The sequence below is a fragment of the Cytobacillus sp. QJM3NY_8 genome (genome assembly GCF_056173585.1).
In genome coordinates, this window is record NZ_CM149681.1 from 4,931,171 (window position 1) to 5,046,513 (window position 115,343).

General features: G+C 44.1%; 97 protein-coding genes (2 of these 97 running past the window's edge). 15 read left to right on the forward strand and 82 right to left on the reverse strand.

Features of this window, described 5'->3' with window-relative positions:
• The 6 genes from AC0VZ9_RS25165 to AC0VZ9_RS25190 form a co-directional block, all read right to left on the reverse strand.
• Nucleotides 1–357: the 5' portion of a hypothetical protein gene (locus AC0VZ9_RS25165; protein WP_475396874.1), read on the reverse strand. The gene continues 207 nt to the left of window position 1, outside the view; the window shows 357 of its 564 coding nt (coding positions 1–357); it begins with the start codon at nt 355–357; its stop codon lies beyond the left edge, outside the window.
• Nucleotides 358–449: 92 nt separating this feature from the next.
• Nucleotides 450–1,940, reverse strand: a complete 1,491-nt coding sequence (argH, locus tag AC0VZ9_RS25170) for an argininosuccinate lyase (RefSeq protein WP_475396875.1) — start codon at nt 1,938–1,940, stop codon at nt 450–452.
• 15 nt (nt 1,941–1,955) lie between these two features.
• Nucleotides 1,956–3,647 (reverse strand): ABC transporter permease, encoded by a 1,692-nt coding sequence (locus AC0VZ9_RS25175; protein WP_475396876.1) that lies wholly within the window; start codon nt 3,645–3,647, stop codon nt 1,956–1,958.
• Entirely contained in the window at nt 3,644–4,750 is a 1,107-nt protein-coding gene (locus AC0VZ9_RS25180; protein ID WP_475396877.1) for an ABC transporter ATP-binding protein, read from the reverse strand. The genes AC0VZ9_RS25175 and AC0VZ9_RS25180 overlap by 4 nt, the downstream gene beginning before the upstream one ends.
• A 14-nt stretch (nt 4,751–4,764) precedes the next feature.
• Nucleotides 4,765–5,859 carry an extracellular solute-binding protein gene (locus tag AC0VZ9_RS25185; RefSeq protein ID WP_009332105.1) on the reverse strand — a complete coding sequence of 365 codons (1,095 nt, stop codon included), beginning with the start codon at nt 5,857–5,859 and terminating at the stop codon, nt 4,765–4,767.
• 17 nt (nt 5,860–5,876) lie between these two features.
• On the reverse strand, nt 5,877–7,088 hold the full coding sequence (locus tag AC0VZ9_RS25190; protein ID WP_226280653.1) for an ROK family transcriptional regulator: 1,212 nt from the start codon (nt 7,086–7,088) through the stop codon (nt 5,877–5,879).
• 311 nt (nt 7,089–7,399) lie between these two features.
• On the opposite strand from AC0VZ9_RS25190, the gene AC0VZ9_RS25195 reads away from it, so the two are divergent.
• From AC0VZ9_RS25195 to AC0VZ9_RS25215, 5 genes are all read left to right on the forward strand, one after another.
• On the forward strand, nt 7,400–9,907 hold the full coding sequence (locus AC0VZ9_RS25195; protein ID WP_475396878.1) for an NEW3 domain-containing protein: 2,508 nt from the start codon (nt 7,400–7,402) through the stop codon (nt 9,905–9,907).
• A gap of 103 nt (nt 9,908–10,010) precedes the next feature.
• Nucleotides 10,011–10,385, forward strand: a complete 375-nt coding sequence (locus tag AC0VZ9_RS25200; protein ID WP_475396879.1) for a hypothetical protein — start codon at nt 10,011–10,013, stop codon at nt 10,383–10,385.
• A 103-nt stretch (nt 10,386–10,488) separates the two neighbouring features.
• Nucleotides 10,489–11,454 carry a nuclease-related domain-containing protein gene (locus AC0VZ9_RS25205; RefSeq protein WP_475396880.1) on the forward strand — a complete coding sequence of 322 codons (966 nt, stop codon included), beginning with the start codon at nt 10,489–10,491 and terminating at the stop codon, nt 11,452–11,454.
• Nucleotides 11,455–11,517: 63 nt separating this feature from the next.
• Entirely contained in the window at nt 11,518–11,778 is a 261-nt protein-coding gene (locus AC0VZ9_RS25210; RefSeq protein WP_009332110.1) for a CGCGG family putative rSAM-modified RiPP protein, read from the forward strand.
• Nucleotides 11,763–12,038 carry a hypothetical protein gene (locus AC0VZ9_RS25215; protein WP_019380720.1) on the forward strand — a complete coding sequence of 92 codons (276 nt, stop codon included), beginning with the start codon at nt 11,763–11,765 and terminating at the stop codon, nt 12,036–12,038. Before AC0VZ9_RS25210 ends, AC0VZ9_RS25215 begins: the two co-directional genes overlap by 16 nt.
• A 503-nt stretch (nt 12,039–12,541) precedes the next feature.
• Here the strand turns inward: AC0VZ9_RS25215 and AC0VZ9_RS25220 are convergent.
• The 20 genes from AC0VZ9_RS25220 to AC0VZ9_RS25315 all read right to left on the reverse strand — a co-directional run bounded on the left by AC0VZ9_RS25220 (nt 12,542) and on the right by AC0VZ9_RS25315 (nt 39,744).
• Nucleotides 12,542–14,539 (reverse strand): HAMP domain-containing methyl-accepting chemotaxis protein, encoded by a 1,998-nt coding sequence (locus AC0VZ9_RS25220; RefSeq protein WP_475396881.1) that lies wholly within the window; start codon nt 14,537–14,539, stop codon nt 12,542–12,544.
• Nucleotides 14,540–14,558: 19 nt separating this feature from the next.
• Nucleotides 14,559–15,515, reverse strand: coding sequence for a methyl-accepting chemotaxis protein (locus AC0VZ9_RS25225; RefSeq protein ID WP_475396882.1), 957 nt, complete (start codon nt 15,513–15,515; stop codon nt 14,559–14,561).
• 154 nt (nt 15,516–15,669) lie between these two features.
• Nucleotides 15,670–17,127: a CoA-acylating methylmalonate-semialdehyde dehydrogenase gene (locus AC0VZ9_RS25230; RefSeq protein ID WP_475396883.1), complete on the reverse strand. Its 1,458-nt coding sequence runs from the start codon at nt 17,125–17,127 to the stop codon at nt 15,670–15,672.
• A gap of 37 nt (nt 17,128–17,164) precedes the next feature.
• Nucleotides 17,165–18,517, reverse strand: a complete 1,353-nt coding sequence (locus AC0VZ9_RS25235; protein ID WP_475396884.1) for a GntP family permease — start codon at nt 18,515–18,517, stop codon at nt 17,165–17,167.
• A gap of 15 nt (nt 18,518–18,532) precedes the next feature.
• Nucleotides 18,533–19,729, reverse strand: coding sequence for an iron-containing alcohol dehydrogenase (locus tag AC0VZ9_RS25240; protein WP_475396885.1), 1,197 nt, complete (start codon nt 19,727–19,729; stop codon nt 18,533–18,535).
• A 153-nt stretch (nt 19,730–19,882) separates the two neighbouring features.
• On the reverse strand, nt 19,883–21,667 hold the full coding sequence (locus tag AC0VZ9_RS25245) for a sigma 54-interacting transcriptional regulator (RefSeq protein WP_475396886.1): 1,785 nt from the start codon (nt 21,665–21,667) through the stop codon (nt 19,883–19,885).
• A 306-nt stretch (nt 21,668–21,973) separates the two neighbouring features.
• Nucleotides 21,974–23,284, reverse strand: a complete 1,311-nt coding sequence (locus AC0VZ9_RS25250; protein WP_475396887.1) for a GntP family permease — start codon at nt 23,282–23,284, stop codon at nt 21,974–21,976.
• Between the two features lie 193 nt (nt 23,285–23,477).
• Nucleotides 23,478–24,482 (reverse strand): LacI family DNA-binding transcriptional regulator, encoded by a 1,005-nt coding sequence (locus AC0VZ9_RS25255; protein ID WP_475396888.1) that lies wholly within the window; start codon nt 24,480–24,482, stop codon nt 23,478–23,480.
• Between the two features lie 51 nt (nt 24,483–24,533).
• Nucleotides 24,534–25,817 (reverse strand): histidinol dehydrogenase, encoded by a 1,284-nt coding sequence (gene hisD / locus AC0VZ9_RS25260; RefSeq protein WP_475396889.1) that lies wholly within the window; start codon nt 25,815–25,817, stop codon nt 24,534–24,536.
• Between the two features lie 54 nt (nt 25,818–25,871).
• The gene (locus tag AC0VZ9_RS25265) at nt 25,872–26,633 is read right to left on the reverse strand and encodes an SDR family NAD(P)-dependent oxidoreductase (protein WP_475396890.1); all 762 of its coding nucleotides are present in this window, start codon (nt 26,631–26,633) and stop codon (nt 25,872–25,874) included.
• 12 nt (nt 26,634–26,645) lie between these two features.
• The gene (locus AC0VZ9_RS25270) at nt 26,646–27,587 is read right to left on the reverse strand and encodes a 3-hydroxyacyl-CoA dehydrogenase family protein (protein ID WP_475396891.1); all 942 of its coding nucleotides are present in this window, start codon (nt 27,585–27,587) and stop codon (nt 26,646–26,648) included.
• A gap of 447 nt (nt 27,588–28,034) precedes the next feature.
• Nucleotides 28,035–29,102, reverse strand: coding sequence for a M42 family metallopeptidase (locus tag AC0VZ9_RS25275; RefSeq protein WP_475396892.1), 1,068 nt, complete (start codon nt 29,100–29,102; stop codon nt 28,035–28,037).
• A gap of 60 nt (nt 29,103–29,162) precedes the next feature.
• A complete protein-coding gene (locus tag AC0VZ9_RS25280; protein ID WP_009332124.1) occupies nt 29,163–30,779 on the reverse strand; it encodes an ABC transporter substrate-binding protein in 1,617 nt (538 codons plus the stop codon).
• Between the two features lie 357 nt (nt 30,780–31,136).
• Entirely contained in the window at nt 31,137–32,402 is a 1,266-nt protein-coding gene (locus tag AC0VZ9_RS25285) for a cytosine deaminase (RefSeq protein ID WP_019380709.1), read from the reverse strand.
• Complete coding sequence (gene codB / locus AC0VZ9_RS25290) at nt 32,392–33,660, reverse strand: cytosine permease (protein WP_252245627.1); 1,269 nt, start codon at nt 33,658–33,660, stop codon at nt 32,392–32,394. The genes AC0VZ9_RS25285 and codB overlap by 11 nt, the downstream gene beginning before the upstream one ends.
• 560 nt (nt 33,661–34,220) lie before the next feature.
• A complete protein-coding gene (locus tag AC0VZ9_RS25295) occupies nt 34,221–35,648 on the reverse strand; it encodes an amidase (RefSeq protein ID WP_475396893.1) in 1,428 nt (475 codons plus the stop codon).
• An 85-nt stretch (nt 35,649–35,733) separates the two neighbouring features.
• Entirely contained in the window at nt 35,734–36,447 is a 714-nt protein-coding gene (locus AC0VZ9_RS25300) for a hypothetical protein (RefSeq protein ID WP_019380706.1), read from the reverse strand.
• 15 nt (nt 36,448–36,462) lie between these two features.
• Nucleotides 36,463–37,170 (reverse strand): DUF5058 family protein, encoded by a 708-nt coding sequence (locus tag AC0VZ9_RS25305; protein WP_475396894.1) that lies wholly within the window; start codon nt 37,168–37,170, stop codon nt 36,463–36,465.
• A gap of 20 nt (nt 37,171–37,190) precedes the next feature.
• Complete coding sequence (locus tag AC0VZ9_RS25310) at nt 37,191–38,405, reverse strand: amidohydrolase (RefSeq protein ID WP_475396895.1); 1,215 nt, start codon at nt 38,403–38,405, stop codon at nt 37,191–37,193.
• An 82-nt stretch (nt 38,406–38,487) separates the two neighbouring features.
• Nucleotides 38,488–39,744 (reverse strand): allantoate amidohydrolase, encoded by a 1,257-nt coding sequence (locus AC0VZ9_RS25315; RefSeq protein WP_475396896.1) that lies wholly within the window; start codon nt 39,742–39,744, stop codon nt 38,488–38,490.
• Between the two features lie 231 nt (nt 39,745–39,975).
• Between AC0VZ9_RS25315 and AC0VZ9_RS25320 the strand changes: the two genes are divergently transcribed.
• Nucleotides 39,976–41,364 carry a sigma-54 interaction domain-containing protein gene (locus AC0VZ9_RS25320; protein WP_475396897.1) on the forward strand — a complete coding sequence of 463 codons (1,389 nt, stop codon included), beginning with the start codon at nt 39,976–39,978 and terminating at the stop codon, nt 41,362–41,364.
• 126 nt (nt 41,365–41,490) lie between these two features.
• Here AC0VZ9_RS25320 and AC0VZ9_RS25325 read toward each other — a convergent pair whose 3' ends face one another.
• The 8 genes from AC0VZ9_RS25325 to AC0VZ9_RS25360 all read right to left on the reverse strand — a co-directional run bounded on the left by AC0VZ9_RS25325 (nt 41,491) and on the right by AC0VZ9_RS25360 (nt 51,768).
• Complete coding sequence (locus AC0VZ9_RS25325) at nt 41,491–41,847, reverse strand: SpoIIAA family protein (protein WP_019380700.1); 357 nt, start codon at nt 41,845–41,847, stop codon at nt 41,491–41,493.
• Nucleotides 41,848–42,111: 264 nt separating this feature from the next.
• The gene (locus tag AC0VZ9_RS25330; RefSeq protein ID WP_251174269.1) at nt 42,112–43,002 is read right to left on the reverse strand and encodes an acyl-ACP desaturase; all 891 of its coding nucleotides are present in this window, start codon (nt 43,000–43,002) and stop codon (nt 42,112–42,114) included.
• Between the two features lie 268 nt (nt 43,003–43,270).
• Nucleotides 43,271–44,581 carry a helix-turn-helix domain-containing protein gene (locus AC0VZ9_RS25335; RefSeq protein ID WP_252245632.1) on the reverse strand — a complete coding sequence of 437 codons (1,311 nt, stop codon included), beginning with the start codon at nt 44,579–44,581 and terminating at the stop codon, nt 43,271–43,273.
• Nucleotides 44,582–44,602: 21 nt separating this feature from the next.
• Nucleotides 44,603–45,841 (reverse strand): M20 family metallo-hydrolase, encoded by a 1,239-nt coding sequence (locus AC0VZ9_RS25340; RefSeq protein WP_258753673.1) that lies wholly within the window; start codon nt 45,839–45,841, stop codon nt 44,603–44,605.
• 63 nt (nt 45,842–45,904) lie between these two features.
• Nucleotides 45,905–47,179, reverse strand: coding sequence for a M20 family metallo-hydrolase (locus tag AC0VZ9_RS25345; RefSeq protein WP_475396898.1), 1,275 nt, complete (start codon nt 47,177–47,179; stop codon nt 45,905–45,907).
• 20 nt (nt 47,180–47,199) lie between these two features.
• On the reverse strand, nt 47,200–48,747 hold the full coding sequence (locus AC0VZ9_RS25350; RefSeq protein ID WP_019380684.1) for an AbgT family transporter: 1,548 nt from the start codon (nt 48,745–48,747) through the stop codon (nt 47,200–47,202).
• Nucleotides 48,748–49,028: 281 nt separating this feature from the next.
• Nucleotides 49,029–50,456 carry a M20 family metallopeptidase gene (locus tag AC0VZ9_RS25355; protein WP_009332030.1) on the reverse strand — a complete coding sequence of 476 codons (1,428 nt, stop codon included), beginning with the start codon at nt 50,454–50,456 and terminating at the stop codon, nt 49,029–49,031.
• Nucleotides 50,457–50,472: 16 nt separating this feature from the next.
• A complete protein-coding gene (locus AC0VZ9_RS25360) occupies nt 50,473–51,768 on the reverse strand; it encodes an amidohydrolase (RefSeq protein WP_475396899.1) in 1,296 nt (431 codons plus the stop codon).
• A gap of 371 nt (nt 51,769–52,139) precedes the next feature.
• Here AC0VZ9_RS25360 and AC0VZ9_RS25365 point away from each other — a divergent pair, with 371 nt between their 5' ends.
• Together AC0VZ9_RS25365 and AC0VZ9_RS25370 are read left to right on the forward strand one after the other, a co-directional pair.
• Complete coding sequence (locus AC0VZ9_RS25365; protein WP_475396900.1) at nt 52,140–53,012, forward strand: DUF1672 family protein; 873 nt, start codon at nt 52,140–52,142, stop codon at nt 53,010–53,012.
• Between the two features lie 14 nt (nt 53,013–53,026).
• Complete coding sequence (locus AC0VZ9_RS25370) at nt 53,027–55,141, forward strand: SA1320 family protein (protein ID WP_475396901.1); 2,115 nt, start codon at nt 53,027–53,029, stop codon at nt 55,139–55,141.
• Nucleotides 55,142–55,400: 259 nt separating this feature from the next.
• Here the strand turns inward: AC0VZ9_RS25370 and AC0VZ9_RS25375 are convergent, their stop codons facing one another.
• From AC0VZ9_RS25375 to AC0VZ9_RS25455, 17 genes are all read right to left on the reverse strand, one after another.
• Nucleotides 55,401–55,898, reverse strand: a complete 498-nt coding sequence (locus AC0VZ9_RS25375) for a hypothetical protein (RefSeq protein ID WP_475396902.1) — start codon at nt 55,896–55,898, stop codon at nt 55,401–55,403.
• A gap of 146 nt (nt 55,899–56,044) precedes the next feature.
• Nucleotides 56,045–58,027 carry a bifunctional metallophosphatase/5'-nucleotidase gene (locus tag AC0VZ9_RS25380; protein ID WP_475396903.1) on the reverse strand — a complete coding sequence of 661 codons (1,983 nt, stop codon included), beginning with the start codon at nt 58,025–58,027 and terminating at the stop codon, nt 56,045–56,047.
• 78 nt (nt 58,028–58,105) lie between these two features.
• Nucleotides 58,106–60,886: a DUF6359 domain-containing protein gene (locus AC0VZ9_RS25385; RefSeq protein ID WP_475396904.1), complete on the reverse strand. Its 2,781-nt coding sequence runs from the start codon at nt 60,884–60,886 to the stop codon at nt 58,106–58,108.
• A gap of 228 nt (nt 60,887–61,114) precedes the next feature.
• A complete protein-coding gene (locus AC0VZ9_RS25390) occupies nt 61,115–61,681 on the reverse strand; it encodes a 3D domain-containing protein (protein ID WP_019380676.1) in 567 nt (188 codons plus the stop codon).
• Between the two features lie 194 nt (nt 61,682–61,875).
• The gene (locus AC0VZ9_RS25395; protein WP_019380675.1) at nt 61,876–62,493 is read right to left on the reverse strand and encodes a cell wall hydrolase; all 618 of its coding nucleotides are present in this window, start codon (nt 62,491–62,493) and stop codon (nt 61,876–61,878) included.
• A gap of 239 nt (nt 62,494–62,732) precedes the next feature.
• The gene (locus tag AC0VZ9_RS25400) at nt 62,733–64,469 is read right to left on the reverse strand and encodes a methyl-accepting chemotaxis protein (protein WP_475396905.1); all 1,737 of its coding nucleotides are present in this window, start codon (nt 64,467–64,469) and stop codon (nt 62,733–62,735) included.
• 123 nt (nt 64,470–64,592) lie between these two features.
• Entirely contained in the window at nt 64,593–65,786 is a 1,194-nt protein-coding gene (locus AC0VZ9_RS25405) for a phosphopentomutase (protein ID WP_019380673.1), read from the reverse strand.
• A 2-nt stretch (nt 65,787–65,788) separates the two neighbouring features.
• Nucleotides 65,789–66,949 carry a YhfX family PLP-dependent enzyme gene (locus tag AC0VZ9_RS25410; protein WP_019380672.1) on the reverse strand — a complete coding sequence of 387 codons (1,161 nt, stop codon included), beginning with the start codon at nt 66,947–66,949 and terminating at the stop codon, nt 65,789–65,791.
• A 27-nt stretch (nt 66,950–66,976) separates the two neighbouring features.
• Nucleotides 66,977–68,119 carry an aminotransferase class V-fold PLP-dependent enzyme gene (locus AC0VZ9_RS25415; RefSeq protein WP_475396906.1) on the reverse strand — a complete coding sequence of 381 codons (1,143 nt, stop codon included), beginning with the start codon at nt 68,117–68,119 and terminating at the stop codon, nt 66,977–66,979.
• Complete coding sequence (locus AC0VZ9_RS25420) at nt 68,119–69,036, reverse strand: phosphotriesterase family protein (protein WP_019380670.1); 918 nt, start codon at nt 69,034–69,036, stop codon at nt 68,119–68,121. The genes AC0VZ9_RS25415 and AC0VZ9_RS25420 overlap by 1 nt, the downstream gene beginning before the upstream one ends.
• 33 nt (nt 69,037–69,069) lie before the next feature.
• Complete coding sequence (locus AC0VZ9_RS25425) at nt 69,070–70,362, reverse strand: YhfT family protein (RefSeq protein WP_217026567.1); 1,293 nt, start codon at nt 70,360–70,362, stop codon at nt 69,070–69,072.
• Between the two features lie 34 nt (nt 70,363–70,396).
• The gene (locus AC0VZ9_RS25430) at nt 70,397–70,753 is read right to left on the reverse strand and encodes a DUF2620 domain-containing protein (RefSeq protein WP_475396907.1); all 357 of its coding nucleotides are present in this window, start codon (nt 70,751–70,753) and stop codon (nt 70,397–70,399) included.
• Between the two features lies 1 nt (nt 70,754).
• Complete coding sequence (locus tag AC0VZ9_RS25435; protein ID WP_009332153.1) at nt 70,755–71,129, reverse strand: PRD domain-containing protein; 375 nt, start codon at nt 71,127–71,129, stop codon at nt 70,755–70,757.
• A gap of 67 nt (nt 71,130–71,196) precedes the next feature.
• Nucleotides 71,197–72,129 (reverse strand): GntR family transcriptional regulator YhfZ, encoded by a 933-nt coding sequence (gene yhfZ / locus AC0VZ9_RS25440; protein ID WP_009332154.1) that lies wholly within the window; start codon nt 72,127–72,129, stop codon nt 71,197–71,199.
• 493 nt (nt 72,130–72,622) lie between these two features.
• Nucleotides 72,623–73,429 carry a YwqG family protein gene (locus AC0VZ9_RS25445; protein ID WP_475396908.1) on the reverse strand — a complete coding sequence of 269 codons (807 nt, stop codon included), beginning with the start codon at nt 73,427–73,429 and terminating at the stop codon, nt 72,623–72,625.
• A gap of 276 nt (nt 73,430–73,705) precedes the next feature.
• Nucleotides 73,706–73,855 (reverse strand): hypothetical protein, encoded by a 150-nt coding sequence (locus AC0VZ9_RS25450; RefSeq protein ID WP_475396909.1) that lies wholly within the window; start codon nt 73,853–73,855, stop codon nt 73,706–73,708.
• Between the two features lie 111 nt (nt 73,856–73,966).
• The gene (locus tag AC0VZ9_RS25455; RefSeq protein WP_475396910.1) at nt 73,967–74,896 is read right to left on the reverse strand and encodes a methyl-accepting chemotaxis protein; all 930 of its coding nucleotides are present in this window, start codon (nt 74,894–74,896) and stop codon (nt 73,967–73,969) included.
• A gap of 310 nt (nt 74,897–75,206) precedes the next feature.
• On the opposite strand from AC0VZ9_RS25455, the gene AC0VZ9_RS25460 reads away from it, so the two are divergent.
• Complete coding sequence (locus AC0VZ9_RS25460) at nt 75,207–76,733, forward strand: alpha/beta hydrolase (RefSeq protein ID WP_251174380.1); 1,527 nt, start codon at nt 75,207–75,209, stop codon at nt 76,731–76,733.
• A 470-nt stretch (nt 76,734–77,203) separates the two neighbouring features.
• On the opposite strand, the gene AC0VZ9_RS25465 is transcribed toward AC0VZ9_RS25460, so the two are convergent.
• Nucleotides 77,204–78,415 (reverse strand): MFS transporter, encoded by a 1,212-nt coding sequence (locus AC0VZ9_RS25465; protein ID WP_251174288.1) that lies wholly within the window; start codon nt 78,413–78,415, stop codon nt 77,204–77,206.
• A 267-nt stretch (nt 78,416–78,682) separates the two neighbouring features.
• Here AC0VZ9_RS25465 and AC0VZ9_RS25470 point away from each other — a divergent pair, with 267 nt between their 5' ends.
• Together AC0VZ9_RS25470 and AC0VZ9_RS25475 are read left to right on the forward strand one after the other, a co-directional pair.
• Nucleotides 78,683–80,302: an SWIM zinc finger family protein gene (locus tag AC0VZ9_RS25470; protein WP_019380661.1), complete on the forward strand. Its 1,620-nt coding sequence runs from the start codon at nt 78,683–78,685 to the stop codon at nt 80,300–80,302.
• The gene (locus AC0VZ9_RS25475) at nt 80,295–83,114 is read left to right on the forward strand and encodes a DEAD/DEAH box helicase (RefSeq protein ID WP_475396911.1); all 2,820 of its coding nucleotides are present in this window, start codon (nt 80,295–80,297) and stop codon (nt 83,112–83,114) included. The genes AC0VZ9_RS25470 and AC0VZ9_RS25475 overlap by 8 nt, the downstream gene beginning before the upstream one ends.
• Nucleotides 83,115–83,121: 7 nt before the next feature.
• Here AC0VZ9_RS25475 and AC0VZ9_RS25480 read toward each other — a convergent pair whose 3' ends face one another.
• The 3 genes from AC0VZ9_RS25480 to ssb form a co-directional block, all read right to left on the reverse strand.
• Nucleotides 83,122–83,508 carry a hypothetical protein gene (locus AC0VZ9_RS25480; protein WP_009332163.1) on the reverse strand — a complete coding sequence of 129 codons (387 nt, stop codon included), beginning with the start codon at nt 83,506–83,508 and terminating at the stop codon, nt 83,122–83,124.
• Nucleotides 83,509–83,730: 222 nt separating this feature from the next.
• On the reverse strand, nt 83,731–83,913 hold the full coding sequence (locus AC0VZ9_RS25485) for a hypothetical protein (RefSeq protein WP_226280796.1): 183 nt from the start codon (nt 83,911–83,913) through the stop codon (nt 83,731–83,733).
• A gap of 5 nt (nt 83,914–83,918) precedes the next feature.
• Nucleotides 83,919–84,287, reverse strand: coding sequence for a single-stranded DNA-binding protein (ssb, locus tag AC0VZ9_RS25490; RefSeq protein WP_009332165.1), 369 nt, complete (start codon nt 84,285–84,287; stop codon nt 83,919–83,921).
• 268 nt (nt 84,288–84,555) lie between these two features.
• On the opposite strand from ssb, the gene AC0VZ9_RS25495 reads away from it, so the two are divergent.
• A complete protein-coding gene (locus AC0VZ9_RS25495) occupies nt 84,556–85,014 on the forward strand; it encodes a YwpF-like family protein (protein ID WP_009332166.1) in 459 nt (152 codons plus the stop codon).
• Between the two features lie 35 nt (nt 85,015–85,049).
• On the opposite strand, the gene AC0VZ9_RS25500 is transcribed toward AC0VZ9_RS25495, so the two are convergent.
• The 8 genes from AC0VZ9_RS25500 to spoIIID all read right to left on the reverse strand — a co-directional run bounded on the left by AC0VZ9_RS25500 (nt 85,050) and on the right by spoIIID (nt 91,651).
• Nucleotides 85,050–86,383 (reverse strand): IS3 family transposase gene (locus AC0VZ9_RS25500; protein WP_475396912.1). Its coding sequence is split into 2 segments (ribosomal slippage): nt 85,050–86,011 and nt 86,011–86,383, totalling 1,335 coding nucleotides; the frame shifts between segments, so codons are not numbered across the junction.
• A 153-nt stretch (nt 86,384–86,536) separates the two neighbouring features.
• The gene (locus AC0VZ9_RS25505) at nt 86,537–86,845 is read right to left on the reverse strand and encodes a hypothetical protein (protein ID WP_251174290.1); all 309 of its coding nucleotides are present in this window, start codon (nt 86,843–86,845) and stop codon (nt 86,537–86,539) included.
• Between the two features lie 137 nt (nt 86,846–86,982).
• The gene (fabZ, locus tag AC0VZ9_RS25510; protein WP_009332168.1) at nt 86,983–87,411 is read right to left on the reverse strand and encodes a 3-hydroxyacyl-ACP dehydratase FabZ; all 429 of its coding nucleotides are present in this window, start codon (nt 87,409–87,411) and stop codon (nt 86,983–86,985) included.
• 127 nt (nt 87,412–87,538) lie between these two features.
• Complete coding sequence (locus tag AC0VZ9_RS25515; protein WP_475396913.1) at nt 87,539–87,808, reverse strand: DNA-directed RNA polymerase subunit beta; 270 nt, start codon at nt 87,806–87,808, stop codon at nt 87,539–87,541.
• A 17-nt stretch (nt 87,809–87,825) separates the two neighbouring features.
• Nucleotides 87,826–88,653 carry a flagellar hook-basal body protein gene (locus tag AC0VZ9_RS25520; protein ID WP_217035385.1) on the reverse strand — a complete coding sequence of 276 codons (828 nt, stop codon included), beginning with the start codon at nt 88,651–88,653 and terminating at the stop codon, nt 87,826–87,828.
• A gap of 34 nt (nt 88,654–88,687) precedes the next feature.
• Entirely contained in the window at nt 88,688–89,527 is an 840-nt protein-coding gene (locus AC0VZ9_RS25525) for a flagellar hook-basal body protein (protein ID WP_475396914.1), read from the reverse strand.
• A gap of 328 nt (nt 89,528–89,855) precedes the next feature.
• Nucleotides 89,856–90,857 (reverse strand): rod shape-determining protein, encoded by a 1,002-nt coding sequence (gene mreB, locus AC0VZ9_RS25530; RefSeq protein ID WP_009332172.1) that lies wholly within the window; start codon nt 90,855–90,857, stop codon nt 89,856–89,858.
• A 521-nt stretch (nt 90,858–91,378) separates the two neighbouring features.
• Nucleotides 91,379–91,651, reverse strand: coding sequence for a sporulation transcriptional regulator SpoIIID (spoIIID, locus tag AC0VZ9_RS25535; RefSeq protein ID WP_009332173.1), 273 nt, complete (start codon nt 91,649–91,651; stop codon nt 91,379–91,381).
• Between the two features lie 692 nt (nt 91,652–92,343).
• On the opposite strand from spoIIID, the gene AC0VZ9_RS25540 reads away from it, so the two are divergent.
• Complete coding sequence (locus AC0VZ9_RS25540; protein WP_475396915.1) at nt 92,344–92,982, forward strand: LysM peptidoglycan-binding domain-containing protein; 639 nt, start codon at nt 92,344–92,346, stop codon at nt 92,980–92,982.
• Between the two features lie 83 nt (nt 92,983–93,065).
• On the opposite strand, the gene AC0VZ9_RS25545 is transcribed toward AC0VZ9_RS25540, so the two are convergent.
• The 7 genes from AC0VZ9_RS25545 to AC0VZ9_RS25575 all read right to left on the reverse strand — a co-directional run bounded on the left by AC0VZ9_RS25545 (nt 93,066) and on the right by AC0VZ9_RS25575 (nt 100,153).
• Complete coding sequence (locus tag AC0VZ9_RS25545; protein WP_475396916.1) at nt 93,066–93,728, reverse strand: 3'-5' exonuclease; 663 nt, start codon at nt 93,726–93,728, stop codon at nt 93,066–93,068.
• 18 nt (nt 93,729–93,746) lie between these two features.
• Entirely contained in the window at nt 93,747–95,657 is a 1,911-nt protein-coding gene (locus AC0VZ9_RS25550) for a DUF294 nucleotidyltransferase-like domain-containing protein (RefSeq protein WP_475397527.1), read from the reverse strand.
• Nucleotides 95,638–97,308, reverse strand: a complete 1,671-nt coding sequence (locus AC0VZ9_RS25555; protein WP_009332177.1) for a sodium:solute symporter family protein — start codon at nt 97,306–97,308, stop codon at nt 95,638–95,640. The genes AC0VZ9_RS25550 and AC0VZ9_RS25555 overlap by 20 nt, the downstream gene beginning before the upstream one ends.
• Nucleotides 97,309–97,401: 93 nt before the next feature.
• Nucleotides 97,402–97,704 carry a DUF4212 domain-containing protein gene (locus AC0VZ9_RS25560; RefSeq protein ID WP_019380636.1) on the reverse strand — a complete coding sequence of 101 codons (303 nt, stop codon included), beginning with the start codon at nt 97,702–97,704 and terminating at the stop codon, nt 97,402–97,404.
• A gap of 145 nt (nt 97,705–97,849) precedes the next feature.
• Nucleotides 97,850–98,032 (reverse strand): hypothetical protein, encoded by a 183-nt coding sequence (locus AC0VZ9_RS25565; protein WP_009332179.1) that lies wholly within the window; start codon nt 98,030–98,032, stop codon nt 97,850–97,852.
• A gap of 310 nt (nt 98,033–98,342) precedes the next feature.
• On the reverse strand, nt 98,343–98,948 hold the full coding sequence (locus tag AC0VZ9_RS25570; RefSeq protein ID WP_475396917.1) for a pyroglutamyl-peptidase I: 606 nt from the start codon (nt 98,946–98,948) through the stop codon (nt 98,343–98,345).
• Between the two features lie 239 nt (nt 98,949–99,187).
• The gene (locus AC0VZ9_RS25575; protein ID WP_009332181.1) at nt 99,188–100,153 is read right to left on the reverse strand and encodes a M23 family metallopeptidase; all 966 of its coding nucleotides are present in this window, start codon (nt 100,151–100,153) and stop codon (nt 99,188–99,190) included.
• A gap of 143 nt (nt 100,154–100,296) precedes the next feature.
• Here AC0VZ9_RS25575 and AC0VZ9_RS25580 point away from each other — a divergent pair, with 143 nt between their 5' ends.
• Nucleotides 100,297–100,716 carry a VanZ family protein gene (locus tag AC0VZ9_RS25580; RefSeq protein ID WP_019380634.1) on the forward strand — a complete coding sequence of 140 codons (420 nt, stop codon included), beginning with the start codon at nt 100,297–100,299 and terminating at the stop codon, nt 100,714–100,716.
• A gap of 31 nt (nt 100,717–100,747) precedes the next feature.
• On the opposite strand, the gene spoIID is transcribed toward AC0VZ9_RS25580, so the two are convergent.
• A complete protein-coding gene (spoIID, locus tag AC0VZ9_RS25585; RefSeq protein WP_019380633.1) occupies nt 100,748–101,779 on the reverse strand; it encodes a stage II sporulation protein D in 1,032 nt (343 codons plus the stop codon).
• Between the two features lie 105 nt (nt 101,780–101,884).
• On the reverse strand, nt 101,885–102,742 hold the full coding sequence (locus AC0VZ9_RS25590; protein WP_071157178.1) for a LysR family transcriptional regulator: 858 nt from the start codon (nt 102,740–102,742) through the stop codon (nt 101,885–101,887).
• A 123-nt stretch (nt 102,743–102,865) separates the two neighbouring features.
• Between AC0VZ9_RS25590 and tcuA the strand changes: the two genes are divergently transcribed.
• A complete protein-coding gene (tcuA, locus tag AC0VZ9_RS25595) occupies nt 102,866–104,365 on the forward strand; it encodes an FAD-dependent tricarballylate dehydrogenase TcuA (protein ID WP_019380631.1) in 1,500 nt (499 codons plus the stop codon).
• A gap of 75 nt (nt 104,366–104,440) precedes the next feature.
• Here tcuA and AC0VZ9_RS25600 read toward each other — a convergent pair whose 3' ends face one another.
• From AC0VZ9_RS25600 to nuoN, 10 genes are all read right to left on the reverse strand, one after another.
• Nucleotides 104,441–105,808 (reverse strand): SLC13 family permease, encoded by a 1,368-nt coding sequence (locus AC0VZ9_RS25600; RefSeq protein WP_475396918.1) that lies wholly within the window; start codon nt 105,806–105,808, stop codon nt 104,441–104,443.
• A gap of 66 nt (nt 105,809–105,874) precedes the next feature.
• Nucleotides 105,875–107,380, reverse strand: a complete 1,506-nt coding sequence (locus AC0VZ9_RS25605) for a tripartite tricarboxylate transporter permease (protein ID WP_009332187.1) — start codon at nt 107,378–107,380, stop codon at nt 105,875–105,877.
• Nucleotides 107,381–107,401: 21 nt separating this feature from the next.
• Nucleotides 107,402–107,851 (reverse strand): tripartite tricarboxylate transporter TctB family protein, encoded by a 450-nt coding sequence (locus AC0VZ9_RS25610; RefSeq protein ID WP_019380629.1) that lies wholly within the window; start codon nt 107,849–107,851, stop codon nt 107,402–107,404.
• Nucleotides 107,852–107,863: 12 nt separating this feature from the next.
• A complete protein-coding gene (locus tag AC0VZ9_RS25615; RefSeq protein WP_019380628.1) occupies nt 107,864–108,841 on the reverse strand; it encodes a tripartite tricarboxylate transporter substrate binding protein in 978 nt (325 codons plus the stop codon).
• Nucleotides 108,842–109,024: 183 nt separating this feature from the next.
• Nucleotides 109,025–109,711 carry a response regulator gene (locus tag AC0VZ9_RS25620; protein ID WP_009332190.1) on the reverse strand — a complete coding sequence of 229 codons (687 nt, stop codon included), beginning with the start codon at nt 109,709–109,711 and terminating at the stop codon, nt 109,025–109,027.
• 22 nt (nt 109,712–109,733) lie between these two features.
• A complete protein-coding gene (locus AC0VZ9_RS25625) occupies nt 109,734–111,320 on the reverse strand; it encodes a sensor histidine kinase (protein ID WP_251174298.1) in 1,587 nt (528 codons plus the stop codon).
• 381 nt (nt 111,321–111,701) lie between these two features.
• Entirely contained in the window at nt 111,702–113,012 is a 1,311-nt protein-coding gene (gene murA / locus AC0VZ9_RS25630; RefSeq protein WP_251174299.1) for a UDP-N-acetylglucosamine 1-carboxyvinyltransferase, read from the reverse strand.
• A gap of 33 nt (nt 113,013–113,045) precedes the next feature.
• On the reverse strand, nt 113,046–113,789 hold the full coding sequence (locus AC0VZ9_RS25635; protein ID WP_217035403.1) for a YwmB family TATA-box binding protein: 744 nt from the start codon (nt 113,787–113,789) through the stop codon (nt 113,046–113,048).
• A gap of 272 nt (nt 113,790–114,061) precedes the next feature.
• On the reverse strand, nt 114,062–114,313 hold the full coding sequence (locus AC0VZ9_RS25640) for a DUF1146 family protein (RefSeq protein ID WP_009332194.1): 252 nt from the start codon (nt 114,311–114,313) through the stop codon (nt 114,062–114,064).
• 291 nt (nt 114,314–114,604) lie between these two features.
• Nucleotides 114,605–115,343, reverse strand: partial view of an NADH-quinone oxidoreductase subunit NuoN gene (nuoN, locus tag AC0VZ9_RS25645; RefSeq protein ID WP_475396919.1) — the final stretch only. It continues 776 nt past the right edge of the window; the window shows 739 of its 1,515 coding nt (coding positions 777–1,515); its start codon lies off the right edge, out of view; it ends in the stop codon at nt 114,605–114,607.

Sequence of the window (115,343 nt, forward strand, 5' to 3'; positions counted from 1 at the left end):
CTCAGACTTATTATCTGCCCGCCAGTCGATGGCTCCCCTATCTCCTTTTTCTTCGCTGAATTCCTGGAAATCCATCATCGGATATATGAACTTCTTAAATTCTGTAAATTCCTGATTGGTCAGAACAGGGATAATTCCCGAATTGGTCTCTGCAAAAACTAATCGTGAATGGGGGTCAAACAATAGAACCCGCTGGCAGTCTTCGCCAAATTGTTCTGAAACTCTTTCACAGATATCCTTTTCCAGGGAAACAGCAGGGATAACTGGCTTTGCAGGTTCTGCGGTGTATGAAGCCAAAAAATAAATTACACCGAATATTAATCCTAAGCTGAGTACTGCGAGTAAACTTTTTTTCATCTCACTAACCCCCCTCTAATTCTTATCATATTATATTTTTCAAGAAATAAAAGCTTTTAAAAAAGCGAACCCCGCATGGTTCGCTTTAGAAATTAAAACTTAAAATTTAATAGATTCTCCCGCTTCTCCTTAAGCCCTCTCACAGTCCCCTCATAGCTCAGCAGATCCCCTGTGAGGGTTTCATTACGATCCTTGATCATTCTCGAGACCTCATCCGGATTCGGTCCTCCCTGAAGGCTGCGGATCTGTACAAAGTATTCAGGAGAAATGATTTTCTTCCACTCTTCCTCTGAAAGGGAAACGGGAACATATCCCTGAATGACTTCATTCACGTCCTCCACTTTCCAGTCGCACAGTTCTTTCTGATCCTTCACGGTTTGTTTTGAAATATAGCTGGCAATGGAGTGGGCTTTCCTGAATGGAATGCTGTAGTCTCTTGCCAGGGTGTCGGCCAATTCTGTGATTGTGATGCACGACTTTTTCGCCATCTCTTTCGCATGGTCTTTATTGACTTTTAAAGTGGCAATCACGGCGTACATCAGCTTTAATACCCGATTGGCATTCGTAAAAGCGCGATACAGATGAGGCTGGAGATCATCTTCTGTATCAACGATATCCCCAAATGGCGTATTATGAACCATGTTCATGGCTGCATATGCTTCACCGTAGGCGCTGCTGGCAATGGATCTGGAGTGCTCAATGGAAACCGGGTTCCTTTTTTGAGGCATAATGCTGCTTACCTGCACGTAAGGATCCGCCACCTGGAAGGTGCCAAACTCTCTTGTTACATGCTGAAGGAAGTCCTGGATCCACCGGCCGGTATTCACCATGCAGGTCATCAGGGCTGATGAGGTTTCCAGCAGGTAATCTGCTCCCGCAATCGAGTCATACGAGTTTTCAATAATTCCTTCAAATCCCAATAGGTCACGGGTGCGGTCCCTGCAAATCGGAAAACCGGTCGTCGTAAGAGCCGCTGCACCGAGCGAGGATTTGTTAACGGTTTTATAAGCAGCCCAAAGCCGTTTAATATCCCTTTGGAGAACATCATAAACGGCCAGGAGATAATGCCCCAAAGTGGTCGGCTGGGCCGGCTGTGTATGGGTATAGCCGGTCATATAGGTCTCTTTATGCTCTTCAGCCTGCTCCAGCAATGCCTCACTAAGCTGATAAGCACTTCCAAGGAGCTGCAGCAAATGTTCTCTTAGCACCAGCCTGTACATCGCGATCCCCATATCATTCCGGCTCCGGGCAATGTGGATTTTTCCGGCCAATTCATCGCCAATCTCTTCTCCTATTTTCGCTTCCATCATAAAAAAGAGATCTTCAAATTGAGGCTGGTAGGATAATGAGCTGGTGTCTGACATTGCCACTTTATTAATTCCTTCCAGCATGGTTCTTGCTTCTTCTTCAGGAATGATCCCCTTTTCTGCCAGCATGATCACATGTGCCCGATGAATATCGAACATGACATGGAACAGATAGTCCCGCTGGTCATTAAAAACGGGCATCAGCAGTTCTTCTGCATATGTTTTGCCGGGAAAGACAAGGCCTTCATTTTTAATAAACTCTTCTAATTTGCTCATTTTTTCAACTCCGTTTTAAGACAATGATTTTTCAGCCTTAACTCCAAAAAACTTGTTTGATATGAACAGAACCAGTGCGATTAAAGTAATCTGGATCATACCGTAAGCTGCCGCCTGGCCCATATTGAACATTCTCAGCTGATTCATAATCTCGATGGAAATAGGGCGGTTTGAAAGGGTATACAGCAATACCGAAGTCGGAAATTCACCGACTGACTCCACGAATGCCAGTAATGTCCCTGATAAAACCCCTGGCATAATAATCGGAAGGATTACTTTTCTGAACGTATAGAACCACTTTGCCCCAAGGCTTCTTGAGGCTTCTTCTATGGAATCATCCAATTGCTCCAGTACAGCATTGGTGGATCTGACGACCAATGGAATATGGCGGATAAAATAGGCCAGAGGCAAAATCCAGAATGTGCCGACGAGAATGTTGCCAAATGAGAAGATGGTTGGCTCATTAAAAGCAAAAATCAGATTCATCCCGATAACGGTAGCCGGCAAAGCCCATGGAATCATAACTAAAATATCCACAAAGCTTTTTCCGACAAATTTCCGTTTAACGAGCACATAGGATGCCAATACCCCAAAGACCAGATTCCCTGCTGTAGCAATAACCGACAGGATCAAGCTATTTTTCAATGGCTTGAATATGTTCGGATCCTGGAACAATAAACGATAATTTTCAAAATTAAATACCGATGGATAGGTCTGCCACGTCCAAGTTCCGTCCGGTACGAGCGATAGAAGGAGAATCGTGAAATGCGGAAGCAGCAGAATGATGACTCCCACGATTCCTGTAAAGACCAGTATCCACTTCAAAACAGGATTATTGACTTCACTGCGATGGGCGCCAATTCCTTTAGATGCCATCCGGTAATCCTTGCGGTTTTGGTACCAGCGCATAAACAGCAGGAAGCTGATTGATACAACCGATAAAATAACCGATTGTGTGGCGGCCACTTCCATATCGCCATTAATCTTCGAAAAATAAATCTGCAGGCTCAGCACCCTGAATCCTCCTGCCAGGAGAAACGGCGCACTGAAGGATGCCATTGAGATCATAAACACCAATAAAGATGCTGCTACAATAGCCGGTGTCAATAATGGAAAGGTTACTTTCCAGAACACTTTAAATCGGTTGGCCCCCAGATTGTACGCAGCTTCTTCAAGAGATGGATCAATTTTATTAATGGCTGATGAAACGGTCATATAGAAATACACATACATAGTATATGCATGGACTATCAAAATGCCTGATATACCGCCTATTTTGAAAGGCACTTCATCCAGCCCGAATAGGTCTTTAATGGCATTGGGAATCAATCCGGTTTCCCCATACAGGAACATGAACGCCATTACCCCTACCAGTGACGGGAGGACGATCGGCATGATGGCAGCTGATGCAAAGAAGCCTCTGCCCGGAAAATCAAACCGGTTGAAAATGAATGCCAGCGGGATGCCGATCAGCGCACTGGCCATGACACTTAATACCGAAATATATACAGAATTCCACAGGGCTTCCAGATTGGTCTTGGATTCCTGGGTAAAGAAGTCACTGTAATTCCCGAACGTCATGCTGCCTTCCTTTTGAAGACTCTCCATTATGGTCCGTAAAGAAGGGTATAGAACATAAGCTATGAGAACCAGCAGGACCGGAATAAGGAGGAGCAGAGTCAGCCTTGTATCCCGATTCTTAATCATGATGCATCACCAGTCACCACAGGAATGATCCGCATCTGCTCTTCAGGCAATTCCACCCAAACTTCTGCACCCGCCTGCAGGTTTCTGGATAAGCCGCTATTCAGGGCATTCACCTGGAGCTTAAGGCCTGCAGCCCTGACCACAACATTGATGAGGGAGCCAAAGAAATGGACTTCCTCAACCATTCCTTTGAAGATATTTTTCCCTTCCGTCTCTTTTTCCAGTATTTTAATAGATTCAGGACGAATGGATAACGCCAGGTTCCCTTTGTTTTCCTGATTATAATTAAATGGGGCACTCCGGACGGAAAGCTCACTGGCACTTTCACCGTTCTGCACTTGTACAAGAATGTTTTCATCTTCTATCCTGCTGATCTTCACAGGAAGCAGATTGATTTCCCCGATAAACCCCGCTACGAAATCATTGGCTGGTTCATTATAGATTTCCGAGGGTGTTCCCACCTGGTGGCAGACCCCAAAGTTAAATACCGCAATCCGATCGCTCATGGATAGAGCTTCTGCCTGATCATGAGTAACATAGATGGTGGTGATATTATAATCTTTTTGCAATCTCAGTATTTCGCTTCTCATTTCATCGCGCAGCTTGGCATCCAGGTTACTGAGTGGCTCATCCAGGAGCAAAATCTCCGGTTCAATCACCAATGCCCTTGCCAGCGCGACACGCTGCTGCTGACCTCCGCTTAACTGGCTCACCTGACGATCGGCGTACTGCTCAAGCCTCACCTTTTGCAATACAGCCTTGACTTTTATATTGAGCTCCTTGGAGCCAAGTTTTCTAACCCTTAATCCAAAAGCGACATTCTCAAACACCGTCATGTGAGGAAAAAGGGCATAGTTTTGGAAAACCATGCCCGTATTTCTCTTTTCAGGAGGTACACGCGTCATATCCTTATCGCCGAAACGGACAACACCTTTAGTAGGATAATAGAATCCAGCAATCATCCGAAGTGTGGTGGTCTTGCCGCATCCACTTGGTCCAAGGAAGGTAAAGAATTCCCCATCCTTTATATCCAGATTTAAATGATCGACTGCAATAACCTTTCCAAAGGCTTTTTGGACATTATCTATGTTTATGGACGCCATACCTATTACACTTCCTATTCTTTAATTTCTTTTTCTCCGCTCTTAATGTTTTCATCCCAATACTTCATCCAGCTGTCGCTGTTCTCCTGGAATACCTTCCAGTCGATATCCATGCTCTTAATCTCTGTTTCTGTAATCCACTCAGGCAGTCCCTCTACGTCATCCCTTGTTGGAATGCGGTAGAATTCCTCTGCAAGGATTTTGGCTGCTTCAGGCGTGTTGACAAACTCATAGAATGCTTCAGCCGCCTTCGGATGCGGAGCATCATTCACAACGGCAATCCCTTCTGTCAGGACGGGTGTTCCGCTTTCCGGAATGATGAATTCAAATGGATAATTTTTATTTTCTTTTAACATGACAACGTCAGGCATTGCCCAGACAGATAGCTTTCCTTCCCCTTTGGCCACCTTGTTGTACATCATTTCAGGATTTGCTGCGTATTCTTTCGTGTTGGCATCCAATTTCTCAAGCCATTCGTAACCGGCCGCTGTATCCTTGGAGTCCTTAAAGTCACGGTAAATCATCGCTGAAAAAATCGTTCTCATTGTTCCGGATGCCAGCGGGTAGCGGATGATGATTTCATCCTTCCACTTCGGATCGAGAAGCTCATCCCAGTCTTTTGGCGCTTCATCTTCTGATAATTCTTTGCTGTTATACATAATGACTTCCGGTGTTTGGCTTGTTCCGGACCAGTGCCACTCAGGATCATGGAAGCCTTCTGCCAGACTTCCTGCATATGAAGGCTCATATGGCTTTAATAATCCTTCATCCTTTGCCTGATCGAAGTTTACAGATGGCGCTCCCCACCAGACATCAGCCTGTGGATTGTTTTTCTCAGAGCGGATCCGGTCCAGGATTTCCTGTGATCCCATATCAAGCCATTCCACATCAATCTGATATTTTTCCTCGAATTGCTGTTCAAACTTTGATAGAATATCCTTTCCATGCGGTGAATAGATAACTACCTTTTCTTCCAGCTTATTCTCTTTCTCTCCCTGCTCATTCTCAGAGCTTGAGCTGGATCCCTGTTCAGAACTGCAAGCTGAAAGCATTAGTGCAGCCGAAATGGATAAAGTGGTTAAAATCGATGCCCTTTTCTTATTTTTCATTGAAAAATCCCCCTCGTTTAAGAAAATTTGATAATACTATCATGCTCCCGCAAAAAGAGTGAAACAGCACCCAGGACTCCCGCATTATCACCTAATCTTGAAATCTTTAATTCTACTGAACTTGGAAGATAGTGATTCACGATCCTGTCCAATTTAGGCAAAATGTAATCAGATGATTTTAGAACACCACCTCCTAAAATAATGACTTCAGGATTCAATAAGCTCGCGGCATTAATGATTCCATAGGCCAGATGTTCAATGGCTTCTTCAATGACCGTAATGGCTAATTTGTCGCCTTTTTTCGCAAGCGCAAAGGCCATTTCCCCCGGCAGTTCTCCCTTTATTGCCTGAGAATAGGCAGGGTGGTCCGGATCCTGCTGAATGACTTCCGTCAGTTTTTTTCCGATTGATTTTCCGCCGGCGACACTTTCCAAATAACCGTAGCGGTGAAAGATTGGCTTAAAGTCTTTTTTCATGTCTGTTTTATCCGTCACCATATAGCCCATCTCGCCAGCAGCATTTGCATACCCGCGGTACAGCTGATTATTGATAATAATTCCGCTTCCAACACCTGTTCCGACCGCCATAAACAGAACATTCTGTTTATTTTTTGCATTTCCGAGCCATTGCTCCCCAAGTGCTCCAACATTCACATCATTGTCCACATGAACCGGGAAAGAGAAGTATTTGTTCGCTTCCGCTAAGAACGGGTATCGAATCCAGTTGAGGCTTGGTGCTTCCAAGACGACTCCGCTGGATGTTTGTGTAATCCCCGGAACCCCTGCTCCCATTCCAAGCACTTGATCCAGGGGGATTTGGCATTCCTCCAGCATGGACTGCACTTCTTTGGCGATTTGTTTTAAAAGTCCAGATTCTAAAAATTGACAGGTTGAAAAACTGCTGGAATGGACAATGTTGCCTCCGAGATCGCTAATGACTGTCTTTACTTTCGTGCCGCCGATATCTGTTCCGATTACATAAGCCGCTTTTTCATTGAAATATAGATGTATCGGTCTCCTTCCGCCTTGTGAAGACGATTCGCCTATCCCCTTTTCATACACCCACTTTTCCCCTATCAATTCATCTACCAGTAAAGAAACAGTCGGCTTGCTTATGGAAATCTTCGCAGCAATCTCGGCCCTTGAAGTCGGTGAATTTTCCTGAATCCATTGAAGTACTCTCTTTTTATTGATTGATTTCATTTGCATCGGTGTCCCATTAAAATTCATCACATCACGGCCTTAATTGATTTGGTTAGTAAATATTACTAATTAACTTCAATATAACCTACCTGGTAATCGTTTACAACCCATCGTTTTTAATTTTATGATAATTGCGATTATTTATATGACTAAAGGAGGATTTTAATTAAATTAATTTTTAGAATATTGAATTATTAGCAGATTTACCCTATTATGAAATTTATTAGGCGGGTAGTTGCAGGTAGTTAGTTAGGATGTTTAACTAACCTGCTTTAGATCCATGATGAAAGGAGTGTAAGAGTAGCGCTGTTAAACCATTTCGAAAGGGGTTACACAAATTGAAAAAAATCTTTATTTATTTTTTGTCCTTAGCGTTAATTCTCTCCCTTCTGCCTCTCAGCGGAAGTGCCCAGTCAGAAGAGCATGACCCCGACCTATGGAGTGCAGTGAAGCCGCTGGACACAACAGTCAGCTTTTTGAATACAGGAGCACATCCTGACGATGAGCGCAGTGACTTTCTTGCTTACTTATCAAGAGGACTTGGTGTTAAAACCTCAAGCCTGATTGCCAACCGCGGCGAGGGCGGCCAGAATGAAATCGGGCAGGAGCTTGGGAACGGCCTTGGAATTATCCGCTCCCGGGAAATGATTGAAGCAGCAAAGATCACCGGAGTTAAAGCCTACCATTTGAGTGAAACAACCTCTGATACCATCTATGATTTCGGCTTTTCCAAAACAAAGGATGAAACCTTAAGCCACTGGGGCAAGGACCTTACTTATGAAAGATTAATTCGTTTTATTCGTACTTACCAGCCAGATATCGTCATGCCATCCTTCAGAGACTCGGATACCCAGCACGGACACCACCGCACAATGACCATTCTCAGCCAGGAAGCCTTCAAAGATGCCGCAGATCCTAACATTTTTCCTGAACAATTAAAAGAGGGATTATCCGTCTGGCAGACAAAGAAGTTCTATTTGCCGGCAGACAGTAAAGATACAGCAGATACATCGATTGAAATAGGCATGCTTGATCCTATCTACGGCATGTCCTATCCGCAAATCGGCGAGGAATCACGCTATATGCACAAAAGCCAGGGAATGGGCAATGACATCCCTGTTGCGCCAAGACAAACGCATCTGGAGTTAGTAGATAGTGCGGTTGAAACAAATGGCAGCAATGATCTTTTTGCCGGTATCCCATATGATTTTAACGAATGGGCAAAAACGTTTCCTAAGAAAGAAAAAGCATTGCAGGTGCACTTTACAAAATTCCAGAAAAGCCTGGATAGAATTATCTCCAGCTATCCCAGCCATAGCCAGGTATTCAGCAAAACGCAGCAAGCATTAAAAGAAGCAGACCGTTTAGTAAAGAAAACGGAGAAATCCAAGCTTGATTCCCAGCTGAAGTCTGATCTTCTTCATAAGCTGGAAGTGAAAAAAGAACAGCTGCTGAATGTGAGCCTGGTATCCTCCGACCTTGAGATTAATGCACAGGCGGAGACCAATATCCTGACAAAAGGGCAGAAAACGGCTGTTACTGTTACCTTAACGAATAATGGCAGTCAGAAGCTGAAGAAAGCTGATGTTGAACTGATCACTCCTGAGGGATGGAAGGTTTCTAATAAGTCCAAGGCTGCTGACCTTGCACCCGGTAAAACGGCTGAAGTTACTTTTAAGGTTCAAGTTCCAGCTGATGCAGCGTATTATCACGCATACGAAACCCCTGCCATACAGGCAAAGGTCAGCTATGAATCAGCCGGCGCAAAGACAGTGACTGTCTACGAACTGAATGGCACCATTGCCGTTCTGCCGGACGTTGGCCTTACCCTTTCTCCTGAAGATCTGGTTATAAATACCGCTGACGTTCAGGAAGAAGTGCCTGTAAATGTAAAAGTGAAAAATTACCGTGAAGGAGCTGCACAGGCTTCCGTATCCTTAAATGTTCCGGAAGGATGGTCAGTAAGCCCGGAAAAGGCTGAAGTTAACTTCGAAGCCCCATTGGAGGAAAAAGAGGTTACCTTTACACTGAGCCCGCCTGCGGATATTCAAGAAGGTGACTTTAAACTATCCGCCGAGGCAGCCGTAAATGGAAAGACCTTTGATTCAACAGTTCAGGAAATTCAATATGACCATATTGGAACATTTTATTACCTGTATCCAGCCCAGGTCAATGGGGTCGCCTTTGAATTGCTGGCACCAGAAGGCCTAAAGGTCGGCTACATTGAAAGCGGTTTTGATAAAGTGGCAGATTACTTGTCCAATGCAGGACTTGATGTGACGAAGCTTAATGAGACCGATCTTTCTTCAGGGGACTTAAGCCAATACGATACAATCGTGGTTGGTATCCGTGCCTACCTGTCACGTGAAGATTTAACAGCAAGTAATGAACGGTTAAAAGAATACGTCGCAAATGGCGGGCACATGGTGGTCCAATACCATAAGCCGAACGATGGCTGGGTGACGGAAGACACTGCGCCATACCCGCTGACTATCGGAAATCCATCCATCAGGTGGAGGGTTACCGATGAAAATGCACCTGTTACCGTTCTGCAGTCTGAATCGCCGCTCTTCAACTATCCAAATAACATTACTGAAGACGACTGGGCCAACTGGATTCAGGAAAGAGGATTATACTATCCAATGCAGTGGGATGACCGCTTTGAAACCTTCGTGCGCATGGGGGATCCGAACGAGGAGCCATTTGATGGCGGCATTCTCATGGCCGATTACGGAGAAGGCACCTACCTTTATACCAACCTGGTATTCTATCGCCAGATTCAAGGCCAGGTCCCGGGAGGCTACCGCATTTTTACAAACTTGATCAGCTATGGCCAAAATAAATAACATATTAGGAACAGCTGCGGATGCGGCTGTTCTTTTTTAATGCCCATGTGATTCAACTCACTTCATTCATTTTCCATGTATTGTAAGATATAGAGGTGCCATCATGGAAAAGAACTGGTCTGCTTCCCTGGAGCATGGTGAGTATGTAAATAACCTAGGGCTGCTGATCAATGATGCTATGGCAGCTGTCAGCCAGACAGGATACTATGTCAATATTGTTACACCGAGTAAGCTGGAAAATCCAGATGACTACTTAACAGATGCCACTTCGGAAATAAAGTGGATGTGGAGGGTATGGGGTGGGACATGTGGACTTTGCAAATTAAGTGGGAAAGCTGCAAATAGCAAGGGTCGTTTTGCAAATAGCAGCCTACTTTCTGCTAATAAAAATGGGAATTTGCATATAGAAGCCTACTTTCTGCAAATAAAATATTCGGGAAACAGCCATTGTCTAATACTTTCATATAGAGTTGGATAATATGCAAATAGAGCACAAAAACCTGCAAATAAACTCCTATATAAAAAAATAAATTAAGATTACTATCGAAAATAACTTATTATCATAGAAAGGAGAAACATACTTGATTATTAAAAGCCTGAAAGTCCCCGAAATTAACCTACAGCTTGAAGCGTTGTTAAGAAGAACGCCCGAACAGCATCCCGCGCGAGAAAAAATGACCTCAGATTATAAAATGAGAAGCGCTGGCTTTAAGGGAGAAGAAAGATTATTTTATTACTTAAGCTTTCTAGATCCTAAAAAATATTGGATTTTTCATAACCTGCGGCTATCAAGCGGAACACACTTCTTCCAGATCGATGCATTGCTGATAACTATGAACTACGCTCTCATTTTAGAAGTTAAAAATTGGACAGGAACTTTGATTTTCGACCCTCATTTTCAGCAGCTCCTCCGCATTCACAATGACAAAGAGGAAGGGTTTCACGACCCCATTTCACAAGCCCGACATCAGACGAATCAGTTTAGAACGTGGCTCAATTTTAATGGATTTCCCGGGATTCCTGTAGAATTCTTAGTTGTGATCAGCCATCCTTCCACCATAATTAAAACCGATAAAGATCCACTGAGTATATCTAACAAAGTTCTACACTCCCATCATCTTTTATACAGAATTAATGAGATTGAAAATAAGTACCCTCAAGAAAAAACTGACCCTAAAGAGATACGGAAGCTGTGCCGATCTTTGTTAAAAAAACATAATCCTTCACCATCCGAGATTCTCGAGCACTTCAATGTCTCAGCTGAGGAAGTTCTCACTGGTGTTAGCTGTCCTAAATGCACTTCCCTTCCGATGATTTTCCATTGGGGGAAATGGCACTGCCCAATGTGTATGTTTTCCTCCCCTCTGGCACATGAAGCGGCTATCCAAGACTACTTCCGGCTTATTAAGCCGTCAATTACCAACTGGGAATTCCGCTCATTTACCCATATACCCTCCCCCTATACGGCTTCAAGATTACTCTCCAGGATGAACCTTTCTTTTAAAAGAAATAAAAGACACCGAATTTACGAAAAATCCCCTGAATAGTGATTAACTGCACAAATATTTCTAATCAATTATTTTATAATCAGGCTGAATTGAGGTGCTAATATGGAACAGAACTGGTCTATTTCACTTGAGCATGGTAATTACGCTAGTGATTTGGAGCTTCTGATCAACGATGCGATGGCGGCAGTAAGCCAGACAGCTAAAGGATATTATGTCAATATAGTCACACCAGCTGAGTTAGGTAATCCCGATAACTATCTAACTGAAGCGCTGCTCATATACTTCGGAAATAAAGCAGACACTCAATTTATCGATCAATGCGGATGCGGGGGGTATGTTTTGAGGGTATGGAAAAACAAGTGAGGGACCTGACGATTTTGTGTGATTATAAGAACAGGCATGTCATTTTGAATTATTATTATGAAGAGGGGCTTATTGATCGGGATGGTATCAGCTTTAATGAGATTTACGTCCACGAGGGGACGATATATTTTATCAAAAACAGAAAGCGGATCGTAACCATCAACTCGAAGAAGTATCGTAATATATTGATTGGCGAGGATTTTCAAAATTACTATATTATGCGGAGAGATAAGAATCGTCTTGATATCTATTTTCCTTAAACGGAGCTGCGAAAGCGCTGGATACGCTTTTGCAGCTTTTTTTATTTGGCAGGAATATATCTATTTGCAAGAAGCCTGAATCTATTTGCGAGTTCCCAGTTCTTTTTCCAAAATCTAAGATTCTATTTGCAATTTGATCATCCTAGACTGATCCCCGATCTATTGCTGCTCGTCTATTTGCAGGTAGCAGCCTGGTATTTGTACTTTTCCCGTTCTATTTGCAGCATTCATCCTGCTATTTGCAGCATACTCCGGTTTATTTGCAGAATCCCCGGTTCTATTTGCAAATCAACTAAGCGAGCCGTTTCCCGTTCTTATGCAGTTCACCTATTTGCAGAATCCAGCTAACTATTTGTAAATTACCTATTCTATTTGCAGAATTTCCAGCCCTATTTGCAGGGTTAAGCATCTATTTGTATGTTTCCGTGCTCTTTTTGCAGGGTTCACATTCTGAACCTGCGGCCACATAAAAACAGACCCGCCAAACCGGCGGGTCCTCCTATTTAATTCACTTTAAACTTCTTAATAGAATCCAGCAGCTCCTCCGCCATCCCCGAAAGCGAAGCCGCAGATGCCGCAATTTCTTCCATAGACGCCAGCTGCTCTTCTGTAGCGGCGGATACATCCTGGCTTTCGGCTGTGGTGACAGCGGCAATTTCTTCGATTGCGCTTACGAGTTCTACCACCTGGTCGGCCCCTTCGGCCATGTCCTTGATGGATGAGGAGACTTCCGCGATCTGGCCCGAAACGGTGTCGGCAAATTGCTGGATGTGGCTGAAGGCATCTCCTGCATTGTTAACCAGGTCAATTCCTTTTTCCACTTCAGCTGTTCCTTTTTCCATTGAAGTGATGGCCTTGCTTGTGTCCGTTTGGATCGTTGAGATCAGTTCGCGGATGCTTTCCGTCGATTTGGATGATTGTTCCGCAAGCTTGCGGACTTCATCGGCTACAACGGCGAAGCCTCTCCCGTGCTCACCTGCCCTTGCTGCTTCAATCGCTGCGTTCAGTGCGAGCAGATTCGTCTGGTCGGCAATTTCAGAAATGACATTGACAATCTGGCCAATTTCCTCTGAACGCTTCCCTAGTGTATGAACAATTGAACCTAGTTCAGAGACTGTTAGATTAATATTTTTCATCTGGTTTGTTGAAAGGTCGATCGCTTCATTTCCTTTTACAACCACTTCATTTGTTTCATTAGCTGTTTGGGCAACGACATTTGTGTTGAGCATGATTCTCTGAATGCGGCCGGACATCTCTTTTACGACAGAAGTGCTTTCTTTCACCTTTTCCGTCTGCTGCTCAGTAGCTGTTGCTACTTCCTGGATGGAGTTGGCCACCTGCTCTGTTGCCATGTTATTCTGTTCGGAGCTTGCCGTCAGCTGCTCCGATGATGAAGCAAGGTGAACCGCTTTTTCACCTACCTGGTTGATTAATTGCTGAAGGGAGGCGACCATCTTATTGAAGCTGATGCCCAGTTTGCTGATTTCATCGTTATTTTTAACCTCAAATTTCTGAGTCAGGTCTCCCTCGCTGACTTTATCAGTTGCTGCGATCAGCTGATTGAGCGGGCGTGTGATCGAACGGACAATAAAATAGGAAATAAGTGCACCTATAAGTACGAAAATGGCTATGAATATTATCGTCGACACTAAGATAGGCTGTACGGCTGATGTTACTTCTTCCAGATTCATTGTGCCAAGCACCTTCATGCCAGTCAGCCCATTGGTGGTAAAGTGCATTTCCTTCTTTTCGCCATCAAGAGTGTATTCTACCTGCCCTTTTTCCTTTTCCAGTACTTCCGGCAGCCAGCTTCCCTCTGCCTCTGTGCCTGGCTTCTCCTGCGGGTGCACTAAAAAGCTTCCCTCCGCACTTAAGATAGCGGGATAGCCTTCTTTCCCAATCTTAATGTTATTGGATAGCTCGCTTAGAGCAGAGAGACTTAAATCAATCCCGATAACACCGGAGCTGTCGCCAAGCTTTTGGGCTACTGTAATTAGGATATCTCCGCTTACAGCATCAACATATGGCTCTGTGATAAAGGCTTTTCCCTTTGCCTCCATTGCTCCCTGATACCAGGGGCGTGTGGTTGCATCAAAGTCAGCCGGCAAATCTGCACGCGGATAAATGACTAAATCTCCCTTTTCAGAGCCTGCATAAATGGCAACTGCCTCCGGATTCAGCTCTTTATATTGACTGAAGGCTTTATTCGTCTCCTCTAATTCTTCCGCAGTATAAAAATCCTTCTGTATCCGTTTTGAAAAATAATTCGTATCCTCCATTTTTGTTTTAATAAAGTCCATGATAAATTGGTCAAGGATTTTTACATTATCATCCGCACTCATTTCAATCTGGCCTGTTATTTCATCTTGAGCCTTTTGATAGGAAATGTATCCAATTGAAGTGGATGGAATTAATAGAATAATAATAAATGAGAGCAATAATTTCTTTCTAATAGTAAATGAAAACAGCGACCCTTTTTCTTTCTGTTTTTTCCTTTTCATAATTGACCCCTTTTGAAAATTAGTAATTTACCGCCTTAACCTGCGAGATGGCACCTTCCAGCTTCTCGTCAACGACCCGCGCATCGTCAATATGCCTCTGGATCAGCTCGTTTACTTGATCAAAAACATACTTCGTTTCCGAAATCTCATCGGCCACCTCCTGGGAATATTCCTTCTGAGCGTTTATCATTTCAATCACTTCACTGACTTCTGTTTCAACCGTATGGATAAGGCTTGTGATCGAATCAATTTTGCTGGTAGTTTGACCGCTGAGGGACATGCCATCTTTAATTAATTCGGTGCTTGCGACTGTGGAGTTCAGTGTTGCTTCAATATCGTCCTGAATATTTTTCGTCAGGGAACTAATATTAGCCGTACTCGTGGCTGTGCTTTCAGCCAGTTTCCGGACCTCATCCGCAACGACAGCAAATCCTTTGCCCTGCTCGCCTGCGCGTGCCGCTTCGATGGATGCATTCAAAGCCAGGAGATTTGTTTGTTCCGCGATATCTTTTATGACCTGAACAATCATCTCAATTTCTTTTGACCTTTTGCTCAGCGCCTCCATCTTCTGTGAATTCACTTCTAATTGCTCACCCAGCTGCTTAATGAGCTGTTCAGACTTGCTGACGGATCCGCGGCCTTCCTCCGAGCTTTTTACCATCTCTTTTGCAGACTGGATCAGATTTCCCCCTTTATCCGATAAAGTGAGGCTGTTTGTAAAAGTAGCTTCACTATGTCTTTTTACGTTTTCAAAACCGTCTTTAATTTTCAAAACCAAATCTCCCAGCATGTAATGCTGTCCATTGACAAGCTCATGCTGGCTCACCGTTTTCGTCAAATCTTCATTGAAAGAATGAATCAGTGTCTGATAATATTTTTCCCTGCGCTGAAATTCTTCTTCAGCAGCCTGAATTTTTGATTCCAGCTCCCGCTTTTCTTCCTCCAGCTGCTTCAACTTTCCTCTTCCAAACATCATTGATCTCCCCATCTCATATATACTCTTTTATTATATCGACAGAAAACGTAAAATTTTGTGACCTTTTGCACTCTTTTTAAAAATATATGGGTCTTTCTAATCAACAAAAAAGAAGCACCCGCATTTCATTGCAGGTGCCTCATCTCTCTTACTATTACCAGCGTGCAGTCAGCATCTTTCTCCTCGTATAGAATTCCACACCATCTGTTCCGTTTGCGTGAAGGTCTCCATAGAATGAATTCTTCCAGCCGGAGAATGGGAAGAAGGCCATTGGAGCCGGTACGCCGATGTTGACGCCGAGCATTCCCACTTCGATGTTTTCTCTGAAGTAGCGGACGCTGCTTCCATTTTGAGTAAATAGGCATGCGCCGTTACCAAAGTCGGATTTGTTGGTAAGCTCGATTGCTTCTTCCAGGCTCTTTACACGTACGATAGATAAAACTGGTGCGAAAATTTCTTCTTTCCAGATTTTCATGGATGGGTTTACATTGTCAAAGATCGTTGGTCCAATGAAATAGCCATTTTCGTGATAGGCTTCGTCTTTGCGGCCATCGCGCACAAGTGAAGCTCCTTCTTTTTCGCCAATTTCAATATAATTGCTTGTGCGCTCTTTGTTTTCCTGGCGGATAACTGGTCCTAAGAAGACATCCTCATCCAATCCGTTTCCAATGGTCAGCTGGTTTGCCTGCTCATTCAGTTTTTCAACAAGCTCGTCGGCAACAGAATCCACAGCTACTACTACAGAGCAGGCCATGCACCTTTCACCTGCTGACCCGTAAGCGGCAGCAATAATTTCTTTAACAGCTCCGTCAAGGTCTGCATCAGGCATCACGATCGAGTGGTTCTTAGCACCGGCAAGCGCCTGAACACGTTTGCCGTTTGCAGTAGCAGATTTATAGATATACTCAGCAACAGGCTGGGAGCCCACAAATGAAATTGCCGGTACATCTTTATGATCAATCAGGCTGTTTACTACGTCATGCGCACCGTGAACGATATTGAATACCCCAGCCGGCAGGCCTGCTTCTGTGAACAGCTCTGCCAGGCGGTTAGCCAGGATTGGTGTTCTTTCAGACGGCTTTAAGACGAATGTGTTTCCGCAGGCAATCGCCAGCGGGAACATCCAGCAAGGAACCATCATCGGGAAGTTGAAAGGCGTGATGCCGCCGATGACGCCAACCGGGTAGCGGTACATGCCCGATTCTATATTCGTCGCAATGTCAGGAAGCTGCTTACCCATCATAAGGGATGGCGCGCCTGCAGCAAATTCTACACATTCAATTCCGCGCTGAACCTCACCGTAAGCTTCTTTATAGTTTTTGCCGTTTTCCTGTGTAATCAGCTTTGCCAGCTCGTCCCAGTTATCTACTAATAGCTGCTGATATTTAAATAGTACTCTGGCTCTTTTTGGCACCGGCGTTTTGCTCCAGGTTTTAAACGCTTCTTTGGCAGCCTGAACAGCTTTATCGACATCTTCCCGGGTTGAGATCGGAGTGCGTGCAAGCTCCTCGCCCGTTGCGGGATTTGGCACCAATTCGAATTTATCCGTGTTTGCATCCACCCATTCGCCATTGATAAAGTTCTTTAATACCTTTGTTGTTGTCGCTGTCATGAGTAAAATCCCCTTTCAAAATTAGAAGTCTATTATTTTAAAAAATTGAATATAAAATCACAGCCAGGAATAACACAGCCGTTGGCATTGCTGCACTCAGGATAAAAATTGGCCAGTAGGAGCGCTTATGGGTTTCCCCGCATATTGCCCGGATCGTCGTAACGACATAGCCATTATGCGGAAGTGAATCCAGTCCGCCTGATGCCAGCGCTGAAATCCTGTGCATCGCGCCTGGATCCAGCCCTTGGGCCATATACATAGGCGCCAGAATCGGAAGGGCAATCCCCAAACCGCCCGAAGCCGAACCTGTAATACCGCAAATCAGCGTAACGGCTATCGCCAGTCCCATTAAGGGAGGTCCCGGAATGTTGACCAATGCATCGACGAATGTATCAAAGGCAGCAACCTGGGCGGCAACACTTCCGAAGCCCACAACCGCACACGTATTAGCCGCAGCGACTAAAGCATCCTGGGCACCTTTTGCCAAAGCCTCCCAAAATCCAACCAGATATTTAATCATCAATACACATGCCAAAATGATCCCGCTAGTCAGGGAAATTAAAGCGGCCGCCGTTGACGAAGTAAAGTTGGCTGCTGTGTTTAATATGGCAATAACGGAAGCCAGCGGCAATATCGCCATCAATACATGCGGGAAGTCCTTCCCTGCAGGTGCAGCATCAGGCCTTTGCATGGACAGCTCCGTTTCCAGAGCAGCCGCCGACTCATTTGCAGCACCGGACTGCTGATTCGGCAAAGAAAATACCTCTCCATTTTGAACCGCTTTTTTCACCATCCGGCTTAGTAAAATACCGCCTGTTATCATTATGATTAATGCCATTAACACTCCAATGATTCCACCTGCAGTCGGCTTTGTTCCGAAAAACTCAGTTGGAATCAGGTTTTGGATTTCCGGCGAGCCCGGTGCTGTCATCGTAAACGAAATCGAACCGAAAACCAAAGCGGCCGGGATAAAGCGATGCGGCAGATTGGCCACTTTAAATAAGGAAACAGCGATTGGATACACAGCGAAGCCGACTACAAACAAGCTGACGCCGCCATATGTCATAATCGCCGCTGCGGCCACGACAGCAAATACAGCTCTGGATGGGCCCAGTGTATCCTTAACCCAATTCGCAATACTGTCAGCCGCCTTGGTTACCTGCATAATTTTCCCGAAAACCGCCCCAAGCAGGAAGATTAGGAACCAGGAGTAAAAGTAATTTGTAAAGCCTGTCATATAATGCTCTGTCAGGGCAGTCTCAAGGTTAAGTCCTCCTGAAAGAGCAACCAAAACGGCGCTGATGATGGCGGCAATAATTATATTTACGCCTTTCATTGTTAAATACATTAATAGAATCAGTGAAGCGATTAACCCCAGCATTCCAAGCATCTGATTGTCCCCCTGTTACACTTTTTCTGTTTCAGAGGAAAACTGATATTCATAGCAAACATGGTATAGCTCTTCCAGCTCGCTCTGAGTCGGTACTCTTGGATTGTTGCCAGGGCTGCCGCTGTCAATCGCATCTGTTGCCATTTTACTTATCGCAGCCTTAAACGCTTCTTCGTCAATTCCCCATCCTCTTAAGTTAGGAATATTTAATTTCAAACACAAATCCTTAACAGATTGAACAGCGATTTCAGCTGCTTCTTCTCTGGTAAGGCTTTCATTATCAGGCTGAAAAATTCGGCCGATATCTGCTAAGCGATCAATACATGCTTCCTGGCTGAATTCCAATACGGCCGGCAAAAGCATGGCATTCGAGATTCCATGCGGTACATGGAATAAAGCTCCAATAGGGCGGCTCATTCCGTGCACAAGGCATACGGATGCGTTTGAGAACGCCATTCCCGCCTGGAGAGAACCAAGGCTCATCGCCTCACGGGCATCGACGTTTTCCCCATCATTGCAAGCGGTTAAAATATTTTCCACGATCAGTTTCATAGCTGATACCGCCATCGTATCGGTCATCGGATGTGCTTTTTTAGACAGATATGCTTCAATGGCATGGCTTAATGCATCCACTCCTGTTGCAGATGTAACATTCTTCGGTGAGGATATCGTGAGCAAAGGATCCACAATCGCTACACTCGGCATGAAGGCAGGCTGCTTAATCATCATTTTTACATCATTGGATGAGTTCGTAATGACTGTTACATCTGTTGCCTCTGAGCCTGTCCCGGCTGTCGTCGGAATGGCAATGTGAGGTACAGGCGCATTCTGTGCCAGTTTCCTTCCTCCCATATAATCGCCGATATAGCCGCCATTCGTTGCGAGAACGGCGATGGCTTTCGCCGTATCAATACAGCTGCCGCCTCCTACTGAGATGACCATGTCGCATTGCTCTTTTTGAAAAAGCGTCAATGCTTCTGCTACATACTCATCAGTTGGTTCAGATGCTACCCCAAGGTATACCTCGCTTTTTACTCCGGCTTCCTGAAGAAAGGTTCTGCATTCGCTTACATAACCGAGCTGATCCATTACTTTGTCACTGATTATTAATGCCTTTTTCCCTCTAAGCGCCGCTTCAGCACCAACTTTTTCGGAAGATCCCCTTCCATAAAAGATCGCTTCCGGCACACGGAAAACTGCTGGTTTCTCCATTTTGAACATTCCACCCCTTTTGCTTCGTTACTACTATACTTGCAAGGAGTGTGCCAACTATGAAACCCAGTAAAGTCAGTGTTCTATTTCTTCCAAAGTGTAGCTGCTACACTACAACTGTATATATCTTGTAGCGAAACCACTACACTACATTCACGTAATTCCATGCTTCTTCAGCTTTTGGTAGAGGGTCGTCCGATGTATCCCCAGTAAATCAGCAGCCTTCGATTTATTCCCGCCCGCCTTTCTTAAAGCATCAAGAATTAATTCCGATTCTCTTTGATTTCCCAGAAACCTGGCTTCCTCTATGGATCCGACAGCTAATGACGGTTCTTTCCCTTCTTTAGTAATAGGCTCAGACCTTTTCAACATCTCCGGCAAATGGTGATAGTCAATGACCTTCCCATCCACCAGGGTAACCAGCTGCTCCACCGTATTGACCATCTCGCGAATATTCCCCCTCCATGGATGCCGTACAAATGCATTCACCGCTTCAGAGGTGAAGATTTTCCCCGGTACCTGATACCTCTCACAAATCTCTCTCAGATAATGGATCAGCAGGACGGGGATATCCTTTTTCCGTTCACGCAGCGGCGGGATGTGAAGCTGGATAATGTTCAGCCGGTAGTATAGATCCTCCCGAAACTCCCCTGTTTCGATCATTTGCATAAGGTCACGGTTTGTCGCTGCGACTACTCTGACATTGATCCGATACTTCTTCACACCGCCGACACGTTCGGCTTCTTTTTCCTGCAGAACCCGCAGCAGTTTGGTCTGCATGACAAGCGGCATCTCCCCGATTTCATCGAGAAAAATAGTACCGTTGTCTGCCAGTTCGAATTTTCCGGGCTTGCCGCCCTTTTTCGCACCGGTAAATGCACCTTCTTCATAGCCGAACAGTTCGGATTCGAATAAGTGCTCTGGAATAGCCCCGCAGTTCACACTGATGAACGGCCCGGTCGAAAAGGGGCTGAGATGGTGGATGCTTTTTGCGAACATCTCTTTTCCCGTCCCGCTTTCACCCGTAATCAGAACAGTTGCCGCAGTCCTTGCCGCCTTCCGTGCCAGCCGCTTTACATCTGCGATACCTTCGCTTGTCCCAATGATCTGATCAATTGTAATCCGGCTATCGCTTTCCTTTTTCTTTGTGAAAAGATCCGGCTTAGCCGTTTGATTTTCCTGCAGTCTTTCATAGATTTTATAAACCTCCGAGACCCCTTCAAAAATCAGCATTCCTATCGCCCCGACAATCTTGCCTTCTTTCCTGAGCGGAATCCGGTGCACCACCATGTCATGCCCCTGGATGTTCTGGAGAACCCCGCGTTCGGCTATTCCGGTCTTTACCGTCTCATGAAGATGGGTGTTATCGATTACTTCTGTCACATGCCTGCCAATCGCATCCTCCCGGTTAACTCCGGTAAAACGGCTGTATGCTTCATTGAATTCCTGCAGGATGCCATTTTCATCAACAACGGCTATCCCCTCATAGGCACTTTCCAAGATGGCGCCAAGGGCACTATCTGAATTTTGCTTTTGCCTCAGGTTATGCAGGTATTTGGAAAGCCCGTCGAGGATATCCCTGGTTGTCAGGATGCCAAGCAATTTGCCATTTTCACCTATGACAGGAAGCTGATCATATGGAAGCGAAAAAATATCAAGGATCGAATCATCCGGCCGGACAGCAGGCAGATTCGATTTGGGGATACTGCCAATCAAAGTGTCCCCCGAGTTGCCCCGGGCAAAGTAGTTAAGCAGCTTTCTTGATGTGATCATACCGATTAATCCATTCTTCTCATCCAGTACTGGCAGACTTTCCAGGTGAAGATCTACCATCATTTTTGCAGCTTCACCCAGTGTTTGCCCCGGCTGAATACAAAAAGGGCTGGGGGTCATCCAGTTTTTCACATAGAGAAGCTCATCAATATGTAATTGCGGCACAAAGGATTCCTCCTTCTATTATAATTTTCTAAATTATAGCACTCTTAGAACAACTAGAGAGGAAAGGTTAATTGCGAACTACTCAGGAGCGTTGCTTTCTGTGTTGCTGATTGTGAACTATGCAAATAAAAGCGGGTAACCTGCAAATAAAGTTGTTAATTTGCAAATAAACTGTTAGAACCTGCAAATAAATGGCCAATGCAGCAAATAAAGGTGGATTTTTGCAAATAAACCACTGCACACAGCGGCTTTTTATAAAAAGAAAGACAGAGAGCCAAAACCCCTCTGTCTTTCCGCTAAAGCCATTTAGAAAATCGAAAATAAAATGACCGCTAAAATCACACCAAGTATCGGAACAATTACTGTCAATGCCCCAAATGCCGGATAAGCATCCTTATGCGATTCACCGCAGATGGCACGGATCGTTGTCACAACGTAGCCGCCATGCGGCAAGGAATCAATCGATCCGGATGATATCGCCACAACACGATGGAGTTCACTTGCATTGACACCCATATCCAGATAATGCGGGGCAAGCAGCGGCAGTGCGATGGATTGGCCTCCTGAAGCAGATCCGGTCAGTCCGGCAATGACAGCAACAGCCAGAGCTCCGCCGATTAATGGGCTTCCCGGAATGCTTGTCATGGCATCAACTGCACTTGCAAAGGCAGGTGTTGCTTTAGCCACACCGCCAAAGCCTACAACCGCAGATGTATTGGCAATGGCAATCAATGCGCCAATCGTTCCTTCAGACACGGCTCCCCATACATTTGTAAAATACTTGCGGTTAAGAAAATAGGTTGCAAAGCAGCCGCTCAATAACGCGATAATAAGGGCTGACTGTGCCAATGAATCATGGAAGATAAATGAAATCACAAGGACGACCAAGAGCGGGATCATACTTAACATCGGGCTTGGCAGGTTTTCGCGGATCAACGCAGAATCCGTTTCTCTTGCCTCAAATTTTTCTCCATTGCGGATCGCCTTGTTAATCATTTTCTTCAGCCACCAGTATCCAAATGCCATCATAAAGACAGCAACAATAAAGCTGACTTCCCAGGCGGCATACGGGGAAGTTCCCAGGAATTCAATCGGAATCCAGTTTTGGATTTCCGGTGAACCCGCTGACGTCATGGTAAATGTAGTCGAACCGAAGGCAAGAGCTGCCGGTATGAACCTTCTTGGCAGGTTGGCTTCCTTAAATAGGCTCAAGGCCATTGGATAGACGGAAAATGCAACAACAAACAGACTTACACCGCCATAGGTTAAGACCGCACAGGCAATGACAACAGCCAACGCTGCCCGTTTCATGCCAATCTTGCCGATAATCCATTTGGAAACACTGTCTGCTGCTCCGCTATCCTCCATTAGTTTTCCAAAAATGGCACCGAATAAGAACATCAAATACCAGGATGTAATGAATCCGGCAAATCCGTTCATATAGTTGGTTAGAAAATTGACTTCACCCTCGCCTGCCAGCTGAGGAAAAATCGGTAATCCACTGAATATTGCAACAATAAATGCAGCAAGAGGGGCAGCAAGCAGCAGGTTCATCCCTCTCATCGTTAAATAGATGAGAAGCCCAATCCCCCCAAGCAATCCAATCATACTTAGCATAAGATCCTCCTATCAGAAAAGCGCAAGGCGCCCGCTTTCGGCGACAAGCATAAGACAAGCCGGCTGAAAGGTTGTTCTTTAACCTTTTGGACGGATTGGCTTATGACCTCGAGCCGATGGCGCCTGGAGCTAGACACTTATCGAACTTCAAAGATGTAAAATTGGTTTTACTAAAACCCCTGCCTTCTCTCCATCACCTTCTGTCCGCTACCGATCCTCTTTCCACCAAATGCCCTTCTATTCTTTGAATTTCAGGGGCGTCCGTATCCCCGTTAATATGCTCCAAAAGAAGGTTAATCGAATAATCGACCATTTCATCGACCGGCTGATGCCAGGTGGTTAATTCATAGGATGACCAATCCGACATAGCCACATTGTCAAAGCCTATGACCGAAATATCCTCAGGGATTCTGATACCCTGTTTCTTCAGATAATCCATTGCGCCAAAAGCGGATATATCATTTGCACAGAAGATGGCATCTATCTTTTTATCCTGTTCCAGCAGCTTTTCCGCTGCTGAAAATCCTCCTTCATACGAATAAAGGCCATTTTCGGTTAAAAAGGAAGAAATGCCGTGTTCCTTCAAAGCTTCCTGGAACCCATTTTTCCGATCCACTGTTGTTGATGTATTCATCGGTCCGGAGATAAAGGCGGGATTTTCATGTCCTTTTTCTATCAAGTAGTGCCCTATCCTTTTGCCGGCAGCAAAGTTATCGCACACAACAGCACTGCTTAAGGAATCGTTCACATATCGGTTAAACAGGACGACCGAGATGCCATTGCGGGTAAACTTCTGTACAGTCGAAGAGGTCAAAAGCGCATCTGTGATGATGGCTCCCTCCACGCTGTACTCTATTAAATGGCTCACTTCATCCTCTTGGATCTCGTTATTCTGGGAGTTGATAAACATTACCTTGTATCCCTTTTCAGCCAGCCTGCTGTAAAACTTATCAAGGATTTCCGGATAAAAAGGGTTCTGGATATTCCGCATGACAATCCCAATGATGCGGGACTGATTCGTGATCAGGCCGCGGGCAATGGCATTCGGCTGATAGCCCAGCTGTTCAGCAGCCTCCAGAATAAGCTTTTTCTTTTTTGATGAGATACTTGAACTTTCACTAAAAGCCCTGGACACGCTCGATTGCGAAACGCCTGCCAGTCGAGCGACATCCATGGCTGTCACTTTTTTATTTTTCAACGCATGTTCCTCCTGCCTGAATCTAGACAGAGAAATTATAACAGATTTTGCTTACTTCACGAGGCTGCTATAGCGCTTCACACGAAGGTCAGCTTGTGCCTGATGTCCTTTAAAGCCTTCAAGGTCGCATAAACGGGATGCATATTCACCGATTTTTGCACTTGCTTCAGGCGTTGTTCTCTGGTATGTGCACGTTTTCAGGAACTTGCCAACCCATAGGCCGCCAGTGTAGCGTGCTGCCTTTTTGGTTGGAAGCGTATGGTTTGTGCCAATGACTTTATCCCCGTAAGCAACGTTCGTTTCCGGCCCAAGGAAAAGCGCTCCATAGTTGGTCATGTTTTCAAGGAAGTAGTTTGGATCCTCAGTTAATACCTCCACGTGCTCATAAGCCAATTTATCAGCTTCCACTACGGCTTCTTCCAGGCTGTCAACAAGAATGATTGAACCGTAATCTTTCCATGCCGCGCCTGCAACATCTGCTGTTGGAAGAGTCTCAAGCTGGCGTTCAATTTCTGCCACTGTTTCGTTCGCAAGTTTCTCTGAAGTTGTAATCAGGCATGCCGGAGAGTTAGGTCCATGCTCAGCCTGTCCTAATAAATCCGTTGCAATTATTTCAGCATCGGATGTTTCATCCGCAATGACAAGAACCTCAGTTGGGCCTGCAAACAGGTCGATTCCCACTCTGCCATATAATTGACGCTTTGCTTCTGCGACAAATGCATTACCAGGGCCAACCAGCATATCAACCGGCTCGATTGTTTCTGTTCCGATTGCCATTGCACCCATCGCCTGGATTCCGCCAAGAAGGTAAATCTCGTCAGCGCCTGCAAGATGCATCGCGGCTACGGTTGCGGAAGGAATTTCTCCTTTAATCGGAGGTGTACATGCAATTATGCGCTTAACGCCTGCCACTTTCGCTGTCAAAACACTCATGTGGGAGGAAGCAACCATCGGGTAGCGTCCGCCGGGAATATAGCATCCTACACTGTTTACCGGAATGTTTTTATGGCCAAGGAACACGCCAGGCAATGTTTCTACTTCAATATCCTGTAATGCCGCTTTCTGGTGCTCGGCAAAATTGCGGATTTGCTCCTGAGCAAATTTGATGTCATTGATCGTTTGTTCAGGTACAGATGCCACAATCTCCTGAATTTGCTCATCACTTAATCTGAATTGTTCCGGTGACCATTTATCAAACTGCTCAGAAAGCTTGCGGACCTCTGAATCGCCGTTCTCTTCAATATTTTTAAGAACCGCGCTTACCGCTTCCCTTACTTTTACGTCTGCTTCCTGAACTTCTTGATCATTTTTCCCTTGTTTTAAGAAAATTGCCATTTGATATCACTCCAAGTTATATTTTTGAATACGTATGCAAAAATCTGTAAAAAATTAAATGGCTGTCCATCCGCCATCTACTTTTATCGTATCGCCTGTAATAAACTTTGATAGATTGGAAGAAAGGAATAGTGTAGCAGCTGAGACATCTCCGGCATCCGCAAGCTTTCCAAGCGGAATCCTGCTGTAGACTTCCTTTTCGAATTCCTTGTCTTCGAACATTTTTGAAGTCAGCTCCGTTTCAATAAAGGTTGGAGCCACTGCGTTCACATTAATCCCATGGGAGGCCCATTCCACCGCAAGTGCTTTCGTCAGCTGTACCATGCCGCCTTTGCTGGCACAATAAGCCGCCCGCTTGTAATAGCCGACAAAGGCCATCTGGGAAGCAATGTTGACAATTTTGCCGGATTGATTCGGGATCATATATTCGGCTGCTTTCTGGCTGCAGAAGAAGGCTGCCTTCAAATTGGTATCAAGCGTCAGATCCCAATCCTCTTCCGTCACTTCCATGGCAGGCTTGGCCCGGTTAATTCCCGCGTTATTGACCAGCACATCGAGAGAACCCATATAATCGACTGCCGCTTCTGTCATTCTTTGAATCTCTGAAACATTGTTTAAATCAGCGGAAACATAGAAGCTTCTGCGATTGAATTTTCTCAGTTCTTCGGTTGTCTGCTGCAGAGCCTCTTCATTTCTTCCCACGATTACAACCTTCGCTCCGTTTTTGGCAAAGGAAAGGGCGATATCCCTTCCGATTCCTTTGCTTCCGCCCGTCACAAGCACCGATTTATTCTCAAGATCGGGAAAGTTCTTCATACCATTCCTCCATCAGATTAATTGGATTCCCAGATCCTCTTTCAAAAAGCGGATCAGCTCTGCTTCCCTCTTCTGGTTGTATTGTTTGGAAAAAGCCTCATCCCACTTGTAGTAGCCTTCACCCGATTTATCGCCGAGCTTCTGTTCTTCTACAAGCTTCTTTAAAATCGGCAGGGATTCCTCAGCACTGGATAAATGCTGGAACAGATAATCAGAGATGGCTGAGAAGACATCCAGTCCGCCCATATCGGCCGTCATCAGTGGGCCAGAAACCGGCAGCCTGCGTCCAATGCCGTATGTAACTGCATCATCAATATCTTCTTTGCTCGCGATGCCTTCCTCCAGAAGATACTGGGCTTCACGGAAGAGTGCATATTGAAGGCGATTGCCGACAAAACCGGGAATCTCTTTTTTCACTTCAATCGGCTTTTTCTTCATTTGCTTTAAGAGCTGAAAAGATCTTTCCACAGCTTCATCGCCAGTCCTCTCACCCCGTACGACCTCTACGAGAGGAATCAGATGAGCCGGGTTCCAGAAGTGCGTCACCACTGTCCGTTCCGGATATACTGTCTCGGAAGCAATCTCCGTTGGACTGAGGCCGGAAGTATTGCTTGCCAGAATGACATCGGGAGCACAAAGAGCGTCAAGACGCTTAAATAAGTCAATCTTTAATTGAATGTTTTCTGGTACAGCTTCAATTACAAAAGTAGCATCTGTGACCGCTTCTTCAACAGATACGGTCATTTTAATATTTTCCTGAATTTGGGCAGCTTCCGAATTGGATAAAATACCGTTATCGAGCATAACCTCAAGCTTCTTCAGCATATTGGTCCAGCCCTGTTCCAGGTCGGCGTCACTGATGCCCTGCATTTTCACACTCAGTCCGGCCCAGGCCGCATTAAGCGCAATGGAATGGCCCATCGTGCCGCACCCAAGTACAGCTATTCTCTCCAATCGCTCACCAACTTTCTGAAATTTCTACTTTTTGAATACGTATTCAATATACTATGTAAGCGCTATAATTTCAAGTTGAAATACTAAATTATGAAATTATTTTGTGTTTGTCTCATCCGGGAATGCAGTGTTTACAGGGGTTTCCCGGGTTCAATCAAACGTTTGATTGATTTTAACAAAATGACTTAGAGATCAATCCCTGCCAGGCCGCTGCCGCTGCTTGGGGGACAGGTTGACTGTCCCCTTTCCCGTGAATGTGAACATTACTAATAGAAACGGGAAACCCGCAAATAGAATAGCTCATTTTGCAAATAGATTGCTTGAATCTGCATATAGAATGACCAAACCTGCATATAGAGGGGAGAATTCCGCAAATAGGCCGTTTCGCACGACTGCTTTTATAAAAAAAAGACAGAGAGCTTGATCCCCCTGTCTTCTCTTATATGATTATGTATCTAAAAACGTCTTTCCCTTCAGCTGATCCAATGTCACAACAAAGTCGTGCAGCAGTTTGTAGGAGTTTTCCATATCATCCAGGTCGACTACTTCAATAGGAGTATGAGTATAACGGGATGGGATTGATATAACACCCGTTGTGACGCCTTTATTTGTCATATGTATGGCTCCGGCATCAGTTCCAATTCCCATGAAAACTTCATGCTGAAAAGGAATATTCCCTTCTGCCGCCACTTTTTCGAGGTGCTGCGTGACAAGCGGATGGGCAATCAGTGATTTATCAGCAATTTTGATGCAAGGTCCGCTGCCAAGGCTTCTCGTGCCTGTCATCAGGACATCAAATGTGTCGCTGGTTGGGGTTGTGTCAAGTGCCAGCGCAAAGTCAGGATCTACGGCAGCAGATACAACGGAAGCCCCTCTCAATCCTACTTCCTCCTGAACCGTAAATGCTCCGTAGATGTCGCCATGCTGTGTCCCATTTCCTCCGATGTTTTGAAGTAAGCGGATCAGTAGTGCGCAGCCTGCCCGGTCGTCCAAGGCTTTGCCAATAACACGGTTATTTCCTATTTTTTTGAACTCTGTGCCATAGCTGATGGGCTGTCCAACCTTTATTCCCATTTCCGCGGCTTCTTCTGCTGTGCGGGCTCCAATATCAATATAAAGATCACGGTGGCTGGAAATGCGTTTTGGATCATCCCATTTCACATAGTGGGCTGAAATGGTTCCGATCACTCCATCCACAGTGCCATTTTCAGAACGGATCTTAATTGGCAATGATAAAAGGATCCGGTCATCGAATCCGCCTAGTTTTTCAAATCGGATTAACCCATTGTCTTCAATCTTTTTTACAATAAATCCAATTTCATCGGTGTGAGCTGCAATGACTAAAGAAGGGAAATCCGCGCTGTTCCCTTTCTTTTTCACAATCAGGTTTCCTACCGGATCGACGTGGTATTCATCTACATAATCCTTCACTTCATTTAAGATAAATCTTTGAACATCCTGTTCAAAACCGCTGGGACCCACAATATCACACAGGCCTTTCAATAATTCATACACAGTGAAACCCTCCCATTAATTTGAAAAGAAATCCCCCGCGTTTGCAGGGGCTTCTTGCTGTTAATTCGTCAGGTAAACCTTCGTAAAATCATCATCCTCCATTGGGTGTGCAGTGAATCCCTGGACATAGCCTGCCATTGCGATTGGCGGTGTTGTATGTGCAAGAGTCACCCATGGGGCATCCTTGTGGAAAATTTCCTGAGCCTGCTCGTAAAGCTTTGCACGTTCGTCCTGATCAAATGTTACACGGGCATCCTGCAAAAGCTTCGTGAATTCTTCGTTTTCATAGAACGCACGGTTGCTGGCAGGTTTAGCAGTATTCGTTGCACTCAGGTTCGGGAAAAGGAAGTTATCCGGATCGGCCATAACGCCTGTCCAGCCGTATAATCCCATTGGGTGTTCCCCGTTTCCTGACTTTTGAAGGTACGTTGCCCATTCATAGGTAACGATTTCTGCTTCAATGCCGATTTTCTTCAGGTCTGCCTGAATAGCTTCTGCCACCTTCATTGGCTGCGGCATATATGGTCTTGGATTGCTCATTGCCCAAAGCTGGGTTTTGAATCCATCTGGATATCCTGCTTCTGCCAATAGTTTTTTCGCTTCTTCCACATTGAATTTGTAGTCTTCAATGCTGTCATTATAGCCCCACAGCACAGATGGGAATGGATTTTTTGCTACCTCTGCATAACCATTATAGAAAGCATCCACAATGGCTTGTTTATCAATTGCCATATTGACCGCCTGACGTACTTTTACATCATCGAAAGGTGCCATTTGCGTATTGAGAACCATGTAGCCAATGTTAAAGCTTGGGCGCTTTACAAGACTAAGCTGTGAATCGGCTTCTATAGTTGTTGCATCATCGGGGTTTAAGCCATCGATGATATCTACTTCACCAGCTTGAAGTGCAGTCAGGCGTGAAGAATTCTCAGGGATAACCCTGAAGATCAGCTCATCAAGATATGGCCCTTCACCTGCATAATTTTCATTTTTCTTCAGTACTATTTTGTCATTGTGCTTCCAGCTATCAAATACGAAAGGACCTGTTCCTACTGGATTTTCTGAGAACTTGTCACCGTGCTTTTCAATCGCGGCCGGACTGGCAATTCCAAACATAGGAATAGCTAAGTAGCTGATAAACGGAGCTGTCTTTTCAGTTAATTTAAACTCAACTGTGGATTCATCCACTGCTTTTACATACTCGATTTTATGGTTTGGATCGCCTTTAAAGCCCCCATATAAGAACGGATAGTATGGAAAATCCCCTTTATGGTAGGGGTTTTCGGGATCCATCCATCGGTCGAAATTAAACACGACTGCATCTGCATTAAAATCTGTTCCATCCTGGAACTTAATGCCCTTTTTAAGGGTAATGGTCCAGGTCATTCCATCATCAGAGACTTTGTAAGACTCCGCTAATCCTGGCTGGACTTCAAGATTTTCGTCATATACAAACAAGGTTTCAAAGATATTGCTTGTTACACGGATGGACTCTCCATCTGTTACATTGATTGGGTCCAGCCCAATAGCGTCAGCACCCCGGGCATAAATTAATGAACCTCCCTCTTTTGGTTCACTGCTGTTGCCTGATGCTTCTTCACCGCCTCCGGAACATGCTGAAAGCAGCAATGAAAGAATCAGTAAAATGCTTAATGCTAGTGAAGATTTGCCTTTCATCGTTATTTTCCCCCTTGTGTTTTTTATGTAAGCGGAGCTGAAAAATCAGATGCCGCTATTTCCAATAGCAAAAGATGACTGACTAAATTTTATATATTTTGATTTTTCATATTTTTAATAAAAATTAGTATATCTTAGATTAACGAAATATTCTACTATATTTTCAGAGTCGAAATATATAGTATCGGGATTTATCCTTTGTTACTCTATTTGTAAACGTTTACATTCAATTCCTGTGTTTTATAATAATTTTTTTTACATTTAATAGTAAAAGAAAACTATTAATATAAAAATATATTCATTTCCCTCACAACATAAAAAGACTGACCCAGTCAGCCTGAGCCAGTCTTCTAGCTATCATTTATGAAAGTTTACTTTCTCTTTTATCTCCCCAAACATCACAGATGTCTCGCTTGGTTTCGTTTCAGCAATTACTTTTCCATTTCTTATGGAATACTTGACAGCCGCCTGACGCCTGATCGCTTCATACTCATTTTCCTCATCAAGAATGATCAGGTTGGCCGGTTTCCCCTCTTCAATTCCATATTTCTCTTCAATATTTAATGTTTTGGCACTATTATTTGTAATCAGGTCGAAGGAGTTAACAATTTGTTCGTAGCCCATCAGCTGTGACACATGGATGCCCATGTGGAGCACCTGCAGCATATTGCCGGTGCCAAGCGGATACCATGGATCAAAGATGTCGTCATGGCCGAAGCTTACGTTAAGCCCTGCTTCAAGCAGTTCTTTTACTCTTGTAATCCCTCTGCGCTTCGGATACGTATCAAAGCGCCCCTGAAGATGGATGTTTACGAGCGGGTTGGCGACAAAATTAATGTTTGATAGCTTTAACAGTCTGAACAGCTTGTAGGTATAAGCATCATTATACGAGCCCATTGCCGTTGTATGGCTGGCTGTTACCCGGCTGCCCAATCCGCGTTCATAGGCTTCCGCAGCCACTACTTCCACAAAACGCGACTGCTCATCATCGATTTCATCGCAATGGATGTCGACAAGGCGGTCATATTTTTCAGCAAGGTCAAAGGCAGTTTTCATAGAAGCAACGCCGTATTCTCTTGTGAATTCGAAATGAGGAATGCCTCCTACCACATCTGCGCCCATTTTCAGTGCTTCCTCCATGAGCTCCGCACCGCTTGGATAGGAATTGATCCCTTCCTGCGGAAAGGCTACAAGCTGGAGGTCCACATATTCAGACATTTCTTCTTTAACTTCTAAAAGGGCTTTTAAAGCAGTCAGAGTGGGATCTGTTACATCCACATGGGTGCGGACATGCTGAATCCCCTGGGCGATCTGCCATTTCAATGCTGTTTTTGCCCTTGTTTTTACATCTTCATGTGTGAGGGTTTCTTTTCTTTGTGCCCATCTTTGAATGCCTTCAAATAACGTTCCGCTCTGGTTCCATTCCGGCTCTCCGGCTGTCAGGGTTGTATCTAAATGAATATGGGGCTCGATGAAGGGTGCCGAAGCCAGGGATCCTGCAGCATCAAGGATTTCCTGGCCCGCTTCCGCTTCCCCTTGTGATAAGCTGTGAATCTTTCCCTCTTTAATCGTTATATTCCAAAAGCCTTCCCGGCCTCTTAGTTTCGCATTTTTAATAATCACTTCTTAATTCCCCTTCCCTGGCTGAATTTTTACCTTGTAAAGCAGCAGCCAATTTTGATACTAGGACAAATGTTACGGCTGATCCTAACAGCGAGTTGATTGGCGGGATTCCCGGTACAAAATTTGCAATGGCCACGCCGGCTGCCCAAGCTAGGATGGCGATCCAGTTAACAGCCTTAAACTTCATATCTGCAAACTTCTTATACTCTCCGCGATTCACGATAAAGTAATCTGCTAGGATGATAGCCCCGATGGATGGCAGCGTCGATCCCAGAATTGTCAGGAACCCGACAAAGTTGTTGTACAGCCACATGGCCGCAATCGTTCCGATAATCCCGTTGAAGATGACAACCTTTCCTTTTCGGATCTTCAAAATGCTCGCAAACCCTAAGCCTGATGCATATAAAGCGTTATCGTTCGTTGTCCAGATATTTAAACCAAGGACCAGTATCGCCGGGAAAATCAGCTTTTGGATGAACATGACTTCTGAAATATCAGATTGCCCTGTTGCGATTGCACCAATTGCACCGAAGAGGAACATGATAGTGTTTCCGATGAAGAAGGCGATGACTGTTGATACTACTGCTGAACGTTTTGTATTTGAGAATCGCGCGAAGTCCGGAGTCAGCGTGCCTGCACTGATAAACGAACCTACGCAAATCGTTAAAGCTGCTGCCAGACTAATGGCCTCTGTTGGCTGGTATTGCATAAGCCCTTCCAGGCCGCCTGCTGTTTCTGTCGCTTTAAAAACCGAGAAGCTTCCTAGAATAGTGATTAAAGGGACAGCTACGAAGCTCAGGATTGCCAGTGCCTTCATGCCGAAGAAGGCTGTGCCTGTCATCAGCAGACCTGCTGCTGCAATCAGGAGATACGCATCAATTCCCGTTACTTTCTGAACCGGCAGCGCAAACATCGCTACCCCAACGCCAAACCACCCAACCTGAGTCGCAGCCAGCAAAAAGGATGATAGGTAAGATCCTTTTTCACCGAAGGCATAGCGGGTAAGCAGGTGCGTTGATAAGCCTGTCTTTGCGGCAATATAAGCAAGGGCTCCTGTATATGCACCTAAGATCAAGTTGCCTGCCAGAACGATTCCTATAAATTGAATGAACGTTAATCCTGTTCCAAGCGTTCCGCCTGACCACATGCTGGCTGAGAAGAAGGTCAGACCGAGCATCACCACAAGCATTTTCCAAAAACCGTTGCGATGCCCCTGAGGTACCGCCTCTAACGAAAAATCCAAATCTATTTTTTTCATACCAATTCCTCCATTCATTTTTTGGACTGGTACCGAAGGATTTTCGATAGTAGTGGATGGAAAAAGAAAAAGGCTTCTCGCCATTTTCCGACAAGAAGCCTTTTTCCTGCATGAAGAACCCATGGGCAGGCTGCACCTCACCCATTGGCATCATACTTCCGCTGTCCTTGTCAGCCTCACGGGACTGATTTAAAGGTACCAGTATTTAATTGTTTATTATTATTTCAGAAATATAGGAACCTGTCAACTCTGTGCTTAAGGAGTTTTCTTCTCCAGAGGGCTTTTTTGTACACACAATTTTGGTTTGCGCCTTCTATATCGGTCACTTTTTCCATATATCGGTCACTCCGCGAGGAATCAACTTCATACTGCAAGCATAGTAAAAAACTAAGGATTTTTTTAAAAAAAAGAAACTAACCTTTAAGATTTTATACCATCTATATTCGACAATTTCACCACTAATTTCCCAGGAAAAGATTTATTTCTACACTGGCAAAAAGCAGGTTTCGACTGCTGGAAATATACAGAGCTGCTTCCCATAAGGAAGCAGCTCCGACTCTTTATGTCGTCTGTTCAATTGCAATTTGCGGACGCCTTTTTCCGTATCCTGTAGCCTGTTCGAAGGCACGGCCGATTCTTAGGACCTCAAAGTCAGCTCTGTGTGGTCCGACGATTTGCAGGCCAATTGGAATGCCTTCTGCTGAAAATCCGCTTGGGATGGAGACAGATGGATTTCCAGCAGCGGAAATATAATAGCAGGATCGCATCCAGTCGATGTAATTTTCCATTTTCACTCCGTCAATTTCTGTTGGATATTCAATATTTACGTCAAATGCCGTAACCTGGCTAACTGGAAGGATAAGAGCATCATATTGATTAAAGAATTCACTCATACGGTTATATAAAAGCGCCCGGAGCCGCTCGGCGCGTCCCACATCCGGACCGCTCAGGCTTCTGCCCTTTTCAATGTTCCAGATGACACTCGGTTTAATCATTTCCCGGAATCGGTCAAAGATTTCGGAATAAGAAAGCTCGAACTCCCATGCTCGGAGCACTTGGAAAACTTCGTCTGCTTCCTTTAAATCCGGGCATCCTTCATCCACTATGCAACCTAGTCTCTCAAAGACTTTAACCTGTTCTTCAAGGTTGCTTCTTACCTCCGGATCGATTGGAAGAAGGCCTCCAAAATCAGCAGAATAAGCAATGCGCAGGCCCTTTATATCAGACTGAGCTTCCTCAAGAAACCTGGAACCTGGCTCCTCAATGGCAAGGGGGGACTGGCCATCAGGTCCGGCAATTACGGAGAGCATAAAAAAGGCGTCATCTACATTGCGTGTTATCGGGCCCTGCACAGCCAGAGGCGAGTAGAGCGCCGTTCTGGAAAATGGAATACGCCCTGGGGAAGGCCTCAGCCCAACCACATTGTTAAAGCAGGCAGGATTTCTTAAGGATCCTCCCATATCACTTCCATCCGCAAAAGGAATCATTCCGCTTGCCACTGCAGCCGCTGCTCCTCCACTGCTGCCGCCTGCTGTTTTGCTTAGATCATAAGGGTTTCTGGTAGAGCCAAACAGCTCATTGAAGGTGTGAGAGCCTGCTGCAAATTCAGGAACGTTTGTTTTTCCGACCACAATGGCTCCTGCCTTCCGCAGCCTTTCAACGATCAGATCATCCGCACTTGGATAATGGTCCCGGAAAATCAAGGATCCGCTTGTTGCCGGAAAACCAACAGCATTGTGAGTATCCTTTATAGCGATCGGAAGTCCATGGAAAGGTCCGGATAGCTTACCTGCATCAAGCATTTTATCCGCCTTGTCTGCTTCCTTTAACGCCAATTCCTCATTAAGTGACACAATTGCATTTACCTTTGGATTTACCCGCTGAATTTGTGCCAGGTGTGCTTCCATCACTTCCCGGACGGATAAATCCCGTTCTTGAATCATCCCGGCAAGATCACGCGCAGAATTAAAACAAAGTTCTCTCTCCATATCAATAACCGCTCCCCTATATTCATATTTGACTCAGGAAATCCCCCTCCAATCTTAATTCGAAGGGGGTTACAGCTGTGAAAGCTTACTCCGGCACACCGCTTTTTGATTTTTCAATAAAGAGAACGACAGCAATAGTAATGGCCACACAAAGAACGATTTTGATTAAGCTGAAAATCGGCGCAAACAGTACAGCCATACCGATTACGAAAGCAACCAATCCATACAGAGGCTTTTTAAGGGCAAATTGCCCTAAAACCCCTCCGTAAATTGCAGGCAAAATGAATTGAAGGGCATTTTGGACGGATTGCGGAATGATAGTCAGGATAAACGAACCGCTTAACACAACCGCGATGATAATGACAATGTTTGTTAAGGAAGCGACAGCAATCCCCAGCGTACCAGCAACCTCCGCTTTTTTTGTACCGGGCTCTGCTCCAATTGACTCCTGAGCGGCTGCTGAACACGGAAGACACATGTTGGCGATATTACCGGTCAAAAACGCAATATAGGTTCCGGATTTCCCAAGCACCGGATAATAAGTTATGGGCTCAAGAAACCACATGATCCCGATAAAGGCTGCATATCCGATCAATCCCCCTGCAATGGCTCCCCAGCCTGGATGGTAGCCCAGTATGAATGAAAAATAGATCGGCGGCACAAAAGACATTACAATCAGCATCCAAAGAGTGGTTTGCCCCCAAAAATCGGACTTGCCATGGAATCCCTGCATGCTCATGGTTATTTGTCTAACTTCAATCTTTGCTTCCGTCACTCCAGCTTTCGTCGGTACTGACATAATACATCCCCTTTCTTAAATAAGTGTTGTCAGATAGCTGATAGTCAATGCGATGACAAGTGAAATGCCCAGCGCCCATTCCTGCAGCCAGCGGATTTCCCGTTTTTTTGCAAATGTAAGAATAACCATCATCGATACGCCTGCAGCTATGGCAACAACCGTCTCACTATAACCCTTCACCATTTGCTGACTGGCAAGGTAAGCAAATGCTCCAAGCATTGCAGCTGTCGACACGATGGTCATCATTTTGGCATTTTTGCTGACAATTTTCTTTTCCACTTTCCCCAGAGATTTTGTCGCGAGAGCAGTAAAAATCAGCCAGCCCGTTCCCCCAAGGCACATGGTCCAAACAACAGTCGTAAATGCCTTCAAACCAAAATCAGGGGAATTCAGCTCTACACCATATGCATTAGCCCCAATACCAGCTGCGGTCAATTCAGTTGCAGCTGAGCCTATGATTCCTATCCTCATCAATGTGAACGGACCGCCAAGGACGGCAATAAGGGAGATAATGACCACTGCAATTCCGAAAGAAGGTCCTAAACTGCTGATAAAGCCTGTTCTCAAGGCCCTTTTTGTTTCATCCTTTGTCATACCGATGCTTGGGGCTGTCTGGGAAGCGATCCGGATGAAAATCAGAGCCTGAAAAATGACGATAGCTACAACTATGCTGGCAAAAATCCATACCGGAGTGCTATTGGCAAACCTTAAAACCTCATCCATATCTATGACCTCCTATTTTTTTAATTAGACTGAACTTCAGCAGGCTTGCGTTCAGCAGCGCCTTCATCAGACAGATAATCGAACACTGCGGAAATAAACACTTTCCCAATATCAATCATGGAACGTTCATCCACATCAAAGCGCGGATGGTGATGGGGAAATTCCTCAATCTCTTCTGAATTTCCTCCAACAAAGAAGAAGGTTCCGGGAACCTTTTGCAGATAATACGCAAAATCCTCCATGCCCATTTGCGCCGGCATGTGAATGACATTTTCTTCGCCCACAATCTTTCCGGCCAGCCTTTCAACCCTTTTTGTTTCATCAGGATGATTTTTTACAGCCGGATAGCCTCTGACATATTCATACTTGGCGGTTGCCCCTAAAGCCTTACAGGTCGAGTGGGCAATTTCCCCTATCAAGCTTTCAATCATGCTGCGGACATCTTCATCAAACGTCCGGACTGTTCCGGTAATCCTGGCTTTGTCTGGAATGACATTAAATCCGTTACCGCTGTTAAAAGCTGCTACAGACACGACTGCTGTTTTCACAGGATCCACCTTCCTTGCCACAACCTGCTGAAGATTTGAAATGAGCTGGCATCCTGCTGCAATTGGATCAACGGTCAAATGCGGCGTCGCAGCATGTCCGCCCTTTCCAAATATATTAATCTCAAAGGTATCTCCCGCTGCCATGGCATCGCCTTCCCTTACGCCGATCGTGCCTGTCCGATTGGTGGACCAGACATGGGCACCATAGATGACGTCTGCGCCATCAAGACATCCATCTCCAATCATTGACTTCGCCCCGCCTGGAATCACTTCTTCAGCAAATTGATGAATAAACAGGACATTTCCTTTCAGCTGATCTTTCACTTCGGATAATGTTTTGGCCACGCCCAGGAGAGCTGCGGTATGAATATCATGTCCGCAAGCATGCATAACTCCCGAGATTCGGGATTTGTATTCCACTTCATTTTCTTCCTGAATCGGAAGAGCATCAAAATCCGCACGCAATGCAACCGTCTTCCCAGGCTTACCGCCCTTCAATAATCCTGTTACCCCTCTTCCGCCAACGTTCCTTTTCACTTCCAATCCCAAATTTTCAAGAAAGCATGCCACTTTCTCGGGCGTATTCACCTCATGATGGGAAAGCTCCGGATACATGTGAAGATCCCTTCTAAAACTCACCATCTCCGGATAAATCTCTTGTAATCTTTCAAATAGCTTTTCTGTCATTTTCTTCATCTCCTATAAAATATTTAATATTAAAAATTATCTGTAAAATGAAAAATGTAAAAAAGAGAGAAAAGCAGGTATTTTAGATCTTCTGCTTTTCCGTTTTTTTGCATGCCAGCTTTCTCACGACATTCAGCAATAAATCACAGCCTGCCTTAAGGTCTATTTCACTTGTATACTCCTCAGGGCAATGGCTTTTTCCTCCCTTGCTCGGAATAAAAATCATACCTATATCAGTCAATCCGCTTAACATTGCTGTATCATGTACAGCACCGCTATTCAGCTTTAAATAATCAAATCTCTTCTCGGTTGCCGTTTCCTCAATCTTTTCAATAAGCCGGGATGAAAGCTTAACTGTTCTGGATTCGCCAACCAGCTCGATTGTGCATTTTAACGAGTGCTCATCAGATACCTCTTTAACCTTTTGAGCAAGCTTCCCGGAAACAATTTCTACTCCTTTAGCTTCAACATCTCTGATGTCCACATAGAATTCGACTTCCTGAGGAATCACGTTTGGAATATTTGGCCTGCACTCTATTTTCCCGACTGTTGCCACTGTTGACTGTAATACATCATTTTTAGCAGTTTTTCGAATTTGGGAGATGATTTCAGCTGCACCAGCCATTGGATCTGATCTTAAATCCATTGGAGTGGTCCCTGCATGATTCGAATCTCCCTCAATTGTCACCTTATACGTTCTCATACCGGCAATAGCCTGGACAATTCCAATTGATTTTTGCTGGCTTTCAAGTATCTGTCCCTGTTCGATATGCAGCTCAATCATGGCGTCTATTTCTCCTCTTTGGAGAATATCTCTTTCTGCTTGATCAATTTCAAGCCCAAAATCTTTAGCTGTTTCGTAAACAGACTTTCCCTTTGCATTCTTAATTGTCTTTAATTCTTCCAAACTATATTTTCCGGCAAACACTTTACTGCCAAGCATGGTTATGCCAAAATTGGAGCCTTCTTCTTCTGCGAAGCTTACCAATTCAATTGGCTGCTGCAATTCTGCCTTCTCTTCTTTTAATACTCTTATAATTTCCAGTGCAGCTAATACACCCGTTAACCCGTCGTATTTCCCTCCATTTTTCACAGTATCGTGATGAGAACCAATCATAATGGAAGGCCTATTCAGTTCTTTTCCGTATGTAGCCCTAATATTTCCGATGGCATCAACCTTTACGTCCATCCCCAGCTCCTCCATCCGGGCAAAAAGATATTCTCTGACTCTCTGATCCTCTTTACTGTACGAGAATCTCGTACAGCCATTGCCCGGCGTACTGGTAAAACCTACTATGTTTTCAAAATCGTTCATCAGCCGGCTGAGATTGATCTCCAACCAAACTCCCCCTTTCTATTAAAATGTTTTTTACCCCTGGCATTGCTCATGTTGTCAATGGTATAATTTTTAGAAAATTAAAAATGGTTATTTAAATCTAGGTTGCAAGAAGCATGCCAACTTTAATCCATTGATTTTCACTGTATTTATTGGTCTGTCCTTTTGTTGGTGATGAAAAATGTCATCAAAATCTGATGAATTTAATCATCAAGCGAATAAGTGGGGGTTTTTATGGAGAATAATCAGCTGGAAACATATAAGCAAGCCTTTGAGGATTTAAACTTCATTTTGGATACAACCCATAGCGCAATCACCATTACAAACGGTGAAGGGGTATTTACCAGAATCAGCAAATCCTGTGAGAAAATTTTCGGTGTACCAGAATCAGAACTGGTTGGAAAAAATGCCTTTATACTTGAAGAACAAGGTTTTTTCAGCACTTCAGTCACCTGCGAAGTGATCCGCAAGAAAAGAAGGGTCACCATTATACAGAAAACAGCTGCCAATAAAACGGTCCTGGTAACCGGCACTCCCATTTTTAATAGGGAAAAAAAGATTGAGAAAATTATTAACATCTCAAAGGATATTACCGAAACGGATAAGCTGGCCTCTGACCTTAAAAGACTTCAGGCAGAGCATGAGTGGATGAAACAGGAATTAATGAAAAGAACTCAGCTGGAAAGGGGCAAAGTGGCCTCTGAAAGTCCGGATATGAAAAAAATCATTGAATTGGTTCATCATATCGCCAATATGGAAGCAACCGTTTTATTGTTGGGAGAAACCGGTGTCGGAAAAGGATATATGGCCGATATGATTCATTCTGTCAGCAATCGCAAGGACCGTCCCTTTATTTCCATCAATTGCGGGGCCATACCTGAAAACCTGCTCGAATCAGAGCTTTTCGGTTATGAAAAGGGGGCTTTCACAGGTGCACTAAAGGATGGAAAAAAAGGGCTGTTTGAAACTGCCGGCAGCGGCACCATTTTCCTGGATGAAATCGGAGACATGCCTGTGAGCCTGCAGGTGAAGCTTCTGCATGTTCTGGATGATCGTACTGTAAGAAGAATCGGGGGAACGGCATCTTTTAAGGTAGACTGCAGAATCATTGCAGCCACCAATAAGGATATTAAGGAGCTGGTGAGGGCCGGCCAATTCCGCGAGGACCTCTTTTACAGGCTGAACGTTGTGCCCATTACGATCCCTTCACTAAGAGAGCGTAAGGAAGACCTGCTTTTCCTCGCCAAAATGTTTCTTGACAGCATGAATAATAAATATAAGATGAAAAAGACCTTCTCCGAAGAAGCCATCAGGGCGCTATATGATTACAACTACCCCGGAAATATAAGAGAACTGCAAAATATGATTGAAAGACTGGTCATTAACACAATAGGGGATACGATCGAAGCCGAAAAAATCCTCGAAATGACCGAAGCCTCAAGTCCCAGCACCCAAAGCGAAGAATTCACCCCCCTGAAAGAAGCGGTGGAGCAATTAGAAAGGAACATGCTATTAACCGCTTTCCAAAAGTATAAAACCACCAGAAGAGTGGCCGAAGTCTTAAAGATTGACCAATCGACGGTTGTAAAAAAGGCCAAGAAACTGAAGGTGCATGAACGATAGAGTCTCGTGCACTAATTGTCTTTGGATGCACACAAAAGGCCGGCTCACTGGAAACCGGCCCTTTTAACATTTCCTTATTCCATTTCCGGATTGCAAAGGGAATCCATCAAATGTATGGGTAACCTCTCACTCCTTAATCCAAGTCCAGGCTTCCTCAAGCTGATGGCCTTCAAAGTATTCAACTTTAATGCCAGGCAGGTAGTTTGTAAGCTTGGAAACAGTTCCTATCCAGTCTTTGTCACTGACAACAGCGAATTTATTAAACTGTTTCCATCTTTTTATATCAAATTCTATTCCTTCCGCTGCTCCTTGGAAGGTTGTTCCGTCTACATCCGTCATGATGGCTAGAATATTGAATTTCTGGTCACCTTTAAAATTTTCTCTCACGTATTGATCCAGTTTTTCAGCATCTTCCTTGGTCGCATTCCCATTGAAAGCGAGGGCAATTGTAGAGGGAGAGCGGGATTCTATGAATTGCAGCATAATGATTACCTCCAGGTTGTTTTATTGAGGTAATTTCCCGATTCATAGGAATGCAAAACTATCGGTGAGGAGCTTTTTATTGGAAATAGGGTACTATTTGCAGGTTTTTGCTCTCTATTTGCAAGACTGTTATTCTATTTGCAGAATTGAATACTTTATTTGCAAGACTTTCCTTCTATTTGCAGATTGGAAAACTCAATTTGTAGCGTTCACAATTCGGTTCTTTTCAAACAAAAAAAGAACCAGCCCCGCCGGTTCTACAAATTATTTCTTGCTGTAAAACCGATCCCTCACCCTTTTTAAGCGAGCATGATAGTTTAGGATATCAAGTCTTGCTTTCTCTGCTTCAGGTGCAATCGGCCTCAGCTTTTCAATTTCCCAATACTCTATAATGACATCCAGGACCTGATCAAAATATTCAAGCGGGCCATAATTGGCCTCTTTTGCGATGATAGCCATCCGATCTTCAAAGTCCGGCATGACAGCACCTGGCATTTTAAAGTTCATGATGACGTTCCCCAGATAGTAGCAATAATTAGGTTCCAATTGCAGGTGATATTTAATAACGTCCCTGTAAAAAGCATAATGAAGGGTCTCATCTTTAGCCAATCGCCTCAGCAAGCTGGATAAATCCTTATCATGAGGCCCTGCCACCTTCGCCACATTATAGTAAAACACCATGGTGGCCAGCTCCTGCATGGAGGTATAAACCATCGTTTCAAATGGCGTATGGAAATCAGGATTCCATCCATTTTCCACTGTTTGCTTATGTAGCTGGTGAAGCCTGCCCGGATGGACATTACGAGTGATTAACAAATAGGTTTCTAGCAGATTGGAGTGCTGATCCTCTTCCGCTGTCCATGTATGCACAAATTCCTTAATGACACTCAATGAACCTCTAAATGTCTGGTCCAAATAAGAGGTGAACCATGGGAGATTCACTTCTGTTAATAGTGCTGTCTCCACAGCGGTAATGACGGACTCCGGGAGTGTCACCTGACTCTCATCCCAGGGAACACGGCGGAAATCCTGCGCTTTATCCCATGGGAGAAACTCGTGATAGCCCCAGTCTATTTTTTCAGCACGTTTCTTATGCTCTTCATACAATTCCCTTACCTTAGGCTCCAGACGAAAATCGAGATGATTTGTTAACAAGTTTAGACCTCCATTACAAATGGTTTGCCATTCCAGAATTTATAACTAACTATTATGACCTAGTAATAAGTTAACTATATCACATAAGCCCTTTAACTTACTAATTAAAAGTCGAATTTTCAGGAAATTAGGACTTTAAACACGACACGTTTCCATTTTCTTATATATAACGGCAATCCAATTCCAATTTATAGCTCTGCCGTTATTGACTTTACAAAAAAAGAAGAAGGCCTAAGCCTCCTCCTTAAAACAAACCCTTTTATCCATTTTATAGCTTCAACTCATAAACCTTCCGCGGCCGCCCGCGCTGCCCAGGCTGTTCTTCACCCGTCACTTTGGCAAGCCCCAGCCGTTCGAGCTCCGCCATAATCCTCCTCGAATTGCGTTCTGTGTTTTTCAGCCATCTTGAGACTTCCTGCGCAGTGACAATATTTTTTTGATAGTGCCTTGATAGGTATTCGATTTTGGATACGATTGCCGGATTGATTTTGGCGCCCTTAAAGCGTTCTTCCCATTCCTCTCCCCAAATGCGGTGCTGGTAAGAAACCGCCTCTTCGCCGCATTCAGAAAGGTGTTCCTTAATTTGTTTGGTTTCATCGACACTAACCACAGGCGAAGCTTTCTGATCCCGGGCATATTGGAGGGCGAGCCGGACATTTTGCTCTGCATCATATGCTGTCAGCCCGTAGCCGACACCGATTCTCACCTTCAGCTTGCTGTGGATTTTCGCTTCTTCTATTAGAGAGTACATGGAGGCTTCCTGAAAATGCATTTCCATTTCGCCCCGGGTTGTATAAATAAAGAATAGACCATCCCCGATCTGCACAAAGGAGCCTTGGACTTTTTCCGCATAATCAAGCATGACCTGCTTGATTTCCAGCTCATGCCGCTTCATTTCATAGGTGAAATGCTGCTCTTCCAGTGAACTTGCAGAGTGAACGACTTCCATTCCCATAATCGCTATCTGGGAGCGCTTATACCAATTGGACTGGCCTCTTTCCCTTAGGTAGCGGAGTACAAGTTTAATGGCGACAGGGGAAGGGACCACCCGGTAGCATGGGATTCCCTGTTCCCTCAGCCGGTCATGTACCTCCTGGACACAAGTCAATGCGACCTCCGTCTTCCCTTCCTCAAAAAGCTTCTTATGAAAACGGATTATTTCCTCTGCCGGCTCGTATTCATTGTAGGAAAAAGTATGGATGTTTAAGTCCCCTAAAAAGTATGTATTCTTTAGTATATCAAGCTCCGATTCCTGAATGGTGTCCAGGCTTGCCTGCTGAAATCCGCGTTCCCTGATATGCGCTTCAAGGAGTGTTCCCAGAAGGCTGGAGCCATATAGTGGGGGATAATGCGCGTTTTCTTCTCCGATCAGCCCTTTTGAACGCGCGTAATAATAAGGAGCCTGTCCGGAGAAAAACCATAAATCGATTTCCGTTTTATGTTCCCTGATAATCTTTTCCGTTTCTTTTGTTTCCTTATAAATGTATGGAATCATCTCAAGCTCGCTGTATTCACGCGATAAGGCAAGAATGTGTCCAACGGAGTCTCCCGGCCCCACTACCCCAACGCGAATCTTCATTCTTTTCCACCTGCTTCTTCTTTATATGCTTGTTTCATTTTTTAAATATTGAGCGATAATCTCTGTTCCCATTCTCAGATCTTCAATAGAGGCAAACTCCTCAGGATGGTGGCTGAGCCCATTTTTGCAGGGAATGAATAAAAGCCCTGAAGGCCATTTGGCCGCCATATTCATGACATCATGGCCAGCACCGCTTTCAAGCACCAAGGCTTTGTATCCTAAAGTTTCACCTGATTGCTGTAATTTCCGCATCACTGCCTCATCCAGCTGAACGGATGGATTATGAACAAGCGTTTTTACTTCTATTTTAACACCAAAAGATTCAGAAAGCTGAAGACATTTTTCTCGGATGAGCTCCTCCATTTCTTTTTTCAGCGAATCTTCCACACTGCGGATATCGACTCCAAGCTCAACCGTTCCGGGAATCACATTCATGGCGTTCGGCTTTAGTTCAAAGGTGCTTGCTGTCGCTACAATCGGCACCGCATTGGAAGCCGATAAAGAAAGAGCTGTCTCTGATATGAATGAAACGAGAGGTGCAGCCGCTACAAAGGCATCCTTTCGTTTGCCCATCGGCGTCGTTCCTGTGTGCCCCATCTGTCCATTGATGATTACCTTTAAACGGATTGGGCAGGCAACTGCCGTCACTGCTCCAAAGTCTGCACCGGCATCTTCAATTCTGGTCCCCTGCTCTATGTGAAGCTCAATAAAACTTTTTAGAGCTGACTCCGGCCGTTCAGCCTTTTCAATAGCTTCCCACGACAAACCCATGCCCTCGACTGCCTGACGGATGGTGATGCCATCCTCATCCGTTACATCTTCCACTTCGCTCTTATTAAGCAGGCCGCTCATAGCCTTGCTGCCAATGGTTGATACGCCAAAACGGGATGATTCCTCCGATGCAAAACAAATGACTTCAATGGGTGAAGCAGGTTCGAATCCTTCTTCTTTCAATTTCTTTACGGCAGCCAGACCGCATAGAACACCGGCCACTCCATCATAGCCACCTCCGCCTTTGACCGTATCCACATGAGAACCTACTGCAACAGCAGGTGAGGAATCTTCAGCTTCCCAGCGGGCAATCGCATTCCCCGCTTCATCTCTTCGAACCTTCAACCCCATATCCTCTGCAATGGAAACAAATACATCAATGGCCCGCCATTCTTCTTCCGTGTAGCCTAATCGGCAGAACCCTTCCGCCTGGACCATGCTGTCTGTTAAATTTAACGCTTTCAGTTGTTTATCCAACCATTCTTTCACCTTCAACATTCCTCCCTGATCTCATGAAGAAAATGAGGCAGATTGCTCTGCCTCATCCATTTCTTAATTTAATTTTTTTATAGATTCAAACAGCAACCGGACGGCATTTAGCATTGTGCCCTCATTAATATCAAACTTTTCGTTATGATGGCCTGCCGCCAGTTCTGTACCGAAAATGCAGTATGTGGCCTGACCTCCATTTTGCTGAACACGCTCCATGAAGAAGGTTGCATCCTCGGAGCCTGCAGGTGAATTGTCTTCAAGGATGCTTTCCTTTATATAGGAAGCTTCTTGTGCACAGGCATGCAAGACGGATGCCAGCTCTTTTGAACCTTGAGCACTAATGGCCTCGCCCACAGTACGAATCTCGTATTCTACGCCATACATTTGGGCTGATCCTGCGATAACAGCTTCGGCCTGGGCTTTGACATATTCGTTAATTTTTGTCGTTTCCCCGCGTGTTTCTATCTTCAGCACAGCTTTATCTGCGATGATATTTCGGCCTGAGCCTGCATGCATTTCACCCACGTTGATGCGGGTTGCCCCTTCTGAATGACGCGGAATAGCGTAAATATTCAGGGCAGCAGAAGCGGCGGCGAGCAAAGCGTTTTTACCCTCTTCCGGATTTCCGCCTGCATGGGAAGATACTCCTTTAAACGTTACATCAAGTTTTGACGTAGCCAGGAATCCGTTTTTTGATGCCACAAAATGTCCATCTGGAACTCCTGTACCGACATGTGAGGCAATTAAATAATCCACATCATCGACAACTCCTGCTTCGGACATCGAACAAGCCCCGCGGGTGCCTTCCTCGGCAGGCTGAAAAATCAATTTGATTTTCCCCTTAAGGCTGTCTTTATTTTCAGCAATTAAGCTTGCCAGGCCAAGCCCGATGGTTGTATGTGCATCGTGTCCGCAGGCATGCATGGTGTTTGGAACTGCAGACCTGAATCCTTCTTTTTGCGGAAAATGGCTGTCTGCCTCTGATTCATGGATCGGCAATGCATCCATATCAACACGGAATGCAATCACCGGGCCATCCTTTTTAGTATCCATTGTTGCGACAATGCCTGTATAGCCGTCTGTAAAAGCTTCGATATATTCTTTTTTCGCACCGTTTTCGAGAGCCCACCGATAATGTGCGGCTGTTTCCTCTTGATTCGGCTTCCCCATAAAATAATCAGCTGCCATTACCTTCCTGCCCATTTCCAGCTGGAATCCAAGGTCATCCAGGATCGACGCGACAATGGAGGCTGTCCGCATTTCCAGGAATCCTCCCTCTGGATAGCGGTGAAAATCACGCCGCCACTCTTTTAATTGATTTTCAAGATTACTCACTTTTTAACCACATCCTATTCTTATAGATAAGGACCGATTCCCGGACCAAACGGGATTCCAAAGAAGACGAACACTAAAAGCATAATGATCCACGTGATCAGGAACGTAACCGAGTACGGAAGCATTAATGAAATGAATGTTCCAATTCCCGCTTTTTTATCATACTTCTGCATAAACGACAGGGCGATAACCATATATGGCATCATCGGTGTCACGATATTCGTAGATGAATCTGCTACACGGTATGCCACTTGCGTGAATGCAGGGTGATAGCCAAGCTGCATAAACATTGGCACAAACACAGGTGCTTCAAGCGCCCACTTTGCTGAACCCGAAGTGATCAGGAAGTTCAAGGAAGCTGTAAAAATGATGTAGCCAATAATCAATCCGATTCCGGTGAACTCCACGTCCTTCAGGAATTCTGCCCCATTTACCGCTACCCAAGTTGCGATATTGGACCAGCTGAAGTATGCGATGAATTGGGCGATTGCGAAGATTAAGACAATATAGGACGCCATATCCTTCATCGATTCAGCCATAAAGTTGGCAACATCTTTACTGCTCTTAATGTTTCCAACCGTAATACCATATACAGTACCAATAATGATGAAGAAGAACAGAATAATTGGAATAATGCCATCCAGGAATGGAGATGGAACAAGTCCGCCATCTTCATTGGTTAACGGGCTGTTTGGTATAAGGATCGTTCCCACAATAAGGGCAATATAGGCAAACCCAGCAATGGCTGCATTCCGCAAAGCCTTGCCGGCATTAGGCGGATCTTCAGCAATAGCTTCCTTTACCTCATCGCCTTTATATTCTCCAAGACGCGGTTCAATGAATTTCGTCGTAACAAGTCCGCCGACAATGGTTAAAACAAATACAGAAACAATATTAAAATACCAGTTATCAATTGGCGTAACGACAATATTCTCGTCTATAATCTTGGCAGCTTCTGTTGAAATCCCTGCCAAAAGTGCGTCCGTTCCCGCAATCAGCAGGTTTGCGGTAAACCCGGCACCCGCTGATGCATATCCTGCAGCCAAACCGGCAATCGGGTTACGGCCGATTTTATAGAAAACCATTGCAGCAAGCGGCGGCACCAGAACCATCGCAGCATCTGAAGCGATATTCCCCATAATACCGACAAACACAACTGTATACGTGATTAATGCTGGCGGTGATTTTAAAATCGTTTTCTTAATGGCATAATCCAGCATACCGACCTTCTCAGCAAGACCGATCCCGAGCATCATGGACAGAACCAGGCCAAGCGGAGCGAACCCGGTGAAGTTATCAAGCATGGATGTCAGGATGAAATTCAGGCCTTCTGCAGATGCCAGGTTCTTAACTTCCAGCTCCTCTCCAGATCCAGGATGGACAACAGTAGCCCCAAAGGCGCTAAAGATTGCTGAAACAATAATGACTAGCACTGCGAGCCCGGCAAATAATATAAATGGATCCGGGAGCTTGTTGCCGACCTTCTCGACTCCGTTGAGGAATCTCTGGGCAATCCCTGTTTTTTTATTTTCTGTTACCACTTTCTTTCCTTGTTTTTCTGTTTTCATATACTCCCCTCGCTTTTCTGTTTTTTGTATTTTCTTAATTTTGAGTGTAGACGATGCTTTCCGCTGCGGCGGCCAGGTTGGGACTTGCTGTTCCCGATTTCTGCTTCTATTGTCCGAAGCGGCGCTAAGTTCGGACTCACTCTCCCTGTTTTCCGCTTCTTCTGTCCGAAGTGGCGCTATGTTCGGACTCACTCTCCCTGTTTTCCGCTTCTTCTGTCCGAAGTGACGCTAAGTTCGGACTCACTCTCCCGCTTTTCTGCTTTCCCTGTCCGAATGAGGAGTTACTTTAAAGTAGATGGCTTAACCTCTTTAGGAATTGGACATGTGTAAGGATTAGCTTGTTTGAATTCATTGAACTCCTGTTTGACAGCTTCTAATTCTTCCTGGTCTGTCAGCAGTTTGACAGCTGTTAAAGCCATGGCTTCTGCTGCCCGGAGCATGCCTTTGTGGGCATAGCTGCTGATGCCTTGGGTGGTCATCTGCCATGTATGCAGCGGTGTGCCCAGTGCTGATGTTGAGGCTGTCAGCTGTGCGGTTGGAACGACCCAGCTTACATCTGAGACATCTGTAGAGCCGGCAAGAACTTCTTTGGAAGGTTCATAGACTGAAATCGTTTCTGCCAGGTACTTTCCTTCAAATTCACTGCCGTCCCCTACATATCCAAATCCTCTTAAAATATCTAAATAGCTTTCTTTTTCACCTTCTGATAGGGTTGTCCAAAGCTTTTCGGCAAAGGCCTTTTCTTCTTCGTCCGGTTTTTCGATGCCGGCTTCCTGAAGGCTTTGATAGAGAATTTTTTCAAGGCTGCGGTTTGGAATATAATTGGAGCAGGCCTTATCAAACTCAATGGTAAGCTCTGTTTCTGTCATCAGAGCCGCGCCCTCCGCGATTTTGCAAACCCGCTTGTAGATTTCCTCCACCTGCTGAACCTTTGGTGCGCGAATCAGATACAGCACTTCAGCGTCTGCTTGTACGACATTTGGCGAGATGCCCCCTGTGTTGGTGATGGCGTAATGCATCCTGGCTTCCGGCACAACATGCTCGCGAAGGTAATTCACACCCACGTTCATGAGCTCAACCGCATCCAGGGCACTTCGTCCAAGATGAGGCGAGTTCGCCGCATGTGAGGATAAACCTTTAAATCTAAAATAAACTTGGTAGTTTGCGAGACTGGAAAGGCTCATGATGCTGTTGGCCGGAGAAGGATGCCATGTTAAGGCTGCGTCCACCCCTTCAAATACTCCTTCACGGACCATGAAGGTTTTTCCGGAACCGCCTTCTTCACCCGGACAGCCAAAAAACTTTACAGTCCCAGGCAGATTGTTTTCTTCTAAATACTTTTTTGCTGCACAGGCTGCCGCAAAAGCGCCGGTCCCAAGCAGATTATGCCCGCAGCCGTGACCGACTTTCAGCTCGGTTGGCTCGTACGAAGTCTTGTTGGGCACCTGCCCCAATCCGGACAGAGCATCAAACTCCCCGAGAAAGCCAATAACAGGGGCTCCACTTCCATAGGAAGCTACAAACGCGGTTTCAATGTTTCCGGATTTGCGTTCCACCTGAAAGCCTGCTTTTTCGCACTCAGAAGCTAAAAATTCTGCTGATGCATACTCTTCAAATCTAGTTTCCGGATGATGATAGATGTACTCACTGATTTTTTCAAACGTCTCTTTGTTCTCTGTTAAAAATGTTTTTGCAAAGTTGTTCGACATGATTTCCTCCTTTAATTTAAATGGCTGATCCGCCATTTAAGATGTGAATGTAAGCATCAACCGCAACTAGTAAAGCCTCTTCCTCGAAATCGAATTGAGGATGGTGGTGAGGATAATCAAGCTTCGTTCCAAACAGCATAAACGTAGCTTTGCCGCCATGCTTCTGGACCCTATTCATCATAAAGCTGACATCTTCCGATCCGGAGACAGGGACTGAAGGAAGCACTTCTTTCACAAGCTCGCTTGATGCACACCATTCGGTGATTTTGGGTATCAGCTCTTTATCACAGACAACCACTTCCGTAACTCCGACTGCTTCGATTGTGCAGGACACATCATGCATATCTGCTGCCGCCTTAATAATCCGGGTCGCTTTTTCAGCCATATATTGAGCAATCTCCGGTGTCTCACCCCGCACTTCTATTTCCATATAACTGTCTCCCGGGATGATGTTCCGGCCGCTGCCTGCAGCAAGCTTCCCAACATTCACCCTGGTGACGCCATCATGATGGCGCGGAATGCCATAGAGGTTGTTAGCAGCCGTTGTCGCCGCCAATAAAGCATTTTTCCCGAGCTCCGGATTAATGCCGGCATGTGAGGAAACACCTTTAAAATAAGCATTGTATTTAGTTGAAGCCAGGAATCCCGGCGTTGTGGCTGCAATTGTTCCTACGGGCAGGGATTGAATGCCGATGTGGCCTGAATAAAAATAATCGACATCATCAAGCCAGCCCTTGTCTGTCATTGCCCGAGCCCCTCTTCCACCTTCTTCAGCCGGCTGAAACAAAAGGGTAAAGCGGCCCTTTAGTTGATCCCCATGGGAAGAAATATACTGGGCTACCCCAAGTCCGATGGCAGTATGTCCGTCATGTCCGCACGAGTGCATCACATTCTCTTCTTTCGAGCCAAATTCGTATTTGGCTGGACGATGTGCAGGATCTGTCGATTCGTTTATTGGCAATGCGTCAATATCAAAGCGGAAACCAACATGGTCTCCGTTTCTGCCAGTATCCCAGACGGCCACAAGCCCGGTATTTCCGCCGCGCATTTGATCGAGCCAGGACTCTTCAACACCCCAATCCCTCGCCTTTTTCTCTTGAGCTTCTAGATCAGCTTGTGCAGGAAGCCCCATACGGGAATTCTCTTCAAGCGCGTCTATCCCTAAATAAAGCTTGAAACCCATCTTTTCCAGTTCTTTTCCGATCCGGTATGTAGTGATGTACTCCATGAACCCCAGCTCAGGCAGTGCATGCAAAGTGCGCCGCCAATTGATTAGCTGGGGAGTTATCTTCTCTATAAAGCTGCTGTCCATATGGATCCCCCTTGTTGAATTTTATTTCGGACATTTTCCGTTTCATTACCTTAAATGTATTATACACATGTTATTAGAAAATTCAAAATAAACTTTTAACTATTAAAATGTCGTTTAGTGAATTTTTATACAGCATGAGACAAATTTTTAGTATAATCCTCCCTATTCACCCCCTGACTTTATCCCTATTTTTACCTAAAAAGTGTAATTTTCCACGTTTAAACTGTAAAAATATAACTCCATCCGCTAAAATAAGGGATATACTCTGAATGGCACATTCCTTTAGGGAGGACCTTTAACGAATGCACAAGAAAACAAAAATTTTACTCTGCAGTGTTGGCATATCATTAATGCTTGGAGGATGTTCTGGAATGAATAGCGCAAATAACAATCAGGAAAGTGAAAAACCAAAAGAAACACAGGCTGCTCCTTCTGGAGAAACAATGGTAAGTGTTCAGGATTATACCGGGGAAGGCTATGCACTTCCATATGGAAAAGTGACGAACAAAATTGCCGAAGAGAACATTGAACAGATAGAGGAAGCTGCAATCAAGTTTTTTCAGGAGAAATACAAGACCGATGTAACGGTGCATAATGTGGTTGGTGCTAAGGATGGGGCAACCGTGTTTGTGGAGTCTGCTGGAGAACCGCATTTTTATACCTACGCTGTCGTACCCATTGATGAAATATCAGAAAAAGTGGATATTGGTAATATTCGGGCCGATCAATATCAGGTTCAAAACGCCATCCAAGGCGGGTTATATCATATGATTTTTAAAGAAGAGTTTGGTCAGCTTGACCATTACCTCAATTCACTTGCTGAAAAGGGGCAAATCACCGGGAAAACTGAAGAGGCCCTGCAAAATGTGGGCGGACATGGCTTTATGACACCTTATTACTTTATTTCAACAGCTTCTGAGGATGCAGCCATTAAGCCTGTGTATGACCTATATTTACAAAATCCAGAGGAAAGCATTAACAACTTAAAAGATGCCTACGATGAAAGCTTATTCGATAAAGAAAACTTTCAGATTAATATCCAGTTATTCATGAAGGATAAGCAAGCAGAACCTAGTAGCGAGGTATTTAATCAAGTTACAAAAGATCTTGAAGAAATGAATAACATTCCTAAAGGGACATATAGCTTCTATTTAAACGATAACTTTATTCATGCAGAAACATCTGAAGGTGCTAAAGACAATTCCCTGAAGCGAGCTTTTCCCGATTATATTATTAAAGAGTAGAAGCAGGTGAATACATGACTACAATTAAGGGTTCACCCAATATAAATAAAGAAGTATCCGTCAATAATGACAAAGATTTGGTGGAATTGGCAGGGTACCATGCATACACTTACCCATTAGTGGAATCGAGAATCGAAGTAAATGGCAAGGCTTATAAAGTTATTAATACACATTATCAAGACCCGACAGGTTTAGATGCGATGACGGTAGTAAATGTGGAAACAAAAGAAATATCCATCATTTATGTCGGTACGGATGCACATGGAAAATATGGAAAACAGGATATACTTACTGATGCCCAGCTTTTAAGTGACCTGACACCTGCACAGCTAGCTGCAGCAAGAAACTACTATAACGAAATGAACAATGAATTTAAACAGGTTGGCGGCGTCCAGTCGATTGCAGGAAATTCTCTTGGAGGCGGTTTAGTAGGTGCCGTCGCAATTGAAAATCCAGAGGTTAAGGCCGTTACACTTAACCCTGCACTCCTTCCCGAGGGAATGATGGACCCTGATAAAACCTACGATAACATTACAAACTACTTCAGCAGCTACGATGTGCTGACTCAGACTTTGATTGCATTGGATCTGCATGGCAGGATTCCAGGCAAACAGTATGAAATCTTCAATGGGATTCCTGAATTCTCAAAGCTTTCTACAAACCATACAGGCTATCTGAGGAATGAAGATGGCACTCAGTTCTATGTTATTGGAGAAGTCGGCAAGCCGGGCTATGGCAAAATCTATGTGGATGCTGATGCCCATATCGTATCAAGCATCTGGACAGGAGTACCGCTCTATGGCGGGCACTCAGAACGCATCGAGATCAACAAGGAGAATCTGGATCTGCTTGCCTCTTCCCTGCAAAATCATGTTACAGAGAGACTGAACCTTGCTCACGAGTACCTGGGCAATTCGGTTGCCATAGTAGACGATGAAGCAAACCGTTATTATGAACGGCTCAGCCACCTGCAGAACATTTTCGAAGAGATGTTTGAAAATCTGATCAGTGAACCGCTGTTTATGGGGATTACCTCCATCAGCAATCGATTAACGGCCGAAATTGATCATTTGGTTTCTTTGTTAAATGTGGCGGAAAGTCATGCTAAATCACTGAATTATATACTGAATTCTCCGCCTGCCGAGCTGCTTGAACATATCTTCCGGACTAACGTCAGTGTGGAAAGCATCTTTAATGAAATCCGCAGCTTTTTGTATGATTTGAAAGCAGATGTGCAGGATCTTTCCAAAAGCCTTATCAGGATTATTTCCAATAAAATCCCGGAGCTGTTTGAGGGCGGAAAAGAACTCTGGTATGATGCTGTAGTCAGTGAGTTAAAAGCCCATTATGGGATTGTCAATCATAATAGGGATAAACTTCTTTCACATATCAGCGAATACCAGAAACAAGTCCAGGACGTTGCCGCTAATTTTCATGACAGGGACCTTTCCCTCGGGCATTCCATCAGAAGCAAATCCTCTCATTCCAATTCAATATCCGTACAGGGAACGAATACGTATAAATTGGAAGATTCCCCCTATATGGAGCTGAGGATGAAGATTAAGGAATTCCAGATGGATACCGCTTATACTGCCTTTAGCAGATCAACTCATGCACTCCTCTTGCCTTTATTGCATAAAGCATGGGTAATCACTCTGAATGTTGAAAATGCATTGGAACTCCTATCAAGCACCATCAAAGGCGCAACCAAATTCGCTTTGGACTATACTATCCCCGGCAAATTATTCGGCCTGTTTTCGGACTTTGATGATAAAATCAGAAACAGTGTCCACAACGCGCTGGAGCCTTTGGATGAATTTGCCGGCACGATTGAAGGCATCAGAAAAGGATTGGACCGATTAATGGCGGAGTACCCTACTCTATTAGAGAATTTCAGGCCTTATGTCGAGACAGCTATATTCAATAACAGCGGCTATTATAATGTCCACCTCTATAACCTTGCATCCATCGCCATTTTAAGAGAGATGGAAATGCTATTTGATGATGTGGTTTATCAATTAGGAAACCATAAAGCTGAAGCGATTGATGCTTTGTGCGAGGTATCCAAAAAGGTGAAGAACAATATGGGGATTTTATATGAACAGGTGGATCGCGGGACGATTAATTAACAAGAATAAATAAACCGAGCTGAGTGGCAGCTCGGTTTTCCTTTTATATAAGGATCAATTTGCGGTATTTGATAGTCTATTTGCAGAATTTAATTGCCTATTTGCAAATTTGATTATTCTATTTTCAGGTTCTATAATTCTATTTTCAGGTTCTATAATTCTATTTTCAGGTTCACCATAACGCTAAAAGCCTGCTCTTTTTACAGCCTCTGGTACATTTCCCATACAGAAGCTCGATTCAATCAAGAGTTTGATAGGATTATTCTGCCCTTTCCAGATACTCTTCTAATAGCTCTCTAAAAAGCTGATTCAATTCCTTATTTTTCTGCCCCTTCAGCCATTCCACCTGGTTAATCGGCAGGTTTAATTTAAGTGTGATTTTTTCATTCGGCATTTCCACTCTTCGGATTTCTTCTAACGTCATGCCCTCCTCAATATCCGGAAAGTCCAGATGTTCCTCATTTATTCTTAAAACACCTTCGTATGACTCCTCCGGATCAAGTTCGCAAAATAAGCTTAACCTTGGCAGCTTGCCCGGTACAGATTTTAGAAACATAAATGAACTTAGTGATCGCCCATCTTCCAATTCAATTTCCGTGATCAGGCTTTCCCTGTCTTGATATTTTCTTAGAGTAACCTCGCTCACAATCAGATCCACTTCCAGCGTACTTCCTTCAGACGATTCAAAAATATAGATGGCACTGTTAAACACATAGATTTCTTCCCCATCGAGGTTTATTGATTTTATACCAGCCATACCTGCTCCTCCAAAATTATTACCATTTAATATATTAAATCCATCATATCAAAAAGAGCAGCAAAAGGGAGGAAGCATTTGAGCCATTAAAAGAAAACTGCACACTATCTACGGTGTGCAGTTTCATCTTCGATACTAATTTTCTATTACTTACGATAACTAATCTTTTTAACGTTTTCTGCCCCTCTAAGCTCTACTAAATCGCTTTTCTCAACAATGACTTCCTTCACTTCTGCACCGCTAAAGTCTACGATGATCGGCTCTTTCTTTGGTGTTACACGGACACTCACGTTCTTAAGTCCTTTGCCCTGCAATACAGCAGAGTTTTTGAGCCAGATGCCGTTTTTGATTTCTGCGGATTCTTCTACATTAATAAAAGAAACCTTGTTCACTACTAGCTTCTTCTTTTTATCATCAGTAAGATTATATTTCTTTTCAAAATCCAGCTCTGTTACTGGCGGCAGACTGTCAACATCTACAATTCTGCCCTCCACTGCTGGTGTGATAGTACCCAGGCTGGATAGGTGTTCCGCAAAGTTTTCCCAGTCGGAAAGTCCAAGATCTGTTACCCGTCCCTCCTGGTATGCTTTTGCGAAAACTGTATAACCATCTCCGCCTTTGGCTGTGAAAGCATTGGTAGCGATTGTGTATGTTTGATTATCCTGGATTTCTGTGTATGTGCCCTGATCATTTTTATAAGCGATCGAAACGATTCGCTCATCGGCAGGCTTTGTGGAGTCAAATTCTACTTTTGCACCGGACACATGCAGGAAGCCGCCGTTTTCTGCCGGATACTGACCCATACTGATTTCAAAAGCCTCTTTTAGTTCAGCTCCCGTCAGCTCCATAGTTGCTAATGTGTTGCCAAATGGGAGAACAGTTATCACTTCTCCAACAGTGATTGGTCCTGCGTCAATCCCTGCACGAATACCGCCTCCATTTTGAAGAGCCATGATGACATTGCTGTTATACTGCTTGGCTTTTGCAAGCATGCCGTCTGTAATTAGGTTGCCTAGCGCTGTTTCATTTTTCCGTACACTTGGTCCTGTGCTATCTCCGCTTGTCCGCGGATTCTCGAGTGCAGTCACCGTTTCTGCGCCAATTTCAGTGTTCTTTAATTCCTGTATTTGTGAGGAGTATTTTTCAAGAAGCACTGCAGCTTCAGGATCCTCTGCTTTATCCGATATTTTAACAAGCTTACCAGCTTGCCCAATTACTGTTCCTGCCTCATCAAATTGTACATCCAGTGTTCCGAGATAATTATTGTACTGGCCGGCTTGAACAATGACAGTAGGGTCCTTTGCTGCTCCTGTTTCATCAGCTGCCACAACCACTGGCTCATTTAATTGCGTATGGCTGTGTCCTCCCACAATCACATCAATCCCATCTACCTGAGCAGCCAAAGTTAAATCATTATCCACATTCGGATTATCATCATAACCAATATGAGTTACAGCCACAATTTTATTGATTCCCATACCCTCGAAAGCTTTTACTGCTTTTTCTGCTTCTTCGATATAGTCCTCGAATGTAACATCACCAGGACTGGAAATACTCGCCGTCTCAGCTGTAGTCAAACCAAAAAATCCTACTTTTTCTCCATTAACTTCTTTGATGATGCCATTATATATTTTTCCATTAGCAGGTTCGCTTGATATCACATCACTGAATAATCCCTGCAGGTTTGCATCCTTAGAAAAATCTACGTTCGAACTGACAAATGGGAATTGTGCACCTTTTACAAAGTCAGCCAGTGCTTTATGCCCTTCTGCACTTGAACCCAAGTCGAACTCATGATTTCCGAAAGTCATAATATCATAGCCCATCAGATTCATGAATTCCAGGTCAGCTTGTCCAAGGAATTTATTAAAATATAATGTTCCGGAAAAAACATCTCCTGCATCAACAAGCAAGGCGTCCGGATTTGCTTCTCTTACTTCCTTTACAGCTGTCACTTTTTTAGCGGCGCTGTCCATATTGGCATGTGAGTCATTGGTATGCATTAAGGAAAGTGTAAAATCTGCAGCTGATGATTCATTTGCTGAAACCAGGCCTGCCGGAACGGCTGTAGAGATGGTTAATGCTGCTGATAAGGCTACTGTTGATAATACTTTAATAGGCAATTTCATGAATTGCTGCTCCTTTCAGATGCTAAATTTTTAAAAAGAGGATTGAAAGCCGAAGTAAATACACTCCGGCTTTAAATGCTATGCTGCTTCCTCTTCCTCATATGGAGAATCTATTTCTTTCCCCTCCGAATCTTTGAAAATAATATGAGACGGATCCGCTTTTTTCCCAAGTGTCCATTTTTGGACATTTTCGGCACCGCGGATTTCCACAACTTTGCTGCTTTCGACCATGACTTCCTTTATATCTGATCCTGTTAAATCGACAATTGCTCCTTTGTTGGCAGAGCTGATAACCACTTTTGTATTTTTCAGGCCATCGCCTTTAACCGCGGCTGATTTCTTCAGCCACAATCCTTGAGAGAGGCTGGATGTTCCATCCATAATCACCAAGGCATTATGTGGTCCAACAACGAATTTCTTCGCGTGGTAGTTTACTAGATTAAAAACATGATCATATTTAGGCTCTTCCGGTTTAACTGCCGGCTTTAAGCTTGTCTGAATCATGACAGGGTCATGGTCACTTGCACGGCCGTGTTCTTCCATGAAGCCAGAGTTAATATGAAGAATATCAACCTCTGTTTTCTTGGCAAGGTTGTTGGATACTAAAATATGATCCAGCACCTGTGCATTTCCCTGGTAGTTGTACGTATAGCGCTCTTCTGCCCGAACTTTTTCAATCATGTTGGTTAATTCATCACCCTTTAATGCCTTTAAAGGATTGGAGAATTCAAAATCATTAAAGTCGCCAAGCAGGACGATATTGGCATTAGGGTCTTCTGCTTTTACTTCCTTTACGAAACCGTTAACCACGTTAGCGATTTTCATGCGCTGAATTTCACTGTTTAAGACGGGAGGCTGCACTTTGCCGAATAACGGAAAATCCCCGCCTTTCGAGTTAAAATGGTTAGCTACAACAATAACGCTTTCGCCCTGGAATTCGAACTGGGCCGCCAATGCTTTGCGGCTATCTTCAAATGCTTCATTGGAGGGATCAATGCGTCCTGGGTTTAGCGTTAATTTGCCGTCTTCAAAATCAACCGCATCCGTTGCTGACCCTTTTTCGCCTTCCGATAATGTTACCCTTTCAGCGTTATAAAGGAAGCCGACACGGATGTTTCCTCCCGGCTGGCCGCCATCCTGTTTATCTTCTGGAGCGATATCTGTGTATGTGTAAGCTGGACCGCCCAGTTCTTTTATTTTTTCAATTAATAATGCTGCACTTAGATCGGCTTCTGTTGTGCCGCTATCTATTGGTCCGTCATTATCCTGAACCTCTGTCAGACCAATGATATCCGGGTGCTTCATATTTTTAACGATTGCTTCTGCTAATCTCGTAACCTTTTCCGCATCCGTTTTTGTTGAGAAGTTTTCAACATTATAAGACGCGATGGTTAATTGATCTTCTTCAGGGATAAGACTTGTTTCTTCTCTTGCCGCAGGGCCTTCCTCAAATTCCGGCAATGAATCTGCATCACTTAATACTTTATAGTTGCTGAATCCGTAGCTGACGACACCCTGGACGCTGCCTTTAAAGCTGTCGCCCATTTTGGCAACAAAATCTTCATCGTTAATATCCAATGTGATTCTCTCAGGATTATAATCATTTTCTGAAATGCGCAGTCCGCCTGCCGCTGTGTTTGTTTCAACATCTCCTGGAACAACCACAAGCTCACCGTATTTTTGAGGCGCAACTACTTTAGGGTTGTCCACCTGAACAAGCATGCCTTCCAGGCTTTCATAAAAATCGATTCCATCCTGCTCCGGATCAAACTCACCAAAGCTGTCATTATCGATCACTTCAGTTGGCAGGTTTTCTTTACTGAGAATGACTGGAGCCGGAAGCTCCTGGCCTGACGCTATTTTATTAATTGCTGAAGCATTAATTTCGGTTACAGGCAAATCTGTCTCCAGTTTTTCAGCATAGCCGTCAAGTACCCATTCTTTAATCTGTCCTGTTACTGTAACCACATCGCCCGCTTGTGCTCCGTGATTTTTCTTGTAAACGAGAATTCCTTCAGAAGTATTAGGATCCTGGTCAGGCTGCAGGTCCTGCATATAGAAATTGTTTGCATCTGCCACTTTTGTGACGATGCCTTCCACATCCGCAGCATATTGGTTGGCATATTCGGAATAATGCCCTGCACCTTGAATATCATGAATGCGAAGTCCGCCTAATGCAGGCGTATAAGTAAATTCAGCTACTCTGCTGTCTGTTAAGCCTTCTTTAACAGCAAAGGCTTTAATGGTTGTTCTTTCATTAATGACAATAGGATCTGTATATGTATCACTTTTAGAAGTTGGCTCTGATCCATCCACCGTGTAATGAATGACTGCTCCTTCCGTTTCTGTCGATAAAACAATACCTGTTCCCTGCTTAACTGGACCTGCTTCAGGGGAAGCAGTTACAGCTGAAACCTTTGTTGGGTCTGTTTCTTCCACCCAAGAATAAGCCGATGAGTTCTTTAATCCTGGAACTGTAAAGTAGGCTTCCAGTGAACCGGTAATTTGAACTTTCTTTCCAAGGTTATCAGGGTTGTCCACCAGGTTTAATCCTGATCTCACATACCCGCTCGGAAGCTGAACCGGCAGTATTTTACCGGGATCTCTTTCATCGGGTGAGTCTGCCATGGCAATATTGGTTGCCATTGTAAACGGACCGCTATGGCTATAGCTTGAAGTACTCTTTGTAACTCCAACAATATAACCTTCGACTGTGGCAACTCCGTTATTATCCGCAATAGCTTCTGCCACAGACTTCACTTCTTCTGCACTTGCCGTGGCAAAAGGACTAAAAAGACTAAGAATCAAAGCAAAGACACTAATAAAGCTAAGCAACTTTTTCCGCTGCTTTCCAATCATGTAATCCACTCCTATTTCCTTATTTTAAACGTTTACATGACACTACCATTCTAGTAAATCACTCTTCTTTTTGGTATACAATCTGATATTTGTAAAAATTGAGTAAATAAGTAAAAATGAGAAAATATTCCCGTTTCATAAATAGGTCTAAAAACCCAGATGCGCACCGGAGATATTTTTTCCCAAACAAAAAGAGAATCCCCGCCAGGAAGATTCTCTTCATTTCTATTATTTATAAACTTTAATAGTAACCGTTTTGCTGCCCCATTGCAGGGCTTTCTGTTTGTTTGGAATAAAGACGTCAATTTTATTGCCTCTTACTGCAGAGCCTTTGTCGCCTGCAATTGCCTCTCCATATCCAGGTACATAAACTTTTGATCCCAGTGGAATAACCTTCGGATCCACCGAAATCACCTTGGCGTTCGGGTTCTTTTTCAGGTTGATTCCTGTATAAGTAATGCCGCTGCACCCTTTGCAGCTGGCAGTGTAGGCAGTCGCTTTCACTTTAATTTCTTTATAGGCTTTCGTTGATGCAGCCTTTACAGCTGTCTTTTTAGGTGCCGCAGCTTTTGCCGATGAAGCAGTAACTTTTAGCACTTGTTTTGGTTTGATTGTATTTGATTTTAATTTATTCCAGGATTTAATTTGGTTAACGGTAACATTATGTTTTTTAGAGATCGCCCAAAGCGTGTCCCCTTTTTTTACTGTATACGTATTTCCTGCGGCTGAAGTGACATTGGAAAATCCAAACGATAGAAAAACAGCTGTGATTAGATAGATTACTAATTTCTTCATGATATCTCCTTTATGTCCCTTGATAGGAACATATTAACACCATAAGATAACAGAGAGATTTCAGTAAAACTCTTTTTATGTTACAGATTAAAGCGATTTTAATATTTTTGTAATATAAATTACCAGATTTTCTTTTATTATAAGAAGAACTAAATAAGGCACCTTCCCCGCTTGAACAGGAAAGGTGCCTCAATTTAGTAGGCAAAATTGTGACTGCCGATTTGTTTAATGACTGTTCTAGTAAATATCCATTGATCTGTAGCTGTATAAGGATTGTAATAATAGACTGCACCGCCAGTTGGATCCCATCCATCAAAAGCATCTCTTACTGCCTGATAAGCTTCAGCATCGGGCTGCAGCCAGTACTGACCGTCATTCACAGCTGTAATGGCATTCTTTTGAAAAATAACATTTGAGAGAGTATCCGGGAATTCATTGGACTCCATACGATTAAGAACGACAGCCGCAACTGCCACTTGGCCTTCATAGCTTTCCCCGCGCGCTTCCCCATAAACCACATGAGCCAGCATGTCCACATTTCTAAGCATTTCTGCTGTGTTAACTCCTACAATGCCATCAGCTGCTAAACCGAAATCATATTGAAAGTTTCTTACTGCATTCTCTGTTACCGTCCCATAATACCCAGTATTGTCTGTATTAAAGTAACCAAGCTTTTGCAATGCTGATTGAATATATGTAACTTCCGGGCCTGCTGAGCCATTCTTTAGAACAGCGGCATCTGCCTTGGGCTGGCTGAAGCTCAGCACAAATACCATTGCGGCTGCTGCCGCGATCCACTTTATGTAATTCATTTGAACACTCCTCTTTATGTAGATATGTCGAGCAGGGCTGCCCCCCTTTTGATAAGGTAATAAGTTCACCTTTGCTTGTTTCCCTAGATGGTCCCTGAGAAAACTCAGTCAAATGGTTTATTTTTTCAAACGGGACAAAGGGGACATTTTTGGTGTCACTTCTAGAACTTCTCTCTCGAATATCATTCACTTTTAATAACAAAATAAAAAACCGCTCTCTATAGAGAACGGCTTCCATCTTATAATCTAAACTTCTCCACCGACTGTTCCAGCTGTTTAGAAAGCATACTCAGCTGAACGGTCAGCTCTGAAATCTTTTCTACCGCATCCTCCTGCTGGTCTGTTGAGGCTGCGACTTCGCGGGAAATTTGTGCTGTGTCTTTAGACAGACCCGCAAATTCATCAATGGATGCAGAAATCTCTTCTGATCCGGCAGAGAGCTCTTCTGTTACAGCAGAAACCTCCTGAATTTCCCCAGTAACACCTTCAACAGCATGCAGAATCTGATTGAATTTCTCTCCGGCACTATTGACCAGAACTGTGCCTTCTTCCACTTTACCTGAGCTCGCATGCATATTTCCGACTGCCTGTTCAATGGACGATCTAAAGTGATTTAGCTTTTCGGCAATTTGTGCAGCAGATGCTTTTGAGCCTTCTGCCAGCTTTTTAACCTCCTGGGATACAACCGCGAAGCCTTTGCCATGTTCGCCTGCTCTGGCTGCTTCAATGGCTGCATTTAATGCAAGCAGATTGGTTTGCTCTGCTATGCCTGAAATCAGGTTCACAATATCCTCAATTTCAATAGCCTGCGTACCCAGCTCTTCTATAAATAGGGATGAATCATTTACAGTCTTTTTAATCTCATTGATCTGCCGGATGATGGATTGAATTTCATCAAATCCTTCTTTTACCTGCTGTGTAACTGTATTGGATTGTTCGCTCACATCTGTCGAAGCTTCCGCAATACGCTGTATGCCTATGGCCATTTCTTCTATTGCTTTCGCAGATTCCTCACTTCTGATCAGCTGTGTATCAGTAGCCCCTGCCACTTCCTGAATCCCTCTGACAATCAGGCTGCTTGCCTGGCTGATTTCTTCCATCTTGTTTTCTATTTTACCCGAGGAGACCAAGAGTGCTTCTGAAGATGCTTTTATATCTTCAACCATCACTTTTGTATGATGCGTCATTTTTTTGAATGACTCTGTAACAAAACCAATTTCGTCATTCCCTTTTACCTTAATGGAATTAGCCTTCTCTTCTGCACCCCGAAGATCTCCATCAGCCATCAATTGGGCTGCTGAACTGATATTCTGCAGAGGGTGCAGTCTTTTTTTGACGAACCAGGACAGTATGGCAACAACTGCAAGGATTAACAGTATATTTATCACCAGGTTCATAGGGAGCTCTTTTTGCAGTACTTGATCTGAAATACTATTAACATTCTCTGCATTGATGTCGACACCCAATATCCCGATTACTTTTCCATCGGCTTTAATTGGTACAAACGCTGAAAGATAATCCCCATATTCCGGATCATGAACGATCGGTGAGCTTGATGCTTTTCCATCTAATACAGGAGAAATATCTTCATACGCTGTAGCAGTTGTCGGTGTTTTAATTTCCGCAGCCATATCCGAGTTCTTCGGCAGGCCATCAACCATTATAAAGAGCTCTTTCTTCTCGGAATCGGCCATTAAAGTATAAACGTAAAACGCACCCGTTTTCTCCCGAAAATCATTCAGCTGTTCCCGAAGATCCCAATAGGCCTCAGACTGTTCGGGATTCTTCAAAAAATCCTCATACTTATCTGTTTGCATCTTTGAAGCTATATTGTCTGCAATGCTTATACTAAAATTTTCAATAGAAGACTCTACTGAATTTTTCGTGCTTAAGTAGAGCATAGCAATATTGCCGAGTAAAACAATTGCCATTCCAAGCGCCATAACCATTGCAATTCTAGTGCTGAGCTTTTTCATATATTTCACTCCATTAGTAAATATTTCATAAATGGATTATAACTTTTAACCCAGTAAAATAGCACTAGTAAAATCAGGAAATACACAAAAAATACTGAAACCATTTCGGCTCCAGCATCTCTCTCAATCAATAATCATTTCCAAAAAACTCTCGCCTTCCTCAGTCGCAGGCAATCTAAAAAACTCGCTAAATGTCGCCCCAACGTCAGCCATCGAATTACGCTTCCCTATGTTCACCGGTTTTACCCGCTTCCCGGCAGTGAGTATTGGAACGTATTCTCTCGTATGGTTGGAATGGCCAATGGTCGGGTCGTTGCCATGGTCGGCCATAATAATTATTAGATCCTCCTCTGCCATCTTGGGCAGGAATTCTGCGAGCCACTGGTCGGTTGTATTCAGCAGTCTGGCATACCATTCGGCATCCTCAGCATGTCCGGCCAGGTCTGTCTCCTGTACATTAACCAGAAACGCCGCGTCCTCTTTTTCTCCCAAATAAGATTTCTCTAAAGCTCGCAAAACCTTCTCGGTATCCACAATCGGATCTGCAGGTCCTTCTCCATGCAAAACATCGGCCGTTTTGCCAATCCGATATACTTTAAGGCCATGTCTGGCAGCTATCATCGGAAATTGTCCGTCTATGTTTACACCGTAGCCCATGTGATAGACTTCATAGCCTTTGCCGTACACCTTGGCCTTCGGGGCATCCACTCCCCACTGGCCGGAATTTTTTTCATGAACAACTGACAGGATATGTTCGATGGTTGTATAGGGTCCTCCAAAAGCAATCACACGGCTGGTGTCTACGTTCTGGCGGACAATCTTTCCGACTTTCTTTAACTCCTGGAAAGGCATTTTATTAAAATCAGCGGTTAAATTGATGATATTTCCTAATGAAGATTCAAGATTATCCCCAATGACACAGGCACCGTTTACCAGCAGCACCGGCCTGTCTTCCCATGGGTATTCAACCTGGCAGCCTGCTTCTATTAATGCTTGTGCCAAATCCGGATGAATATCCTTCATCAGCCTTTTATTTGAGCGCTTCGGGCAGCTTCCGGCAATTTCCTGATGCCCGAGGTACGTATCTGCCCCGTGATGGGCCAGTGCCGAGCAACCGTAAGCATTGGCAGGGGCTGCCTTGCCATCGACAAGCGTTCCCAGCCCAAGCTGATATAGAGTTGGTATGTTTAAAAAATCAACCGATTCCCGGATATGCTTATAGGTATTGGCCCTGCAGTCAGCAGGGCTGTACTCTCCGCAATCCTCCATTGCCCCGATGCCAAAGCTGTCAATCACCAGCAGAATTGCTTTTGCCATCCTTACCACTTCCTCTCAAAGTGAACCAATTCCGGCTTTCCGCTCTGAATTCCTTTTACCAGGGCAATATGGGCCCTCGTGACAAACACCTGGGTACGGAAAGAGAAAACAGCTGTATCGCCTTCAGAAATCTTAAAGCCGTTCGGTTTCTCAATCGCGCCATAGTAATCAATCGCTTCAGGAGCCGGTTCGATTGCTTTTACATACTGCCTCAATATGTCTTTTTCATTGTTTCCGACCAGACACCCGGTTAAATGGGAGCGTCCGTAATAGCCGCCGCCAATGACGTAATAATGCTCCTGATCCTGGTGGGACACTTCCGTTACATATACAATGGCAGGTTTCTCAGGGAGATTCCGGTAAGCATGCAGCGGGGTCGTTCCGGTGAGGGCATGTCCCGGTTCTCCATGTGTTACACCCTGTTCTGCCAGGAACGGTATGGTTTCACAGCTGGTCGCACTTGGACCGTTTACCTGCTTTACAATAATGCCCTTTTTCTCCAGAACCTCTTTTGCTTTTAGGAGGGTTTTAAAGTTAGGAGTCGGCTCCATGCTTCTCCTGTCCTGAGATATTTGAAGGTTCGGGAAGGTGGTGACGCCTGCTATGTTAATCCCTGGAAGCCCGGCCAGTTCGAGAAGCTCTTCATCCAGCTTTTCCAATCGAAAGCCGCCCTGCTGTCCGGGATAAATCATATCGCCTTCTGCATACACCCTGAGAAGTACATCCTGCACCATGCCTGATTGAACAGCTGCATCAGAAAGCTGTCTGGCACGCGCAAGGGAAAATAGGGTAATGACTTCCGGATTCCACAACAGCACTTCCGGCCACTGATTTTTCCCCGGCTGAACCAGGTGGCCGACATTTCCTAGTTTAACGCCGCCTTCTGCCAATGTTTTGGCTTCGTCGAATTCAACAGCAACCGCTCTTTCAATTCCGTGCTCTGCAATAAATTGGCCTATAAACGGAAGCCTTCCAAGCTGCTTGCTCATGAAATAAAGCGTAAAGTCATGATTTTTTGCCTTTTCTGCCAGAGCTTCTACATTCTCTCCGAGTATATCGAGGTCAATCACGTACGTATTCGGGGGTATTTGCCCGCTTTGGTGCAAAGTGACACCTGATTGAATAAGCTTAGGATTTCTGCGCTTTGTTACATCTAAAAACATTGAAGCTTCCCCCTTTATTTACGGGTATCAACGATGCTGCACTTCTTTTGCAAGAGGTATCACTTTTTCCAAAATGCCGATGATCGTGCCCGCTCCTGATTTCATCGGATTAATGCGCAGTCCATATTCCTTCAGCTCGGGCTGTGCTTCCAAAAAGCTGCCGGAAACTCGGTAAATCATCGGGATAATTTCATATTTTGATTCCGCCCCAACCGGATGAGTGGCCGCCCCATGCTCATCACTGATGCTGATCACTCTTTGGGCAATCGGATCTTCGAGTTCTACAATGACATTTTTGGATTGGGCATTCGTCATGTAGGCGGCGCGAATCCCGTTCACAGCCCCTTCATTCAGACGGCGGCAGAGCTCTTCCACCTGCTCGTTTTGAATAGCCAGCGATACAGGTGCAAATGTCATCATTCTTAAAAGCTCCATGGCTTCGTAGCCCTGAACCTGGCCGCCGCCCGAGTAGTTATAGTGATGCACCCGTTCGATGGCCTCTTTTTTGCCGGCAATGACCGCAATTCCTTCCGGCCCGAGAAGCTTAAATCCGGAAAAGGTTGAGTAATCCGCTCCTAATTCCACGCCAATTCCCTTTGTCTTCAACGCGCAATAATTGTCATCCACGACGATTGGAAGATCCGGGCGTTCTTCCTTCACGGCTTTGATGACTTCGGCCAATTGATAATGGTCTGTCGGCTGCTGGCGTGCATGCTGAATGTAAAAAACCTTAGGATTTTGATTACTTCTGATGGCCATTCTGACCTCCTCGAGGTGGTTGTAATCTGCCTGGACGGTTTTAATGCCCAATATCCTTAACGTTTCCTTTGTCGTCGTATAAACAGGTGCAGTGTGAATGAACATTTCATCTCCAGGAGACAAAAGCATGCTTAGAATATTGCGAATCGCGCCTGTTCCGGCTCCCCTGACAAGGGCGCAGTCTTCTGCTTCAAAGAAATCCGCCAGAACTCTTTCCACAAGATACGTCTGTTCCGGACGCTTATAAGCTGGAGAAACACCAAGGTCTCCCATTGAAAGAAATTGCCTGCCTTTGAAATAGCGGCTCATTCTGTCTACCAGTTTGAATTGTTTTTCCTGTGCTTCCTGTATCGATAGGCTTGGCAAAATTGATTTTGCGTACTTTAATTCAGCTCGGTTATATGTGGACACTATGATCGCTCCCTTATTGAAAAAGCTCTGGATGGATTAACGGTCAGGAATTGATGAAGAATGCTTTCCGGAACTCCTGATTCTTTCAATCTTGGAATAAAAGTCTCCAGCACAAGTCCATATCCCGGTCCTCCGTGCTTTTTCCAATGCGACCTGCGGGTTAAGTCTGCTGAAAGAAGAATTTGCTTTTCAAGCCCGAGGTTTATGAAATCCAGGAGGAAAGCGGCTCTTTCTTCATCGGGACGGTAATTATTTTTTCCGATCGTATCAAAAGCGATATAGGCTCCTGTTTCCAAAACAGCCAGAACCTCGTCTTTATTCGGGTTAAGGTCCTGATGGCCGATGATGATCTGATCAGCCGGAAGGCCATGCTTTGTCAGCAGCTGCACCTGCTCAAGCCCGAGTGTTCCGAGCGTTGTATGAGTGGTCACCGGAAGGCCGGTTTCGGCTCCAGCCATAGCGGCACCAATTAAGAGCTCACGTTCAATCGGCTTCATTTCATTTTTGCTAGTGCCCACTTCCCCGATGACACCCGGGAGAATGCCCGTTTCGGCAATCCCTTCCTTGGCTTCTTTTATAAAATGCTGTGCAAACTGCTCCGCATTCCAGCCATCTGCAAAATGGGGGATATAAGGATCTTTATAGAAGCCTGTGCATGTAATAAGGTGAACCCCTGTTGCCTCACTCAGCCTTTTTAGCACATGAGCATCCCGGCCCATGCCGTCATTCGTCACTTCCACCATTGACCTTCCGCCGAGACGATAGAAGTCCTCCAGTTCCTCACGCATGCCCTGTTCATCATCCAGTATGGTATCCGGATCTTTTTTCACTCGCGAAAGGTCAATGGAGAGATGCTCGTGAGCCGAGCAAATCCCCAATTCTTCCGGAGCAATTTTTCCAAGTACGGTTTGTATCATGGCTGTCCACTCCGTTCTCTTTATTTGGTTCCTTTACTGAGGTATGTTCATGATTCCAAGTGCAACCAAAATATTGGCAATGATTCCGACTGCAATGGCACCCACAGGGCCGACCGCAATGCGGACAATCGGACGTCCTGCCGCTTCATTCAGCAAATAGAATCCGGCGATGAAGAAGAATCCGAACCCCGGCGCAATCGCATTAGCAGCATTTGCTCCGCCGATTAATAGGGCTACTTCCAGAAGCTTGGTCATCGCACTGCGGATATTTTCTCCGGAATTACGGACACCGGGATATTTATCAAGGAATCTCGCAATTGAACTTAATAGCATAACTTCAATGAAAATAATAATGACCCCGCCGATTAAAGCCACCCAAACATTCGGGGAGAAAAATCCGACGACGAAAATGAGCGTAAATCCGACCGGGCTGTATACGCCTGTTGCAATTGCTGTACTGGCTACAAGCGGAATAAAACCTAGTGCACGGGCAGCCGCTGCAATTCCGGCATCTGTTGCTTTGCCTTCCGCTAATAGATTTAGAGAAATCGGATCTCCTGCCATGATCCATAGATTCGTAGCAGCAGCAATAAGACCGCCAATAATCATAAAGAACACGACATTTTTTCTGATTTTAGCCACTTTGTCACTGAATACTGCGGCAAGGTCGATGGAAGAGCCCTCTTCTGCCTTTTCCTTCATGGCAAATACAAGAAGGAAGATCATTCCTGTAATAAGGGCCATTCCTTCCTGGTTCAGTGTTACTGTAGTTCCTGAAATCGTAAGGACTCCGCTTTCATTCAGCCAGACAGCGAGCTGACGGATTAATGCTGAAACGATAAACGTTATGACCCCTTTTTTCACGCTGAACTGCAAAGCAACCGCAAGCGCCGGGAATGCCATAAATGTTACGACAACCGGTGTTCCAACGGCTCCCATCGCTTCAAGGAAATTAAGCGGCAGATAATCGAACAGCTTCACAAAGCCTTCAAGTCCGATTAACAGCCCTGCTCCATAAGCACCGCCAATCACAGCCGCAAGCGGTGTTCCCCATTTATTTTTCGGCGTCAGCAAACCGATAATATCTGTTCCCAGCAGGATACTGTGAACGAGGATGATACTGGCCGAGAGTGTAAAAGGTATTCCAAATCCGATTACAAGGCCGAAGCTCATCGCAAAGGCAGTGAAGGCAAGATCCCTTCTCGTCATCCTGCCTTCCACATGTTCGGAGACAATTGGACGAAGCCCATCATTGAAAACCGCAATATTCATATTGGCCAAAACAGCAGCAACGGCACCAATCAGGATAATTAACGTCATTTCCATTTCTATTTCCCCCTCAGATAAAATGGATTAGCTTTTATTTATTCTTTAAAGCTTTGATAATCATAAGCACTGCGGTCTCTTTGTGGTCAGCTGTAAATCCAAACGCTTTCTTCCCTTCATTGACAGCGATTACAATTTTCTCCTCAACAGGCTTTTTTCCTGGCATGGAGACGGTCTCGCAATTTGGCTTGCCTAGTAGTGCAATCGCCATGGCCAAAGCTCCGCCGCCTCCTGTGTGGCAGGCTCCCACATAATAATCTGCCTGTCCCGTCTTAACAGCCATCGCAGCCTCCAGATCCGACTTGACCATCGTCGTTATGCTGCTATCAATCTCTTTTATCAAGCTCTCAATCTCTTTTTTATCAACCTGTCCGCCAACTACAATTTTCATCTTAATTTCCTCCTTTGTTGATTTGCAGTACATTTGTGTAATGTATGACCAGAAAATCGATTTCTTCTTGGGGGAGCTGATTCTTCCATAGCTGCTGTACGTAATCGATTTCTTTTATTGCCACTGATGCTTCTAGTGACTGTTTAACTTCATCCAGCAAGGCAGGATGGGGAGCCTCAACCTGTTCACCCTTTTCAATTCTCGTCAGAGCTGTCGGCAAATGGGTGAACAGCATTTCAGCTCCATCTATGGCATCTTTTTTCAAGTGTGACTGTAAATGCATAAACGCTAACGTGCTTATATCAGCTGCTTTGGTACTGACAACAGATGAAGCTAAAAGAATGTCCATTCTTTCTTTCAATTGATTTAAATCCATGTTTAAATCCCTCCAGAATACAGTATTTAGTATATTAGTGCTGATAAGAAACTAGAACTTCAGTTTCTTAATAGTGAGGATACTTGTTTCCTTCCTCCACCAGCCTTTGGGTCTCTTCCACTTTATTAAACTGGAGGAGCTGGATTTGTTCCCTGATATTTGTTCTTTCACTTTCTATGACAATGGCTGCTGTGGTTGCTTTTATGGCCAGTTCCTTTGCCTTTTTTGATTTAAAGTCAGAGGAGGCAAACGTTTTTAGCGCCCTCGCTTCATCTGCATTCCAGACCGCTGCATCAATACTGCCGTTTTTCAGCATATTGAAAAGCTGCATATAGTCCACCTTTATCAGTTCAACCTTGTGCTTTTCACATTCAAGGAGGGTAATATTTGCCTGGTCGGCAGATGAATAATCAATTCCTATCTTCATGCCATCAGTAATCTCGCTGTTTTTGCTATCTGAAAAAAAGACTCTATGGGACGTTACATAGGTCTCGGGCCCAAGTGTATGGAGAATTTCCAGGCCCTCAAACTCCTGCACTGCCTCTTCTGCCGCCAGCTGAGACATGATCGCAAAATCGTAGCGCCGGGTTTTTAATGATTCGATCCGCCTTCTCGCCCCTCTCATATAAGCAAGGCCAGACTTTTTGTTGATTTCCTCAAACCCTTCGACAATGCCAGTCGCCAATCCCTCATACTTGCGGGAATAAGGCAGCGGCATTACGCCCATCACTGGTCCGATCCCGGCAATCTCATACAGCAGGTTGATGTCCCTCTTCTTCAGAAAGGTCCCAAGATGCCCTCTGGATTCAAGAGCTATGGCATGCAAATCTTCCAGCACTCTTAATGCCCCCTGAACAGTTCCCCGGCCCAAGGATAGCTTTTCCGTAAAATCACTTACGCGGGGGATTCTCTCTCCCTCTGAAAACTGAATAAGCTCCTTTGCAATAAACTTTGCAGCCAGCCCATTCTTTGAATATAAACTTTCCCAAATACGGCTCATAATGTAATACCTCTTTACCTTTAATCAATATACGAAAAACTGTATATTATAAGTGTAGCGGTTATTTTTTATTAATTCAAGAGTTTTCTAACTTTTCCGCAATTTAATATTGCTAATTTCCTTTATTCTTCTTAGATAGGGGTTTCGCTTGTAAATGAGTCTGTTGGTTTCCACCGCGGACAATTAGTTCGCCATGTCCAGACTCCATCTCTCGGGTTTCTGCTTCTCCTGTCCGAAGGGGCTAAAAGTTCGGACTCACTCGATCGAATTTCTGCTTCTTCTGTCCGAAGGGGCATCATGTTCGGACTCAACCTCTCGGATTTCTGCTTCTCCTGTTCGAAGTGGCTTCAGGTTCGGACTCTTTCTCCCCGATTTCTGCTTCTCCTGTCCGAAGGAGCTAAAAGTTCGGACTCAGCCGCTCAGGTTTATCCTTTTTCTGTCCAAATGTGAACCCCTCCATTCAGTTATCTCCTCATAATTGGGGGTTGGTACGTTAGCAGCAATCCCAATTATAAAGAACATCTGTAAAATTCCTCTTCCGCAAATCCTCTTCCTTAATAAAGAAGTTGGCAACACCGCTGTCCCCAAACATCAGCTCAATATCATCGTCCGTATCCGCCTGGAATAGCAAAATCTTATAATCACCTGTTGGGTCCCCTTTTTCTCTAGGATCCTGCTGGGTGAAGTAGGGATAGCCGCCAACTTTATGGCCCTCTGCACCTAATTCCTCGGAGTAAAGCTCATATAAATCCTCATAATCCGGATGATCGATGGATTCAAATAAGTCAATTTTGACCATGTCCTCAAATCGGAAATCCTCAGCAGGTACAGGAGCGAACTTAAGGTTAAAAATCATCTTTGCTTCCTGGACTATCGGATCATATTCATCACCTAAATCAGGCATATACGAAAAATCTGTCACAAGGTCTGACTCATCTTTCACGCCATTTGGATGATAAACAACCCGAAAATTTTTTTGATCAGCCGGGTTATCAAAATCAAGTCCGTACATATCATCAACCGGTGAGAGATAGAATTGAAGAATTCCGCTCTCAGGCATAGGCTCAATGTGAGGAACTTCTTCGAAATTGATTTGCGCAAATAGATTCATATAATTTCCCTGCTCATCCTTTGGTTGTTCGCTTGTTTTTGGAAGGTAGGGCTTTCCTCCGAACTTGCTTTCATAAAGTGTGGTCTCCCCTCTTTCTGCATGTATGCAGACAAACGATTTAGCTGTTTTTTCTAATTCGCTCCGATATTTTTCAAATTCCTTAGGCAGCGTTAAAGATTGATTTCTCATGCTTTTTCCTCCTATTTCTCTTAATTGGTAAGTTCATCCCAAAATTCAGCTATCCATTGCTCTAACTCCGTTGTTATTTCTTGTGAAGATTCATCCAGAAGCTCCCCAAACAACTTGCTTCCAGGGATTTTTTTCGATACCGGCATTCCAAGAAAAAAGTATTCGCATTCCCAAATTTTAATGATTTTTACATCTATGAGATCCCCTCTTTTATCAGAACTCCCCAGTGAAATGGAGGAACTGTATCCAGGCTGGAAAACATCTCTGCCCTCCTGATTAAAATTCAGCCTCGAGTTTCAGTCCTTTCTTTGAAAAAGCCGCTTTATTCTCTCTTAGAAGCTTTTCAATATGTTCTTTTAGTTCCTTTTCAATACTATGAATCTTCCCCTTTAACTCTGAAGTGAATGTCTTGTGGAAATATTTCATAAAAACATCTTCTCTCATCAAAAATAAACAGAATATATGTAAATTCGCCAGCCTCATCCATTCTTCCTATCTGCAGAAAAAAAGAGCTGCTATAAAGCAGCCCACACTTTCCTATAAAATACTCTTAAAACCCTTCGCCTGTTCATCCAGCTTTCTTGCAGCTTCCCCGATATCTTTAAAAGCAGATACAGCCTGTTCATTAAGAACCTGGTTTTCACTTATGCCTGACTGTGATTGCAGAGTTGCGTCACTAATTTTGTTGATTTCATCTGATATTCCTTTGATGTGGGCATTGACTTCCTGGATGGAGTCCTGCACCCGGTTTGCGAGCTTTCGCACTTCTCCGGCAACGACGTTGAAGCCTCTGCCATGTTCGCCGGCACGTGCTGCTTCAATAGCTGCATTTAATGCCAGGAGGTTCGTTTCGGCCGCTATTTCACGGATTGTTTTTACGATGCTGCCGATGGATTGTGCCTGTGATTTGAGAGAATGGAGAATTTCCAGGTTCCCTTTGGACTCATAAACGAGCTTGGCTATCGCCTGAGCTGCCTCTTCGCTTCTTTCAATTCCAGCTTTTGCTTTTTCACTAAGGGCTTCTGACATTGCCTGAAACTGGAATGCTACCTGCGCTGTATTCGTTTCCCTTTCTGTAATATCCGTAGCAACCTTTACAACACCTTCTAATCTGCCATCATTCCCAAATACCGGTGTGTAAGTCGCTTCGAGCCAGATAAGATCTCCTTGCTTGGTCACACGCTGAATTTTTTCCTGAAAGCTTTTGCCATTGCGCAGATTTCTCCAAAGTACCTGATATTCCCTGCTGGCGGCAAATTCAGGGGTGCAAAATTGCTTATGCATCATATTTGACATTTCTTCTGCACGATATTTGACAGTGCGGGCAAAATTCTCATTTGCCCACAGCACTTTCCCGTTTCTATCAAATTCAATCATGGCCAGAGAATTTTCAATTGCAGCCAAAACAGCTTCTTTTTCAAGAACCTGTGTGCTTTTAAAATGACTAGGCTTATAAGTTGTAAGCATGCTCTTCCTCTTTTCAAAAAAGTTTGTCAGAACATATCCCTACAAGAGGACTGGTCCCATGTAAGTGCTGGCCGGTTGCGCTACTAGCTCGAATTCATTAAAGCGCCCATTTCTACTTGAATTTCCATTGCTTCCAACTTGCCCCGCATGTAAGGCTATAGTACTAGCATCGGTCAGTCATCACAATTCTCAATGCTCTGCTTTCATTTATACTGAAAATTCAAATAATTAATCACTAAGACCCATGATTCCCATAATTAGTAAAAGTAGAATAGAACTGTAAGAGATTATGCAGAAGGGATTGATTTATCTGAAAAATAAGCTAATTGCGTTATCACTGGCATCTGCTTTAAGCTTTTCACTTTTTCCGGAAAGAAGTTTTGCCGAGCAAACTGCTGCGGAAAACCAGGCCATAATACCTGGTGCGCATACAGTAACGGAACAATACTTTGATGGTGTGAACAACAACTGGCTGACCACCAAGAATCCCCTCCAATATCAGCAGGCGACCCTTTACGGAAACATCGGTCTTGCTCCTTATCTCTGGGGAAATGCCGAGGAAGGAACCGGATGGCATCAAATGTATAAGCCTTCTTCTGTAACGGGAACACAGGTAAATGGTATTTTTGAAGATGCCCAGTTTGTCATAAGGGTTCCGGATCACTGGAATGGCCGGCTGGTTGTTTCGGGAATCCCGGCTACAAGAAATGAAACATCAACCGACCTGCTTTTCAGCGACTATGTCCTGGAAAAAGGATATGCTTTTGCAGCGATTGATAAAGGCACCCAGGGTGACGCTGATTCAGCTGATCCATTTGCAAAAGTAAAGAATGCCTTAGCCGCTGAGGATGATAGCGTAGCAGAATGGCACCAGCGGTTCCGGCAGGTTACGAAAGCCGCACAGCGATACTTAGTCAGCCATTATTCCGATGGTCTGATCGATCCGGCAGATTCTACTGACCCGGCGAGCGATTTAGTATCGGCAGTGCATAAAATTCCTACATATGCGATGGGAATTTCCAATGGCGGATACGTCGTGCGCTATGCCCTTGAAAATGACCATCCAGAGAAGACTGGCGAACCGCGTCTTTTTGATGGAGGAGTTGATTGGGAAGGCGTGTTATGGACGGAAGAAAAGCCAAATTTAATCAGTTCTCTGACCACCGTAGTGAATCATGCGGAGGAAGCTTTGTTTGGAAGCGGCAAAATAAAGCAGAAAGCGATTAAAGAGCTATACAAAGCTGGATTGCCCAAAGGATCGGAAAAACTATGGGCCTATCATGATCAGGTATACTGGTTTGTCTCGCTGAATATCTATCGGGACCATTTCGATCCGGAAGCCCCAGGCCGTACCCATTGGAGCAATTACCTGAACTTTGTTAATGGCGTGAGAGACCGATCATTTGATTCTGTCTTTGAAGATTATAAATATGTGACCCGTCCAAAAGAAGTGAAAGAAAATATTAAGGAAGTGGCCAATACTGGAGATATAGATGTGCCGCTCATCTCTTTCACTGGTTCCCTTGATTCGCTGATATTCCCGGATATTCATGCAAAGGGATATCAAAAGCTGGTCAAGAAAGCCGGAAAGCAGGATCTGCACCGAATGTATACTATTGAGAATGGGAACCATGTTGACAGCCTTGTCTGGAACAGCTCCGCCGATCCGGATAAAGAACTTCAGCCTTTGTTGCCTTACGCTCACCAGTCATTCGACTTGCTTATCGACTGGGTGGAAAACGGGAAAGCTGCTCCTGAGAGCAAAACGGTCAATGCTCCAGAGAACCCGGTTAAGGTTATTGATTTAAAAACGGGGCAGGAACGGGATCCCCGTTAGGTTGAGGCAGGAGTGTTGATCTGCAGTCTTAAAAATGGCTAACCGCACGAAAAAATTTCTATCCGCACGTAAATTGTGGTTATAAGCACAGAAAAAATTTTATCCGCAAGTAAGTTGAGTCTATCCGCACATAAACTGATTTTAATGATACATGAAGGCATCTCAGTGCGGTTTTTATGGAAGAAATATGCCCCAGTCGTTATGGATTGGGGCTTTTAAGCTTCGTATTAAATGTTTTTAGTAAATGAACGGTTCATTTTCGATAAATCCGCCTTGTGACGAACTTCAATAAGGAAATTTCTGCTCTGCTGGCCCGAAGCTGACAAAAGTACGGACTCCAACTGGATTATTCCTACTGTCAGACTCTGACACGGTTCGGACTCTAACTGACTAATTTCTGCTTAGCATGTCCGAAGGCGACACGGGTTCGGACTCCGATTAAATTGCCGCTCAGTCTGTCCGAAGCCCTATCAGCGATGAACCTTCCTGCTGCCTGCCATCAGCCACACCACAACCGGAAGCAGACCAAAGGAAACCACCGTAATCCCCGTCCATCCCCCAGTCTGCCATACCAGGCCGGCAAGCGTCCCTCCGGTTGCCACTCCAAGGTAATAGCTTACGAGATAGATGCTCGAGGCACCGGCTTTGTGATGGGCAGCGCGCTCATTTACAATGGCCGCCATCAGTGAATGCGCCACAAAGAATCCAAGACAGGTCAGGCATAGACCTATTACAATTACTGATAAAGAGTGCACATTGGTAAGCAAGGTCCCTCCTATTAAAATGACAGTTCCGACCGAGACCAGTGTAGCTTGCCTAAAATGAGCAGATAGCCTTCCGCCCAGAATGGAGCCAACTATACCGAAGCTGTATGCCAGGTAAGTAAACGAAATATTTTTTACAGAAAGATTAAAAGGATCCTGTTCGAGGTAAAAAGGCAGGTACGTCCATACTCCTGTAAACGAGAATTGGAGGAGGATTCCCATCGCGAACGCAGGGAAAAGTTTCGTGTTTTTCAGATGTGAGCCCATGCCTGATAAGTCTTTTTGAACTGATATTTTACTGGGCTTAAAATAATGAGATTTTGGCAGAGTCATAAAATAAATGATGAATAACAGAATGGAGAATCCAAATAGGAAGTAAACAGAAGTCTGCCAGCTGGCCATATCAGCAATGTACCCGACGAAGATGCGGCCGGCCATTCCGCCAATGGCATTGGCTGCAATATACATGGTGATGCCGAGACTGACGCTTCTAGAATCAAGTTCCTCCCCTAGATACGCGATGGCAGCTGCAGGCAGGCCCGCTATACAAATGCCCTGCAGGAAACGCAGCACCAGAAACGTTTCGAAATTAGGCGAAACGGGCAAAAGCACTAACGGAATAATAGTGCAAACAAGCGTAATATTCATTATGGAAACCCGCCCAATTCGATCAGATAGAAACCCGAAAAATAACAATCCGAAAATCATAGAAACCACAGCAGCAGACAGTGATAAACCGGCTGCTGCAGATGTGATGTCAAATGATTTCACGAGCAGCGGCATAATCGGCTGCACAAAGTATAAATTAGCGAATACTAAAATGGATGCACTCGTCATCGCAATCATAATTTTTTTGAAGCCGGCATCATGCAGCGAATATTTATCAGCTTCCTGTTGTCTAGCATTTACAGCAGTCATTTTCCCACCCAGTTCCTATAAAGCATTAAATCCATCATAACATTTTATTTGAAATGGATCGAAAATTCCGATAATTTTTTTCCACACAATTCCCATTAAGAACTTCCCTCAGCTATTTTTGAAACAGCGCGCACCTTCATTCCAACTGCCCTAAATGTTATAATATAGGAATGTACTTTGGAACATGGGGACTGGCTGATTGTCCCCTACGGGTAGATGGGACAAGGAACCTGTCCCTTTGTCCCACACCAACAAGGGGGTTGTGAAATGATTCCGGAGCGGTTTTTGGAGCCTTTAGAGTTTGCAGCGAATGAGCTGAAGGGGTTACTGCGGGCAGAGAATGAGGAAGATGCGCGCCTGGTGCAGAAGGGGCTGATGCTTTTTCGGCAGGGGCTTGTGTATCAGCTTCGCTTCGAAGATGATAAGGTTTTGGCGACGGTCCAGGATGTGACTCCCGCAAAGGTTGAACTTAATCTTGAGTTCATTCATTTGAGCGAGTGTTCCTGTCCGGCTGAAGGTTTTTGCCGCCATCAGACTGCGGTATTTCTGCAGCTTCTTTCCAAAGCCAAAAGTGTGTCCATGTGGATTGAAGAGTGGAGGAAGCCGATAAAGGAAAAGCAGACAGCCAAGAATTGGGGGCTTCAAAGAGCGAAGGATCTTTTGAAATCCTCCGGTCAGATGAAGACAGGTTACGACGGCTGGGTTGCCGGATTCGAGGAAAGCTTTACCGAGCTGCTGGAAAAACAGGGAGAGCCTCGTCCCTATGTACTCCCTGAGCTTTTCCATGTTTATCTGCGGCGCATGAAAGCGGGAGCACCGGTTGAACAGGAATGGAAGCTGCTGTATCTGCTTGTCGGCTATGTCTTTTCTTTTAAAAAGCTAATGGCGCTGAGCAGGAAGTACGGCCATGGCGAAGAATTGATTGACCGTTATTACCGCCATCTCTATCAGTCCCTGATGGAAGATTCGGTTGAGATAATGAACAAACTGTCGGTGCACTCCCTTCCCTTCGCTTTCGATCAATATATTGAAAAACTGAAAGATGATTCCGCCGGGCTGATCACCGGTTCTTTTGGGTTGGATTATGAGCGGGCCCATTTATATCGGCTGTTATGGACACATTTTTTTAAAAAGAAAGAATGGCGTGAAGCGGAGATCCAGAAGCTGGAATCCTCCATCAAAGAGGAATCGCCCAGCCTTCCGTCTGTGACAGGCTATGTGCATCTTCATATCCTTGAACGTAATGATGAACAGGCACTCAGTGTTTTAAATGTGCCAAATCATTTAATGACTCCTTACATGCTTTACTGGATCGATTATTTTTCAGCCAATAAGGACTGGAATCGGATGGGTCCTTATGCAGAAGCATTTATCCATAAATTACGGGATTACTTGAAACAATCTGATGACTATTATGCCTGCATGGATTTTACCAGGATGGCCATCAAGGCTATTTCTCCGTATTGCCTGGAAAGCAGCAAAATGGATTTATACGAGAAAGCCTTGATGGAAACGCTGCCGTACAGCTACAGCGACTATGAATACCTCCTTTTTGAAAAAGGCGAATTCATAAAGTGGGCCGATCTGCAGGCGTTTATTGGCTTTGATATTGATTCTTTAGGCAAGGACCGGATCAGGGAAATCAGCAAAAAGGAACCCTCCATACTCCTGCCGCTCTATCACCAGGCCATCACTGCCCATATCAATATGAAAAACAGGGATCATTACCGCGAGGCTGTCCGGAAAATGAAAAAGCTTCGCACGCTGTACAATAAGCTGAAACGCCAGGAAGACTGGCAGCTTTTTCTTGAATTGCTGCTTGAAAAAACGAAACGTCTCCGCGCCTTTCAGGAAGAATGCAAAAGGGGTAAGCTAATCGATGCTTAAAACGAGATTTCTCCATGTGAAAGTGAAACCAATAAACAATGACCGCTACCTGATTTTTGCCGTCAATGAAGAAGGCCGCCTCCTGTCCCCAAAAGAATGGAAGCCGCTTCTTTTTAACCATCACAGAGAAAGTTTCTTTGGAACAATGCTTGATGCTGTTGATGCGGACGGAATCAAAGGGATCTCTGTAAGCGGCTGGCAGCTCGTTACCCTGTTTGCGGCTGAGCAGTTCAACCGTTTGATTGATTGGAGCTGGGATGAAACTGCCGAAATCCTGCTGGCTTCCTCTCATGCTCTTTACGATTCGATCGTGGAAAAAGAATGGATGCCGGATTTCGCCGCCTGGGAACAGGATCAATTCCGCTGGGCACTGCCGGAAAGTGTGGTTACCGAATTCGGCACAAACTTTTGGGACCAGGCTGTAGAAGGCTCACCTGTCAGGGAGTTTATCGGAGATTTATTTCACCGCTCCCTTGATGGCTATATGAATCAGAATCAGGAAGCGAAAGCACAGTTCGGTGAAAAGCTTGAAGCATTGCGGAGTGAGCACCTCTCACCAAAGGATCTTGCTGCTTATTTTGATGAAGAAAGCTGGCAGGAATGGATCGGGGTTAAATCAAATGAAGCTCCTTTTTCGATTGGACTTAAGCTGGAAGAGCCCGGGGATATTGATTCCAGCTGGGATCTGGCGATATTCCTCCGCGGAAAAAATAATTCTGATGTCTTTGTCGACTTCAAGGACTATTCGAACTATCCCCACAACTGGCATGATTTTGAAGATTCTATTGACAAAGAGATCGAGCGCTGGCTTGAGCTATTCCCATGGCTTGAAGGCAAGCCTGGAATGATCTCCACTTCACTGACTGAAGATGAAGCCTGGACCTTTCTCACTGAAGCGAGCGAAACCCTGCTGGCACTTGGCGTGGAAATCCTGCTTCCTTCGTGGTGGCAGGCTATGAAAAATGCAAGCCTAAAGGTCAAAGCAAAAGTGAAAGGAACCGGGAGCCACCGTCCTTCGTTTGTCGGGCTTCAGTCCATGCTTGATTATGATTGGCGCTTCAGCATGAATGGCGTTGATTTAACAGAGGATGAATTCCGGGGTATGGTTGAGGAAAAAAGAAGGCTTGTCTACATTCGCGGCCGCTGGATCAAGCTGGATCCCCATTTTGTCCGCCATATTCAGGATTTAATGAAGAAAGCGGAAAAAGAAGGATTGCATGTCCGTGACTTGATAGAACAGGAGCTTATGGCTGACGAGAGCACGCAGGAAGACGAGCTGGATAATCCTAAGGCTTTTGCCCGCATTCAGATCGAGCTTAACCGCCAATGGAAACAGATGGTGAAGCAGCTTCGCGATATCAAAAGTCTTCCGCTTGAAGAGGTCCCTGCAAGCTTCAAGGGTGATCTTCGCCCTTATCAGAAGCTCGGCATGAGCTGGCTGCTGTTTCTGCGCCGATATGGTTTTGGCGCCATTCTGGCAGATGATATGGGGCTTGGAAAAACGATTCAGCTGATCTCTTATCTGTTAAAGGTAAAGAAAGAGGAAGACAGCGGCCCATCGCTTATCGTCTGCCCTACATCTGTCCTCGGCAACTGGCAGAAGGAAATCGAGCGCTTTGCACCTGGCATGAATGTTTATCTCCATTACGGTTCAAATCGTCTGAAGGGTGAAAGCTTTTCTGAAAAAGTAATGGAGTCTGATATTGTGCTGACCTCCTATGGACTAACCCATATGGATCTGGAGGATTTTGAAACCATCGAGTGGAGCTCAATTTCAATTGATGAAGCTCAAAATATTAAAAATGCCCAGACAAAGCAATCGCGGGCTGTCCGAAAGTTAAAAGGCAAGCACCATATTGCCCTCACCGGCACGCCCATGGAAAACCGGCTGACCGAGCTCTGGTCCATTTTTGACTTTACGAACCATGGCTATCTCGGCAGCCTCGGGCAGTTTCAGAAGCGCTATGTACTGCCGATTGAAAAGGATGATGACAAGGATAAAGTCAGGCAGCTGCAGGCATATATCCGTCCCTTCCTCCTCCGCCGCACGAAGAAGGATGAGGATGTGGCCTTGAACCTGCCTGATAAGCTTGAGCAGAAGGAATATTGTCCTCTTACTGCTGAGCAGGCCTCGCTATACGAGCAGCTTGTCCAGGATACATTCGCACAGATCGAAAAGCTGTCCGGGTTTGAGCGTAAAGGTCTGATCCTGCAGTTATTAAGCCGCTTAAAGCAGCTGTGCAACCACCCGGCCCTTTATTTAAAAGAGGAGAAGCCTAAGCATGTCCTTGAACGTTCTGTAAAGCTTGAAAAGTTAAGCGAGCTTGTCAGTGCTGTACATGAGCAGGGAGAAAGCTGCCTGATTTTTACCCAGTATATTGAAATGGGGAACATGATCGCCCGCTTGCTGAAAAAACAATTCGGATTCGACGTTCCATTTTTAAACGGCAGCGTGCCAAAGCAGGAACGGGACAATATGATCAGCCGTTTTCAAGATCATGAATTCCCGGTTTTCCTGCTGTCGCTTAAAGCTGGCGGAACCGGTTTGAATCTGACGGCAGCAAACCATGTCATCCATTATGACCGCTGGTGGAATCCCGCCGTCGAAAACCAGGCAACCGACCGCGCATACCGAATTGGGCAAAAACGCTTTGTTCATGTCCATAAAATGATTGCCACCGGGACGCTCGAAGAGAAGATTGATGCCATGCTCGAAAAAAAACAGTCCCTTAATGATCAAATTATTACGAGCGAGAATTGGATTACCGAGCTTTCAACAGATGAGCTGAGAGATCTGGTTCACCTGACATAAATTTTGTTCAGTCTTCAAGTCCTTGATATGCATAAAGGCTTGAAGGCTGTTTTTTTATTATCGCATATTCAGGCTTGTTAGGCTTTTGAGTCAGAAAAGTTACTTTGCTGCCTTCTTTAATAATGAAACAGGATAGCAGCTGGTATGTAGGATTCTTGTTCCCGGCGTTTATTGCCACCTGGCCGAATAAGAAGTTGAATTTGTAGTGAAGAAAACTTTCCTTATCGTTAAATGTGAGTGAAGTATGGCTTCTAAGAGGAATTCTATGATAGGATTTATTACTCTGCAGCTGAATAAGCTGAAGTGCATCAAAGAAGCTTGGCTGATGATTGGTGTTTAATCTTTTATTTGCTGTTTGAAAATACAGGTATCCGGTTTTATCTCCTTTATCCACTAAATTGCACCTCCTCTTTATTATTTTCAAAAAGTATATTCGACACATTCTGTGAAAATCCTCCCTGGTTCTTAATGGCCATATGTAATATTTGTTTTCACAAACAGAGTTAGAAATAACCCGGCACAGGAGTACCGGGTTTCAAATTTAGGGGAAGTGCTGGGGATAGGATTGATTCTCTATAGGGAAGGAAAATATGTGGACAGCTGGTTGGGGAAGCCGTCAGTTCATGAAGGTTAATCTTCCGGATTTCTCCCGGGGACCGTTTTGCATAGCGGTTTCACGAATGAAGGATTCAAGCTGGAGAACCCGTATATTCAAGTCATCGACTCTTTGGTTCGATTTACCGAGCATCTTTATGAGGCTTTCGAGCATATATTCCAATGCCTTTTCTCTTTCAGACACTTCTTTCAAAATGGCAGTTCCTCCTTGGTCACGGTCACCGGGAATTCTTCTGTCTTCTTCCGGTCAAGAAAGCGGACCGATTCCGCTACCACCTCTGTTACATAAATGCGTTTCTTTTCCTGATTATCATAATGCCTCGTCTGAATTCTCCCGGTTATCCCAATCAAGGTGCCCTTCCGGCAATACTGGGATGTATTTTCCGCCGTTTTCTTCCATAAGGTGCATTGTACAAAATCCGCATCGATTTCACCCTTCTGATTGCGGTATTGGCGGTTTACTGCCAGCGTCACATTTGTCACCGGAATGCCTTCCTGTGTCCGTTTCAGCTCGGGATCCCTTGTCAGTCTTCCAACCAGGGTCACTTGATTAATCATAGGTTTTCATCTCCTCTCTTTGATAGCCTTATCATATCCGGAATTCATTCACTGTGTAAAAAAGACAAAAAGAGTTTTTTGCAGTGTTTTTTCGGCAAAAACACCATAAAAATTCATTTTTCAGCCTCTTTTCCGCAAAAAACAGCACCTAAAATCTTATTTTCAACATACAAAATAAGAAAATTCGACAAACCCTCAAATTCGCTTTCAGTTTGGCCTGTGTTATAATTTTTTATAAAACAACTTATTTTAGAGATGGAGGTAAGCCATGAAAACATTTAAACTTGTTTCTCTGCAATTAGTGGAAGAAAATGGCCTGATTGATATTCAACTGGATGATGGGTTGATTATCAATAAAGAAGACGAGAAGAGCACCTGGCTCCTGGAGGCATTTATTGATAAATCCTATCTTGAGTACTTCAAAAAGCGCGCTGATGACAAGGACGAGCTGACCATCCAAGTTGTTATTACGAAAAAAGAAAACGATCCAGCCGCATTCCAAACTAAAATTACCTCTATCAGTGAACTGGAAAACCATATCAGCATCCTTTTTGAAGGATCACTCAAAAGAACAAAAAATGATTATGCCGAACTGCTGCTTCAGGACCTCCTGGAAAAGGGCTTTATTGGAGACAGCCTGCTTGATGAATTCAAGGGTAAGATGCAAAGCAAGCCGCGCCTGGCTGCTGCCAAAAAGGAAAATAAAGAAACTCCCGCTCAATCATGAACTGTGCCCCGATTTACGGACAGTTTAAAAAGCGCCTATGCGGCTAGTAAATGGCCCCGGTATTGCCCCGGGGTCATTTTATTTAAGCCCCATTGATAACGATGCTGGTTATATTCCTCAATCACTCGATCCACTTCTTTTCTAACATCTCCTAAATTATCTAATGATTTATACTCTGCTAAATCCTTAAAGTGCCCAAAGAAACTTTCCATTGGTGCGTTATCCCAACAGTTTCCCTTTCGGGACATCGATTGTATTAAGCCAAGTTCTTTTACTTTGCTTTGGAATTGGGGATGGGTATAGTGGAAACCTTGGTCAGAGTGCAGTATGGCTTCTGGATGAAAATGATCGCCAACAGCTTGTTTTAACTTTTTAAGCGTCTTATATACAATATCCATTTCTAACGAAGTGGATAGATGATAAGCGACAATTTCTTTGGTAGCTCCATCTTTTACGCAGGATAAGTATGCTTTTTGTCCCTTTCCGAAATAGAGATAAGTAATGTCAGTAAGCAGGACTTTTCCTGGTTCTTCTTGATTAAATTCTCGGTTAAGGAGGTTGGGACAAGATCGATGCTCATGGGTTGCCTTAGCCATTTTACGATAAGGATTGGCTTTCCTTACTTTTGTTACAAGATTATATTTTGCCATCAGACGCCTAATCTTTTTGTGGTTCATTACCGATGAATAATCATTCTCCATAATCATTTTGATCTGGAGGACACCTACTTTTTCTTTTTTACTTATGAATATTTCTCGAATTAACTCTATATCCAATTGATCCTTCTCGTCACGTTGTGCCCGTAATTGTGCTGCCTTCAGCCAATCATAGTAGCCACTTCGACTTACGCCTGCCAGTTCACACAGGTAGGAAACAGATTTTTTCAACTGATATGTTCTGATGGTTTTCTCAATTAAAGAAAACTTCTCAGCTGCCGTTAGAATCGTTTCTTCATCAACGCCTGCCTTTCTAGTTCTTCCAGCTTTTTTAAGAAGTCATTCTCTGCCTCAAGGAATTTAATCCTTGCCCCAGCCTTCCTTAGTTTCTCCTCAATGGAAAGTTGTTTAGAAGAAGGACGTCCAGTGCTCCCTTTACCTCGACGTTCCGTAAGGAAACCTTCCTCCCCGAACCTTTCGAATGTTTCTCTCCAACGCTTAAGACAACGTTTTGGCTGTTCCTTGCCAATCATCTCGAGATCAAAGCCTTGTTCAATAAAGATTTGCGATGGTGTTTTCCCACTTTTGTACTCCGCCACTGCTTTTATCTTAAATTCAGAACTATAGGAGATTGACCTCTCAGAAGCCCTCAAAACATTAGGATTCTTTTCAAGCTCTTTCATTTGGAATTCATTATAGATATTCTTACTCATAAAAAATCCTCCGCCTTATTCATTAAAACTATTGAAACACAAAAAACCCCAGAAAGGGGCACTTTTTTATCAGTGTCCACTATCTAGGGTATAGTTCATCATGACGGGAGTTTTTCTTTAGAAAAGGACAGGTTCACCCCTGTCCTTGCCTTTTTACTTATCTTTATTATCTTTATCCTGCATATCTTTGTTATCTTCGATTGCATCTTCGCCCGGCTCGTTGTTATCTTCCATCATGTCGCCGTCATCATCTGTGTTGATATCGTTGTCATCCGTATTTTCGTTCAGATCATTAGTCATATCGCCGTTGTCACCGTTCATACCGCCTTCATCTACGTTTCCATTATCCTCCGTAATTGTATCATCTTCCGGCGGCGGATCCTGGTTATCTGTGGCACAGCCTGCTAGAAGCATGGCAGAAAGAACAGATCCTCCGATAAGTGTTAAAAGCTTTTTATTCATCGTAAAAGCTCCTTTCATAGGGTTTTATTGTTGACCTGCTGCATTGGTCTTCCTTTATATTTCCCAAAAACCGAAACAACTTGCATATTTTTTTACAGAAAAAATCCCGTACGCTTCGTACGGGATTTGTTTTATCATTACCTTTCAATTGCAAACATAATTTCAGCTTCCATCGCCACTTCGCCCTCTACAGTCGCAACGGCTTTTCCTTTTCCGATTCCCCTGCGGACGGAGAGCAGTTCGACTTCCATGATGAGTGTATCGCCCGGCCGCACCTGGCGTTTCCAGCGGCATTTCTCCACACCGGCAAAAAAGGCAAGCTTTCCTTTATATTCATCCAATGACAGCAGGGCAACAGCACCTGTCTGTGCACAGGCTTCAAGTGTCAGGCATCCTGGAAATACATTGTAATTCGGGAAATGCCCATTGAACACTTCCTCGTTGGCACTTACATTCTTTTTGCCGACAGCTCTTTTTCCAGGCTCAAGCTCTTCAATGGAATCCACAAACAGAAATGGGTATCGGTGAGGGATTATTTCTTTAATTTCTTCAACATTCAACTTCATATGTATCGCTCCCCTGCAGTATTTAGTACCAGATACTAATAATAGCTTATATTTATTTTACTAAAAAAATGGGCGAACGCAAAGTGGAAACAAAAAAGAAGGGCATCATCGCCCTCCTCTTCATTTTCTATTCTTTTTCAACTAACTCCACAATATGCATCCATGTGGACTTTGTAAAAATATCCTTTACTTCCCCGCCGCCGATGACTCCATACCCGACCGCAGCTCCAGCCGTAACGCTCAGGAAAATTAAAAGCACGACAATAATAATCCGAAGCCAGATCGGAATGAGGCGAATGCGAACCCGCCCTTTACGCGATGATTCTTCTTTGCTGTGTTCTTTTTTCAGTTGTTCACGCGTCTTGACTGCTTCTTGATTACTGTTGTTTACTGACATTTTATTTCCCCTTTTACCTAACGTATTCCGTTGATCAGCCCCATCATTTGATCAGCCATGGAGACAGATCTTGACTGAAACTGATATGCCCGCTGCAGGTTGATCAAATCTGTCATTTCCTTAGACATATCCACATTGGATTGTTCAAGGGAACCCTGGGCCATTCCTATCTGGCCGCGGAGCGCACCATTCAGCTCTGTATAGATCCCCTCGCCGTCAACTCCATCAGGAAGGCCAAGAAGATTATCCCCTTTTTGCTCCAGGAATTGAGGCTTGTTAATCAGAACCACTCCAAGATTGAATTCCTGGATGGAACCATTGGCTGCTTCTGCCAAAAAGCTCCCTGTTTCGGTCACTTTAAAATTTTTAGCTTGTCCATTTATTATAATCGAATTATTATTTTCATCAAGAACAGGAAGTCCGTCACCTGTTACAAGCATGGTCTCATTATCTGAAACCGGTGTTAAATAAAAGGCGCCTGATCTGGTAAAACGCACAGCTGCTCCCTCTTCGGTCTGCTCGAGCACACGAAAATACTGCCCTTCTTTTGTGAAGGCTAGATCAAGCGGCCGTTCGGTTGCCTTTAAGGCACCCTGCTTCATGACAATTTGGGATTGCGCGAGCTTTGCCCCTACACCTTGCCTGATGCCTGCAGGTGTTAGTCTTGCGGTCTCCGCATTCGGATTCCGCTGATTATTGAACTGTTGAAAAAGCAAATCGGTAAAATTGGCTTCTCTTCTTTTATAGCCCGCTGTATCAATGTTGGCCACATTATGACTGACAATATCCATCTGCTTCTGCAGCTGTGCCAGAGTATTCGTTGCTGTGATCATGGTTCTATTCATTGTTCTTCCCCCTTAGCGGGTCTGCCGCAGGACATTACCCGATCCGCCCGATTTCATTTGCGGCTTTCTCCATACTGCGGTCATAAGCCTGCAGGACCTTTTGGTTTGCTTCAAAAGAGCGATAGGCGGTCATTATATCTGTCATCGACCGGGAAGCATCTACATTGGAACGCTCCAAATAGCCCTGCTGCAGCTTGAATTGGACATTCTGTGCATTATAGGCATTCTCAAGGACGCTTTCTTCTGTCACTGCAAACAGTCCGTCACCCTCTTTACGCAGGCTTTCAGGGTTTTGTGCATACATAATGCCCAGTCTCGCTGTTTCACCCGCTTCACCCGTTATCACACCATCTTCACTCACTTTAAAGCGGTCACTGGAGAGCTGAATCCGTTCACCCGCATCATCCAGAATATATAATCCGCTCGCTGTCGTTAAATAACCTTCTCCATCAAGGGTAAAATTTCCATTCCTTGTATAGCGCTGCTCGCCATCAATACCTGCTGCTGTATAAAAGACAGACCCACTTAAGCCAGTATCCGGATTAACGGGAAGATTAAGATCAAGCAAGGCCAGGTCCGTATTCAGGCCTGTTTCCTTCATATCTCCCTGCATGAAGGATGGCAGTGTCTCCTGCATATAGACCCCTGAATTCAGGCTGCCCACTTCCTGATTAACAGGAAGATTAAGGCCTTTCTCGGTCGGAACTGTCTTCTGGCCAATTCGCTGCAAAAGCATCTCAGGAAAAGCCCTTAAGCTTGTCTGATCTGCTTTAAAACCTGGTGTATTGGCATTCGACATATTATTCGTCAGCACTTCTGTCCTCCGCTGCTGCGCAAGCATCCCGGAAGCAGCCGTGTAGAAACCTCTAAACATCTTTAATCACCTCTAAATTGCAATTCCGAACATCTATTTACCTCTATTATAAGAAACTTTCCGACAATAAACATTAAAAATTTTGAAGAATTGAGTCAGATTTTGAAAAAAGCTGTACCTTTTTTTAATCGGCTGGAATAGGAGAAAGTTTACTAAAGATATTCACTTATTGATATCGGTCAGATTTCATTTTTACCGGTCACATTTTTTATTTATCGGCCAATTTAGAATTTTACCGGTGGTTTTCTAAATTTATTGGTCACTTCGCGCAAAAACAGCACTTGAGCTGTTCCCAAAAGAAAAACCCGCCAAAAAGACGGGTCCACAATTATACAAGCTTCTTCTTTGGAAGCTTATCAATATTATCAAGCATGATACCTGTTCCAACGGCTACGCAATCCATCGGGTTTTCTGCAATTAAAACAGGGACTTTCAGCTCTTCAGCCAGAAGCTGGTCGATTCCGTGAAGAAGGGCCCCGCCGCCTGTTAAAATAACCCCGCGGTCGATGATATCTGCAGACAGTTCAGGCGGTGTGCGTTCAAGCACGCTTTTGGCAGCCTGTACGATGACATCAACAGATTCTGCCAGAGCACCCTGAACTTCTTCAGAGCGTACGGTAATCGTTCTCGGCAGACCTGAAACCATGTCACGGCCCCGGATTTCCATTTCCTCGCTTTTGCCGCCAGGAAATACGGTCCCGATTGTTACTTTAATATTTTCGGCAGTTCTTTCGCCGATTAGAAGCTTGTATTCTTTTTTGATATATTGAAGAATTTCGTTGTCAAATTTATCTCCGGCCATCTTAATAGAAGAAGACGTAACAATGTCTCCCATTGATAAAACCGCTACATCTGTTGTACCGCCGCCGATATCGACAACCATGTTTCCGCTCGGCTGGAAGATATCCATGCCTGCTCCGATTGCCGCAACTTTTGGTTCTTCTTCAAGATATATCTTTTTGCCGCCGCTTTTTTCAGCAGCTTCCCTAATCGCCTTCTGCTCAACACCTGTAACATTTGTCGGGCAGCAGATTAAAATGCGCGGCTTTGATAAGAAGCCTTTAACATTCAGTTTATTGATAAAGTGCTTCAGCATCGCTTCTGTCACATCAAAGTCGGCAATAACACCGTCTTTTAGCGGGCGGATTGCCACAATGTTCCCTGGTGTGCGTCCGACCATGCGGCGCGCCTCTTCCCCGACGGCCAGTACTTTGTTTGTATTTTTATCAATTGCCACTACAGATGGTTCATTCAGCACAATTCCGCGTCCTTTAACGTGGATTAGCACGTTGGCAGTTCCTAAATCAATCCCAATATCCCTAGCAAACATTTCTCTTTTTCCTCCTTGCAAAATGGCCAGCTTCTGTCCGCACCTTTGAAGGCTCTCTCTATTTAGGCATTCTTAAAGCGAACTTCGCTTATAAATTTTTAGTTAGATGTTCAAGTCATTATTCGCAACTGCAGTTTAAGCCACGCAAAAAAATCAGTTCTTTTTAAAAAGAAATGATTTTGCCCGGCGTTCTCATTAGGAGTCCTAGTCTTTACGAACCAAGTTCTATCCTAATTTTATATTTTAACACATTCCTTGTGAAAGCAGTAACATTTTGACAGATTTTGTGAGACTTTTTGAGGGTTTTTGTCGAAATGGGGAAATAGATGCAGGCGACTTAGGAAGGGGCTTAAATCCATATAGCAAAGCCTTGGTTCAGGCCATGGAAACAGCTTATGATCTTTTAGCCCCCGGAGCCGCATGAAGGTTCACCATGTACAGCAAAACAAAAATTGCCATGATACTGCTAAAAACGGCAGTCTTTAGCCTTTGACGCCTTTATCAGCGCCTTTTGAATCTTTTCATTTAACTGGCTCTTCTTCCATTTCCTCTTTTTTGTATTTCATTTTTGTGGCTTCGCCGCCGCGCAGATGGCGGATCGATTTATGATAATCCAGGATTTCCTTTACTTCGTTTGCCAGTTCAGGATTGATTTCAGGTAGTCTTTCCGTCAAGTCTTTATGGACTGTACTTTTGGATACGCCAAACTCCTTCGCGATTACGCGAACCGTTTTTTTCGTCTCCACGATATACTTTCCAATCTTGATAGTTCTCTCTTTGATGTAATCGTGCACACCACTCGCCCTCCCCGATTTGGATGTGAGAAGTGTGAAATGAGACTCGCTTTCTGTCTGGTTTTTAACTGTATTCCGCATGGATTCATGATTAAATGAGCTTAATCGTGCATGCGCCTGAAAGGCTTGCTTTCAGCTTGCGATAATTAAACATGTCCTCAACATATTCATTAGTTTTAGTAAAACGATCCCTCACCTCATACATTCTCTTTGTAAGGTTTGTAACAGTTTATTAGCTTGGTTGAGGTAATATGCACGAAAAACTCAATAGGGACAAGGTTTTGTGTAAATTTTTTGAAAATAGGACATCTGGAGGCCAAAAATCAGAATGTTTCCAAAAAATCCTTTGGGGTATTTGAAAAATAAGCAGCCTAAAGACCAGTGAAGACTTTCCTAATTTTAATTGATTCATTAATAAAATCCAGTACTTTTCCCGCATATCCATCATAACCCTTCATTGCCGGATCATTCATTTCTATAGACATAAACAATTTCTTTTGAATCAGATAAATGCATAAATATAGGAATTGCAGAGCGGATTGAACTATATACATCATCGGAAACAAGGGTAAAGAGCCAGGAACTCCTCCCTATTGTGAACCGGATATTTTTACCGTACTATTTTTCTCGGAAAACAATTCATTTAATTGGTTATAAAGACATTATATTCCAACGGATAGGATGAACATAGTATGCAAACACGCAAAGAAAGAATTCTAAACGATAAAAAAAAGAAGATAAAAGCAAGAGGAATGGCAGCAGCCAGCACTGTATTCGCTGCAGTAATCGCATCAGCCGGTTTCAGCGTTTCATCAAAAGAAGCTCAGGCATTGACAGGCACCTACAAAGTGAAGCACGGAGATACTTTATATAAAATCTCCAGGGAACATGATATGACTGTTAAAGAATTGAAAGCGGTTAACCATCTGAAGTCTGACACGATTCATCCAGGGCAAACACTGGAGGTTCGGACTGAGCGTCATACAGAAGAACCGTTCAATAATGAGACAGCTGTTTATACCGTGGTGCCGGGCGATACACTATGGGGAATCGCAAAGCGCTACCGCATGAATGTCAATGAACTAAAAAGATTAAACAAGTTAAAAAGTGATATGGTACTCATTAATCAGAAATTGACCATCAAAGGGGATATTTCCAAAATAAAAGCAGTCATCACTGGTGCGGCAGACAATTTTACGGTGGAATTTAAAAATGGGGATGATTATTTCACACTGAAGGTACCTTATGGAACAGCACAAACCTATCAAAAAATGTCAGGAAAAGAAGTCCTGGTGGTTTATAAGGACGGTTCACTGATCGATATACAGTAAAGGCATGGAAAGCCGCATTCTGCCGGCTTTCCGCTGGTTTAACCACATCACTCATCCACTCACCAACATTCCAACCACTGTCATTAAAATAGGGATTTCATTTGACTGTCGGTTGCTTTAATCAATTCCCCCCAGGTTTTATGGCCCCTCTGCTGAAACTGAAAGAGCAATTCAACATATAGGTATGCGGTAGTTAAAGCATCCCCTACTGCACTATGGCGGTCATATATGCGGGTGCCGAATGCCATGGCATATCTCTCAAGGTCGCGCATATCATAGGACGGGGCGATAAAGCCAATCAAATCCAGCGTGTCAATAGTAAGGAAATTTTTCAAAGCAAGCTTTTCGCGCTTAAATTCACTTTTGATAGCAAGTGCATCAAAGCCTACATAATGGCCAACCAGGCATACAGCTTCCCTTGATTCAACATAATCAAAAAAGCTTAGAATGGCTTCCAATGCCTGCGGGGCATCTTTAATCAGCTCATCGGAAATAGAGGTTAATTCTTTTATTTCCCGAGAAATTTGTCGTTTTGGGTTAACATATGTCTGAAAAAGGTCCTTTTCCTGCACTTGAAATCCTTTTACAGGGACGGCACCAATCTCAATGATCCGGTCTGCTGCAGATACTTGAAATCCTGTTGTTTCAGTATCAAATACAATAAAACTCAGATCTTCAAGCGGCGTGGATAACGGAATATTCTCATACGTTAAGGAACATGTCACATTTTTTCTGAGAAAAAACATACCAGCCTCCTTTTAGATCTATAGAGAGAATCTTGCGATTGCCTGGCTCTGCAGCTCCCTTAATGTCTTTAAGCTTAGAATCAATTCTTCTTTTTCACGGGTAGACATTCTTGTAAATGATATAACGGAAGAGAAAGAGGCACCGGCTTTCTCCTGCTGCCATCGCTGGGTGACATACAATGTCATAATTGTGCTTACCGCTTCCTTCAAATCGGATGCAAACTCCTTTGAGAACACCTGCTTCTCCTGCAGGAAATCTATTTTTTCCATTGGTGTGCCTGATAGTTTTCCATGTATAAGTGACAGGATCTGCAGACTATGATGATAGGGAAATAGAATATCTTTTTTCATATCGATGTTCTTTCGATGCAGCTTGAATAGGGATCGGATCGGCTGATCCAGGGCGGGTATGGCATGTTCCTTTTCCAGCTGTGCCAGCCGGTATAAAAAAATTCTGGACCGCTTAACCTGTTCAGCGGCCAGCGCTTCAAATTCCGCATGCAGCCCTTCACTCCCCGCAATTAGCCGATAGGAGAAGAAGTTTTGCGCTAATAATAAATGGTCATTTGTTGAATGGAGCATCCATGTTCGCAGCCTCTCTTCCCATACTGTCAATGAGCCGCGCCATTTCTGTTCACTGCACATCATGAGCCCTTTGCAGCGTGCATAGCCAGCTGCTTCCATATTAGAGGTGATTCTTTTTCCCAGCTCTTCAAAAAATGCCGTGGCTTCTTCTGAATGACTCTCATAAACGAGGAAATGATCCTGGTCTGTGAGCATGAACTGTTCTCCACGGCCGCTTGAGCCCATTTGATAGAAAACAAATTCGCATGGCTGCTGTAAACCTTTTTCTCTCAGTTCAGAAATAGATAGAGCTATAATCCTTGCTGCCAGACGATCGTATAGCTTTGTAATGATTTCAAGTATTTTTAATATGGGAACACGATCACTTATTAAAGAATCAATAATGTCATAGATGCCCGTTTTGATTCGCGGAAGATTGTCCCGGTCGGCTTTTTCAATTTGTCGAACAGTCTTCATCACATTCTCGTTTTTCTTTCTCATCAAATCTGATAGCGTCACAATCCCTACCACCTTAGAATCTTCCTTGACAGGCAGGTGTTTGACGCCCTTAAACAGAATCAGTGAAAGGGCCTCATAATAATACGCAAACCTTGATATCGTGACTGGATTTTCTGTCATAATGGTTCTTGCCTGAGCAGATAAATCAGCACCTGCAGCAGCTACCCGTTCCACTATGTCTCTTTCCGTAATAATCCCTAACAAGCAGTCATTCTCTGCAACGAGGATCGAACTTATTTTCCTATTATGCATTAATTTAGCGGCCTCCTGAATGGATGCGCCCGGACTGACTGCAGCCGCCTCAGTACTCATGACATCCTGAACCCGGATTATGAATGGGTCATTTTCTCCATGATCTGTCGCGAGTTTTACCTGTTCTGCAAGAGAAGCGTAAACATCTTTCAATCTGATGACTACCTGTGTCAGCAAGTAATCATGAACAGCAGGGTCATCCCATCTTTTTCTCACCACTTCAAACGGAATGAACATCGCCCTTACCTCGCTGGAGGCTTTGACTTCGACCATTGACTCTGTATCGATCTTTTTGGAAACCCCCAGGAAATCGGCGAGGCTGGAAAAACCAATCATTTCCCCTGCCTGGACTACTTCAAGCACTTCTTCCCGTCCATTATGTTCATTTTTTACCAATACCTCTGAAAGACCTTCTAAAAGGAGCAGAAGGCCTTCACGCGGTTTATCTTTTTTCAGGATAATTTCATTTTTCCCATAGCGGCGGACTTCACACAAAGATAGAAGTGAAAGGGCTGTGTCAAATTCCACCCCTTGAAAAAAGGGGTGAAACCGCACAGCCTCCAAATGGTATAGGTTATACAGATTTTGATCCATCATCGTTCATCCATACTTCACCATCTTTGTAGACCATTTGCTCCGGATAGCGAAGATCCATAACCTCCTCCTGAATTTTTTGTGAAGGGGCAGCTGTCATGAGAGAAACAATGATATTAGCTGCAAATGCTGCAGCGGCACCAAACACACCAGCACCTGTATCAATGATACCCAGGATGGTGAAGCCGCCATATTTAGCTGCAAAGATGTAAGCCAAAGTTACACCTAATCCGACCAGCAAGCCGGCAATAACCCCCTGTGAGTTTGAACGCTTCCACCAGACCCCCAGAACAAGCGCAGGGAAGAATGTTCCGGTCGCGAGTGCGAATGCCCAGGCAACAATTTGCGTAATCGCTCCTGGAGGGTTAAGTGCGATTAGTCCTGCTAAAAGAGTGGCGATTACAATGGACCAGCGAGCAACAGAAAGACGTGTCTTTTCAGTTGAATTCGGTTTTAGCACCCGGTAAAAAATATCGTGGGCAAAGGCAGAAGATATCGCAATCATCAAACCGCCGGCTGTTGATAATGCAGCAGCCATTGCCCCAGCCGCCACAAGACCGATGACAAACATGCCAAGATTGGCAATTTCAGGTGTCGCCATAACGACTATATCGTTCGAGATAATGAGTTCATTCCATTGCAGTACCCCATCGCCATTACCATCAGCTACTTGCAGCTTGCCTGTATCAACCCATGTCTTCGTCCAGGCAGGCAGTTCTGTAATTTTGCTGCCGGCAACCTGTGTCATTAAAATGAAACGGGAGAATGCAGAGTATGCAGGTGCAGATAGATAAAGCAAGCCGATGAACAGCAATGCCCATGCCCCAGACCAGCGGGCGGCCTTCATCGTTGATACCGTATAGAAACGGACAATTACGTGCGGAAGACCGGCTGTACCAGCCATCAGTGTAAACATAAGAGCCAGGAACTGCCACTTTGTTCCATTTGTAAATGGTGCAAAATATTCAGAGATTCCAAGCTCCCGGTCGAGTTCACCCATTTTACCGACAAGCTCCCCATAAGAAAGCCATGGGGCCGGGTTTCCTGTAATTTGAAGGGACATGAAAACGACTGGAATGATATATGCGATAATCAAAATGACATACTGAGCAACCTGCGTCCAAGTAATCCCCTTCATGCCGCCGAATGCAGCATAAAAGGCAATAAGAACGACACCGATCATGGTTCCAAGCTTCGCATCAATTTCAAACAGGCGGCCAATAACCACTCCTGAACCGGAAAGCTGGCCAATCGAATAAGTGAAGCTGATAATGATCGTACAAAGGGCTGCAATCACACGGGCTGTGTGGCTGTCAAACCGGTCACCGATGAATTCAGGAACCGTGTAGCGGCCGTATTTCCTCAGCTGTGGTGCCAAAAGGAAGGTTAAGAGCAGATATCCGCCCGTCCAGCCCATAATATAGGCAAGACCGTCATAGCCCAGGAGCATGATCGTTCCCGCCATCCCGATAAAGGAAGCGGCACTCATCCAGTCGGCGCCTATCGCCATTCCATTAAAGACTGGCGGCACCCCGCGGCCGGCAACATAGAACTCCGATGTTTCTTTTGCCTTATTATAAATGGCTATTCCAATATATAAAGCAAATGTAGCTAAAATAATGGATAATGAGACCAAAAATTGTGTATCCAAAGACATCCCCCTTTATTCCGTAAAAAATTTATATGACGCCCCTTTTTTCTCTATTTATAGCGGCGGCTTGAACATCCGCTCATTTTTCATTAATTAATGATCAAGAACTTTCCCTGAGCTGATCTGTTCATTTTTGTTTTCATCAATTCCATATTTCCGGTCAATGGCATCCCCCATTTTGGCATTAACGAACAGCAGAATGATAAAGGTCAGGACCGCGCCCTGTGCGCCCATGAAGTAATGGAATGGAAATCCGTTAATCGAAATATCGCTTAATGGTTCTGCAAAAAAGACCACGCCAAAAGAGGCAAGAAATCCAATAGCAAAATAAATGATCATGTTCCGAGTCTTTTCGCGGAAATAACTGTCTGCTACTTTTTTATCAATTTTTTTCAAAACTCCACCCCCGGTAAAAATAATAAATTCGCACTCTTGATTCTGATTAACAGAATTTATTGTCAGGAATCACTCCTTTATCGGTTATCTGCAGCTGAATCGCCGCTATTTCACCGGATCCGTTATCCGGACCCGGACAAAACCATTACCTTAAACTGAAAATAAATTTGACTGTATCCATGAAAGGTGCGGGAACAAGTATGATTTGAACGAGGAAGTAAGCAAAGATTGATAGAAATGGAACTGCCAGGAAGATTGGTCTTTTCTTTCTTAAAGCTAGAAAAAGGCAGATACCTGTAATAATCATCATAGACATTAACGTAAGCAATTTGGTTCCCTCCTTTTTAGAAAGCGCTGTCATTTTTTGCCGCTTTCTGCTTTAAGTTTTAAAATAGTCATCTGAGTTATTTTCTGACTTCATTTAATTTTAAGAAAATTCATACTTCATTATGTACAAAAATCATTTCCAGGTCAAGTACATGCTGGAAATATATTAAATTTTTTTAAAAGAACCAACTGCTCCCATTGATACTTAAGGGTTTTTGTCCGCAAGTATGGATGGCGGAGGCTTTAGGGCATTAGAGGAAAACACTATAGTGATAATAAAAACTTCGAAAAAAAAGAGCCTGTCCGGCTCTTTAATCCAATTCTTTGATGATAAGAGTAATTGCCTCCAGCAAATCTGAATCAGACCAGCTTGCCATGCCTTTTTTGCTGGCAGCTGCCAGCTCGCGGGAAGCAGGAATATGCACAAAACCCGCCGGTACTTCAGTGTTTGCGGATTTTAGCAGATGAAGCACAGAGTACATAACGTTATTGCATAAATAAGTCCCCGCTGAGTTCGAGATGGCAGAAGGATATCCCGCTTCTTTAAGCCTATTAACCATCCGGCGGATTGGAAGCGTTGAAAAATAGCCATCGGGACCATTTTCCTCTATCAGTTTGTCTTCAGGGGCGACTCCGCTATTATCCGGCTCCCCGTCCTGGCAATTGATCGCGATTCTTTCAGGTGTGATGGCTGTACGGCCAGCTGCCAGTCCAAGAGAAATCACTGCATCCGGTTTTTTCGCCATTACTTCCTCTGCTATTTCCTTAGGGGCGAGATTAAAATCCACCGGCAAAAGGTGCCCCATAATTTCATAGTCTCCAACAGCTTTGCCATCCAATGCATGTACAATCTTTTCCGTCGGATTGATTGGAAAATCAAGAAAGGGTTCAAATCCGGTTAATAGAAGCTTCTTCATATTTCTCCCCCTGTATAACTCTTCGTTTTCCGAAATATTATACAGGACAATGGCAGAATTGTCTAAAAAATGTTGATTCGACAAAAATCGGGTGGTACCTGTCAAAAGAAAAGCGGAAGCGCCTTGCCCACCCCCTACAAATCGAGGGGGCAGGCTCCTTGCACTAGACAGTTATCAAACTTCAGGATTCATACATTCTGTCAAAAAAAGAGCCCGCCATTTCGGCAGACTCCCTATCATTATGCGTCAGTTGATTCAGTTGCAGTGTCTTCCTCAACTTGGTCGTCAGTTTGACCTTCGTCTTCAGAAGTTCCAGCTGGATCTTCTTCTGTATCAGCAGACTCGTCTTCTTCCGTATTTCCGGCATTTTCATCCGCAGGTTCTTCAGCAGAACCTTCGTCTTCCGTTTTGCCAGACTCTTCAGCTGACTTGTCCTCAGAAGGAGCAGCTTCGTCGTTTCCTTCAGTTGCACCGCTGTTTTCTTCAGCATTAGCTTTGTCAGTTGTGTCTAACTCCTGTAAAGAGCTAAGCGGCTTATTGAAGTAATCAAGCGGATTGACCGGCATTCCGTCTTTACGGATTTCAAAGTGTACATGTACGCCTGCTTCTTCATTAAACAAGCTTTCGCCTGCCTTCGCAAGGGCATCACCTTGTTCTACCTGGTCGCCAACCTTAACATTCATCTCTGTAACAGATTGATATTGTGTTACAATTCCTTTGTCATGCTCCACTTCAATGACATTGCCCAAAAGTGAATCTTCTTCTACCTTAGTTACTTTTCCGCTTAATGCAGCAAGGACATCAAAAGTTTCTCCATCCTTTGTAGCGATATCAATACCTGTGTTCGGATGGTATGTGTTATTGTAAAATACTAGAGCAGCTTCCTGTTCTTCAGCCTTGCCGTCATAGTCATAGAATTGTTTTTGAATGACAGCTGAGTCTGGATCTTTGACAGGCATTACGAAGTTTTCCATTGCGCGGTTAACTTCCAATGCTGGCTCGTCGTACTTTTTGCCGGTAATATCAGTGGCTTCGTAATCGTAGCTGTCAGTGTCTGTAGCGTTGTCGCTTGTTTGATACCAAAGAACACCGGTTAGAATGATTGCTGCACTTGCAATGTAGATAGCTGGGAATGCCCACCGCTTCTTCATAAAGCGTTTAAAGCTGGAATCTTGAGAAGATCGTTTCTTTTCTTCCTCTCTCATTTATCATCACCTCAGCAATCAGTCTGAACAGATTGAGAGGATTATATACATTTCTCAAAAAAAATTTTTTGGGCTTATTTTTCGACAAAGGTTTTCGGATTATGCATGATTTGGGAAAAAAATTTATAAGGAGTTACTTATAGATGGTTAAGTGGATAATACGGGTGCTGCCTTTCCTTTATATGGCGCTTATTTGGGTCCTGTCCAGCATGCCGGCAGATGCAGTGGTGGAGCTGCCGGATCTGGCGGTGGACCGTTTTTTAAAAGAATCTATGCATCTGATTGAGTTTGGTATTTTGTATGTTCTTCTGGTTTTGGCTGCTTTAACAGTATTTAAGCTAACCCCGGGAGTAAATATTTTATTGGCCGTATTGGCTTGCTTTTACGGGATTCTCGATGAAATTCATCAATCGTTTGTACCTTATCGGTCTGCTACTGTGATTGACGCTGTCAAGGATATTACCGGTGTGCTGGTGTGCTGGTATTTGATCAGCCGGGCTCTTTTTTATGGGAAGTTTAAAAAGCTTGCTAATTTTCTTGGTTTTTTTAATAAAGCAAATTGAAAGAGCTGATTCAATGAATCAGCTCTTTTCCTTATTTCTTAGCCGTGACTTTCGTCAGCAGCTGGTCAGAAGCGGCAATTTCCACCCCTTTATAATAATGGGCAACGATTTCTTTGTAGCTCTTTCCTTCAACTGCCATGCCGTTTGCGCCGTATTGGCTCATGCCGACTCCATGGCCGTAGCCCTGGGTATTGATGATGATATTGTCTCCTTTGCGTTCCCAGGTAAAGTCTGTTGATTTCAGGCCAAGCTTCTCCCGGATGTCTTTACCGCTGACGACTTTTCCGTTAATATCCACTTTTGCGACCCGCTGGCCGGCTGTGCGTTCAGTTACGGTGCCAATCGTGCTATCATTAGGAAGCTGTACACCCAATTTCCTTTCAAAATCCTGGACTGTGAATACCTCTCTGCCGTTAAACTTTGGAGAATGCAGGTCCCATTTGCTTTCTACACTTTTTAAGTAAGGAACAGAATTTGGCCAGATAGCTTCGGAATTTTCCGTAAAGCCATTGCTTGTTGAAAAGAAGGAGGCTGTAATCGGTGAGCCGTCGAAAGTAAGAATCTGGCCTTGCGTTTCGGTAACGGCTTCTCTTACCTTTTCGATTTTCCACTTATAATCTTGTTTCCATTGCTGTCTCAATTCCTCATCACTTTTATAAACCTGATGGGTTACTGTATCGTAAACTAATGCCCCCTCAGGAAGTTCAACGCTATCTTTATTCATTAACTGCTTCACAATGAATGTCCTGGCTGCCAATGCCTGAGCCTTCAAAGCCTCCTCTTCAAACTCAGCCGGCATTTCCGATGCTACTACTCCGACGATATACTCTTCAAGCGGAACCGTCTCCAGCTTTTTCTGTGCAAGGCGGTAGACCCCTACCTCTATGGCTGGCCCTTGAGGAATTTCTGCCGCTGTCTCTTTTTTCGTCTCAGTCTTAAGCTCCTCGCCAAGTTTCCCGCTGACTTTTCCTTCTGTAAAGGGAATCACAAGCAGGGCGGGAACGATAAGCGTGACGGCAAACAACAGTGCGGCTAGTACGATGAAAGGTTTGAATTTTGTCATGTTTTAAGCCTCCATAGCAAATAAATAATTCGAACTCATTTCATGTTTATGGCTATGGACAAGCTATTATGACAACTTAATGAACCGGACTGCCATTTAACCAATTTATGCTTTACTGCCGCGGATAAATTCAATAAAAGCATTTGAGACGGAGAGATTCAGTGAACTTTCATTAAATACAAGCCATGTTTTCCGGTAAAGCGTTTCACCCTTTAAGTTCAATTCCCATGTGTTTAGATCTGTGCAGCCTTTAAGGCAAATTTCCGGCAGGATTCCATAACCCAGCCCATTCAGAACCATTTCACGGCATGTATCGATAATATCTACTTCCATTGTAATAGTAGGAGGATGGTTAAAGTTTTCCTTCCACCAAAGATCGATAATATTTTTTAAGGATGGATCGGTGTTATAATCTATTCTCGGCAGATATGGAAGCTGTTCTAAATCGATTTTATCGTTTGAAGCAAGGAAGATTCTCTCTTCATCTATTAAAATTTTTGGCCCCTTCCAATCATAAGGATCACGGACGATGCCAATATTCGCTTCTTCTTTATGAACCATTTGGATTACTTCATAGCTGAAGCCGGTTTTTAACTTCAGGTCTACCTGTGGATATTGAATTAGAAATGCAGCCAGTATTTCAGGCAATTTATATCTGGCATACGTTTGTGAGACTCCAAGCCTTAATGCTCCTCTTACCTCACCCTCCATGCTGCTGAGAAAATCCTTCGTTTCCCTTAGCTGATGAATCATCCTATTGGCATATTCCACTAAATATTCCCCTTCAGATGTAAAATCCACTCCTCTCTTTCTTCGTGATAGGATTTTTACAGCAAATTCTTTTTCCAGCTGCTGAATCCTGTACGTCAATGAAGGCTGCGAGATATACAACTGTTCCGCAGCTTTCGTAATATTCCGTTCTTTATGGATTGTCTGCAGGATGAGCCAATCTTTTTCGTCCATTTCCTCCTCCATTGAAATAGAAATTTTTAATCGTTAACAATAAAATATCAATATTTCATTTATTTTACCATTCCCCCTACAATAAAGTTATAAATAGTAAAAATTCGTCGGGAGGTACTTAAAATGGCTAAATATGATGTATTAGTGGTAGGAGCCGGCAATGCGGCACTATGTGCGGCGATTTCGGCAAAGGAGAATGGGGCAAGCGTCCTGATCCTTGAAAAAGGTCCTGAACATAAGCGCGGAGGCAATTCTTATTTTACAGATGGGGCCATCCGTTTTGCTTATAACGATTTAAGCGATATCAGAAGAATCATGCCCTCATTGACAGATGAAGAAGCCGGTAAAATTGTGATGCCGGAGTACAGTGATTCTGACTATTATAATGATTTAATGAGGGTGACTGAAGGCCAGAGCCATCCGGAGCTGGCAAATCAGCTTGTTTCTAAGTCTTACGAAACAATCGTTTGGATGAAAGAGCAGGGTGTCGAATTTGAACTGAATTATGATAATCAATCATTTAAAAAGGATGACAAAATTCACTTCTGGGGCGGCCTTCCTGTTAAAACTAAGGAAAAAGGAATTGGCTTAATGAAGGCACTTTTCCAGCGTGCTAAGGAAGCAGGGATTGACATATGGTATGAGGCCCAGGCAACAAAGTTATTAACCGAAGACAGCAGAATAACCGGCGCAGTCGTTCAGCAAAAAGAGAAAGAACTTATCGTAGAGGCAAACAGCGTCGTGCTTGCCTGCGGAAGCTTTGAAGCCAATAAAGAAATGCGCTCCAGGAATTTAGGACCTGAGTGGGAAGCAGCTGCTGTCCGGGGCACAGAATTCAATACAGGTGACGGAATCAATATGGCGATTGAGGCTGGAGCCGAAACATTTGGTGAATGGTCAGGATGCCACTCCATTGGTACAGACTATAATGTTCCAAAGGTCGGTGATTTCACAAAGCCAGGCGATATCTTCAAGAAGCATTCATACCCGCTTGGAATCATGCTAAATAAAGAGGGGTACCGCTTTGTGGATGAAGGCGCCGACTTCAGGAACTATACCTATGCAAAATATGGACGCGAAATTTTAAAACAGCCTGGACATGTTGCTTACCAGATCTTTGATAGCCAAGTGAGACCTCTTCTGCGCAAAGAATATAATCTGGAAGAAGCAACTGTTTATCAGGCAGACACGCTCCAGGAATTAGCGGAGCAGCTCCCTGTTGAAAAAGAACAGTTTTTAAAAACCATTCAAGAATATAATGATGCTGTTCAAGATGGTGATTATAATCCGTCTGTCAAAGATGGAAAATCAACATCAGGCATCACTCCTGAAAAAACGAACTGGGCACTGCGGGCTGAGAAAGGACCCTTCTATGCCTTCCCGGTTACATGCGGAATTACCTTTGCCTTTGGCGGACTACATGTTAACACCGATGGAGAAGTACTAAATAAAGAACAGACCCCAATTCCAGGGCTTTTTGCAGCAGGAGAGATGGTCGGCGGAATCTTTTATAAAAACTATCCAGGCGGATCAGGCTTAATGTCCGGTGCCGTTTATGGCAAAGTCGCCGGAACTCAGGCCGCCTCATTCGCAGTGAATCAATCCAAGGCTTCAATTAAATAACTATAATGGCGTGCTCAGTTAAGTGAGCATGCCATTTTTTCTTCAAAATTGAAGAAGAGACAGCCGTAAGCCGCCTCATCCCTGCCAATAAAATGCGAACGCTCCTAAAATAACCCCGATCCAAATCAAAAAGGAAACAGCACCCGCTTTAAGCAAATCTCTCTCACTAAAATGGCCATATGAATAACTGATTAAATGGACAGGCGATTGGGTGATAAAGAAGAAGCCTGGAATACCTGCCAAAAGCACGGCCTTCACCAGGTTCAGAGCTGGGAAGCCGCTTAATACATCCCCCAGTGAAATAACTAAAGGGAGCATAATGGCCAGGAAACCTAAGACATTCACAAACATGATTCTCATCAATGAAGTTAATAGAATTAAAATCAAAACAGTCATAAACGGAGTCTTCAGGGCAAGGATTGGGGTGAGATACTTAACCAGCAAATCGATGGTGCCTGTACTTAACAGCATCCCTGAGACCATGAGCGTGGAAGCAAAAAACAGAACGATATCCCAATTAATCGATTTTCTTGCCCGCTCCCATTCCCAGACTCCGATTCCCGGGAATATGGTCAGACAGGCGCCCAAAAGTCCAATGAGGGGAATTGAGTATCCATGTATGGTCTGCGTGATCCAAAGAGTAAGTGTAACGCCCATAATCGCAAGCATTTTCTTTTCTCTTGCACTGATGTTTCCCAATTCACTGATTTTGGCTTCAAGCAGACACAGCAAATGCTCTTTGTTCATTTTCTCCGGCGGAAACATGATGATGAATGCCAGACCGAGCAGCACGGCAAAAATAGCGATTGGCACTCCAAAAGTAAGAGTCCATTGCAGATAATCAATATGATGGCCACTATCGGACAAAAGACTGTAAGCATAGATCGTTGAACTTGCTCCTGTAGCAACAAAAGCACCAGTAATCGGGATCAGATAGGTGATGCCGATGAACAAGGATTTCGCCAGATTGCTTGATTCGTCCATTGACTTTAAGCTTCTGATCAGACTATCAAATACGGAGGAAATAAGACTTGCTTTCCCGACATTGGACGGTACAAGGACCGATAAAATAAAGACAAGTAAAAATGAGATGAAGACAAGCACCTTGCCTGCACCGCGCGACCATTTCAAAATCACCAGGGAAAGCCTGTCGGCTAATCCAGTATCGATAAAGGCTCTTGAGATGATAAATGTAGAAACCATCAGCCAGACAACATCAGAACTAATATATGCCAGCACCTCTTCATAAGTAAAAAAATGAAAGGAAAACATCAGCATGACTAGTAGTGAGCTGTAGGCCAGGGGAAATACGTTTCCCACCCATAATAGCTGGATGATCACAAGCGCGACGAGCGACTGTACTTTTATATTCCATTGCATCGGGAGGATAAAAAAGAAAAGATACAGCGCGATTGCTATAATCATTAGAAGTTTCTTTTTCATAATGTTTCTCCTTCGGCGTAAACAGGAAAATCCACCATTATTCTGGTGGACTTTCCTGGATCCATATTAAGCAGAGATAGCATCTTTATCATCATTTCTGCTTTTCTTCTTGAACTTATTGATCACAATTGGATAGAACAAAGAAAGTACAGTCAGCACAATCAGTGTAATCGATATTCCGGAAGAAAAGAATATACTTAAGCTGCCGTTAGATGAAGTCAGGGCCATCCGGAAATTCTGCTCCATATCCCCGCCCACAATAATTGCCAGCACCAGAGGGGCAATTGGGAAGTCCATTATTTTCATAAAAAGCCCAATTACGCCAAAAAGAAGCAGCAGGAAATAATCAACGGTGCTATAGCTGAGTGTGTATGTGCCTATAAACGCCAGCATGATGATAAGCGGATATAGAACCTTAGCTGGTGTATCCAGGATTTTCACCAATAAGCCGACAAGGAGAATATTGATGATGACTAATGCGATATTTCCAATAAACATGCTGTTGATCAGGGCCCATACCATTCCAGGATCATTTTCAAAAAGCAAGGGGCCAGGTCTCACTCCCAGCATAATAAGAGCTCCCAGCATGACCGCTGTCGTGCCTGAACCTGGAATTCCCATGGTCAAAAGCGGAATCATTGCCCCAACAGAAGCAGCATTATTGGATGATTCCGGAGCTGCAAGTCCCTCAACAGCACCTTCACCGAACTCCTCAGGCTTCTTTGATAGCTGCTTCTCAGAAGAATAACTCATCATGGAAGCAATCGATCCTCCCGCCCCAGGGAGGACACCAACGATAAATCCTAATGGAGCACTGCGAAGTATCGGCCACTTCGACCTTTTCCATTGTTCCTTGGTAAACCAGATTCTGCCAACCTTTTTCTTTTCTTTTTTTACTTTATCAATAGTTAAAAAGTTATAAAAAACTTCTCCTACTGCATAAACACCGATAATAACAATGAGGAATTCAATACCTTCACTTAAATGGGGAATATCCATTGTAAAACGGTGCACCCCCGTCTGGGGGTCAATTCCAATGGTACTGATCAGAAGACCCAGCGCCATCGCGATGAAGCCTTTCACCATTTTACCGATAGAAAGTGATACAATGGCCGATAATGTTAAAAGCATTAATAGAAAATATTCTGATGGGCCAAATTTTAAAGCGAAGTTTGCCAGCGGCTTTGCCAAAAAGATAAAACCAAAGACCGCCAATACACCGCCGATAAAGGAAGCCACTGCGGAAATGGCCATTGCCTCTCCTGCCTGTCCCTTTTGAGCCATCGGATATCCGTCAAAGGTGGCCGCGATGGCAGATCCATCCCCCGGTGTATTGAGTAGAATCGAACTTCTTGAGCCGCCATACATGGCACCATAATAAATGGCAGCCATTAAAATGATCGCACTTGTCGGGTCCATCCCAAAGGTAATGGGTATTAACACCGCAACAGCTGTAGCTGGCCCCAGGCCTGGGAGCATGCCGACAATCGTGCCTAAAAACCCGCCAATTACAACCCAAAAGATATTCATTGGCTGTAAAACGATCTGGAACCCTTGCAAGAAAGCATCCATGCTAACTTCTCACCTCCATATTTATGGTAAACTCACACCCAATAATTCACTAAAGCCGTACCAGGTTATGAACGAAAATGAAACCGTGACAATGATATTAGCCTTCCACTTCTTCCATCCATTCACATAGAAGAGCAGACATCCAAGGAAAATAATGGTAGAAGCCAGAAATCCAAAAGGTTCGAAAATAAAAGCGTAAATCACTCCCAGGGCGATGGTCACTGCTATTAATTTCAATGTTCTCCCCTCAAAAAGCCCCTGGATTTTCCCATTATGTTCATGCAGAGTTTTTAATTCGTTAAAGAGATAGATGACGCTAAGCACCAGCATAAAAATACTTAATCCTATCGGAAAGTATAAAGGCCCGTTTGGGTTTCCGAGATTTGCCTTTGGAATGGCGAATGAGCTGATTAAAAAGAAACCGGCAATGATGATCATTAACAAAGGCATTCCTATTTTTACGGCTTTCATCCCATCGCTCCCTTACTTAACCAATCCAGAATCATTGATCAGATCTTTGTATAACTTCTCCTGTTCATCAAAAAACGCTTTGGTTTCTTCACTATTTTGATAGAAGTCATCCCAGTCATTATTCTCAAGCAGCTTCTTCCATTCATCCGTTTTAACCATTTCCGTTAACTTCTCATCCCAATATTTGATTTCTTCTTCAGTCATGTCAGGCGGGCCCATAATACCTCTCCAGTGAGGAAAGACCATATCTATTCCTTCTTCCTGAAGTGTAGGCACATCTTCGAGCTCTTCCAATGTCTTATCAGAGGATACAGTCAAGATTCTAAGCTTTCCAGCCAAGTGCTGATCCTTAACCTCTGATAACGATGTGGTTACAGCATCCACATGGTTCCCCATCAAAGCGGTAACCACATCTCCCCCGCCACCATCATAAACAAGGAAATTCAAATCTGCTGGTGTGATCCCTTTCATGTCTGCAACCTGTACAAATGCCAGATGGTCATCATTTCCTAATCCAGGGCCAACTCCGATTTTAATGGACTTTGGATCCTTCTTGATCTGGTCCATTAAGTCATTGATGGATTTATATGGAGAATCAACCGATACGGCAATTGCCTGCCATTCAGTGGCCAGAGTTGCTAACGGAGTAAATTCTTTGTGCGTCAGCTTACTTTGTCCCAGTAAATTATTCGTCAGGAGCAAACTCGAATTTACTGCAAGGTTATGAGAGTCTTTGCTGTGCAGATAGTTCCAGCCCACCTCACCGCCGCCTCCCGGCTTATTAATGACATTTACATTACTCTTGACTAGTTTGTTATCTTTTAAGATTTTCTGTACGGATCGGGCAGTCAAATCCCATCCTCCACCCGGAGATGCAGGGGCTACAATTTCAATGTTCTTAGAAGGGTAATCTGCACTGTTAGATGCTTTACCTGATGAACATGCCGAAAGCAATACTACAGATAATATTAATATTCCAAGTTTTTTCATGGTATCCACTCCTTATAAGTTATTTATTCTGAATTTATAATAAATTCTAAACACCACAGTGTAAACGTTTTCAAAAAAATGTCCATATAAACCTTTATATGCATTTTGTTCATTATGTTCATATGTTCATTGGTTCACATTTTTATAAAAAAAAGAAAAAGCCCTGATCACTCGGACCTTTCCTCATCCTTCTTTTATGTAATAATTTCGTTCCGGCCGTCCTACAATCCCATACTCCTGCTCCACATACGCTTTATTGGCACTTACCAAATATTCAAGATACCTTCTGGCCGTAGTCCTGGATGCGCCCATTTTTTCGCCAACCTTGTCAGCGGACATGCCTTTCGTCTCTTTCTTTAGTATTTGGCTTACTTTGTTTAAGGTAAGGTAGTCAATTCCTGCTGGCAAATCAAGTTTATCCTCTTTCACCTTGCGGCTTCCAAATAACCGGTCAATGGCATCCTGATTCACTTCCGCTATTGAGTCCAGGATCTGCTTATCTTTCCTATATTTCTCAACTGTTCCGACAAAGGTCTCCATTGTTACCGGCTTAATCAAATAGTTATGGACGCCAAATTTCAAGGCTTTTTGCAAATATTCTTTTTCTCTGGCGGCTGATATCAAAATAACATCCAGTGTGGGGAACTTTTCACGGATTTCCAGCAGCAGGTCTGTTCCCAATCTATCCGGCATATATATGTCCAGCAGCAGCAAATCCACTTGATGGACGTTCAATAAATTCATAGTTTCCCTAGCATTTAAGGCCTTCCCGACTAACTTCATGCCCTTAACCCTTGATAAAAATTCTTCATGGATTTGCGCAATTCGGAAATCATCCTCAGCAATTACAACATTGATTACCCCACTCAAATTCCCCCTTTATAAGAGATAATCATTTTGGCAAGTAGACAGTGAACACCGTACCATTTTCTTCATTACTGTCAAATTCAATCATTCCGCCTAATGATCGTGCTTCATCGTTTACATTCCCAAGTCCATATCCTCTATGTTTTCCCTTAGAAGAAAAACCGGTTTGAAAAATAAACGGCTTATCCTCATCCTTAATTCCCTTGCCATTGTCATTGATTTCAAAAATCACGTCATTTCCGATATCTGTCACAAAGAAATGAACCATCTTTTCTTCTTTTTCTGCAACGGCATCAAATGCATTATTAATGAGATTTCCCAAAATAATGATCAGGGAAGATAGCTTGAATTTTTCCGGTAGGGATTCCAGCGAGCTTTCTGGGTCAATAACAAAATTTATCTTCTTTTCCGATGCCTGCGCCATTTTCCCTAATAGGATAGCCTGGACTTTTTCATCCTGTATTTTCGATAGTAATAAATCTTCCTCTATTGAATGGATATGTGCCTCATTTTTAATAAACTCAATCGCTTCCCTTTTCTTATTCAGCTGAAGAAGGCCGAGAATGGCATACAGCTTATTGGTGAATTCATGAGCTTGAGCTCTCAGGTCATCGGAATACTGCCTAACCTCGGATAGGGCATCAATCATATGCTTGATCTCTGTCCGATCACGAAAGCTTCCGACCATCCCTTTCTTTTGTTCTTCTTCAATAATTGGCTCAGTGCTGACGATCATAATTTTATCTTTGTATTGTATTTCAACATTCATTTGTTTTTCATTGTTTGAAAGGATCTTTAACATTTCTGAGGAGCCAATTACTTCAGTTAAGGGCCGACCTTCTGCCTGTGCCTCAATATCCAGCATATGCTGTGCAGACGAGTTCATCATGGTGATAACTCCTTGTGCATCCACAGCAATGATTCCCTCTCGCACCGATTGCAGGATTGCATTTCTTTCTCTGAACAAAGCGGCAATTTCATATGGTTCCAGATTGAGAGTATCTTTGCGAATGCTGTTGGCCAATAGGAAGCTTCCAAAAATCCCAATGATTAAGATCAATACGGAGGCCTTTAGAATCTTTGCGATGTCATCCCAAATAGAAATATATATCGCATCCATTTCATATAAAACAACGACTGTACCCTCCACTTTTTTATATGGCCCATAATCCACCATAACTGGGGCAATCGCTTTAAGCACCTTTCTGCCGTTTTCCGTTGTTTGGAGTACGTAATAGCTCCCATAAGTAAGCGCTTTATCTGCATTGTCATTATTCAGCATTTTATATAAACCCTGTTCATCTGTTGAAGCAATCATCCTCCCATCACGGCCCTGAAAAAATACAGTCATGGGCTTGGATTGATATTTAATCTGGTCCATCAATATATTGATATTTTCATATTCGCCGCCATGCCGAAAAAAATCTTGCAGGGCAGGCATATAAGACAGGGTCTTGGCCGTTTCCAAGGAAATTTCCCTCGCCTTTACCACATCATCAGCCTGCTTCATATAAATAAATAGACCTGATAAAGAAGTGATGATAAATATAATCAGCATGAGGACCAATCCCAGAATTTTCACCTTCAATGAAACCTTTAGGAATTTTTTCATGATATCTTCATTAGCTGTTCACTATATCCCATCTTTTTCTATTATATTAGTATAAATATTCAAAATTATCCATGAATACTTCTTACTAGTCGGCCAATAAGAAAAGCGCAAGCGCCTTCGGAACAAGCCAAAAGCGCTTGTTCCGTGCGAAGAACACCCAAGGAAGCTTCCCTTAGGTGCTCACCCCCGACAAGCACAAGTCGAGCCTCTCGGAGAGGGCTGGAGCAGTAATCAACGTTCAAATGTTATTAATATCAGAAATTAAAAACCGCAGAATCGATTTGTCAGTCCTCTGACAGCTCGATTCTGCGGTTTCAGTTTGAAATGCGCGCAAGGCGACTATTTTGACGACTTGCAGGTGGCCGCCTTGATTGGCATTACTTACGCGTTCATGTCAGAAACAATGCTGTTATTAACAGGTGTTTCTTCCACTTCTGTCACACGTTCGATATCTGCACCGAGTGCAGCAAGCTTTTCGTGGAAATTCACGTATCCGCGGTCAAGATGCTTCAGCTCTGTTACGCGTGTTACGCCATCTGCCACCAATCCAGTCAGGATCAACGCAGCGGCTGCACGAAGATCTGTAGCAGCTACTTCTGCACCCTGCAGATTGCTTGGTCCGTTCATAATGACAGAACGGCCTTCAATTTTAATATCAGCGTTCATGCGGCGGAATTCCTCCACATGCATGAATCGGTTTTCGAATACAGTTTCCGTGATCACACTTGTACCCTGAGCATGAAGCAATAGGGCCATCATCTGTGATTGCATGTCTGTCGGGAAGCCAGGGTGAGGCATTGTTTTAATATCAGCTGCCTTTAATTTATCTGGACCCAGTACACGAATTCCTTCAGCTTCTTCGATGAAGGTAACACCCATTTCTTCCATCTTGGCGATCAAAGAAGCGGAATGCTCAGGAACAGCACCCTTTACAAGAACGTCTCCGCCTGTAATGGCAGCTGCTACCATGAATGTACCTGCTTCAATGCGGTCAGGAATGATGTTGTGCTCTGCACCAAACAGTACGTCCACGCCTTCAATGCGGATCGTGCCAGTTCCTGCCCCTTTAACCTTGGCACCCATTTTATTCAGGAAGTTAGCTAAGTCAACAATTTCCGGTTCCTTTGCTACGTTTTCCAAAATCGTTGTGCCTTTGGCTAATGTTGCAGCCATCATAATGTTTTCCGTAGCACCAACACTAGGGAAATCGAGATATATTTTTGCTCCATGCAAGCGGCCTTCTGGTGCTTCCGCTTCAATAAAGCCATTACCAACCTTTACTTTCGCACCCATCGCTTCAAAGCCTTTTAAATGCTGATCGATCGGGCGGGAACCAATTGCGCAGCCCCCTGGCAATGCCACACGGGCACGGCCATTTCTTGCTAATAAAGATCCCATGACTAAAACTGAAGCACGCATTTTGCGTACATATTCAAAAGGTGCTTCTACCTTCAACTCTCGAGATGCATTTACTGTTACTGTATTATTTTCAAACTCCACTTCGGCGTTTAAATAGCGTAATACTTCATTAATAGTATATACATCGGAGAGTGTTGGGACATCACGAATTACGCTTTTGCCATCACTTGCTAACAGTGTTGCGGCGATAACCGGTAAGACAGCGTTTTTTGCTCCTTCTACTTTGACAGTACCGCTTAACCTATTTCCGCCGCGGACGATGATTTTATCCAAAGTGTATTCCCCTCCGCGTCCAATTTCTCTATATTAATATTCAATCGTAATGATGGGTGTGCCAATAACTATGTTTGTCTTGGCGCCCATTCCTTGTGTCCGTAATCCAAGCTGCATGTTCATTTTATTGCCATTTGTCTCAATGGATTCACCAAAGAGCGGTGAATTTGCTGATGCTGAAATAAATTGGTCTTCTTTTAGTGCTTCTATTTCTGTTGCATTAAAAGCTGCCAGCAATTGAGCTGCAGTATCAGGCAAAGACTTATTCATCTTATCATTGAATTCACCCTGGATACAAGAGAAAATTGTGGCATTTCCTCGAAAAATGTCAGAAATCTTACTTTTCAGTTCTGCAGCCAGTTCGCTTTGTTCTTTCTTCCACCCCTGACCTTTGGCCTCATAAATCACATACGTCTGAACTTGACCTTTTGTGGGGGTCGATAAAACTTTTACTGCTTCTGACTGAGTATCTGTTTTCATAATAATAGCTTCTGCTTCCCAAGCCTTTTCTGATCTTTGAAAGCTCCATTCCCAATCAGGATATTTCGACTGCAATTCATCGGTGAATGCTTTCACTTCCTGAAGGGTTTGAAGGTTTTCCATTTTTTCTCTCGCATGCAAAGTCCAATTCTTGATTAAAATATTCTCGCCCTGTAAAACCGAGGCCATCGTTAACAGGTCAAGCTCCCCTTTGGCTACAGTCGTCTTATTCCCAATGTTTATCATCATGAAACCAATAATGGCAATAATGGATAATGTCATGAATAATTTTTTCATCTCTAAACTCCTCCCCTTAGTACCATTGTTACCAAGGATAGAGAGAGCATACTTGGGAATTGTCGTCACTTTTTGACAAACTGAAAAGGCAGCAAAATCACTGTTAACTCCGATGCTATTCCTGCCCTTTTTTGCATACTTTGAAAACCATTTCACAAACTAGTATGTATGCAGGAAAACAAGCAACAAAAAGATTTTACTCAATAATTATCAAAATGAAAACATGTATGAAGACCTATATTTATAAAAAATATGGCCATCAAATGCATCTCCTAAAGAAAGGTGATGTTCTGCAGAATAAGCGGCAGCTGCTGGGACCATAGAAGATAATCGAGAAAGAAATTGCTTACGGCTGATCCAATCACAATGGAAAGCAGAACATACAGTACCCTTGCCTGAAAAACATGATTCGCCCGCAATAGCGTTTCGAACCGCAGTGCCTGAAGTGCCCACCAGGCCAGCGCAATAAACACCAGATGAGACATAATGCTGATAAGTGCCTGTTGCCCAAATCCTGATACCATCTTCTTCCCTCCCTTAACAATTTGCCACGTCGCTTACCTGTTTTGTGCGCTACAATACCATTTGACGTTTATCTTACCAGGTAAGTTTCATGAATGGATATTTTTTGAAAATTAAGTTTCTTTCTTTTTCGCAGTTTATATGTCCATTATATCGAATTGTCGAAAAAACACGAAGTGTAAACAGGGGCAAACAAAAAGAAGGGGAAAATCCCCCTCTCTTATTAATACCCCTTTTGTCCCCTTTTTGTAAAAGCTTTTTTATAATCCCCATCTTATAAAGCGATTTTAACCTTACTGAAAGAAATCAGTGAACTGATTGAAATTGCCCTGCAGGAAGTCAAATGCGATATTCGGTGCAACTCCAAATAAGATTGTTGCTGCCAGGCTAATTCCGATAACAGCTGTTAATGCAGCTGGGATCTTAACCTTCCCTGTATCACCTGCTGGCCTGAAGAACATTTGCACCATTACGCCGAAGTAATAGAAGTATGAAACAACTGTTGTCGCAATCATAATCGATACTAATACATAATGTCCTTCACTCGGCACTAATGCACCCATAAAGATATTCAGTTTGCCAATAAAACCGGCTGTTCCGGGAAATCCTGCAAGCGAGAGCAGGAAGATGGCCATGGCAATGGCCAGGAACGGCGCGCGGCGGTATAGGCCGGCAAATTGGCTGATATCTTCAGAGCCCGATTTATGTGTTACATGCTGGATGATCGCAAAAGCACCCAAGTTCATGAATAAGTAGGCTCCCAGATAAAACCAGAGTGTATCAAACATGAACAATGACATGCTCGCAATGACGACCAGCAGATAACCAGCCTGTGCGATACTGGAATAGGCAAACAAACGCTTGATATTCCGCTGTCTTAACGCAATCAAGTTCCCAATGATCATCGTGGCGCCGGCCAGGAAGGCTATGTAATCCTGGAGAGCAAGAATCATCGGCAGCCCCTGAGCCTCACCGGATGGTGCATTTGAAAAGATTGAGAACAGGATGCGGATTAAAATGATGAACCCGGCT

Excerpts from the sequence above, each read along its gene's own strand:
- AC0VZ9_RS25385 (WP_475396904.1), bottom strand. The coding sequence starts at position 60,886 with ATGATTGGAAAGCAGCGGAAAAAGTTGCTTAGCTTTATTAGTGTCTTT.
- AC0VZ9_RS25240 (WP_475396885.1), bottom strand. The coding sequence starts at position 19,729 with ATGGAGAAACCAGCAGTTTTCCGTGTGCCGGAAGCGATCTTTTATGGA.
- AC0VZ9_RS25215 (WP_019380720.1), top strand. The coding sequence starts at position 11,763 with ATGGAAAAACAAGTGAGGGACCTGACGATTTTGTGTGATTATAAGAAC.
- AC0VZ9_RS25305 (WP_475396894.1), bottom strand. The coding sequence starts at position 37,170 with ATGGATGAGGTTTTAAGGTTTGCCAATAGCACTCCGGTATGGATTTTT.
- AC0VZ9_RS25570 (WP_475396917.1), bottom strand. The coding sequence starts at position 98,948 with ATGAAGAAGCTTCTATTAACCGGATTTGAACCCTTTCTTGATTTTCCA.
- AC0VZ9_RS25550 (WP_475397527.1), bottom strand. The coding sequence starts at position 95,657 with ATGGATCAAAATCTGTATAACCTATACCATTTGGAGGCTGTGCGGTTT.
- AC0VZ9_RS25175 (WP_475396876.1), bottom strand. The coding sequence starts at position 3,647 with ATGATTAAGAATCGGGATACAAGGCTGACTCTGCTCCTCCTTATTCCG.
- AC0VZ9_RS25410 (WP_019380672.1), bottom strand. The coding sequence starts at position 66,949 with ATGTTTTTAGATGTAACAAAGCGCAGAAATCCTAAGCTTATTCAATCA.
- AC0VZ9_RS25420 (WP_019380670.1), bottom strand. The coding sequence starts at position 69,036 with ATGATACAAACCGTACTTGGAAAAATTGCTCCGGAAGAATTGGGGATT.
- AC0VZ9_RS25425 (WP_217026567.1), bottom strand. The coding sequence starts at position 70,362 with ATGGAAATGACGTTAATTATCCTGATTGGTGCCGTTGCTGCTGTTTTG.
- AC0VZ9_RS25180 (WP_475396877.1), bottom strand. The coding sequence starts at position 4,750 with ATGGCGTCCATAAACATAGATAATGTCCAAAAAGCCTTTGGAAAGGTT.
- fabZ (WP_009332168.1), bottom strand. The coding sequence starts at position 87,411 with ATGAAGTTGAATGTTGAAGAAATTAAAGAAATAATCCCTCACCGATAC.
- AC0VZ9_RS25610 (WP_019380629.1), bottom strand. The coding sequence starts at position 107,851 with ATGAAAGCCGTAAAAATAGGAATGCCTTTGTTAATGATCATCATTGCC.
- AC0VZ9_RS25615 (WP_019380628.1), bottom strand. The coding sequence starts at position 108,841 with ATGAAAAAACTTGGAATATTAATATTATCTGTAGTATTGCTTTCGGCA.
- AC0VZ9_RS25520 (WP_217035385.1), bottom strand. The coding sequence starts at position 88,653 with ATGAATAGAACCATGATCACAGCAACGAATACTCTGGCACAGCTGCAG.
- AC0VZ9_RS25405 (WP_019380673.1), bottom strand. The coding sequence starts at position 65,786 with ATGGCAAAAGCAATTCTGCTGGTGATTGACAGCTTTGGCATCGGGGCA.
- AC0VZ9_RS25540 (WP_475396915.1), top strand. The coding sequence starts at position 92,344 with ATGCAAACACGCAAAGAAAGAATTCTAAACGATAAAAAAAAGAAGATA.
- AC0VZ9_RS25455 (WP_475396910.1), bottom strand. The coding sequence starts at position 74,896 with ATGCTTACAACTTATAAGCCTAGTCATTTTAAAAGCACACAGGTTCTT.
- AC0VZ9_RS25235 (WP_475396884.1), bottom strand. The coding sequence starts at position 18,517 with ATGCTTGGAATGCTGGGGTTAATCGCTTCACTGATTCTATTAATGTAT.
- AC0VZ9_RS25525 (WP_475396914.1), bottom strand. The coding sequence starts at position 89,527 with ATGTTTAGAGGTTTCTACACGGCTGCTTCCGGGATGCTTGCGCAGCAG.
- AC0VZ9_RS25225 (WP_475396882.1), bottom strand. The coding sequence starts at position 15,515 with ATGATGTTTGGAAGAGGAAAGTTGAAGCAGCTGGAGGAAGAAAAGCGG.
- AC0VZ9_RS25375 (WP_475396902.1), bottom strand. The coding sequence starts at position 55,898 with ATGGCTGGTATAAAATCAATAAACCTCGATGGGGAAGAAATCTATGTG.
- AC0VZ9_RS25355 (WP_009332030.1), bottom strand. The coding sequence starts at position 50,456 with ATGTCGAACAACTTTGCAAAAACATTTTTAACAGAGAACAAAGAGACG.
- AC0VZ9_RS25600 (WP_475396918.1), bottom strand. The coding sequence starts at position 105,808 with ATGAAAAAGAAACTTCTAATGATTATAGCAATCGCGCTGTATCTTTTC.
- codB (WP_252245627.1), bottom strand. The coding sequence starts at position 33,660 with ATGAAAAAAATAGATTTGGATTTTTCGTTAGAGGCGGTACCTCAGGGG.
- ssb (WP_009332165.1), bottom strand. The coding sequence starts at position 84,287 with ATGATTAATCAAGTGACCCTGGTTGGAAGACTGACAAGGGATCCCGAG.
- AC0VZ9_RS25580 (WP_019380634.1), top strand. The coding sequence starts at position 100,297 with ATGGTTAAGTGGATAATACGGGTGCTGCCTTTCCTTTATATGGCGCTT.
- AC0VZ9_RS25220 (WP_475396881.1), bottom strand. The coding sequence starts at position 14,539 with ATGAAAAGGAAAAAACAGAAAGAAAAAGGGTCGCTGTTTTCATTTACT.
- AC0VZ9_RS25545 (WP_475396916.1), bottom strand. The coding sequence starts at position 93,728 with ATGTTTTTTCTCAGAAAAAATGTGACATGTTCCTTAACGTATGAGAAT.
- AC0VZ9_RS25185 (WP_009332105.1), bottom strand. The coding sequence starts at position 5,859 with ATGAAAAATAAGAAAAGGGCATCGATTTTAACCACTTTATCCATTTCG.
- AC0VZ9_RS25395 (WP_019380675.1), bottom strand. The coding sequence starts at position 62,493 with ATGAATTACATAAAGTGGATCGCGGCAGCAGCCGCAATGGTATTTGTG.
- AC0VZ9_RS25435 (WP_009332153.1), bottom strand. The coding sequence starts at position 71,129 with ATGGATTTAAATCAATTGAAAGAAAGAATGGACATTCTTTTAGCTTCA.
- AC0VZ9_RS25380 (WP_475396903.1), bottom strand. The coding sequence starts at position 58,027 with ATGAAATTGCCTATTAAAGTATTATCAACAGTAGCCTTATCAGCAGCA.
- AC0VZ9_RS25300 (WP_019380706.1), bottom strand. The coding sequence starts at position 36,447 with ATGTCAGTACCGACGAAAGCTGGAGTGACGGAAGCAAAGATTGAAGTT.
- AC0VZ9_RS25390 (WP_019380676.1), bottom strand. The coding sequence starts at position 61,681 with ATGAAGAAATTAGTAATCTATCTAATCACAGCTGTTTTTCTATCGTTT.
- AC0VZ9_RS25430 (WP_475396907.1), bottom strand. The coding sequence starts at position 70,753 with ATGAAAATTGTAGTTGGCGGACAGGTTGATAAAAAAGAGATTGAGAGC.
- AC0VZ9_RS25400 (WP_475396905.1), bottom strand. The coding sequence starts at position 64,469 with ATGAAAAAGCTCAGCACTAGAATTGCAATGGTTATGGCGCTTGGAATG.
- AC0VZ9_RS25495 (WP_009332166.1), top strand. The coding sequence starts at position 84,556 with ATGAAAACATTTAAACTTGTTTCTCTGCAATTAGTGGAAGAAAATGGC.
- AC0VZ9_RS25465 (WP_251174288.1), bottom strand. The coding sequence starts at position 78,415 with ATGACTGCTGTAAATGCTAGACAACAGGAAGCTGATAAATATTCGCTG.
- AC0VZ9_RS25590 (WP_071157178.1), bottom strand. The coding sequence starts at position 102,742 with ATGGACGAAAAAGATTGGCTCATCCTGCAGACAATCCATAAAGAACGG.
- AC0VZ9_RS25320 (WP_475396897.1), top strand. The coding sequence starts at position 39,976 with ATGGAGAATAATCAGCTGGAAACATATAAGCAAGCCTTTGAGGATTTA.
- AC0VZ9_RS25265 (WP_475396890.1), bottom strand. The coding sequence starts at position 26,633 with ATGAAGAACTTTCCCGATCTTGAGAATAAATCGGTGCTTGTGACGGGC.
- mreB (WP_009332172.1), bottom strand. The coding sequence starts at position 90,857 with ATGTTTGCTAGGGATATTGGGATTGATTTAGGAACTGCCAACGTGCTA.
- AC0VZ9_RS25640 (WP_009332194.1), bottom strand. The coding sequence starts at position 114,313 with ATGGTATCAGGATTTGGGCAACAGGCACTTATCAGCATTATGTCTCAT.
- hisD (WP_475396889.1), bottom strand. The coding sequence starts at position 25,817 with ATGGCAATTTTCTTAAAACAAGGGAAAAATGATCAAGAAGTTCAGGAA.
- AC0VZ9_RS25230 (WP_475396883.1), bottom strand. The coding sequence starts at position 17,127 with ATGACAGCGACAACAACAAAGGTATTAAAGAACTTTATCAATGGCGAA.
- AC0VZ9_RS25310 (WP_475396895.1), bottom strand. The coding sequence starts at position 38,405 with ATGACAGAAAAGCTATTTGAAAGATTACAAGAGATTTATCCGGAGATG.
- AC0VZ9_RS25190 (WP_226280653.1), bottom strand. The coding sequence starts at position 7,088 with ATGAATTTTAATGGGACACCGATGCAAATGAAATCAATCAATAAAAAG.
- AC0VZ9_RS25325 (WP_019380700.1), bottom strand. The coding sequence starts at position 41,847 with ATGCTGCAATTCATAGAATCCCGCTCTCCCTCTACAATTGCCCTCGCT.
- AC0VZ9_RS25280 (WP_009332124.1), bottom strand. The coding sequence starts at position 30,779 with ATGAAAGGCAAATCTTCACTAGCATTAAGCATTTTACTGATTCTTTCA.
- AC0VZ9_RS25635 (WP_217035403.1), bottom strand. The coding sequence starts at position 113,789 with ATGAAAAAATTATTCATGACATTATCCATTATTGCCATTATTGGTTTC.
- spoIID (WP_019380633.1), bottom strand. The coding sequence starts at position 101,779 with ATGACAAAATTCAAACCTTTCATCGTACTAGCCGCACTGTTGTTTGCC.
- AC0VZ9_RS25475 (WP_475396911.1), top strand. The coding sequence starts at position 80,295 with ATGCTTAAAACGAGATTTCTCCATGTGAAAGTGAAACCAATAAACAAT.
- AC0VZ9_RS25505 (WP_251174290.1), bottom strand. The coding sequence starts at position 86,845 with ATGAATAAAAAGCTTTTAACACTTATCGGAGGATCTGTTCTTTCTGCC.
- AC0VZ9_RS25625 (WP_251174298.1), bottom strand. The coding sequence starts at position 111,320 with ATGAAAAAATTCCTAAAGGTTTCATTGAAGGTGAAAATTCTGGGATTG.
- AC0VZ9_RS25470 (WP_019380661.1), top strand. The coding sequence starts at position 78,683 with ATGATTCCGGAGCGGTTTTTGGAGCCTTTAGAGTTTGCAGCGAATGAG.
- AC0VZ9_RS25350 (WP_019380684.1), bottom strand. The coding sequence starts at position 48,747 with ATGAAAACAGAAAAACAAGGAAAGAAAGTGGTAACAGAAAATAAAAAA.
- AC0VZ9_RS25370 (WP_475396901.1), top strand. The coding sequence starts at position 53,027 with ATGACTACAATTAAGGGTTCACCCAATATAAATAAAGAAGTATCCGTC.
- AC0VZ9_RS25250 (WP_475396887.1), bottom strand. The coding sequence starts at position 23,284 with ATGCTAAGTATGATTGGATTGCTTGGGGGGATTGGGCTTCTCATCTAT.
- AC0VZ9_RS25210 (WP_009332110.1), top strand. The coding sequence starts at position 11,518 with ATGGAACAGAACTGGTCTATTTCACTTGAGCATGGTAATTACGCTAGT.
- tcuA (WP_019380631.1), top strand. The coding sequence starts at position 102,866 with ATGGCTAAATATGATGTATTAGTGGTAGGAGCCGGCAATGCGGCACTA.
- AC0VZ9_RS25200 (WP_475396879.1), top strand. The coding sequence starts at position 10,011 with ATGGAAAAGAACTGGTCTGCTTCCCTGGAGCATGGTGAGTATGTAAAT.
- AC0VZ9_RS25445 (WP_475396908.1), bottom strand. The coding sequence starts at position 73,429 with ATGAGAAATCAATCTTTAACGCTGCCTAAGGAATTTGAAAAATATCGG.
- argH (WP_475396875.1), bottom strand. The coding sequence starts at position 1,940 with ATGAGCAAATTAGAAGAGTTTATTAAAAATGAAGGCCTTGTCTTTCCC.
- yhfZ (WP_009332154.1), bottom strand. The coding sequence starts at position 72,129 with ATGAGCCGTATTTGGGAAAGTTTATATTCAAAGAATGGGCTGGCTGCA.
- AC0VZ9_RS25605 (WP_009332187.1), bottom strand. The coding sequence starts at position 107,380 with ATGGATGCTTTCTTGCAAGGGTTCCAGATCGTTTTACAGCCAATGAAT.
- AC0VZ9_RS25365 (WP_475396900.1), top strand. The coding sequence starts at position 52,140 with ATGAATAGCGCAAATAACAATCAGGAAAGTGAAAAACCAAAAGAAACA.
- AC0VZ9_RS25450 (WP_475396909.1), bottom strand. The coding sequence starts at position 73,855 with ATGAAATATTTCCACAAGACATTCACTTCAGAGTTAAAGGGGAAGATT.
- AC0VZ9_RS25335 (WP_252245632.1), bottom strand. The coding sequence starts at position 44,581 with ATGAAGATTCGCGTTGGGGTAGTGGGGCCGGGAGACTCCGTTGGACAC.
- AC0VZ9_RS25515 (WP_475396913.1), bottom strand. The coding sequence starts at position 87,808 with ATGTCAGTAAACAACAGTAATCAAGAAGCAGTCAAGACGCGTGAACAA.
- AC0VZ9_RS25360 (WP_475396899.1), bottom strand. The coding sequence starts at position 51,768 with ATGGACAGCAGCTTTATAGAGAAGATAACTCCCCAGCTAATCAATTGG.
- AC0VZ9_RS25295 (WP_475396893.1), bottom strand. The coding sequence starts at position 35,648 with ATGGAGAGAGAACTTTGTTTTAATTCTGCGCGTGATCTTGCCGGGATG.
- AC0VZ9_RS25575 (WP_009332181.1), bottom strand. The coding sequence starts at position 100,153 with ATGAGAGAGGAAGAAAAGAAACGATCTTCTCAAGATTCCAGCTTTAAA.